Annotated in this window: 115 protein-coding genes and 6 pseudogenes (1 of these 121 running past the window's edge); 85 read left to right on the top strand and 36 right to left on the bottom strand. The window is 44.1% G+C overall.

Annotation, left to right across the window (positions count from 1 at the left end):
- Positions 1-275: the end of a type A chloramphenicol O-acetyltransferase gene (catA, locus tag ACH97_RS12685; RefSeq protein WP_020452359.1), read on the top strand. 376 nt of this gene lie to the left of the window's left edge; 275 of the gene's 651 nt are visible here — the last part of the coding sequence; its start codon lies off the left edge, out of view; it ends in the stop codon at positions 273-275.
- Positions 276-357: 82 nt separating this feature from the next.
- On the opposite strand, the gene ACH97_RS12680 is transcribed toward catA, so the two are convergent.
- Complete coding sequence (locus ACH97_RS12680) at positions 358-618, bottom strand: YrhK family protein (RefSeq protein WP_023855347.1); 261 nt, start codon at positions 616-618, stop codon at positions 358-360.
- Between the two features lie 120 nt (positions 619-738).
- Here ACH97_RS12680 and ACH97_RS12675 point away from each other — a divergent pair, with 120 nt between their 5' ends.
- The 7 genes from ACH97_RS12675 to ACH97_RS12645 all read left to right on the top strand — a co-directional run bounded on the left by ACH97_RS12675 (position 739) and on the right by ACH97_RS12645 (position 9,352).
- Positions 739-1,197 (top strand): hypothetical protein, encoded by a 459-nt coding sequence (locus ACH97_RS12675; protein ID WP_020452358.1) that lies wholly within the window; start codon positions 739-741, stop codon positions 1,195-1,197.
- A 405-nt stretch (positions 1,198-1,602) separates the two neighbouring features.
- Positions 1,603-4,389, top strand: coding sequence for a sigma-54-dependent transcriptional regulator (locus ACH97_RS12670; RefSeq protein ID WP_020452357.1), 2,787 nt, complete (start codon positions 1,603-1,605; stop codon positions 4,387-4,389).
- A 200-nt stretch (positions 4,390-4,589) separates the two neighbouring features.
- On the top strand, positions 4,590-5,027 hold the full coding sequence (locus ACH97_RS12665) for a mannose/fructose/sorbose PTS transporter subunit IIA (protein ID WP_020452356.1): 438 nt from the start codon (positions 4,590-4,592) through the stop codon (positions 5,025-5,027).
- On the top strand, positions 5,027-5,518 hold the full coding sequence (locus ACH97_RS12660; RefSeq protein ID WP_020452355.1) for a PTS sugar transporter subunit IIB: 492 nt from the start codon (positions 5,027-5,029) through the stop codon (positions 5,516-5,518). Before ACH97_RS12665 ends, ACH97_RS12660 begins: the two co-directional genes overlap by 1 nt.
- 18 nt (positions 5,519-5,536) lie before the next feature.
- Complete coding sequence (locus ACH97_RS12655; protein WP_020452354.1) at positions 5,537-6,340, top strand: PTS mannose/fructose/sorbose transporter subunit IIC; 804 nt, start codon at positions 5,537-5,539, stop codon at positions 6,338-6,340.
- A gap of 21 nt (positions 6,341-6,361) precedes the next feature.
- Complete coding sequence (locus ACH97_RS12650) at positions 6,362-7,189, top strand: PTS system mannose/fructose/sorbose family transporter subunit IID (RefSeq protein WP_020452353.1); 828 nt, start codon at positions 6,362-6,364, stop codon at positions 7,187-7,189.
- Positions 7,190-7,318: 129 nt separating this feature from the next.
- Positions 7,319-9,352: a glycoside hydrolase family 32 protein gene (locus ACH97_RS12645; protein WP_025811080.1), complete on the top strand. Its 2,034-nt coding sequence runs from the start codon at positions 7,319-7,321 to the stop codon at positions 9,350-9,352.
- A 37-nt stretch (positions 9,353-9,389) separates the two neighbouring features.
- On the opposite strand, the gene ACH97_RS12640 is transcribed toward ACH97_RS12645, so the two are convergent.
- Together ACH97_RS12640 and ACH97_RS12635 are read right to left on the bottom strand one after the other, a co-directional pair.
- Entirely contained in the window at positions 9,390-10,184 is a 795-nt protein-coding gene (locus ACH97_RS12640; RefSeq protein WP_025811081.1) for an SDR family NAD(P)-dependent oxidoreductase, read from the bottom strand.
- A 226-nt stretch (positions 10,185-10,410) separates the two neighbouring features.
- Positions 10,411-10,791, bottom strand: a complete 381-nt coding sequence (locus ACH97_RS12635; RefSeq protein WP_020452350.1) for a hypothetical protein — start codon at positions 10,789-10,791, stop codon at positions 10,411-10,413.
- A gap of 570 nt (positions 10,792-11,361) precedes the next feature.
- Here ACH97_RS12635 and ACH97_RS12630 point away from each other — a divergent pair.
- The 6 genes and pseudogenes from ACH97_RS12630 to ACH97_RS12605 all read left to right on the top strand — a co-directional run bounded on the left by ACH97_RS12630 (position 11,362) and on the right by ACH97_RS12605 (position 20,629).
- Positions 11,362-12,735, top strand: a complete 1,374-nt coding sequence (locus ACH97_RS12630; RefSeq protein ID WP_020452349.1) for an MFS transporter — start codon at positions 11,362-11,364, stop codon at positions 12,733-12,735.
- Positions 12,736-12,787: 52 nt separating this feature from the next.
- Positions 12,788-14,389 carry a xylan 1,4-beta-xylosidase gene (gene xynB / locus ACH97_RS12625; RefSeq protein WP_020452348.1) on the top strand — a complete coding sequence of 534 codons (1,602 nt, stop codon included), beginning with the start codon at positions 12,788-12,790 and terminating at the stop codon, positions 14,387-14,389.
- Positions 14,390-14,780: 391 nt separating this feature from the next.
- Positions 14,781-15,668: a sulfite exporter TauE/SafE family protein gene (locus ACH97_RS12620; RefSeq protein ID WP_020452347.1), complete on the top strand. Its 888-nt coding sequence runs from the start codon at positions 14,781-14,783 to the stop codon at positions 15,666-15,668.
- Between the two features lie 444 nt (positions 15,669-16,112).
- The gene (locus ACH97_RS12615) at positions 16,113-17,348 is read left to right on the top strand and encodes a cytochrome P450 family protein (protein WP_020452346.1); all 1,236 of its coding nucleotides are present in this window, start codon (positions 16,113-16,115) and stop codon (positions 17,346-17,348) included.
- A 405-nt stretch (positions 17,349-17,753) separates the two neighbouring features.
- On the top strand, positions 17,754-18,581 hold the full coding sequence (locus ACH97_RS12610) for an alpha/beta hydrolase (protein ID WP_020452345.1): 828 nt from the start codon (positions 17,754-17,756) through the stop codon (positions 18,579-18,581).
- 262 nt (positions 18,582-18,843) lie between these two features.
- Positions 18,844-20,629: pseudogene (locus ACH97_RS12605) on the top strand (phosphatase PAP2 family protein).
- 82 nt (positions 20,630-20,711) lie between these two features.
- Here ACH97_RS12605 and ACH97_RS12600 read toward each other — a convergent pair.
- The 9 genes from ACH97_RS12600 to nikA all read right to left on the bottom strand — a co-directional run bounded on the left by ACH97_RS12600 (position 20,712) and on the right by nikA (position 30,434).
- Positions 20,712-21,506, bottom strand: coding sequence for an SDR family NAD(P)-dependent oxidoreductase (locus ACH97_RS12600; RefSeq protein WP_020452343.1), 795 nt, complete (start codon positions 21,504-21,506; stop codon positions 20,712-20,714).
- A 17-nt stretch (positions 21,507-21,523) separates the two neighbouring features.
- The gene (locus ACH97_RS12595; RefSeq protein WP_235442591.1) at positions 21,524-22,426 is read right to left on the bottom strand and encodes an AraC family transcriptional regulator; all 903 of its coding nucleotides are present in this window, start codon (positions 22,424-22,426) and stop codon (positions 21,524-21,526) included.
- Between the two features lie 409 nt (positions 22,427-22,835).
- Positions 22,836-24,191: an MATE family efflux transporter gene (locus ACH97_RS12590; protein ID WP_048350538.1), complete on the bottom strand. Its 1,356-nt coding sequence runs from the start codon at positions 24,189-24,191 to the stop codon at positions 22,836-22,838.
- 60 nt (positions 24,192-24,251) lie between these two features.
- Positions 24,252-25,082: a MerR family transcriptional regulator gene (locus tag ACH97_RS12585; protein WP_206761307.1), complete on the bottom strand. Its 831-nt coding sequence runs from the start codon at positions 25,080-25,082 to the stop codon at positions 24,252-24,254.
- Between the two features lie 254 nt (positions 25,083-25,336).
- Positions 25,337-26,155 (bottom strand): nickel import ATP-binding protein NikE, encoded by an 819-nt coding sequence (gene nikE / locus ACH97_RS12580; protein WP_020452339.1) that lies wholly within the window; start codon positions 26,153-26,155, stop codon positions 25,337-25,339.
- A 41-nt stretch (positions 26,156-26,196) separates the two neighbouring features.
- Positions 26,197-27,015, bottom strand: coding sequence for a nickel import ATP-binding protein NikD (gene nikD / locus ACH97_RS12575; RefSeq protein ID WP_020452338.1), 819 nt, complete (start codon positions 27,013-27,015; stop codon positions 26,197-26,199).
- Positions 27,016-27,033: 18 nt separating this feature from the next.
- A complete protein-coding gene (nikC, locus tag ACH97_RS12570) occupies positions 27,034-27,861 on the bottom strand; it encodes a nickel ABC transporter permease subunit NikC (RefSeq protein ID WP_023855330.1) in 828 nt (275 codons plus the stop codon).
- The gene (gene nikB, locus ACH97_RS12565; RefSeq protein ID WP_025811088.1) at positions 27,858-28,802 is read right to left on the bottom strand and encodes a nickel ABC transporter permease subunit NikB; all 945 of its coding nucleotides are present in this window, start codon (positions 28,800-28,802) and stop codon (positions 27,858-27,860) included. Before nikB ends, nikC begins: the two co-directional genes overlap by 4 nt.
- A 9-nt stretch (positions 28,803-28,811) precedes the next feature.
- Positions 28,812-30,434, bottom strand: coding sequence for a nickel ABC transporter substrate-binding protein (gene nikA / locus ACH97_RS12560; RefSeq protein WP_020452335.1), 1,623 nt, complete (start codon positions 30,432-30,434; stop codon positions 28,812-28,814).
- Positions 30,435-30,721: 287 nt separating this feature from the next.
- Here nikA and ACH97_RS12555 point away from each other — a divergent pair, with 287 nt between their 5' ends.
- Positions 30,722-31,771, top strand: a complete 1,050-nt coding sequence (locus tag ACH97_RS12555; protein WP_025811089.1) for an NAD(P)/FAD-dependent oxidoreductase — start codon at positions 30,722-30,724, stop codon at positions 31,769-31,771.
- A gap of 72 nt (positions 31,772-31,843) precedes the next feature.
- Here the strand turns inward: ACH97_RS12555 and desR are convergent, their stop codons facing one another.
- The 3 genes from desR to desA all read right to left on the bottom strand — a co-directional run bounded on the left by desR (position 31,844) and on the right by desA (position 34,755).
- On the bottom strand, positions 31,844-32,443 hold the full coding sequence (gene desR / locus ACH97_RS12550; protein ID WP_020452333.1) for a two-component system response regulator DesR: 600 nt from the start codon (positions 32,441-32,443) through the stop codon (positions 31,844-31,846).
- Between the two features lie 19 nt (positions 32,444-32,462).
- Complete coding sequence (desK, locus tag ACH97_RS12545) at positions 32,463-33,575, bottom strand: two-component sensor histidine kinase DesK (RefSeq protein WP_020452332.1); 1,113 nt, start codon at positions 33,573-33,575, stop codon at positions 32,463-32,465.
- A gap of 121 nt (positions 33,576-33,696) precedes the next feature.
- On the bottom strand, positions 33,697-34,755 hold the full coding sequence (desA, locus tag ACH97_RS12540) for a Delta(5) desaturase DesA (protein WP_020452331.1): 1,059 nt from the start codon (positions 34,753-34,755) through the stop codon (positions 33,697-33,699).
- Between the two features lie 279 nt (positions 34,756-35,034).
- Between desA and ACH97_RS12535 the strand changes: the two genes are divergently transcribed.
- The 4 genes from ACH97_RS12535 to ACH97_RS12520 all read left to right on the top strand — a co-directional run bounded on the left by ACH97_RS12535 (position 35,035) and on the right by ACH97_RS12520 (position 37,729).
- On the top strand, positions 35,035-35,382 hold the full coding sequence (locus ACH97_RS12535) for a winged helix-turn-helix transcriptional regulator (protein ID WP_048350333.1): 348 nt from the start codon (positions 35,035-35,037) through the stop codon (positions 35,380-35,382).
- Between the two features lie 185 nt (positions 35,383-35,567).
- Positions 35,568-36,194 carry a 3-hexulose-6-phosphate synthase gene (gene hxlA / locus ACH97_RS12530; RefSeq protein WP_003183787.1) on the top strand — a complete coding sequence of 209 codons (627 nt, stop codon included), beginning with the start codon at positions 35,568-35,570 and terminating at the stop codon, positions 36,192-36,194.
- 2 nt (positions 36,195-36,196) lie between these two features.
- Complete coding sequence (gene hxlB / locus ACH97_RS12525; protein WP_020452330.1) at positions 36,197-36,754, top strand: 6-phospho-3-hexuloisomerase; 558 nt, start codon at positions 36,197-36,199, stop codon at positions 36,752-36,754.
- A gap of 585 nt (positions 36,755-37,339) precedes the next feature.
- Positions 37,340-37,729, top strand: a complete 390-nt coding sequence (locus ACH97_RS12520; RefSeq protein WP_003183782.1) for a tautomerase family protein — start codon at positions 37,340-37,342, stop codon at positions 37,727-37,729.
- An 85-nt stretch (positions 37,730-37,814) separates the two neighbouring features.
- On the opposite strand, the gene ACH97_RS12515 is transcribed toward ACH97_RS12520, so the two are convergent.
- Both ACH97_RS12515 and ACH97_RS24490 read right to left on the bottom strand, forming a co-directional pair.
- Positions 37,815-38,678, bottom strand: a complete 864-nt coding sequence (locus ACH97_RS12515; protein WP_025811090.1) for a 23S rRNA (adenine(2058)-N(6))-methyltransferase Erm(D) — start codon at positions 38,676-38,678, stop codon at positions 37,815-37,817.
- Positions 38,679-38,954: 276 nt separating this feature from the next.
- Complete coding sequence (locus ACH97_RS24490; RefSeq protein ID WP_105980607.1) at positions 38,955-38,999, bottom strand: erythromycin resistance leader peptide; 45 nt, start codon at positions 38,997-38,999, stop codon at positions 38,955-38,957.
- A gap of 235 nt (positions 39,000-39,234) precedes the next feature.
- On the opposite strand from ACH97_RS24490, the gene ACH97_RS23455 reads away from it, so the two are divergent.
- From ACH97_RS23455 to ACH97_RS12445, 15 genes are all read left to right on the top strand, one after another.
- Positions 39,235-39,354 (top strand): hypothetical protein, encoded by a 120-nt coding sequence (locus tag ACH97_RS23455; RefSeq protein ID WP_315897772.1) that lies wholly within the window; start codon positions 39,235-39,237, stop codon positions 39,352-39,354.
- Between the two features lie 255 nt (positions 39,355-39,609).
- Entirely contained in the window at positions 39,610-40,317 is a 708-nt protein-coding gene (locus ACH97_RS12510) for a DNA alkylation repair protein (protein ID WP_020452328.1), read from the top strand.
- Between the two features lie 44 nt (positions 40,318-40,361).
- Entirely contained in the window at positions 40,362-40,958 is a 597-nt protein-coding gene (locus ACH97_RS12505; RefSeq protein ID WP_020452327.1) for a class I SAM-dependent methyltransferase, read from the top strand.
- 345 nt (positions 40,959-41,303) lie between these two features.
- The gene (locus ACH97_RS12500) at positions 41,304-41,564 is read left to right on the top strand and encodes a metal-sensitive transcriptional regulator (RefSeq protein ID WP_009327831.1); all 261 of its coding nucleotides are present in this window, start codon (positions 41,304-41,306) and stop codon (positions 41,562-41,564) included.
- A gap of 146 nt (positions 41,565-41,710) precedes the next feature.
- Positions 41,711-42,193, top strand: a complete 483-nt coding sequence (locus ACH97_RS12495) for a DsrE/DsrF/DrsH-like family protein (protein WP_020452325.1) — start codon at positions 41,711-41,713, stop codon at positions 42,191-42,193.
- Between the two features lie 93 nt (positions 42,194-42,286).
- A complete protein-coding gene (locus tag ACH97_RS12490) occupies positions 42,287-42,853 on the top strand; it encodes a sulfurtransferase TusA family protein (RefSeq protein ID WP_043054410.1) in 567 nt (188 codons plus the stop codon).
- 81 nt (positions 42,854-42,934) lie between these two features.
- Positions 42,935-44,065: an MBL fold metallo-hydrolase gene (locus ACH97_RS12485; protein ID WP_048350332.1), complete on the top strand. Its 1,131-nt coding sequence runs from the start codon at positions 42,935-42,937 to the stop codon at positions 44,063-44,065.
- Positions 44,066-44,096: 31 nt separating this feature from the next.
- Positions 44,097-44,324, top strand: coding sequence for a sulfurtransferase TusA family protein (locus ACH97_RS12480; protein WP_043054408.1), 228 nt, complete (start codon positions 44,097-44,099; stop codon positions 44,322-44,324).
- 55 nt (positions 44,325-44,379) lie between these two features.
- Positions 44,380-45,159 (top strand): sulfite exporter TauE/SafE family protein, encoded by a 780-nt coding sequence (locus ACH97_RS12475; protein WP_048350331.1) that lies wholly within the window; start codon positions 44,380-44,382, stop codon positions 45,157-45,159.
- Positions 45,160-45,202: 43 nt separating this feature from the next.
- Positions 45,203-45,538, top strand: a complete 336-nt coding sequence (locus tag ACH97_RS12470; RefSeq protein ID WP_043054406.1) for a thioredoxin family protein — start codon at positions 45,203-45,205, stop codon at positions 45,536-45,538.
- A gap of 19 nt (positions 45,539-45,557) precedes the next feature.
- Positions 45,558-46,649, top strand: coding sequence for a PAS domain-containing sensor histidine kinase (locus ACH97_RS12465; protein ID WP_043054405.1), 1,092 nt, complete (start codon positions 45,558-45,560; stop codon positions 46,647-46,649).
- Positions 46,624-47,268: a response regulator gene (locus ACH97_RS12460; RefSeq protein WP_043054404.1), complete on the top strand. Its 645-nt coding sequence runs from the start codon at positions 46,624-46,626 to the stop codon at positions 47,266-47,268. Before ACH97_RS12465 ends, ACH97_RS12460 begins: the two co-directional genes overlap by 26 nt.
- Positions 47,269-47,426: 158 nt before the next feature.
- Positions 47,427-48,626 carry an NAD(P)/FAD-dependent oxidoreductase gene (locus ACH97_RS12455; protein ID WP_043054403.1) on the top strand — a complete coding sequence of 400 codons (1,200 nt, stop codon included), beginning with the start codon at positions 47,427-47,429 and terminating at the stop codon, positions 48,624-48,626.
- Between the two features lie 72 nt (positions 48,627-48,698).
- On the top strand, positions 48,699-50,129 hold the full coding sequence (locus ACH97_RS12450) for an MBL fold metallo-hydrolase (protein ID WP_020452316.1): 1,431 nt from the start codon (positions 48,699-48,701) through the stop codon (positions 50,127-50,129).
- 341 nt (positions 50,130-50,470) lie between these two features.
- The gene (locus tag ACH97_RS12445; RefSeq protein WP_023855289.1) at positions 50,471-50,929 is read left to right on the top strand and encodes a hypothetical protein; all 459 of its coding nucleotides are present in this window, start codon (positions 50,471-50,473) and stop codon (positions 50,927-50,929) included.
- A gap of 72 nt (positions 50,930-51,001) precedes the next feature.
- Here ACH97_RS12445 and ACH97_RS12440 read toward each other — a convergent pair whose 3' ends face one another.
- The 3 genes from ACH97_RS12440 to ACH97_RS12430 are packed head-to-tail and all read right to left on the bottom strand — an operon-like array spanning position 51,002 to position 53,271.
- A complete protein-coding gene (locus ACH97_RS12440; RefSeq protein WP_020452314.1) occupies positions 51,002-52,324 on the bottom strand; it encodes an ISL3 family transposase in 1,323 nt (440 codons plus the stop codon).
- Entirely contained in the window at positions 52,317-52,529 is a 213-nt protein-coding gene (locus ACH97_RS12435; protein WP_040037657.1) for a hypothetical protein, read from the bottom strand. Before ACH97_RS12435 ends, ACH97_RS12440 begins: the two co-directional genes overlap by 8 nt.
- A 31-nt stretch (positions 52,530-52,560) precedes the next feature.
- Positions 52,561-53,271, bottom strand: a complete 711-nt coding sequence (locus tag ACH97_RS12430) for a GAP family protein (RefSeq protein WP_020452313.1) — start codon at positions 53,269-53,271, stop codon at positions 52,561-52,563.
- Between the two features lie 88 nt (positions 53,272-53,359).
- Here ACH97_RS12430 and ACH97_RS12425 point away from each other — a divergent pair, with 88 nt between their 5' ends.
- Positions 53,360-53,953 carry a TetR/AcrR family transcriptional regulator gene (locus tag ACH97_RS12425; RefSeq protein WP_020452312.1) on the top strand — a complete coding sequence of 198 codons (594 nt, stop codon included), beginning with the start codon at positions 53,360-53,362 and terminating at the stop codon, positions 53,951-53,953.
- A 702-nt stretch (positions 53,954-54,655) separates the two neighbouring features.
- On the opposite strand, the gene hmpA is transcribed toward ACH97_RS12425, so the two are convergent.
- Positions 54,656-55,876 carry an NO-inducible flavohemoprotein gene (gene hmpA, locus ACH97_RS12420; protein ID WP_020452310.1) on the bottom strand — a complete coding sequence of 407 codons (1,221 nt, stop codon included), beginning with the start codon at positions 55,874-55,876 and terminating at the stop codon, positions 54,656-54,658.
- A 309-nt stretch (positions 55,877-56,185) separates the two neighbouring features.
- Between hmpA and ACH97_RS12415 the strand changes: the two genes are divergently transcribed.
- Genes ACH97_RS12415 through narI form a run of 5 tightly spaced genes read left to right on the top strand, consistent with a single transcriptional unit; the run spans position 56,186 to position 64,215 of the window.
- Positions 56,186-57,682, top strand: coding sequence for a nitrate/nitrite transporter (locus ACH97_RS12415; protein ID WP_020452309.1), 1,497 nt, complete (start codon positions 56,186-56,188; stop codon positions 57,680-57,682).
- A gap of 52 nt (positions 57,683-57,734) precedes the next feature.
- A complete protein-coding gene (locus tag ACH97_RS12410) occupies positions 57,735-61,418 on the top strand; it encodes a nitrate reductase subunit alpha (protein WP_020452308.1) in 3,684 nt (1,227 codons plus the stop codon).
- Positions 61,408-62,958, top strand: a complete 1,551-nt coding sequence (gene narH / locus ACH97_RS12405) for a nitrate reductase subunit beta (RefSeq protein ID WP_020452307.1) — start codon at positions 61,408-61,410, stop codon at positions 62,956-62,958. The genes ACH97_RS12410 and narH overlap by 11 nt, the downstream gene beginning before the upstream one ends.
- Positions 62,930-63,493, top strand: a complete 564-nt coding sequence (narJ, locus tag ACH97_RS12400) for a nitrate reductase molybdenum cofactor assembly chaperone (RefSeq protein ID WP_053073128.1) — start codon at positions 62,930-62,932, stop codon at positions 63,491-63,493. Before narH ends, narJ begins: the two co-directional genes overlap by 29 nt.
- Positions 63,494-63,513: 20 nt before the next feature.
- On the top strand, positions 63,514-64,215 hold the full coding sequence (narI, locus tag ACH97_RS12395; protein ID WP_020452305.1) for a respiratory nitrate reductase subunit gamma: 702 nt from the start codon (positions 63,514-63,516) through the stop codon (positions 64,213-64,215).
- 85 nt (positions 64,216-64,300) lie between these two features.
- Here narI and ACH97_RS12390 read toward each other — a convergent pair whose 3' ends face one another.
- Positions 64,301-64,720 (bottom strand): hemerythrin domain-containing protein, encoded by a 420-nt coding sequence (locus ACH97_RS12390; protein WP_020452304.1) that lies wholly within the window; start codon positions 64,718-64,720, stop codon positions 64,301-64,303.
- Between the two features lie 384 nt (positions 64,721-65,104).
- Here ACH97_RS12390 and prpF point away from each other — a divergent pair, with 384 nt between their 5' ends.
- Positions 65,105-66,259, top strand: a complete 1,155-nt coding sequence (prpF, locus tag ACH97_RS12385; protein WP_020452303.1) for a 2-methylaconitate cis-trans isomerase PrpF — start codon at positions 65,105-65,107, stop codon at positions 66,257-66,259.
- A 49-nt stretch (positions 66,260-66,308) separates the two neighbouring features.
- Here the strand turns inward: prpF and ACH97_RS12380 are convergent, their stop codons facing one another.
- Complete coding sequence (locus ACH97_RS12380) at positions 66,309-66,926, bottom strand: RraA family protein (protein ID WP_020452302.1); 618 nt, start codon at positions 66,924-66,926, stop codon at positions 66,309-66,311.
- 128 nt (positions 66,927-67,054) lie between these two features.
- On the opposite strand from ACH97_RS12380, the gene ACH97_RS12375 reads away from it, so the two are divergent.
- Both ACH97_RS12375 and ACH97_RS24355 read left to right on the top strand, forming a co-directional pair.
- Positions 67,055-67,627 (top strand): LysR family transcriptional regulator, encoded by a 573-nt coding sequence (locus tag ACH97_RS12375; protein ID WP_306419667.1) that lies wholly within the window; start codon positions 67,055-67,057, stop codon positions 67,625-67,627.
- Complete coding sequence (locus tag ACH97_RS24355; protein ID WP_152846873.1) at positions 67,591-67,917, top strand: LysR family transcriptional regulator substrate-binding protein; 327 nt, start codon at positions 67,591-67,593, stop codon at positions 67,915-67,917. The genes ACH97_RS12375 and ACH97_RS24355 overlap by 37 nt, the downstream gene beginning before the upstream one ends.
- Positions 67,918-68,036: 119 nt before the next feature.
- Here ACH97_RS24355 and ACH97_RS24045 read toward each other — a convergent pair.
- A pseudogene (locus ACH97_RS24045) lies at positions 68,037-68,219 on the bottom strand (hypothetical protein); the annotation flags it as partial.
- Between the two features lie 357 nt (positions 68,220-68,576).
- On the opposite strand from ACH97_RS24045, the gene ACH97_RS12365 reads away from it, so the two are divergent.
- A complete protein-coding gene (locus ACH97_RS12365) occupies positions 68,577-69,422 on the top strand; it encodes a MerR family transcriptional regulator (RefSeq protein WP_048350353.1) in 846 nt (281 codons plus the stop codon).
- Between the two features lie 247 nt (positions 69,423-69,669).
- Positions 69,670-70,239, top strand: coding sequence for a flavin reductase family protein (locus ACH97_RS12360; protein ID WP_025811105.1), 570 nt, complete (start codon positions 69,670-69,672; stop codon positions 70,237-70,239).
- Positions 70,240-70,554: 315 nt separating this feature from the next.
- Here ACH97_RS12360 and ACH97_RS12355 read toward each other — a convergent pair whose 3' ends face one another.
- Complete coding sequence (locus ACH97_RS12355; protein ID WP_048350351.1) at positions 70,555-71,286, bottom strand: MurR/RpiR family transcriptional regulator; 732 nt, start codon at positions 71,284-71,286, stop codon at positions 70,555-70,557.
- Positions 71,287-71,496: 210 nt separating this feature from the next.
- Here ACH97_RS12355 and ACH97_RS12350 point away from each other — a divergent pair, with 210 nt between their 5' ends.
- From ACH97_RS12350 to ACH97_RS12330, 5 genes and pseudogenes are all read left to right on the top strand, one after another.
- Positions 71,497-72,825, top strand: a complete 1,329-nt coding sequence (locus ACH97_RS12350) for a 6-phospho-beta-glucosidase (RefSeq protein WP_020452298.1) — start codon at positions 71,497-71,499, stop codon at positions 72,823-72,825.
- Positions 72,826-72,880: 55 nt separating this feature from the next.
- Positions 72,881-73,691 (top strand): annotated as a pseudogene (locus ACH97_RS24485) (Cof-type HAD-IIB family hydrolase).
- Between the two features lie 434 nt (positions 73,692-74,125).
- On the top strand, positions 74,126-74,350 hold the full coding sequence (gene cotD / locus ACH97_RS22915; RefSeq protein WP_075752209.1) for a spore coat protein CotD: 225 nt from the start codon (positions 74,126-74,128) through the stop codon (positions 74,348-74,350).
- A gap of 109 nt (positions 74,351-74,459) precedes the next feature.
- Positions 74,460-74,642: pseudogene (locus ACH97_RS12335) on the top strand (VOC family protein); the annotation flags it as partial.
- A 291-nt stretch (positions 74,643-74,933) separates the two neighbouring features.
- Positions 74,934-75,191 (top strand): annotated as a pseudogene (locus tag ACH97_RS12330) (MFS transporter); the annotation flags it as partial.
- 165 nt (positions 75,192-75,356) lie between these two features.
- Here the strand turns inward: ACH97_RS12330 and ACH97_RS22910 are convergent.
- Together ACH97_RS22910 and ACH97_RS23810 are read right to left on the bottom strand one after the other, a co-directional pair.
- A pseudogene (locus ACH97_RS22910) lies at positions 75,357-75,664 on the bottom strand (sigma factor-like helix-turn-helix DNA-binding protein); the annotation flags it as partial.
- A gap of 37 nt (positions 75,665-75,701) precedes the next feature.
- A complete protein-coding gene (locus ACH97_RS23810; RefSeq protein WP_048350309.1) occupies positions 75,702-76,124 on the bottom strand; it encodes a hypothetical protein in 423 nt (140 codons plus the stop codon).
- Positions 76,125-76,247: 123 nt separating this feature from the next.
- Here ACH97_RS23810 and ACH97_RS12320 point away from each other — a divergent pair, with 123 nt between their 5' ends.
- The gene (locus tag ACH97_RS12320) at positions 76,248-76,772 is read left to right on the top strand and encodes a GNAT family N-acetyltransferase (protein ID WP_020452288.1); all 525 of its coding nucleotides are present in this window, start codon (positions 76,248-76,250) and stop codon (positions 76,770-76,772) included.
- Between the two features lie 185 nt (positions 76,773-76,957).
- Here ACH97_RS12320 and sigK read toward each other — a convergent pair whose 3' ends face one another.
- Positions 76,958-77,683 (bottom strand): RNA polymerase sporulation sigma factor SigK, encoded by a 726-nt coding sequence (gene sigK / locus ACH97_RS12315; protein ID WP_003183729.1) that lies wholly within the window; start codon positions 77,681-77,683, stop codon positions 76,958-76,960.
- 291 nt (positions 77,684-77,974) lie between these two features.
- On the opposite strand from sigK, the gene ACH97_RS12310 reads away from it, so the two are divergent.
- Positions 77,975-78,154 carry a hypothetical protein gene (locus tag ACH97_RS12310; protein ID WP_154495329.1) on the top strand — a complete coding sequence of 60 codons (180 nt, stop codon included), beginning with the start codon at positions 77,975-77,977 and terminating at the stop codon, positions 78,152-78,154.
- 73 nt (positions 78,155-78,227) lie between these two features.
- Here the strand turns inward: ACH97_RS12310 and ACH97_RS12305 are convergent, their stop codons facing one another.
- Together ACH97_RS12305 and fdhF are read right to left on the bottom strand one after the other, a co-directional pair.
- The gene (locus ACH97_RS12305) at positions 78,228-78,707 is read right to left on the bottom strand and encodes a helical membrane plugin domain-containing protein (RefSeq protein WP_020452287.1); all 480 of its coding nucleotides are present in this window, start codon (positions 78,705-78,707) and stop codon (positions 78,228-78,230) included.
- 21 nt (positions 78,708-78,728) lie between these two features.
- Positions 78,729-81,668: a formate dehydrogenase subunit alpha gene (gene fdhF, locus ACH97_RS12300; protein WP_020452286.1), complete on the bottom strand. Its 2,940-nt coding sequence runs from the start codon at positions 81,666-81,668 to the stop codon at positions 78,729-78,731.
- A 307-nt stretch (positions 81,669-81,975) separates the two neighbouring features.
- Here fdhF and ACH97_RS12295 point away from each other — a divergent pair, with 307 nt between their 5' ends.
- The 4 genes from ACH97_RS12295 to ACH97_RS23805 all read left to right on the top strand — a co-directional run bounded on the left by ACH97_RS12295 (position 81,976) and on the right by ACH97_RS23805 (position 84,249).
- Positions 81,976-82,347 carry a Na-translocating system protein MpsC family protein gene (locus tag ACH97_RS12295; RefSeq protein ID WP_025811122.1) on the top strand — a complete coding sequence of 124 codons (372 nt, stop codon included), beginning with the start codon at positions 81,976-81,978 and terminating at the stop codon, positions 82,345-82,347.
- Positions 82,348-82,375: 28 nt separating this feature from the next.
- Positions 82,376-83,140 carry a GNAT family N-acetyltransferase gene (locus ACH97_RS12290; protein WP_020452284.1) on the top strand — a complete coding sequence of 255 codons (765 nt, stop codon included), beginning with the start codon at positions 82,376-82,378 and terminating at the stop codon, positions 83,138-83,140.
- A 144-nt stretch (positions 83,141-83,284) separates the two neighbouring features.
- Entirely contained in the window at positions 83,285-84,016 is a 732-nt protein-coding gene (locus ACH97_RS12285; RefSeq protein WP_048350712.1) for an SGNH/GDSL hydrolase family protein, read from the top strand.
- A 77-nt stretch (positions 84,017-84,093) separates the two neighbouring features.
- Complete coding sequence (locus ACH97_RS23805; protein WP_023855260.1) at positions 84,094-84,249, top strand: hypothetical protein; 156 nt, start codon at positions 84,094-84,096, stop codon at positions 84,247-84,249.
- Positions 84,250-84,363: 114 nt separating this feature from the next.
- Here the strand turns inward: ACH97_RS23805 and sda are convergent, their stop codons facing one another.
- Entirely contained in the window at positions 84,364-84,504 is a 141-nt protein-coding gene (gene sda, locus ACH97_RS12280) for a sporulation histidine kinase inhibitor Sda (RefSeq protein ID WP_003183713.1), read from the bottom strand.
- 368 nt (positions 84,505-84,872) lie between these two features.
- On the opposite strand from sda, the gene ACH97_RS12275 reads away from it, so the two are divergent.
- The 8 genes from ACH97_RS12275 to ACH97_RS12240 are packed head-to-tail and all read left to right on the top strand — an operon-like array spanning position 84,873 to position 89,898.
- Positions 84,873-85,391, top strand: coding sequence for a YqeG family HAD IIIA-type phosphatase (locus ACH97_RS12275; RefSeq protein ID WP_020452282.1), 519 nt, complete (start codon positions 84,873-84,875; stop codon positions 85,389-85,391).
- 3 nt (positions 85,392-85,394) lie between these two features.
- The gene (gene yqeH / locus ACH97_RS12270; RefSeq protein ID WP_048350673.1) at positions 85,395-86,495 is read left to right on the top strand and encodes a ribosome biogenesis GTPase YqeH; all 1,101 of its coding nucleotides are present in this window, start codon (positions 85,395-85,397) and stop codon (positions 86,493-86,495) included.
- 19 nt (positions 86,496-86,514) lie between these two features.
- Positions 86,515-87,351: a shikimate dehydrogenase gene (aroE, locus tag ACH97_RS12265; RefSeq protein WP_020452280.1), complete on the top strand. Its 837-nt coding sequence runs from the start codon at positions 86,515-86,517 to the stop codon at positions 87,349-87,351.
- Positions 87,345-87,635 (top strand): ribosome assembly RNA-binding protein YhbY, encoded by a 291-nt coding sequence (yhbY, locus tag ACH97_RS12260; RefSeq protein ID WP_003183704.1) that lies wholly within the window; start codon positions 87,345-87,347, stop codon positions 87,633-87,635. The genes aroE and yhbY overlap by 7 nt, the downstream gene beginning before the upstream one ends.
- 18 nt (positions 87,636-87,653) lie before the next feature.
- Positions 87,654-88,223 carry a nicotinate-nucleotide adenylyltransferase gene (locus ACH97_RS12255; RefSeq protein ID WP_020452279.1) on the top strand — a complete coding sequence of 190 codons (570 nt, stop codon included), beginning with the start codon at positions 87,654-87,656 and terminating at the stop codon, positions 88,221-88,223.
- Positions 88,213-88,776 (top strand): bis(5'-nucleosyl)-tetraphosphatase (symmetrical) YqeK, encoded by a 564-nt coding sequence (yqeK, locus tag ACH97_RS12250; RefSeq protein WP_020452278.1) that lies wholly within the window; start codon positions 88,213-88,215, stop codon positions 88,774-88,776. The genes ACH97_RS12255 and yqeK overlap by 11 nt, the downstream gene beginning before the upstream one ends.
- Positions 88,777-88,789: 13 nt before the next feature.
- Positions 88,790-89,146, top strand: a complete 357-nt coding sequence (gene rsfS / locus ACH97_RS12245; RefSeq protein ID WP_020452277.1) for a ribosome silencing factor — start codon at positions 88,790-88,792, stop codon at positions 89,144-89,146.
- A complete protein-coding gene (locus ACH97_RS12240; protein WP_020452276.1) occupies positions 89,143-89,898 on the top strand; it encodes a class I SAM-dependent DNA methyltransferase in 756 nt (251 codons plus the stop codon). The genes rsfS and ACH97_RS12240 overlap by 4 nt, the downstream gene beginning before the upstream one ends.
- Before the next feature lie 69 nt (positions 89,899-89,967).
- Here the strand turns inward: ACH97_RS12240 and comER are convergent, their stop codons facing one another.
- Positions 89,968-90,789, bottom strand: coding sequence for a late competence protein ComER (gene comER, locus ACH97_RS12235; RefSeq protein ID WP_020452275.1), 822 nt, complete (start codon positions 90,787-90,789; stop codon positions 89,968-89,970).
- 82 nt (positions 90,790-90,871) lie between these two features.
- Here comER and ACH97_RS12230 point away from each other — a divergent pair, with 82 nt between their 5' ends.
- The 3 genes from ACH97_RS12230 (at position 90,872) to ACH97_RS12220 (ending at position 94,531) form a co-directional block, all read left to right on the top strand.
- A complete protein-coding gene (locus ACH97_RS12230) occupies positions 90,872-91,501 on the top strand; it encodes a helix-hairpin-helix domain-containing protein (protein WP_020452274.1) in 630 nt (209 codons plus the stop codon).
- A gap of 68 nt (positions 91,502-91,569) precedes the next feature.
- Positions 91,570-92,139, top strand: coding sequence for a ComE operon protein 2 (locus ACH97_RS12225; protein ID WP_020452273.1), 570 nt, complete (start codon positions 91,570-91,572; stop codon positions 92,137-92,139).
- Positions 92,140-92,143: 4 nt separating this feature from the next.
- Positions 92,144-94,531 (top strand): DNA internalization-related competence protein ComEC/Rec2, encoded by a 2,388-nt coding sequence (locus ACH97_RS12220; protein WP_041817260.1) that lies wholly within the window; start codon positions 92,144-92,146, stop codon positions 94,529-94,531.
- Positions 94,532-94,555: 24 nt separating this feature from the next.
- Here the strand turns inward: ACH97_RS12220 and ACH97_RS22900 are convergent, their stop codons facing one another.
- A complete protein-coding gene (locus tag ACH97_RS22900) occupies positions 94,556-94,687 on the bottom strand; it encodes a YqzM family protein (protein WP_003183686.1) in 132 nt (43 codons plus the stop codon).
- A gap of 229 nt (positions 94,688-94,916) precedes the next feature.
- Between ACH97_RS22900 and holA the strand changes: the two genes are divergently transcribed.
- Complete coding sequence (gene holA, locus ACH97_RS12215; RefSeq protein ID WP_020452271.1) at positions 94,917-95,942, top strand: DNA polymerase III subunit delta; 1,026 nt, start codon at positions 94,917-94,919, stop codon at positions 95,940-95,942.
- A 93-nt stretch (positions 95,943-96,035) separates the two neighbouring features.
- Here the strand turns inward: holA and ACH97_RS12210 are convergent, their stop codons facing one another.
- The gene (locus ACH97_RS12210) at positions 96,036-96,569 is read right to left on the bottom strand and encodes an NAD(P)H-dependent oxidoreductase (protein ID WP_020452270.1); all 534 of its coding nucleotides are present in this window, start codon (positions 96,567-96,569) and stop codon (positions 96,036-96,038) included.
- A 252-nt stretch (positions 96,570-96,821) separates the two neighbouring features.
- Here ACH97_RS12210 and ACH97_RS12205 point away from each other — a divergent pair, with 252 nt between their 5' ends.
- Together ACH97_RS12205 and ACH97_RS12200 are read left to right on the top strand one after the other, a co-directional pair.
- Positions 96,822-97,178, top strand: coding sequence for a winged helix-turn-helix transcriptional regulator (locus ACH97_RS12205; RefSeq protein WP_020452269.1), 357 nt, complete (start codon positions 96,822-96,824; stop codon positions 97,176-97,178).
- 379 nt (positions 97,179-97,557) lie between these two features.
- Positions 97,558-97,842: an RNA polymerase alpha subunit C-terminal domain-containing protein gene (locus tag ACH97_RS12200; RefSeq protein ID WP_020452268.1), complete on the top strand. Its 285-nt coding sequence runs from the start codon at positions 97,558-97,560 to the stop codon at positions 97,840-97,842.
- 451 nt (positions 97,843-98,293) lie between these two features.
- Here ACH97_RS12200 and rpsT read toward each other — a convergent pair whose 3' ends face one another.
- A complete protein-coding gene (gene rpsT, locus ACH97_RS12190; RefSeq protein ID WP_020452267.1) occupies positions 98,294-98,560 on the bottom strand; it encodes a 30S ribosomal protein S20 in 267 nt (88 codons plus the stop codon).
- Between the two features lie 204 nt (positions 98,561-98,764).
- Here rpsT and gpr point away from each other — a divergent pair, with 204 nt between their 5' ends.
- The 13 genes from gpr to deoC all read left to right on the top strand — a co-directional run bounded on the left by gpr (position 98,765) and on the right by deoC (position 113,517).
- Positions 98,765-99,871, top strand: a complete 1,107-nt coding sequence (gene gpr, locus ACH97_RS12185) for a GPR endopeptidase (RefSeq protein WP_050820711.1) — start codon at positions 98,765-98,767, stop codon at positions 99,869-99,871.
- Between the two features lie 117 nt (positions 99,872-99,988).
- A complete protein-coding gene (gene spoIIP, locus ACH97_RS12180) occupies positions 99,989-101,194 on the top strand; it encodes a stage II sporulation protein P (protein ID WP_048350771.1) in 1,206 nt (401 codons plus the stop codon).
- A gap of 14 nt (positions 101,195-101,208) precedes the next feature.
- Positions 101,209-101,532, top strand: a complete 324-nt coding sequence (locus ACH97_RS12175) for a YqxA family protein (RefSeq protein ID WP_048350770.1) — start codon at positions 101,209-101,211, stop codon at positions 101,530-101,532.
- A gap of 145 nt (positions 101,533-101,677) precedes the next feature.
- Complete coding sequence (gene lepA / locus ACH97_RS12170) at positions 101,678-103,516, top strand: translation elongation factor 4 (protein WP_020452263.1); 1,839 nt, start codon at positions 101,678-101,680, stop codon at positions 103,514-103,516.
- Positions 103,517-103,575: 59 nt separating this feature from the next.
- A complete protein-coding gene (hemW, locus tag ACH97_RS12165; RefSeq protein ID WP_025811134.1) occupies positions 103,576-104,715 on the top strand; it encodes a radical SAM family heme chaperone HemW in 1,140 nt (379 codons plus the stop codon).
- 80 nt (positions 104,716-104,795) lie between these two features.
- The gene (gene hrcA / locus ACH97_RS12160; RefSeq protein WP_020452261.1) at positions 104,796-105,827 is read left to right on the top strand and encodes a heat-inducible transcriptional repressor HrcA; all 1,032 of its coding nucleotides are present in this window, start codon (positions 104,796-104,798) and stop codon (positions 105,825-105,827) included.
- 79 nt (positions 105,828-105,906) lie between these two features.
- Positions 105,907-106,491, top strand: coding sequence for a nucleotide exchange factor GrpE (gene grpE, locus ACH97_RS12155; protein WP_020452260.1), 585 nt, complete (start codon positions 105,907-105,909; stop codon positions 106,489-106,491).
- Positions 106,492-106,514: 23 nt separating this feature from the next.
- Positions 106,515-108,353 (top strand): molecular chaperone DnaK, encoded by a 1,839-nt coding sequence (gene dnaK / locus ACH97_RS12150; RefSeq protein WP_020452259.1) that lies wholly within the window; start codon positions 106,515-106,517, stop codon positions 108,351-108,353.
- Between the two features lie 182 nt (positions 108,354-108,535).
- Positions 108,536-109,648 (top strand): molecular chaperone DnaJ, encoded by a 1,113-nt coding sequence (gene dnaJ / locus ACH97_RS12145; RefSeq protein ID WP_048350751.1) that lies wholly within the window; start codon positions 108,536-108,538, stop codon positions 109,646-109,648.
- Positions 109,649-109,671: 23 nt separating this feature from the next.
- Entirely contained in the window at positions 109,672-110,607 is a 936-nt protein-coding gene (gene prmA, locus ACH97_RS12140) for a 50S ribosomal protein L11 methyltransferase (protein WP_020452257.1), read from the top strand.
- Between the two features lie 23 nt (positions 110,608-110,630).
- A complete protein-coding gene (locus ACH97_RS12135; protein ID WP_048350752.1) occupies positions 110,631-111,398 on the top strand; it encodes a 16S rRNA (uracil(1498)-N(3))-methyltransferase in 768 nt (255 codons plus the stop codon).
- A 2-nt stretch (positions 111,399-111,400) separates the two neighbouring features.
- Positions 111,401-112,756 carry a tRNA (N(6)-L-threonylcarbamoyladenosine(37)-C(2))-methylthiotransferase MtaB gene (gene mtaB, locus ACH97_RS12130; RefSeq protein ID WP_026579280.1) on the top strand — a complete coding sequence of 452 codons (1,356 nt, stop codon included), beginning with the start codon at positions 111,401-111,403 and terminating at the stop codon, positions 112,754-112,756.
- Between the two features lie 89 nt (positions 112,757-112,845).
- Positions 112,846-113,517, top strand: coding sequence for a deoxyribose-phosphate aldolase (gene deoC / locus ACH97_RS12125; RefSeq protein ID WP_048350753.1), 672 nt, complete (start codon positions 112,846-112,848; stop codon positions 113,515-113,517).
- Between the two features lie 19 nt (positions 113,518-113,536).
- Here deoC and ACH97_RS12120 read toward each other — a convergent pair whose 3' ends face one another.
- Positions 113,537-114,472, bottom strand: a complete 936-nt coding sequence (locus tag ACH97_RS12120) for a Na/Pi symporter (RefSeq protein ID WP_020452253.1) — start codon at positions 114,470-114,472, stop codon at positions 113,537-113,539.
- Positions 114,473-114,657: 185 nt separating this feature from the next.
- Between ACH97_RS12120 and rpsU the strand changes: the two genes are divergently transcribed.
- Together rpsU and ACH97_RS12110 are read left to right on the top strand one after the other, a co-directional pair.
- The gene (rpsU, locus tag ACH97_RS12115) at positions 114,658-114,831 is read left to right on the top strand and encodes a 30S ribosomal protein S21 (protein ID WP_003183654.1); all 174 of its coding nucleotides are present in this window, start codon (positions 114,658-114,660) and stop codon (positions 114,829-114,831) included.
- A gap of 14 nt (positions 114,832-114,845) precedes the next feature.
- Positions 114,846-115,292 carry a GatB/YqeY domain-containing protein gene (locus ACH97_RS12110; protein ID WP_023855244.1) on the top strand — a complete coding sequence of 149 codons (447 nt, stop codon included), beginning with the start codon at positions 114,846-114,848 and terminating at the stop codon, positions 115,290-115,292.
- Positions 115,293-115,343 lie beyond the last annotated feature (51 nt).

Here is a 115,343-nt window from a genome sequence, read left to right as displayed (position 1 = left end):
AAAAGGGCTTATGGGCTAAGCCGGACATCCCGCCCAATGCGTTTTCAGTTTCTTCTATTCCATGGGTGCGCTTTACAAACTTTAATTTAAACCTAGATAACAGCGAACACTTGCTGCCGATTATTACAAACGGGAAATACTTTTCAGAAGGCGGTGAAACATTTTTGCCGGTTTCCCTGCAAGTACACCATGCAGTGTGTGACGGCTATCATGCCGGCGCTTTTATGAACGAGTTGGAACGGCTTGCCGCCGATTGTGAGGAGTGGCTTATGTGACAGAGGAAAGGCCGATTGGATTCGGCCTTTTTTATATGCACTTCTTAGCGGGTCTCCTACCATCTCTCCCTGCTGTTTAAATTTACTCACGGGATTTGGAACGCCGGCTCTCAACAAACTTCCGGTAATGAAAATCATGAACCAAACGGATCGTCGGCCTGATTAACAGCTGAAAGCTGCCGATCACAAACATCCATATTCCCGCCGGCTTCAGTTCCTCGAAGAAAAAACAGAAGCTCCCGACAAGGAATAAAAGACCGATAAGAAAATCGTTTAATGTATGAAGAACTTTGTATCTTTTTTTGAAAAAGAGTTCGTATCGATCATTGTGGTTTTGCGGCATTGCTTGATCCCTCCAGTCCTTTTATTACCCTGCCGGAAGCAGGAGTGAAACGTCGGTATGCATAGGATTTATGAATAAGGAAAAACATATAGGGACATCGACCATCGAGGAGTGAAAAATATGCGGCTATTCATATGTGCATTGTGCCTGTTCAGCATGATTGTTCCGACAATTGAAACGAGAGCGCTGACGTTTGAAGAATTGCCGGTTAAACAGGCTTCAAAACAATGGGAAGTTCAAATCGGTAAAGCCGAAGCAAAAAACGGAATGGCGAAGCCGGAAAAAGGTAGCTTTCATACTTATGCTGTCGAAATCAAAAACATTGGACACGATGTAGCTTCGGCGGAAATTTATCTCTATCGGAATGAACCCAATTCTTCAACGAAATTTTCGCTTTGGAATATTCCTCACGACAATGCGGTCTCTTTAGCCAAAAGCTTAAATGACGGAAGCCCTGTCAAGCACCGGAATTTGCTATTGGCAGAGAATGCGACCGAATTGGAAGTGGACTTGATTTGGACGGAAAAAGGGAGCGAAGGCAGACTTTTAAAGGAATCGTTTATTTTCAAAGGGAGATGAATCATAAAGATAGAGGCCGTTGAACCGTCAACGGCCTTTTTTGTGAAAGTTAAGGCAGCCGGTCGTTCGGCCAACATAGTATCGAAGTGAACGTTGATCAGCAGAGCTTTCACAAAACATTTACATTTAGAGAAAAATACAGGATGTTTTCACCAATATTTTCTCAATAATGATACACTATTGACAAGCTGCTACTTTGGGTGGGGTGTTTCTGTGGATGCTGATGAAGCAAAAACACCAGACTGTGTCATGAGAGCACGAACAAATCGATATAAAAGTAGGAGAGTCAGGATTGTCAATCTGTAAAAGATCTTTTTTTTATCCCGTGATTCGGCTTTAAAGTTCTGAATCTTCAAGAAGTTTGCCGCCTTTTTGCTGATCAATCGAGAACAAAGGATGATACATATGAAAAGAATAGATAAAATCTACCATCAGCTGCTGGATAATTTTCGCGAAACGAATATCCATCAGCTTTTAAAGATACAAGGGAATTCGGCTCAAGAAATCGCCGGTCAGCTGCAAATGGAGCGTTCAAATGTCAGCTTTGAATTAAACAATCTCGTTCGTGCCAAAAAGGTGATCAAGATTAAAACGTTCCCTGTGCGCTATGTCCCGGTGGAAATCGTTGAAAACATCTTGAACATCAAATGGAACTCAGAGTTGATGGAGGTTGAAGAACTGAAGCGGCTGGCTGACGGCCAAAAAAAGCCGGCGCGCAACATGTCCGCCGATCCCCTCGAGCTCATGATCGGGGCTAAAGGGAGCTTGAAAAAGGCAATCTCTCAGGCGAAAGCGGCTGTCTTTTATCCTCCGCACGGCTTGCACATGCTGCTGCTCGGTCCGACGGGTTCAGGTAAATCGCTGTTTGCGAACCGGATCTACCAGTTCGCCGTTTATTCGGACATATTGAAGCCCGATTCCCCGTTCATCACATTCAACTGTGCCGATTATTATAACAATCCTCAATTATTGCTCTCGCAATTGTTCGGACATAAAAAAGGGTCGTTTACAGGTGCCGGCGAAGACAAAGCAGGATTAGTCGAACAGGCGGACGGGGGCATTCTGTTTATGGATGAAATTCATCGTCTCCCGCCGGAGGGGCAGGAAATGCTGTTTTATTTCATTGACAGCGGCACATACAACAGGCTTGGTGAAACAGAGCATAAGCGAACGGCAAAAGTCCTGTTTATCTGCGCAACAACAGAAAACCCGAGTTCTGCATTGCTGAAGACATTTTTACGGAGAATTCCGATGACCGTACATATTCCGTCGCTCGATGAACGGTCCCTTGGAGAAAGAGTGGAGCTGACAACGTTTTTATTGGGGAAAGAAGCAGAGCGGATCAAGAAAAACTTAAATGTTCATATCGACGTCTATAATGCATTGATTCATTCTGCAAAATTCGGAAATGTCGGGCAGCTGAAATCAAATGTGCAGCTGGTCTGTGCGCACGGATTTTTAAATAACCTTGACAAAGACGAGGTTGTTGAACTGACCGTCCGGGATCTTCCCGATGAGATCAAACAGGACTGGATGTCCAGCAGCAAAAATATCGAACGGAGCAAAATGATTTCTGAATACGTCAACATTACAACGATCATCTCTCCGATTGTGGAAGATGATACAACGAAAATCGATGACTCATTTAACTTATACCATGTCATAGAAGAAAAAGCGAAAATCCTGAATAAAGAAGGCTTAACAAAAAAACAAATCAATCAATATATTTTAACGGATATTCATTTGCACGTCAGAAGCTTTTTTAATCAGAAAATGCTTCAAAACCACAGCTTGCTCAAATTCGTTGAAGACGACGTGATGCAGATGACGAAAGAATTAAAGGAAGTCGCTGAACATGAGTTAGACTGCAAATTCGACCGTAAATTCATCTATTTCCTGAGCATGCACATCGCCGCATTTTTAAAGCGCGGAAAACAGATTGATGTTTTAAACCCGCAGGAAACAGATGAAATCAGGGAAACCCATGTGAAAGAATATGAGGTCGCACTGATTTTCAAAGATAAAATTCAAGCGTATTTTAAAGTAACCGTTCCGGAAATCGAAGTCATCTACTTGACGATGCTGATTCAGTCGATTAAATCATGGAAAGAAAACAAAAGGACGGGCATTGTCGTGGCGGCCCATGGAAACAGCACGGCGAGCTCTATGGTTGAAGTAGCCACTGAACTGCTGGGGAGCACCCCGATTGCTGCGGTTGATATGCCTTTGACCGTTTCACCTGCGGAAATCGTAAGCAGTCTGGCGGAGAAAGTGAAGCAGGTTGATGAAGGAGAAGGCGTATTAATGCTTGTCGACATGGGATCGCTTGCGATGCTGGAAACAAGGCTCGAACAACAAACGGGCGTAAAAATAAAAACGATCAGCAATGTTACGACATCGATGGTGCTTGATGCTGTCCGCAAGGTGAATTATTTGAATTTGAATTTGCACGCCATCTATGATTCGGTTACAAAGGATTTCATCGATTTATGGGCCGATAAACCGCGGGTCTCAGGCAAAAAGAAGGCGATCGTCTCCATTTGCACGACAGGCGGCGGAACGGCGAAAAAGCTCGAAGAGATCTTAACAGCAATCGTGAGCAGGACATCAGATGAACAAATCAGCATTTTGACGGTGTCATCGATCAAATTAGCAAGCCGCATGAAAGAAATTGAAAAAGCGTATGAGATCCTTGCCACGGTGGGCACGAAGAATCCTAAAATCGATGCTCCGCACGTGCCTTTAGAAGTATTGATTGAAGGCGAAGGAGAAAAAGTGATTCAGCAAGTGATTGGAAACGGCAATGTCCCTGCGAGCGGCGGATTATCCGGTAAAAATGTGGTGGTGAAGGAGCTGTGCGAAGACAGCCTGAAAAAATATCTTGTCTTTTTGAATCCCTATCATATGATAGACATGCTGTTGGAGTGGCTTCAGACGGTTCAAGACGAACTGCGCATCACATTCAGCAACGCGGTGCTGATCAAAGTCATCATGCATACCGCTTTTGCTTTTGAAAGGGTGATCAAACAGAATCCGATCGCTTTTCCTGAGGAAGAAGAAATGAATGATCAGCTTCAAAACGTTCTTCACATCACAGAGAAAACATTAAAGCCTTACGAAGAAAAGCTTGGACTCGCGATCAGCGAAGATGAAAAAATATTTATCGCGACCATCTTTTCTGAAGAGTTATAGCTGTTTTCCATGAGCGATTTTTTCAGGTAAACCTGTATTAAGTGGAATCCCATTTTAATACAGGTTTATTTTTATGCTTGAATGTGTTTCAAACTTGAAAATCATTCGTCTTGAGATACAGTGAAAGCGCTTAATACAACTTTGTTGGCACGATCCTTGCATTATAAATAAGCGAACGAAAAAAGAAAGGAGCAATGTACATGATTACAGTCATTATCAGCGGCCACGGAAACTTTCCCACAGCATTAAAAGAATCTTCAGGGATGATATTCGGAGAAGAAGACAGCCTGATCGCGGTGCCGTTTCTGAAAGGGGAAGGCATTCAGACACTGCAAGAAAAATATCATCAGACGCTGAAGGACATTCCGGAGGAACACGAGGTGCTTTTTTTAGTGGATATTTTCGGCGGGACGCCATACAACGCAGCGACTCCTTACATCGCGAAGGAGCGGAGATTCGATATGGCAGCCGGCGTGAACCTGCCGATTTTGTTAGAGGCATTGAGCTTGAGGGAGCATATGCCGCTCAAACAACTGCTGAACCAGTTGAAAAAGATGAGCCGGGAATGCTTCCAAATCTGCAGCGAGCAATTGGAAAAATTCAGTCAGTCTAATCAGGGAAGAGAGGATGAATTGTAATGAAAATCGTTTTAGCAAGAATTGATGACCGCTTTATTCACGGCCAAGTATTAACAAGATGGATTAAAATCCACGCTGCTGACCGCATTATCGTCGTCTCTGATGAGGTGGCGCAGGACGAAATGAGAAAAACGCTGATCCTTTCTGTCGCACCTTCAAATGTGAAAGCCAGCGCCGTTTCGATCTCCAAAATGGCCAAAGCGTTTCACAGTCCGCGGTACGAAGATACGACGGCAATGCTGTTATTCGAAAATCCGGGCGACATTGTTTCTTTAATCGAAGCAGGTGTTCCGATCGAAACAGTCAATGTCGGCGGGATGCGCTTCGAGAATAACCGCAGGCAAATCACGAAATCGGTAAGCGTGACTGAAAGGGACATCAAATCGTTTGAACAATTGCACGGATTGGGCGTGAAGCTGGAACTGAGGCAGCTGCCGTCAGATTCGAGCGAAGACTTTATGCAGATTTTAAGAAACGCAATAAAATCCTAGAAGGAGGGTTCTAAAGCCATGTCAACGATTCAAATTATTTTGCTGCTCGTCATTGCAGCTATAACAGGTATCGGTAGTGTATTGGACGAAGGGCAGACACACCGTCCGCTGATTGCCTGCACGTTGGTCGGCCTGGTTCTCGGGGATCTGAAAACAGGCATCATTCTCGGCGGAACGCTGGAGCTGATGGCGCTTGGCTGGATGAACGTCGGTCTTGCAATGGCCCCCGATACGGCTATCGCTTCCGTGATTTCGACCATTTTAGTGATTACCGCCGATCAGGGAGTCGGTGAAGGGATTGCCGTCGCGGTGGCTTTGGCTGCTGCGGGTCAGGCGCTGACGATTTTCGTCAGGACGATCACCGTATTTTTAATTCACCGTGCCGACAAATACGCAAAGGATGGCAATTTTAAAGGAATTGAAATCATGCATATTACCGCCATGGCGTTTCAGGCGCTGCGCGTTATGATTCCGACATTGATTGTGGCTCTGATCAGTGTCAGCGCTGTTCAGGCGTTTTTGGGAAATATTCCGGACGTCATCACAAAAGGTTTGCAAATAGGCGGGGGGATTATCGTTGTTGTCGGATATGCGATGGTCATCAACATGATGAACATTCCGTATTTGAAGCCGTTTTTCTATATCGGTTTTTTGCTGGCCGCGTTTACCGATTTCAATTTAGTCGGCTTCGGTGCCCTCGGGCTTTGTCTGGCATTTTTATATCAGCAAGTGATGCAAAAAAATCATGCGCAGGGGGCGGTGGCTGCCGCCAGTGACAGCAGCGTGGCTGCATATGATGATGACGATGATCTGGATGCTTAACTATTGAAGGAGGGACGAATAATGAGCACAGAAAAAAGGTTAACGAAGAAAGAGATTTTCAGTATGTTTATCCGCTCAAACTTTTTGCTCGGATCATTTAACTTTGAGCGTGTACAGGCGCTCGGCTACTGCTACGTCATGATTCCGGCGATCAAAAAATTGTACGGTCCGGGAGCGAAACGGAGCGAAGCGCTCCAGCGCCACTTGGAATGGTTTAATACGCATCCGTGGCTGACAGCGCCGATATTCGGCGTGACCGCTGCGATGGAAGAAGAAATGGCCAACAATAAAAAGATTGATGCCAAAGCGATTAATGGAATGAAAATCGGCTTAATGGGCCCGTTGGCAGGTGTGGGCGACCCGATTTTCTGGGGGACGCTGCGTCCCGTTCTGGCAGCCTTGGGAGCGTCGCTTGCTTTAAGCGGAAACATCGCCGGCCCGCTTTTGTTTTTCTTTTTAATCAACGCGATCAGGTTAAGTACAAAATACTACGGGTTAAAGTACGGCTATGTGAAAGGCATGGAAATTTTGCAGGACTTGGTCGGGAACCGCATTCAGAAACTGACGGAAGGCGCTTCAATACTCGGGCTGTTTGTGATGGGAGCGCTCGTTTCCAAGTGGACGACGATCAATATCCCGATCGTCGTGTCGAGAATTAAAGATGATGCAGGCAAAGTCGATGTACAGACCGTGCAAAACATTTTAGACAGCATCATGCCGGGGGTACTGCCTCTAGGATTGACATTGCTCGCTGCCTGGATGCTTCGCAAAGGGGTGAATCCTCTTCTCATGATTTTCGGTATTTTTATCATCGGGATTGTCGGCTATTGGGCTGGCTTTTTGGCATAAAATGATTTAGTTGTTCTTTTCTTAGCTTTTGGAGAGGCAGGTCCATTCGGCCGCAAAAAGGGGGAGGCTGTTTGGACTTCCTGCCTTAACCGTCACTAAAAACCGTGTGAAGAAGAGGGGAGAAAAGGGATGAAAAAGAGAATGATTCAGATGGGGATCATAGGGGCTATGATGTTTCCGGAAGCCTTTTCCGCAGCTGCGGCCGACCCGGACTACTATAACGAGGATCATCGGCCCAAGTATCATTTCACGCCGGAAGCAAACTGGATGAATGACCCGAACGGGATGGTGTATTACGCGGGGGAATATCATCTGTTTTATCAATATCATCCGTATGGCTTGCGCTGGGGGCCGATGCATTGGGGGCACGCAGTAAGCAAAGATTTGGTCAAGTGGGAGCATTTGCCGGTCGCGCTGTATCCGGATGAAAAAGGGACAATTTTTTCGGGAAGCGCTGTCGTCGATCGGCATAATACAACAGGGTTTCAAACAGGGACGGAGAAGCCGCTCGTTGCCATTTATACGCAGGACCGGGACGGGGAACAAGTACAAAGCATCGCCTACAGCAATGACAAAGGCAGGACATGGACGAAGTACTCAGGCAACCCCGTCATTCCAAATCCGGGAAAAAGAGATTTCCGAGATCCGAAAGTCGTTTGGCACAAACAGACGAAAAAGTGGGTGATGGTGCTTGCGGGCGGCGACCGAATTTTAATCTATACATCGCCTGACCTGAAGCACTGGACACATGCGAGCGAATTCGGCGAAGGAGAAGGCAGCCATGGAGGCGTGTGGGAATGTCCGGATCTGTTTGAGCTTCCTGTAGAGGGGAGACCGAATGAAACGAAATGGGTGATGCAAGTCAGTGTTGGAGACGGTGCTGTCTCAGGAGGATCAGGCATGCAATATTTCGTCGGAAGCTTTGACGGCACAACCTTTAAAAATGAAAACCCGCCGAATCGCGTATTATGGACAGATTACGGCAAAGACTTCTACGCAGCTGTCAGCTGGTCTGATATCCCGCGGTCTGACGGGCGAAGGCTTTGGTTAGGATGGATGAGCAATTGGCAATACGCAAACGATGTTCCCACTTCCCCGTGGAGAAGCGCAATGTCTATCCCGAGAGAACTAAAATTGAAAGCGTTTTCCGAAGGATTCAGAATTGTTCAGGCTCCGGTAACTGAGCTGAAGTCGATCAGGGGTGCATCGCAAATGTGGAAAAACAAGATCATTTCACCTCGAAACAGAAATTTTTTGAAAGCGCTGTCAGATAATGCGTACGAAATCAATGCGGAATTTCAAGTAAATACCGGAACTGCGGCCGAATTTGGCTTTAAAGTCCGAACAGGGGAAAACCAATATACGAAAATCGGCTACAGCAAAAACAGCGCTTCACTGTTCGTCGACCGAAGCCAATCCGGAAACGTCTCCTTTAATCCGAACTTTAACACCGGAAAGCATGCGGCCCCGCTGCAACCGGTCGGTGGGAAGGTGAAGATGCGCATTTATGTCGACCGCTCTTCAGTTGAAGTATTCGGCAACGACGGGAGGCAGGTGATCACCGACATTATTCTGCCGGACCGATCCAGTAAAGGGCTTGAAGTATACGCATCTAACGGGTTTGTCAAGCTGAATTCAATGACGGTTCATCCTCTGAAAAACGTATGGGGAACGTCACCCTTTCAATCGAATTTGACCGGCTGGACGACCGTAAACGGTGTATGGGCCGACACGATTGATGGAAAACAAGGGCGATCTGACGGGGATTCGTTCATTTTATCTTCAGCAAAAGGAACAGATTTCACATATGAAGCAGATGTCACGGTAAAGGATGGAAATGGCAGAGGGGCGGGTGCTCTCGTGTTTCGGGCCGACAAGGATGTTCAAAACGGATATCTTGCCAATGTGGATGCCAAGCATGATGTGGTGAAGTTTTTCAAATTTGAAAACGGCTCGGCCTCTGTTATTGCCGAACACCGCACACCGATAGAAACCGGCCGGAAATATCACCTGAAGGCGGTGGCCCGCGATTCCAACTTTCATATTTACTTGGACGGCCGATTGGTGATAAGTGCTCGGGATTCCACGTTTACCGAGGGAGCATTTGGCTTGAATGCATGGGATGCGACCGCAGTCTTCCAACATGTTTATGCTGATCGATAACGATGAAGCTGGAATGCCGGGCATTCCAGCCTTTCATTTAAAAGACGCTGCGGACCAATCCGCCGTCCGCCCGCAAGGCTGCACCATTGATCGGCGAGGAAAGCGGACTGCTTAAAAAGGTGACAAAGTGCGCGATTTCTTCCGGCCGAATCAGCCTTTGTATGATAGAGGTCGGCCGGTTTTCTTTCATAAACCGCCTTTCCGCTTCTTCGACCGTCAGGTTTTCATCCGGATAAAGAGTCTTCAGCATCGTTTCAACGCCTTCGGTTAAGGTTGAGCCCGGCATAACGGTATTGACAGTCACATTTGTACCCGTAGCAAGCTCTGCCAAGCTCCGGGAAATCGAAAGCTGCATCGTTTTTGTTGCGCTGTAATGCGCCATTTCCTGTGACGGCATAACCGCAGCTTCGCTCGCAATAAAAATGACCCGGCCTTCTTTTTTCTCGATCATGCTTTGCAAATATCTCCGCGAGAGCCTTACTCCGCTCATAATATTCACTTCGAAAAAGCGGAACCAATCCTCATCCGGAATCTCAAAATATTCCGCCGGCTCAAAAATTCCTAAATTATTAATGAGAATATCAACATGCGGGAACGCTGCTATTAGGTCTTGACACCCTTTCTCAGTGCCAAGATCATAAGGGGCCGGATGAAGAACAGCCTCGGGGAATTGGCCTTTCAATTCGTCTATTATTTGATTGACCTTGTCTTGCCGGCGTCCGTTAATGATGACAGACGCACCTTCTTTCGCAAGTGAAGCGGCAATCGCTTTGCCGATTCCGGACGTTGATCCGGTCACCAATGCTGTTTTTCCTCGTAAGTTCAGGTTCATCATGGATCCCTCCGTTTTCTTTTCAGTATAAACAGAACAATGTCATACAAAACATCATTCATGATTATGGAACAGAAGAACCCGAAACGGAAGTACGCACTTTAAAGTTATATAGGCACTTTTTTGTGCCCCCTCAGTTTAAAGAGGGGACCGTTTGTTTGACCAGGCAAAAAAAGCATCAAAAAACCGCCGTCTGTAAACGGCGGGCTTACTGTTTATGGGGAATTCAATCATAGCAAGTAACGGTGATGTATGTATCGTTCCCTTTAAACAGAACGAGTTCTGCTTTTTTGTTCGCGCCATCTGTAAAATCGCTGACATCGATCACCGGACTGTTGCTTTTCGGTCCGACGTAGATATTTTTTCTAACGATTTCGGGCGTGCTTCCCGCCCCGTCAACTTCATACAGCGTAAAAGTAAAGCCATAAAAGCTGTTGTTGTGAAAATAAAATTTCCCTCCGCCTGATTTAATGATCGGAGTCTGCGATGTCATGCCGTATGTGCCGATATTATCCCATACACCGGAACCTGCTGCAGACGCAGAAGAAAAAGGCAAAAGCAAACACGCCAAAGTGAGCAGTAAGGCACCGATTTTGCTGAATTTCATGATTGGTCCTCCTTTTTAGTCACTACACTGGGGATTGTATCATTCATCACAGATGAAAGAATGAGGCATTGTTCCCTGAAAAATTGGGTTTATCTTTTTCATATGATGCACTTTTTGCGAACGGCATCCATAAATTGTGCTTTTATTAAGAAAAAAGGCCGATCATGGTGCTGCGGCGCTGTAACAAATGAAGCTGATATCCCATGAAGGCCTCCGCGGTTTTTCGAGTTTTTTTCTTTTGAAATTGAAATAGACACTGCTAATGATTGACAACATTTTCAAACTGACTTAAACTTAGTTTGATGATTAAACTAAGTGTGTGCATAAGGAGTGGATGAAAGAGGGAGATCATTTTATGTTCTGATCAAAGCAACCTTCGAAATCTGATTCTTGCGAAATTGGAAAAAGGAGGTGATAAGATGACATAAACCTACAATCTAGTATTCGTGGTTGACGAGTGAAGCATCTGTCTCACTTCGGCTGAAAGGCCGTTTGCCAGGTTCAATGTATGCGCTTTCATAAAAACTTATCATAAAGCCGTTTTGAAAGGCTGTGGAGGAGGTAAGAATCATGACGGGTGGACATGTAAACCAAGTTAGTATGTATGAGAAATCCGGTTATGCTTCTGGAGATTTAGCATGTAATTTAATTTACACCACGGTTTCTACATATCTGTTATTTTTCTATACGGATGTTTATGGTTTATCAGCCGCTGCCGCTGGAACAATGTTTCTGATTGTTCGAATCATTGATGCGCTTGCCGATCCTTTTATCGGAACATTAGTAGACCGAACAAACAGCAGATTCGGGAGGTTTAGGCCGTATCTGCTGTTCGGCGCGTTTCCGCTTTCTGTACTTGCCATCCTCTGTTTTACAACCCCTGATTTTTCAGATACCGGAAAATTAATCTACGCTTATATCACGTATGTCGGTTTATCACTCACATATACAGCGATAAATGTTCCATACGGCGCATTAACCTCCGCGATGACGAGAGATAATCAAGAGGTCGTCAGCATTACTTCGGTTCGGATGGTCTTTGCAAATCTTGGCGGACTCATCGTATCTTTTTTTGTTCCTTTACTTTCTACTTATTTAGGTGATACGACAGGAAACACGGCTCTTGGCTGGCAGCTGACGATGAGCATGCTGGGGATAATTGGCGCCTGTCTATTAATCTTTTGTTTTAAAAGTACAAAAGAACGGGTCACTCTGCCAATGTCCGAAGAAAAAATTAAATTTTCCGATCTATTCGAGCAATTCCGGGTGAATCGTCCGTTAGTCGTTTTAAGCATTTTCTTTATCATTATTTTTGGCGTCAACTCGATAAGCAATTCCGTCGGCATCTACTACATGACGTACAATGTAGGCAGAGCCGATCTTGTGAAATGGTACGGCTTGCTTGGAAGCCTTCCTGCATTGGCCATCCTGCCGTTTATACCCCGAATCAATAAGTGGCTGGGAAAGAGAAAGCTATTAAATGCCGCTTTATTATTAAATATCATTGGACTTTTAGCCATTCTCATTGTTCCGCCAAGCAATGTGTTTCTGGTGCTCTTCTTTCGGGTCATTGCCGCAGTTGGAAGCGTGACGGCCGGGGGATATATGTGGGCGCTTATCCCTGAAACAATCGAATATGGCGAATATAAGACAGGGAAACGCTTGAGTGGATTGATTTATGCGATTATCGGCTTCTTTTTCAAGTTTGGCATGGCACTCGGCGGAATCGTTCCAGGACTCATATTGGAGAAGTTCCGCTATGCCGCAGGCCAGGTCCAAACACCTGAAGCGTTGACAGGGATATTATTAACGACAACTGTAGTTCCGGTTATTTTCCTTATATTGGCTATGATCGACATTAATTTTTACAATTTAAGCGATGAAAAATATGCAAAAGTCGTACGTGAATTAGAGAATAGAGATAAAGTGACTTGGACTCTATGAAGAATTTCAGTGGAAATATACATTTTAAAGACAACCGTGAGGAGGAATAAAGATGAAAATTATCAATCCGGTGCTTAAAGGTTTCAACCCGGATCCATCCATATGCAGAGTAGGGGAAGATTATTATATCGCAGTATCCACCTTCGAATGGTTTCCAGGAGTGCAAATCCATCATTCAAAAGATTTGGTGAATTGGCGTTTAATTGCACATCCGTTGCAGAGGGTTTCACAATTGGATATGAAAGGGAATCCCGACTCAGGCGGTGTATGGGCGCCTTGTCTAAGTTACAGTGAAGGAAAGTTTTGGCTTATATATACAGATGTAAAAGTTGTGGATGGAGCCTGGAAAGACTGTCATAACTATTTAGTTACTTGCGAAACCGTCGATGGAGATTGGGGGGAGCCGATTCAACTAAATAGTTCCGGCTTCGATGCTTCATTGTTCCATGATGTCGACGGAAGAAAATATTTGTTAAATATGCTGTGGGATCACCGGATCGGCCGCCATTCATTCGGAGGCATTGTGATGCAGGAATTTTCCGTGCGCGAAAAAAGGCTTATCCATCAACCGAAAATCATTTTTGAAGGCACAGATATTAAACTGACTGAAGCGCCGCACCTTTATCATATCGGGGATTATTACTATTTGTTGACAGCGGAAGGCGGGACCCGTTACGAGCATGCCGCCACAATTGCCCGTTCAAAACATATCGAAGGACCATATGAGATTCACCCCGACAATCCAATTTTAACGTCTTGGCACGAACCTCGGAATCCGTTGCAGAAATGCGGACATGCATCAATTGTGGAAACGCATACAGGCGAGTGGTATTTAGCTCACTTAACCGGGCGTCCTATTCATCCTGCTGATGACTCGGTTATTCACCAAAGAGGATATTGTCCTTTGGGAAGAGAAACCGCGATTCAAAAATTAGAGTGGAAAGACGGCTGGCCTTATGTGGCAGGCGGAAAAGAGGGGAGGGTGGAGGTGGAAGCGCCCCGCATATCTGAAACAAAATTTCCATCGACCTATCAGGAAGTCGATCAATTTGCTGATCGGACATTAAATATGAACTTTCAGACATTGCGGATTCCCTTTACGAAAGAATTAGGATCATTAACTGAAAGGCCGAATCATTTACGTTTATATGGACGTGAATCACTAACCTCCACATTTACCCAGGCGTTTGTAGCCAGGCGTTGGCAAAGCCTCCGTTTTACAGCGGAGACTGCTGTTGATTTCAACCCGGAGACCTTTCAGCAAGCCGCGGGACTCGTGAATTACTACAACACCGAAAACTGGACGGCTCTTCAAGTGACTTATGATGAAGACCTTGGGCGCATTTTGGATGTAACGATATGCGATAATTTTACATTCTCACAGCCGATAAAAGACAAAATTGTCATCCCGCGGGACATACAATATGTTTATTTAAGAGTAAATGTCGAATGGGAAACATATTATTACTCCTATTCTTTTAATAAAAAAGACTGGTATAAAATTGAGATCCCGTTGGAATCTAAAAAACTGTCAGATGATTATGTGCGCGGAGGAGGATTCTTCACCGGAGCTTTTGTGGGAATGCAATGCCAAGATACAAGCGGAGCACATCAACATGCCGATTTTGATTACTTTATGTACAAAGAGCTATGAGTCAACAAAATACCGCTCCCGACAATCGGGAGCGGTTCAAATTTGTTTTCTTCCCTTCCCATTTTAATGCCTCTTTCCTTCCTCGGTTAATTTAAAAGTTGTCATCCTCGCTCGCATTGGGGTAAGTGAAACGCAAAAGGAGCAGATGCATTATGAACCTTTCAAATTAAACTTCATTACTAAACAATGATTACAGAAGGTGTTCATTAATGAACATCCATAAGACAAAAGACCGGGGGATAGGCGCTCATTTTGCATGCATATGCTCTTTTTTGCTGGTGTCGATGAAAAATACAAAAAATTTATATTTTTCAAATTCCCACTTTACAGGTAGGTATAGTATAGATTATATTTAACAATAAAAATAAACCAATTGAAGTGGGAGGCCAACATGAAAAAGCTGATTGTGTTTGTCTTGATAGGATTATTTGCGCAGCTGATAGATGGCGCCTTAGGGATGGCGTACGGGGTGACATCGTCGTCATTGCTGCTTGCCTTCGGCATCGCACCGGCGGTTGCGTCAGCATCCGTTCACCTGGCGGAAGTCGTCACAACCGCGGCATCCGGTGTGTCGCATATAAAGTTTGGAAACGTTGATAAACAAACGGTCAAACGACTCGTCATCCCGGGATCACTCGGGGCATTTCTCGGCGCTTCCTTTTTAAGCAACATTCCGGGCGAGCTTGCGAAACCTTATATTTCAATATTTCTGCTTGTCCTCGGCGTGTATGTGCTCACTCGATTTCTATTCATGTTTAAAATAGGAGAGCAAAAAAGCGGTATCAGCCTTTCGAGAAAAAAAGCCGTTCCCCTGGGATTAATCGCGGGTTTTGCTGATGCAACCGGAGGGGGAGGCTGGGGGCCGATTGCCACTCCAGTTTTGTTATCCAAAAAAGGCGTCAGTGCGAGAAAAGTAGTGGGTACTGTTGACACAAGCGAGTTTGCTATTGCCGTTTCGGCAACGTTAGGATTTTTCATTTCTCTCGGCTGGGAAGAAGTCAATTGGCTGTGGGTTGGTGCATTGATGATTGGCGGAATTATTGCGGCTCCGATTGCCGCCTGGCTGGTGCAGAAGGTGCATGCCCGATTAATGGGCGTTCTGGTCGGCGGACTGATCATTCTCGTCAACACAAGAACGCTTGTCCATTCGTGGATCAATCAAACAGCATTATATCCGGCTATTTATATTGGAATCATCGCAGTTTGGATATCAGCTATTGTATATATTGTTGTAAAAATAAGAACAAGTGATCAAACTGCTCAAGCATTAAATCAATAATCTTGCGACGGCTTCAGATATCATGAGCGTTTTAAAAAAGATGCGGAAGTCGATAAGCAAGAGAAGGGAAGAACTTCAGGCCGTCAACAAACGAATACATTCCGATCGGACAACCGAAGGGCTCCTGTTAGACTGCCGTTCCTTGAAAAGGAACTGTAAACTAAGAGGACTTTTTATTTTTAAATTTACTTATAGCGAGATCGGCATAGCGCCGGTCTCAACTTGTTTTCATGCCTCTTTTTGCATTCCCCGTCTCATTTCTAAACAATGAATGCGGAAGGTGTTTATTAATGAACATCTCCAGCTTGATTGCCGATTGAATGCGGGTTTTCCTGGAATTATAATATTTGTGAATGAGTGGATGTGAATAGCCTAACGCACTATCGCGGTTTATCATTCCGGTGCAGGCTGTTATTTACAAAAATAGAGATGGAGGTAGGATGTATGTCTTCAAAACAAGAGGAGAGCTTCGCCATATTAACTGAGAGAGAATTGTCTTCTGCGGCATTTAAAGATGAAGCGTACGAATTTTACAAGCGATTACGCGCTTCCCGTCCTGTCTATCCCGTATCGATGGGGGATCTGGGCGAAGGCTGGCTCATTACGAGGTACGAGGATGCGGTCCATATATTAAAGGATGCAAGAATGAAGAAAAATTACGAAAATGTGTTTACTGAAGAAGAATTAGAGAACTTCTCCGCTCTGGAAAATGAAGAACCTTTATCAAAGCATATGCTCAACTCAGATCCCCCCGACCACGGCCGTTTGCGGTCTCTTGTACAGAAAGCATTTACTCCCCGGATGGTTTTACAGCTCGAGAACAGAATCCAAAAAATCGCTGATTCTTTATTGGATCAAGCAGAACCGAATCATTCCATGAATCTTGTAGACGACTTCGCTTTCCCGCTGCCGATCATTGTCATCAGCGAGATGCTTGGTATTCCGCTTGAAGATCGGCAAAAATTCAGAGTTTGGTCCCAGGCGGTTATTGATTTTTCTGACACGCCCGAAAGCCTGGAGGAATACAAGCATAAAATAGGCGAGTTTGCTGAATACCTGGAATATTTGGTTTGCAAAAAAAGGGACGAGCCGGCTGAGGATTTAGTCAGTGCATTAATTCAGGCAGAAAGCGAAGGAACGACATTAAGCATAGAAGAGCTGTATTCGACAATTATGCTCCTTATCGTTGCAGGACATGAGACAACGGTAAACTTAATAACCAATATGACCTTTGCCTTGCTGAACCACCCTGAGCAACTGGAAAAGCTTCATCAAAACGCAGATTTAATCGACTCAGCCATTGAAGAGGCGCTCAGATTTCACAGCCCCGTGGAATTGACCACTCTGCGCTGGGCGGCCGAACCGTTTACATTGCACGGGCAGGAGATGAAGAGAAAAGATGTGATCATCATTTCATTAGCCTCGGCCAACCGCGATGACACGGTCTTCCCGAATGCCGACCGCTTTAATATTGAAAGAAAGGATAACCGCCACCTTGCCTTTGGCTATGGCAGCCATTTTTGCCTGGGCGCACCGCTTGCCCGATTGGAGGCCAAAATTGCCATTCAAACCTTGCTGCGCCGCTTTGAACATATAGAGATCAAAGGCGAAAGGGAGCAGATCAAATGGAAAGGCAATTTTCTGATGAGAGCTTTAGATGAACTGCCATTATCTTTTTAAATGATTGGATTTGCGATCTGTCATTTCGGCCGAAGAAAAAGCATGGGATGTTTTCATCTTGAAAATAGAACATCAGATTATGAGACATTCATCTATTACAAGGTTCATAAAAATCGTACTCCCCGATATGACGGGGAGTACTCCTCTTGCCGGCTTAATCGTCTATTGTTATTCATGTTCGCTTTCACGAATGCCTCCTCTCATATTTTCCTCGCAAGTTTACTGCACAACAGCTTTAACTTTTCTTATTGATTTTAAAATTTGTAAGTTTCTTGTTTCTGTTTATAATTAGAAACATATGCTAATGTTCCGCCGCCTTAAAACTGATTAACAGATGAGCATTCCCGGAATGTTCCGTGAGACGTTTTAAAATATACTGGCTAAAGAAGAAAGGTGTTTTTAAACTTGAGAGGATTCATCAAATGGACAGGGGTGGCGATTCTGTGTATTGGCTTGATCGCCTGTACTTCAAACAAGAATGCTGAAAATGTTCATTACGCAAAAGACGACAGACAAACATTGGATATTTATACACCGCAAACAAACGAGGATGAAAAACATCCTGTTCTCATCTATCTTCACGGTGGAGGATGGACAAGCGGCGACAAAAGCAGGGCTGCTTCGAAGCCGGCATTGTTCACGGAAAACGGCTATGTTTTCGTATCTGTCAACTATCGGCTTCATCCCGATGTTCAGTATGAAGAGATGGCTGATGATGCGGCTAAGGCCGTTAAATGGGTGATGGATCATGCTGATGAATATCAAATCGATCCGTCAAAAATTAATGTTATGGGACATTCGGCAGGAGGGCACTTGGCCGCCTTAATTGCCGCAAATCCGTCATATTTAAATCGTGTCGGCCTCACGCCGGCCTCGCTCAATTCGATTGTGGTTTTAGATGGACCCTTGGATATGAAACGATTCATCGAAGCGATCCCGTCTTATAAAAAAGTGTTCGGCACAGACGAAAAGGTGTGGACAGAAGCATCGCCGCTCTCCTACATCAACAACTCAAAATTACCGCCTGCCTATCTTGTGACCCGCTGGGAAGACCCCGCCGTCTACAAATTCGCGGAAACCGTAAACAAAGCGAAAGCAACGGATTTTGTGTATCGGGTCAACAGCTTATCTCACAGTGATTTAAATAAGATGTTCGGCTCACCGGATGCGCCGGCAGAAGCACAGAATCTGACAAAAGCGGTTATGGCGTTTTTAGAGAAGGAAAATAAATAGACTAAACAGGCCGATTTAGCCTCCTATGCACTTGGTTGAAAGTGTATAAACAGCTGTTAAACTAGCAGAGAAAGGCCTGAATTTTAAATCCGGCCTTTCTCACACTTGTTACCCTCCTCACTCATAATGCATCAATCTGCAAAATCCCAAAATATAAACAAAACATTAATTAAATCAAGCCATTTGATTTAACAAATTTACGATACGATCATATAGAACTTGATGGTTGGGAGATTAAGAGCTAGGGGGATATGATGTGAGAATGAAACGATTAAGGATGAGGAAGCATTTACTGATAGCTGTCTGTTCTTTGGCACTTCTTCTAAGTTCTCTGGTTGTAGGCGATGCGAGCGCGGCAACTAAACCAACAACTGCAGCTTCGCCGCAGTCTTCCGGATTTTTCGTAGATCATTACAAAAATAATATCTCTGCTAATATGACGGTGGAATCCAATCCAGTCATCGGGGTGCTTTCCGAATTTAATAAACTTTGGATCCCCGGAAAGACGTGGAATGCCGGTACTAAACTGAACAGAAGAGTGTTGGATGCCAACATCCAAAAAGTCGTGGATATTGCTGAACACCGCATGATGTTTGAGGAAAATGCTGCATATTTTGATGATCGGAGGGGCCAGAGCTACAGTGTTATTGACGGCCTCGGGAAGCTTGCTGACGTCTATCGAATGAACGCGGGAGCGACGACAACGATCATCAGCATCCCGGCAGATGCCTCGATAAAAAAATATCATGATGAAGGAACCAATTCAGGCAGCACCAGTTCGGAACTTGGACATGTCGTGAGCTTGGTCAATACTTTACGCGGCAACTATTCTTCATCGAATCCGGCTAAAGGCTATTTCAATTATCCCCGTCCGTTTCGCTGGAAAGACAATTCGATCATTGTTCCAACGCTTATTCCCGTCATCAATCCTGATCCGAACAAAGACGGAGGTTTTCCAAGCGGACATACGAACGCCGCATATCTCAGCGCTTTTGCCATGGCCTATGCGATACCAGAGCGTTATCAGGAGCTGCTGACTCGCGCTTCTGAACTCGGTCATAACCGGATTGTTGCCGGTATGCATTCCCCGCTGGACGTTATGGGGGGGAAGGGTCATGGCAACAGCGTTGTCGGCTGCGATCCTGTCCGATCCCGACAATGAAAAATTGAAGAAAACGGCTTATGATGAAGCTCATCGTAAACTATTAACGCAAACCGGTACAGGCGAAGACAGATACAGCGATTATGAAACGAATAAAAAACAATATACGGAACGATTGACATATGGATTTCGTCAAATGAAGACAACCGCTAAACTAATGGCAGTTCCAAAGGGAGCCGAAGTCCTGCTGGAAACGCGTTTTCCTTACCTTGATAAAAAGCAGCGCCGTTTGATTTTAGCCACTACCGGTCTTCCGGCCGGCTATCCTGTTCTTGATGATGCGGAAGGATGGGGAAGGCTTAATCTCTTTTCCGCCGCAGATGGGTATGGTGCTTTGACCAAAGATGTTACCGTGAAGATGGATGCTGCCAAAGGCGGCTTCCATGCAACGGATCGCTGGCGCAACGACATCTCCGGCGCTGGAAAGCTGACCAAAAAGGGGACAGGCACTTTGAAGCTGGAAGGGAAAAATACATATTCCGGCGGTACACGGATTGATCAAGGGACGCTTGAGGGCGGTTCGGAGACAGCTTTCGGGAGAGGTGATGTTTCACTGGGAAGAGGCACCCTTAGGGAAGATGTGCCGGGAAAACTGATGATCGGGGGAGACTACAAACAATCTGCTGAAGGAATACTTGAACTTCATCTCAGCGGTAAAAAAGATCAGTTGAAAATTAAAGGAAAAGCAAGATTAAAGGGGACATTACGTCTCAATTTTACAGACAATTACGTTCCGGCTGATGGATCGGCGGTCATAACCTTCCGCAAGCGTCATGGCTCATTTTCTTCCGTCGAAACCAGAGGATTGCCAAGCAAGTATAAAGTGAAGATCATCTATAAGTCCAACAGTATTCAGTTGAAACTTGATCAAAAGGGGAGAAGCTGATCTTCATCATAAGCTGCAAGCTGGCGCTTACTGCCGCCAGCTTGTTTTTCGTTTTGACGAAGTCTATCTTGAACAGGAGATCTTAAAAAATAGTCGGCACCATTCCCCCGTCCATACGGATCGGAGACCCTTTAAATGCAGATGCATAAGGACTGCATACAAATGCCGCCAGTCTGCCGATTTCAATAGGTTTGATAAATCGCTGTATTTCGGATTGAGGCAGGTTTGTGGTCATGAATTTCTTCTCTTTTTCTGAAAAAGTCATTCCTTCATCAGGGTACATTCCCTCAATGATTTGCTTCACATTCTCAGAGAGCGTCGGCCCCGGCATGATCGTATTGACCGTCACTTCTGTTCCGATTGTTAATTTAGATAAGCTTTTTGACAATGATAATAGCATTGATTTTGTCATACAATACTGAGGCATCTGTCCTGAAGGCATCATCGCTTCTTCACTTGCAATAAAGATGATGCGGCCAAAATCACTTTTCAGCATTTTAGGCAAATAAAATTTAGTTAAACCGTTTGCAGCCAGAACGTTGGTGCGGAAGTATTTTTCCCATATTTCATCGTCAACGTCCTCATATTCCATGATTTCATAAATGCCCATATTGTTTATTAAAATATCGATTTGAGGGTATTTTTTAAATAAAGCTTCCCTTTGCCTAATATCCACGATGTCAGCCGCGGCGTTTTGGGGAGAGGTGGCAGGAAAAGCTGATTTTATTTCATTGACTGTTCGTTCTGCCTCTTCCTCATTTCGTCCGTTAATGAGGACATGAACACCTTCTTTGGCAAGTTCAATAGCGATGGCTTTTCCTATCCCTTTCGTCGATCCTGTAACTAAAGCTGTTTTGTTCTTTAATCCCATATCCATCAAACATTTCTCCTATTCTAGTTAAGTCCATTCAGCCGGGTTTGCTTACGCCAATTAGAAGGTGTCTCGCCTTCCCAGAGGCGGAAGGCCCGGTAGAACGAGTTCTGATCTTCATATCCGATCAGAAAGGCCACTTCTTTAATATCGAGCGAAGGGTCTGCCAAGTATTCCCGCGCCTGCTCATGTCTGACTTGGATCAACAGCTGTTTGAAGCTAGTGCCTTCATCAGTAAGCCGGCGCTGCAAGGTGCGGCCGCTCATTCCCAATTCGCCCGCGACAGTCTGAATGTCTGGGTGCCCTCCTGTGAGCGTGCGTTTCATGATCCACTTGACCACTTCAGTGATTGAAAGGCTATTTTGCTGATCATTCAACGATTGATCCAGCACGGGAGTCAGAATCTCCAGCAACTCTGCATTATACGAGACAAAGGGGCGGTCCAGATCTCCTCGATGCAGCGTCAGCCGATTCCGATCTGCACCGCTCCGGATACGGCAGCCGAAGTATGCTTCAAGCGCCTGCATGTCGCCCATTGGGTGTGCAAACTCGACCGACTTCGCTGTCAACGGCTGACCTGTACCCCGGCGCCCGAGTTCCAGAAGAAATGCCAGTGTAATGCCAATCAAGAGCGGCGGACCGGGTTGCTTATCATCCAACCATTCCAGTTCGATTGTGCAGTGCTCACTTTCCTCGGTGATACGCAAGCTTTCGGGAGGGCACAATTGTTTATAGCGGGCCATTCGCTTTAGCGCGTCGCGGTAGTCACGAGCATGGTAAGCCGCTAATACGGCTGGAGGGTAATGTGCCGGCTCAAAGCCGGTCGCAAGCTTGATGATTCCTTTGGAAACATCATCAACGAGATCGGAATACGTCTGCCAGATCGCGAGGTATTGGGCGGCGGTGACAACTGGTTCAGTCATCATGGTGAGCGGCAGCTGGGCTTTTCGGAGCACGTCAGAGGCGTTAATTCCTAAGTGACGCAATCCCGCCCAAAACCTGCCGGGAATTTAATTCGATTATGAGACATCATACGTATGAGCACTCCTTTAACTTTCTGCACCTTCGCTCACTTGGTCGTCATTCCATCCTGCCTTATTGGCGGGACAGTTATAACTTTACCTATCCATTGTCGGACTGTAACTAGCAAAGGACGACATTTAACTTGCCGATTACGCCGAACGTGTCAGCGTACGAAGACTGTGACAGGCAGGCGCCTGTATTCTATCATTACCTTCAAATAGGAGGGACAAGTATTATTGTTTGAATCTTCAATTGATGAATGCAGTCCTTAGATATAGGAAACAAGCCGGGAGGAAACTCCCGGCTGTAAAATCATCCCTTGCCAAACACGGGATTTCCTGTTTTCATCACATGTTTTCTCGTCATGAAAAAGAGGAGGGCGGCGACAAAAAACTCGGAAAGCGGCAAGGATAGCCAAACTCCCGTGACGCCAATAAACTTAGGCAAAATCCAAAGCAGGATGAGAAGGGACACGAAGCTTCGCAATATGATGATCAAAGCCGATGAGCCGGCCCGGCCAATGGATTGAAAGTAACTCATATAGACAAAGTTATAGCCAAGGAAGATATACCCGATAAAAAATAGGCGGATTCCATCGATGGCCAGCTCCTGGATTTCGGTTGATTCTATTCCGAATAAACCTACAAGGAACGGTGCAGCCACCCAACCGATAACGAGCAAAAGAATTCCCAGGATAACAGCGGTCTTCTCCCCAATCTTCATGCTGCTTTTGATTCGTTCGCTTTCTTCAGCACCATGATAATAGCTGATCATTGGCTGAAGCGCCATTTCAATGCCGAAGAAGGACAGGAACATAAACCCGTGAAGGTAGTTGATGACCGAGAAGGCAGCGACCCCTCCCGTGCCTGCCAATTCGGACATCGCCAGGTTATACCCTGTTACAAATATGAGGAGCCCGGCCTCCGCCAGAAAACTTGGAAACCCGATGGCAAAGATATGCAGAAGGGATTTCCGGGACCACTGAAACGCCAGCTTTCTCAGTTGCGCTTGACGGTTAAAGAAGTGCAGGGATAATACAAGCAGTCCGGCGAATCCGCCAAGCACCGTTGAAATCGCAGCACCTGTTACCCCCATGTTCAAAATCATGATTGTATAAAAATTCAGAATGATATTCACAATCGATGTTGTTGCAAGAGCTATCATCGAAAGCTTTGGACTGCCGTCATTCCTTACAAAAATACTTAAGACCTGTTCTAATGCGATGACCCAGCCGAATAAAAACATGATGTTTAAGTACTCTATGACGTAAGAAGAGGTGTCGGAGTTAGCGCCAAGCCATAGGGAAATGGCTTGAATATTGAAAAGCCCGAACACCCCTAAAAGCGCACTGATGATTAGTGTAGAGAAGAGAGCCAGAGAAAAAACGCTGCTTGCCTTTTGAGGACGATTCTCCCCGATGCTGATAGAGTACTTCGTTGCTCCGCCTATCCCAACCCACAGAGAGATGGCCATAATCAAAGAAATGACCGGATAGGAAAGGTTCACTCCAGCCAGTGCTGCGGTTCCAATCCCATTTCCAACGAATAGGCCATCAATTAAAATATTCGCTGACAACAAGAGTAATCCAAGCGTTGCAGGGATGAAATATTTAAAAAACACTTGATTAACTGGTAATTTCATTAGCTGCTGATGTGTTTCTGTCATCATGTATTCCTCCTATAATGAGCTACAGGAGTATTCTAAACCTTCAAGTTACTTGAAGGTCAATCAAAACTTTGTCACCGGAATTTGGATTAAAGTGACAAAATGATCGGACTCCTTGATGACAGCCTCATCAAGAACGGAAATCTCAACGGGGATTCCTTCAAGTTTATATCCTTTCTCTTTCAGCTGACGTAAAACAAGCTGATAACTTTTTCTCATGTCCTCGTAGGGGCCAATATGAGGATAGCTTGCATACAAACCTTCGTTTAAATATTCATTGCTGTTTTCGCCGTGCAGCAATTCAAATAAGCCGATGTATTTTACAGGTCCTTCTTGCTTCAAGCTTTCCATATCCACGATCGTTCCGATGTCTCCGGTGAAGAAGCCGTTATTCTCGATCGACTGGCTCGAAAGCGTTTCTCTATCCTTTAAATAGATGTCGTCGCCTTCCTCTATCAGATCGACAGGTTTGTCAAAATACAGATAGGAAACAGGCCGTTTTGGGAAATACTGAAATGTTAAAGCAGGATGACCGGCAAGTTTTATTCCTTCTTCGATTGTGGAAATTTTGTTTTCGATCCTCGCCGCACTGCGTTGGAGCCGGCAAATTTCCATCCTCACTTCCTCAAGCTTCTTCTTCAAAATATCCATCGTCGTTTCCGGAGTCCTTTTATCTAACTGATGCTGAATGTCTTTTAACGAAAATCCATTTTTCCTTAAAAAAATAATGGTATCCAGAACCTGAAATTGTTCAACACCATAATATCGATAGGATGTTTCAGGGTCAGTATACTTTGGCTTGAACAGTCCGATTTCATCATAGTAACGCAGAGTCGATGCGGGCAGCTTGAAAAGCCGTGCTACTTCTCCCACGCGGAATCGATTATTCACCATTTTTCACCTCATTTGTTGGTATGTGAACTTTTTTTAGGGTTATCGGATGTATATCTTAAGCCTACTATTGACATTAGGTGAAAATGCATGCCTGGTCAACAAGGAACCGCAGCCTCTAAAAGGGGCATTACGCCAAATGATAGATTTTCAAAAATAAATGAGGGCTTCATGATTGGAAGCCCTCATTTATTTTTCACAAACGTGAATTAAAGAAGCTCATTTCAGAGAAAAGGTTTGAATTGGTCCCGGCAAGTTTATTGCTGAAGCGCTCTTGTTCCGATCGAACGAAATCGCGGATGCTCTGCCAGTATGGAACGCTTCATTTCTTTTACAACCGGGTGATCTGACTTTAAAAACCGATCTTTCTCGTAAAGCCCGGTCAATTGGCCGTGATCTAAAATACCTAGTGTATCACTTAATTGATAGGCGGCTTTTAAATCATGCGTTATAAAGAAATACGACATTCCAAAATCGTTTTTGAGCTCTTTTAATAAATCCAATATAAGCGTTTGGGTTACCATGTCCAGGCTGCTGACAGACTCGTCCAATACGATCAGCTTCGGCTTGAGCGAGACTGCTCTTGCAATATTAATTCGCTGCAATTGGCCGCCGCTGAATTGATGCGGATATTTTGTTAAATCCTCTTCAGTTAAGCCTACTCTTTCCAACAGCTCGATAATGGTCCGTTTTTGCTCGGCGATTGTGAGCCTTTCATAGTTTTCCAGCGGTTCTGCTATGATTTGTTCCGCCGTCATTCGCGGGTTGACGGAAGAATATGAGTCTTGAAAAACAGCTTGAAGGTCGCGGCGGATTTTCCGCCGGATGGATTGCTCGGCTTTATATAGATCATGACCTTGAAAAAAGATTTGGCCTGATTGCGGCCGTTCCAAACCGAGCATCACTTTTCCCAATGTGCTTTTCCCGGCTCCGCTTGGTCCAATCATGCCCAGACATGCGCCTTCTTCAATTGAAAAGCTGACATTGGAAAGGACTTGTTTCGATGGAGCTTTCCATTTGAACAATTTGCGCGCCGTATAATGATGAGTGACGTCTTTCACTTGTAATAAACTCACTTGTTCACCCCATATCAAATGCAGGTCTTCTTCATACTGACTCAAGTGGCAAGTTGATCCATTGGCAAAGTCAACCGTGCACTTAACAGCTTCTTTGTATAGTCATGTTTTGGTTCATCAAACAGCTGAAACACATCTCCATTTTCTACAATTCTCCCATTCTGCATCACAGCGACTTCATCGGCCATTTCAGCAATGACGCCCAGATCATGAGATATAAGCAAAATCGCCGTGCCGAATTCAGATCGCAAGCCGTCTAAATATTTCAGCACCGTCTTCTGATTAAACACGTCGAGCGCAGTTGTGGGTTCATCCGCAATAAGAACGGCCGGCTCCAGGCATGCTGCAATTGCAATCATGACCCGTTGAAGCATTCCGCCGCTTAATTGAAAAGGGTAAGAATGCAAAAGTTTAGCGGGGTGGGGGAGGTTTACATGATGCAGTGCTTCGGTCGCGAGCTCTTTCGCCTGTTTTTTGCTAAAAGATGTATGAGAGCGAATCGATTCGATCATTTGCTGGCCGATCGTAAAAACGGGTGTAAAAGCGTTCATCGGATTCTGCATAATATAGGCTATATCTTTGCCGCGGATTTTACGCATGTCCTGTTCTGCTAATCCGTTCAATTCCCGGCCCCGCAATGCAATACTTCCTTCCACCTTGGTTGTTTTTGGATCAAGCGTCTGAAGAATAGACATGCTCGTTACCGTTTTTCCGCAACCGCTCTCACCAATTAAACCAAGAACCTGTCCGCGCTTCAGTTCAAAATTAATCCCTTGAACGATAGTTGAATTTCCTTTTTGATTGTGAACCTGCACATGCAAATCTCTGACTTGAAGTACTGTTGATTGTTCTGTTCCCAACTTCCTCATTCCTTTTTATCATCGACGTTTGACGCCGTATTGATCTGATAAGGCTTCGCCCAATAAATTGAACGTCACAACGACAACCATGATCATCAGCCCTGGATAAATCATTAACTCGGGGTTCGTCCGAATATACGATTTACCTTCATGAATCATCGCTCCCCATTCAGCTGCCGGGGGCTGGACGCCTAATCCGAGAAAAGACATGGCGGAGATATCCATAATGGCCCAGCCCATTTCCAACGTGCCGATGACGACGAGGGGAGGGAGGACATTAGGGATAATATGCTGTTTAATAATTTTCCATTGGGAAGATCCATTGATTTTTGCCGCCGCAATAAAATTCTCCTCTTTCAGACTAAGCACCATTCCTCTAAAAATTCTTGCATAATAGACCCATTGCACAAGCATGAGGGCCACAATGACTTGAGGAAGTCCAGGACCGAATATGCCCACGAGGCCAAGAACTAAAATTAAGTTCGGAAAGGCCATCACACCATCGCAGCATCTCATTAACAGCTGATCAATCCAGCCGCCTTTATACCCTGAGATCGTCCCGATTATGAGGCCGATAACGAGTGAGGAAATGAAAATGAGCATCGCGAATCCAAGAGAAATCCGGGCGCCGTACAAAAGGCGGGATAAGTTGCATCTTCCCAGATGATCAGTTCCTAAAGGAAACGTCCAGGACGGAGGCTGCAGCTTATAGACCAAATGGACATCAGCAGGGTGATGCGGCGCAATCCAAGGGGCGAATACAGCGATGATAAAAAGGACGGTTAATATGATGGTGCAGATTGCGATCACTTTTGGGCCTTTGAAAATCTTGCGTATACTTATCATCGATGCTGTCCTTCTTTCCTTGAAATGCGCGGGTCAATATACATTTGAATGAGGTCAACAATTAAGTTGCTCAATATAAAAAAGGCGGCGGCTAAGAACACATAGCATTGAATGACAGGGATGTCCCGATTGAAAATGGCCTCAATAAAATAACGGCCAAAGCCCGGCCAAGAAAAAACGACTTCAACAATAATTGTGCCGGTGAGCAGCTTGCCAAGGTTCATTCCCAGCCCCGTAATCATCGGAGAAATGGCCATTCGCAATACATGTTTGGCCATAATGTTCATCCTCGTCATTCCTCTTATGCGAGCAAATTGCACATAGGGTTCTTGCAGGTTTTCGATGACACTTGCACGGAGCAGCCTTGTATACATCGCGATTAAAGGAAGCGCCAAAGTCATCGACGGCAGTACAAGATGCTGCCATGTCCCGATTCCCTCTACCGGCAAAAGGTCTAACTGAACAGAAAAGAAAAAACCCAGCATATACCCTAACCAAAAAGTCGGGATGGATGCTCCGAAAAAGGAAATGAAGCGGCTGATATGATCAACTGCACCGTTTCTTTTAATTCCCGCTAAGAAGCCTAGCGGCACACTGACAAGCACCGCAATCATTAAACTCCCAAGCGCGAGCTCGATCGTCGCCGGCATTCGGTGTGCAACTTCATCCCAAACCGGCTGATTCGAAACATAAGATATGCCAAAATCAAGTTGGCATATCTTCAATACAGAGTTTACATATTGAATAAAGAATGGCTGATCCAAGCCAAACTCATGTCTTTTTTGCGCTAAAATTTCATCGGTTGGCTGGATATGTGCTGCGGCTAAGTATGCTTCAGCTGGGTCAACCGGTGAGAGATGAATCATTCCAGTTGTGAGAAGTGCAGCTAAAAGAAACACTGGAATAATAGACATGATTCGTTTCAATATATAGTTGCCCATAAAAGCCTCCTAGTGTTGCTGCTTGATGCGAATCCCTGTAAATGGATGTTCGTCACGATTGGCAGGGAACGTAAAGTTGCTGATATTCTTTTGATATATCGCCGTCTTTTTAATATAAGAAACAGGAACGATGGCTCCCTGGTCTTGAAGGGATTTTAAAATAGATGAGTAAAGCTCCTGCCGCTCTTTTTCATCAGTCGTTTGAGGTACCTTTGCCATCTGCTTGATCAGCTCGTCCTTGTTTGGATAGGCTGAAATCGCTTCATTAAATCCGAATCCTTTGGAGGAGACAATGTTTAAAAATGTGTGCGGGTCATAAGGCGCACCATAGTTGCTAAAGAAGTTCATATCAAACTCATTCGCTTTAAACCGTTTGACTTGGGTTGCCAATTCTACACCTTCAAGATTCAGCTTTACCCCGATCGCCGCCCATTCTGCCTGCAGCGTTTCGGCCATTGTTTTTTGAATGGATTCCGCTGAATCATACATTAAACTAAATTCAAGAGGCTTTCCGTCTTTCTCGCGCACCGTCTTGCCATTCGGAAGCTTCCAGCCTGCCGCATCTAATAGCGCTTTTGCTTTCTCTGGATCATAGTTGATTTGCTTTACATCAATATCAGACGTGTATGGGAAGTCTGTCGGCAAAATATGATCTGCTTTTTCTTCTAACCCGGAGGTGATGCCTTTTACCAAGGCTTCTTTGTCAAAACCATAGTGGAGGGCTTGACGCACGCGCTCATCAGAGAGCTGTTCTTTTTTCGTATTCATGACAAGCTGTCTCGTCGCCACCGGTTCAGAAAGGCTTGTTTCATATTGGCCTGTCGCTTGCAGCTGCTTGAATGCATCCAAACTGATAACGCCTTCGCCGTAAATGAGGTCAAGCTCGCCTTTTTCAAATGCAAGCACCCTTGTTTCGGCGTCCGGGATGACTTTCACCTTGATTTTCTCGACTTTTGGCTTTTCACCCCAATAATGTTCATTGCGTTTAAAAACCGCATATTCATCAGCTTTATGCTCTTCCAATACCCACGGGCCCGTACCTACCGGTTTTGCGACACCCTTTGATGTATCGCCGTCCTTAGGGAAGCCGGCTTCTCCCAAAAACCGGACCGGCCGTACTACGGCTAGTTCCTGAATGGTCGGGTAATATGGTTCAGTTAATGTCAATTTAAATGTATGATCATCGATTACTTCTGTTTGGGCTATTTTTGAAAGAAACCCTAACCAGCTGTGTAATTCAGTATGTTTTAAAATGGAATCAAAATTCTTCTTCACAATTTTTGCATTAAACGTTGTCCCATCTGAAAATTTTACATTCTTACGTAAATGAAACGTATATACTTTACCGTCATTTGATATATCCCAAGATTCGGCTAAATGCGGTTTAAGCTTTCCTCCCGCTTCATAGGTAACCAAAGGTTCATATACCATCGACTGGGCAAATAATTGGGAAGGATTATACACATGCGGATTCATCTCGCCAATATCTCTAGGCCAAGCCATTGTGACCATGTTTTCATGCGTTTTCTCTGTTGAATTTCCTGAGGTTGTACATCCGGCCAATAAAATAGAAAAGGCGAGCATTAATACAAAAGTAATTTTAATTTTCGAACTAATCCTTCCGCTTATCATGCTTTGTTTCCTCCTAAATGAAGTTGATAATCATTTTCATTCTATGCAGGAAGCATACCCTTGTCAATGTAAGATATAGGAACTGCTTACATGCTGCGGAATGGGGAAGCGGCGGCATCCCGTGAAGAACGAGCGCAAAGAGGGGGAGGCGAAAATGAAGTGGCGAAGAATGAACTTTTTATTAAAATGGATTGTAAAAACGAAGCAATCAAAGTACACTTAATGATAATGATAATCATTTACGATTGAGGGTGTAAACTCATGACATATACCGGGAGTGAAGAGCGATGAGCAGAAATGAAGTGTTTGATGTGACCGTGATCGGCGGAGGTCCGGCCGGTTTATATTCCGCCTTTTACAGCGGACTGCGGGGAATGAAAACGAAGATTATCGAATATCAGCCGATGCTGGGCGGAAAGGTTCACGTATATCCTGAAAAAATGATCTGGGATGTCGGGGGGCTAACGCCGATTTCCGGAGCCAGGCTGATAGAACAGATCGTGCAGCAGGGGCTAACATTTCATCCTGAAGTGCTGCTGAATGAGAAAGTTGAATCGATTGCCCGCAATGAAGAAGGGTTGTTTGAGTTACATACGGCTGCCTCAGGGGTGCATCTGTCCAAGACGGTCATCGTTGCCGTGGGCGGCGGCATCCTCAATCCGCAAAAGCTTCAGATTGAAGGAGCAGAGCGCTTTGAAGTGTCCAATCTGAATTATACGGTCAAATCGCTGCACCATTTTAAAGATAAAACGGTCATAGTATCAGGCGGCGGCAATTCGGCTGTCGATTGGGCCAACGAGCTCGAACCTGTAGCGAAAAAGGTCTACCTCGCTTACCGCAAAGATGCGCTCAGCGGGCATGAGGCCCAGGTGGATCAGCTGCTGAACAGCTCGGTGAGCTGCTTCTTCCATACACAGATTACCAAGCTGATCGCTTCGGAAGATCATGAGGTGATCGAACGGGTCGAGCTCACGAACGCTCAAACCGGTGAGGTGATGGAGCTGCCTGTCGACGAAGTGGTTATCAACCACGGCTATGAACGCGACACCTCACTGCTGGAGAACAGCCGACTTCATATTACCAGGGTTGATGACTATTATATTAAAGGTACCGCCAACTGCCAGTCTTCCGTGCCCGGACTGTATGCGGCAGGGGATATTGTGCATTATGAAGGCAAGCTGCACTTGATCGCCGGAGCGTTTCAGGATGCGGCAAACGCGGTCAACAGCGCCAAGCGCTTTATCGATCCCGAAGCACACAAGAGTGCGATGGTGTCGTCACATAATGAGGTTTTCAAAGAGCGCAACCGCGAGCTTGTGAAGAAGATGTTCGTGTAGAAAAGGAACGTTTCCGCCGTGGGAGCGGCTGATTCGTCGAGGGGATCTTGGAGATATGCCAAGATTCTCTTTTTATTTAAACCAGCCTTTTTCCTTTGAACGGGTAATGGCTTCGATCCGATTTTTGACCTCAAGCTTTTCAAGAATCATTGAGATATAATTTCGCACGGTTCCGCTTTTGATGCTGAGTTCTTGGGCGATTTCTTTTGTGTTTTTTCCGTCAGCCACAAGTTCGAGCACTTCTTTTTCTCTATCTGTGAGGGGATTGGCCTCACTGTACATGTCTTCCATCAATTCAGGCGCATAGATCCGCTTTCCTTTCATGACGCTGCGGATGGCGCTCACAAGCTCTTCGCTTGGGCTGTCCTTTAACAAATAGCCTTTAACACCTGCTTTAATGGCCCGCTGAAAGTAACCGGGGCGGGCAAAAGTGGTTAAGATAATAATGTTGCAGCCTGTATCCTTTAGTTCCTCAGCAGCTTCAAGTCCCGTTTTTCCCGGCATTTCAATGTCCATAATGCATACATCAGGCCGATGTTTTTTTGTGAAATCAACGGCATCCTGTCCGGTTGTGCCTTTGCCGACGACTTCCATATCATCTTCTAAATTCAGTAGTGATCCTAAAGCGCCCAAGAGCATCTGTTGATCTTCCGCAATAAATATACTAATCATGCAAGCCATCCTTTTTTGTTTATTTTGAGTTATTAGGAATTGACATGGTAAGCTTGGTGCCGTTTTTTGTATCAATGTGAAGGCTTCCGTTTGCAAATTCAAGCCGTTCTCTCATGCCAAGCAAGCCGTGTCCTTTTGAAAAGTACTTCTCTTCACCTTGAAACGTTCCATCGTCAGTCACTGTAATGACAACTTCCTTCCAGAGCTGCTGGATGTCAATGCGGCAGGTTTTAGCCTGACTGTGTTTGACGACATTAGTGACAGCTTCCTTTAAGCACATACTCAATATGTTTTCATTAAGCAATGAGATATTTTCCGGCAATTTTTCTTCTTCATAGATGAACGCAATGTCGGCTGCTTCAAGAATTTGTTTGATGTTGATCATTTCATCCTTGAGCCGAATGCCTTTCATGGAGGATACAATTTTTCTTACTTCATTTAAAGAAGTTCTCGCAGTTTGCTGAACGCTTTTCAGTTCACGCGCGGCTTGATCGGGATCTTTGTAAATTAATTTTCTCGCCAAGTCGCTTTTTAAACCGATCAGAGACAGCTTTTGCCCAAGTGTATCGTGAAGGTCGCGGGCAATCCGCTGCCGCTCTTCTAATTTTACCAAATTGGCAATCCGTTCATTAGCATACTCGAGTTTTTCTTCGAGGCGTTCGCGCTCCTTGCGGCTTCTAATACTGAACGGCAATAAAATCGCGCTGATGAGAGTGATGACCACAAAAGGAATTTGTGTCAGAAAAAATTCTTTTTTTAACACGAGACTGAAGTTGGCAGCGACGGCTGCGCTTATTAAATGAACATAATATAAAATGTGAAAAGGGGCTCGTTTTTTTATGTTCCCTATAAAATACGCGATAAAAAAAGCAAAATAAATATAGCTGAACAGCATAATCGAGGCGGTTGAAATGCCGATTAATATAAACGCCCACAAATAAATGTCCCAGCCTTTTGAAACAAAAGCAAATCTGTATACCGCAAAAAATAAAAGTGTCAAAATGATGCCGACGACGATGACAAGGGTAGATGATGATTGCATGATAAAGTAGAAGGGCAGGATGAAAAATATCGTCCATATATACGGTGAGATCCCGTTAAGTTTTTGAAATGCAAAGTGCTTTTTGAACATGATATAACCTCGTTTTCAGCTTTTCATCTTTAGAGTAACTTTACCATTGCCTGAGCCGGATTGCATCATCCGACAATAAATAAGGAAGCCTTCTTGTTGATATAAGAAGACCTCCTCATCGTCAGGCGTTCTTTCGCAGCTTCTGTTTTTCCGTTGAATCCTGCGGAAGATGGGAAGATGTTTGTTTCATGTCCCGAAAGGTTACAAACTGCTTTTTTTCTTCATCCCAAAGCCGGAACGCGAGTGATTGCAGGCTTGTTTTTAAAGTGATGGTCGGGACGTTTTTTAGTGGTTCGTGCTGCTCATGTGCGATTTCAAGTTTATAGTTAGGCACCTTTGGGCTCAGATGGTGAACGTGGTGGTACCCGATATTGCCTGTAAGCCATTGAAGCAGTTTCGGTAGTTTATAAAATGAACTTCCTTCCACAGCCGCCTGAACGTAGCTCCAGTTTTCATCCGCTTCAAAATAAGAATCTTCAAATGTATGCTGAACATAAAACAGCCAAACGCCGATCGAACCTGAGATCAGAAAGATCGGACCCTGTACGAGCAAGAACGATTGCCAGCCAAAGATCAGGCAGCAAACAGCAGCCAATGCCGCGATTGCAAGGTTGGTAAGGTATGTGTTCACACGTTCCTTCCGTCTTGCACCTTTTTTGTTAAAGCGGTTTGTGATCAGAAAGACATAAATTGGTCCGAGAATAAACATGATAAACGGATTTCTGTAAAGTCTGTATGCGATTTTTGTGCGTAGAGGTGCGGCTTTATATTCGTTTACCGTCAGCAGCCAGATATCGCCTGTTCCGCGTTTATCTAGGTTGCTGCTTGTCGCATGATGAATCGAATGGCTGTGCTGCCATTGAAGATAAGGAAATAAAGTCAGAACGCCTGTCAAAAAGCCGAGAATGTGGTTAAGGCGTTTTTGTTTGAAAAAGGAAAGATGGCAGCAGTCGTGAAAAATAATGAAAATTCTCGTCAAAAACCCTGCGGCAATCACCGTTATTCCTAATGTAAGGAGGTAGGAGACATCGAGGCTGAGGTAGGCAAGAAACCACAGTCCGAAGAAAGGAATAAACGTATTGAAGAGCTGAATGAGACTGTTTTTGGTATCAGGCTGGGCAAATGCAGCAACCTGTTTTGTTAACTGTTTTTGTTTGTGTGTGGTGGTTTGTTCAGTCATAGTAAAGTTATCCTCTCATAAATGGGTCTTAAGTTAAGTTTACGGTACAGAGAGATGTCTTTGTAGTAGCACACATCATGCTTCAAACATGACACTTGTCATGTTTCCTTCACCCGAATGGATAAGAAGATTGACAATGACATGATGGGCAAATCCGCATGATGATATGGTGAATAATGGAATCTGGAAAAACGCGATGATTGATTAGTTAAACAAAGTTCTTTTACAATGATGTGATAGATGTTCATTGTTTAGTCATTTCATAAGGGGAGAATTCATATGTCACGAATGGAAAATAAAACATTTAATTGTGAGAAGGAGCTGACGCTCAACATTATCGGCGGTAAGTGGAAAATGCTGATTTTGTGGTTTTTAGGAAAAGAAGGTACGAAAAGGTTCGGAGAATTAAAAGCTTTGATGCCCGGCATTACGCAAAGAATGCTGGTGAATCAGCTGCGTGAATTAGAAGAGGATCATATTGTACATAGGGAAGTATATCCGGTTGTTCCCCCAAAAGTTGAATATTTCCTAACGAAACAAGGAGAAAGTTTAATGCCTATATTAGAGGCGATGTATGAATGGGGTAAAAATTATATAGAAACGAACTTTTCAAAAGATGATGAATAGAATGGTTGACTTTAAGATACTGTTTTGGAGACAGTATCTTTTTCTGTACCATATGAGGAAAAGTATAGTATGTAAAAAAAAAGTGCGTACTATTAATGGAATTTTCCCCTTGTTATACTCTTGATGTAACAAAATATGAAAAGAATAATCCGCGGAATTCTTAATTCAAACAGGAGTGATTGTAAGTGGAATTACAGTTAGCATTAGATTTAGTCAATATACCGGAAGCCATCGAAGTAGTAAAAGAAGTAGAAGAATACATTGATATTGTAGAAATCGGTACGCCGGTTGTGATAAATGAAGGACTCCGTGCAGTGAAAGAGATGAAAGCCGCTTTCCCGAATTTGAAAGTGCTGGCAGACCTTAAGATTATGGATGCGGCGGGGTATGAAGTGATGAAAGCATCAGAAGCAGGAGCCGACATCATCACCATTTTAGGGGCTGCTGAAGACATGTCTATTAAAGGCGCTGTAGAAGAGGCGAAAGCGCAAGGGAACAAAATCCTGGTGGATATGATTGGGATTAAAGACATCAAATCGCGTGCTAAGGAATTGGATGAGCTTGGTGTCGATTATATTTGTGTCCATACCGGTTATGACCTTCAAGCCATTGGCCAAAATTCATTTGAAGACTTAATGACGATTAAAAATGTTGTGAAAAACGCTAAAACGGCTATTGCAGGCGGAATTAAATTAGACACACTGCCCGAAGTCGTTAAATTAAAACCTGATTTGGTTATTGTCGGGGGCGGTATTGCAAATCAAGACGATAAAGCTGCGGCAGCCGCAAAAATGAAGCAGATGATCCAATAAACATGAAGACTTATGATTATGTAAAAGCGATCATCGCAGAGCTTGATCATGCAACGTCTCAAAATCAAGCGGAAGGTATAGAAGACTTAATATCCACTATCATGTCTTCTGAAAAAGTGTTTGTTTCCGGTGCAGGCCGCTCCGGTTTAATGGGGAAATCATTTGCTATGCGATTAATGCACATGGGGATCAATGCGTTTGTAACAGGGGAAACCGTAACACCGGTATTTACCGAAAAAGACTTGCTTATCGTGGGCACGGGATCAGGGAAAACAGAAAGTTTGCTTCATATGGCGGAAAAGGCAAAAGATATCGGAGGCACTGTAGCGACAGTTACGATCTCTCCAGATTCGCCGATAGCTGAAATATCTGACCTGATACTGCAGCTGCCCGGCTCCCCAAAAGATCAAACGACAGGCAATAAACAGACGATACAACCGATGGGCTCGCTTTTTGAACAGACTCTTTTATTGTATTATGACGCTATCATATTGCGAATCATGGAAATGAAAGGGCTGAATACTCATAACATGTATGGAAATCATGCCAACCTTGAATAATAGAAAATCGCCATCCGTAATCTTGGATGGTGATTTTTTTGTATACAAATCTGTTTTTAATATATCATTTACATCTATATTATATTTTTAAAATGTGGATAACGTAAACTGGAGCAGGGACTAAATGGATATATGAAGAAAGGAGCTTATTATGCTTACAAGTTTTAGCTTGGTTGGGTTTATCCCTTTATTTGTTTTTATTATTTTCATCATATTCGAGTTGAGAAAGCTTGTCCCTTTTTTTTAGAAATAAGTAGAGTGTTGATAAAGAAGGAGGCGGTCTTCGTAATTTCCGCCTTAACCGCATTCGATTTCATTTGACTGGAAGACAAAAAAAGCGTTTTCTGATCATGTTATTGTCATGTTTTGATGAACTATTATGTACATACTCATCTCCTAAAGAACGGGTGTCAACTAATTTTTAATAATACAGACCTTATATCTTCGATACTGATAAAGCAGATGAAAAGATTATCAATTGTTGAATATATTTTGGTTATGTGTTATGTTTTTATCAAGTTAACAGACATCATTTCTTGTTATTTTGCTAACGAAATTTAAAATGATCAAAAAGGGGATAAACAAATGCCATTATTACGTTTCGATCTAATAGAAGGCCGTGATGAACAAGCATTAAAAAAATTATTAGATACCGCACACGATGCGATGGTAGAAGCGTTTAACGTTCCGGAGAAAGACCGCTATCAAATTGTCCATCAGCATCCGGCGAATGAGCTTATTATCCAAGATACAGGCTTGGGATTGAATAGATCAAAGGATCTGGTTGTGATTAGCATCACCAGTAAAACAAGAACGGAAAGCCAAAAAGAGAAATTGTACGCTTTACTTGCTGAAAAGCTTGAAGCGGAATGCGGCATTTCACCTGAAGATGTCATGGTGTCCATCACAGAAAATGGAGATGCCGATTGGAGTTTCGGCCTCGGCGAGGCGCAGTTTTTAACTGGAAAGCTGTAAGCGGACAAAAGGAATGTTGACAGGGACATCTGAATCCCTCCAGAAATAGCTAAAGCTGCTGACGGGAAGTCAGCAGCTTTTTTCTTTATATTTCTCCGGGTTTTCGCTTATTTGCTCTTGGCCATTTGTGATGCATTACATACTGAGTCATCGTGTTAAAAATAACCGCCCATTGGTTTTCGGTGAGCGTTCCAACGGTTTTTTCATTGTTGATTTTTAGACTTTTTCTTAAGTGTTTCATTTGACGCGGGGTAAAAATTCCGCGTAAAGCAACACAGAGAGGGATATTCGGCTCCTTTAGCGCGTATTCGGCAAGTCCCCGAAACGCAATATAATGTTTATGTGATAGAGGCGCGTCTTTTTTTCGTGTTATTCTGACCATTGCCGAGTCCACTTTTGGAGGGGGAGAAAAATGCTCTTTCGATATTTCTCTGACAATGCCAATATCAAACCACATTCTCCAAGCTAAAACATAGGAATTTTTAATGAATTTTGATGTGAAACGTTTAGCAGCCCCTTTTTCCATTACGATGATCCCTTTTTGAAATCCGCTTGCAGGATTGTTCAAAAGCATTTTCATGATGGGGGTTGTGATGGCATAGGGAATATTAGAGACCACCACAAACTTTTCTTTTGGTAAATGAATCTTCATGATATCTTGATGAATAATTTTCGTATTTGAATGCTGTGCCGTTTTACGTGTGAGTATATCAACGAATTTAGAATCGTTTTCCACTGCCAATACCTTACCGGCTTTTTGACTTAGCACAGTTGTCAAAGCCCCTTTTCCCGCTCCTAACTCTAAAACCGTATCGTCTATGCTAATATTTGCCCGATCCACAATTTCTTCAATTAATTTTTTATTATGCATCAAATGCTGTCCGGAAAAATTCGGAGATTCCCCGCGGTTTAACTTTTTTCCTCTGTACTTATGATTTTTTTTCTTCATGTTTCCTCTTCCTCTCATCATAAAAAATCACAGGCGGTCTGCCTGTGATTCAGAGTAAAGGGAAGAGCCATCCTTTAAGGATGAAGCCGCGGTATTTCCATAACCAAATAAGCCTTTCTCAGCCGTTAGAAAAAAAGGATTAAACAAAAAAGAAAGGCAGAACGATCCGCCTTTCTACAAATTACAAATTTTATATGCAAATTGAAGATTATTAAAAAAGGACAGACTGATCCCGTTTACTCTGCATACACAAACAGAGCCTTTGAACGTATTTAATTACTGGTTCAAAGTTGGGAAACGAAGTCTCATTGAGTGTGTCATTTTTTAATAATCCTCCTGAAAAGTTAAAGTTACGATCTCATTGTAGGGCATTCTTTGGAAAACGTCAACGGCTGGAATTTTCTTCTCCTTACGAATATCGCAGGGGTTAACCAGGCAGTGTTAAGAATAGGAGTCTGCTAACATTGAAATTATAGATGTGATTGTCTATAATTCAAAATACAAATCGTAATATTTATGATTTGTAAATAACTCATAGAAAAGTGGTGCAATAACATTGAATCAGTCATTCGCATTCTCACGGCATCGCAGACTGCGCTCAACACCGGGTATCCGGGATTTGGTAAGAGAAAATCGGCTTTCCGCTGACGATTTCATATATTCTCTGTTTGTCTAAGAGGAAAGGCGGTCAAAAACAACCCCTTTCTGCTTGTTAAAATGTTTCACATAATAAATATAAATGATATGCAGAGGAAATTTAGTTTTTATCAGACTTAGAAACAAAACAGCCGCTAAAAAAGATGAGGATTATGATGTACCGTTTATGGAGAGCAAAAAACAAATAAAGTTGATTTGTATTGATTAGATGAAGCGAAAGAGCATGATAATGGAATCAAAGAAATGAATTTAATTTACAGAGGGAAGTGAAAGCATGGATTTTGAAACGGTTATGAAGGAACTTGAAGCGCTGGGTACGGAAAATATGAAAAAAAGATACATAACGAATGGTGCACACGAACCGCTTTTTGGTGTGGCTACAGGCAAAATGAAGCCGCTTGCAAAGAAAATCAAGAAAAATCAACCTTTGGCGCAGCAGCTTTACGCTACCGGGAACTACGATGCCATGTATTTTGCCGGCATTATTGCTGACCCAATCACAATGACTGAAGCGGATTTTGAGCGCTGGATCGATGAGGCGTATTTCTATATGCTATCTGATTATGTTGTTGCAGTAACTTTGGCAGAAACCGATTTTGCGCAAGCTGTCGCAGATAAATGGATTTCAAGCGGGGAAGAACTCAGAATGTCGGCAGGCTGGAGCTGTTACTGCTGGCTTTTAGGTAATCGATCGGACGATGAATTTAATGTGACCAAAATTGCCGGTATGCTTGATCAGGTGGAACATGCGATTCACGATTCTCCGGATCGAACAAAATCGGCTATGAATAACTTTATCTACACAGTCGGGATTTCATATTTGCCGCTCCATGAAAAGGCGGTTGAAACCGCAAAAGCAGTAGGCCCGGTCGAACTTCGGCGGGACAAGAAAAAAAGCAGTATCCTGAACGCTTCCAAAAATATTCAAATGGATGTTGAGAGAGGCCGCCTTGGTTTCAAACGGAAATATGTAAGATGTTAGCACAGTCTGCAGTGAAATTTCTAAAAATAACTAGGGAGCGGAGCATGGAAAATAACGTTTTTGAACAGATGGCAAAACGATATGATACAGAAGAAAGAATTGAATTAGCAAAAGTGATCGTGAATGAAGTAAGACAAGAATTGAGAAATAGTCAATCAAAATCTTTAATCGACTATGGGAGCGGTACTGGTCTCATTAGTTTAGAATTATCAGATTTAGTACATTCTATTTTGTTGGTCGATTCGTCAAAACAAATGCTGGAGGTGGCGAAAGCTAAAATTTCTCGCAAAGGAATCGCCAACGCAAAAGTGCTTTATTCAGATTTTACCCAAGAAACTCCTGAACTGAAGGCAGACATCGTTTTAATGTCACTAGTCCTTCTTCATATTCCGGATACGAATAAAATTTTACAAGAATTGTTCGGTGTTTTAAATAATGGCGGAAAGCTCATGATTATTGATTTTGACAAAAACGATAAAATTCAACATCCGAAAGTTCACAGCGGTTTTTCGCACGGAGAATTGAAAAAAAGATTATCCGATGTTGGATTTAAATCAACTGAAATGAAAACATTCTATCACGGCCATCGTATTTTTATGAATCAAGATGCTTCAATGTTTATATCCAGCAGCATAAAGTGATTTCTTGTTTTTGAAATGAAATAGCGGAAGCCGGAAAACGATCCGGCTTTTTCTGCTTCACTTCCCTTCTCCACAAGGTAAAACACATGAAACATCTTCATCAGCGCTCGGGTCCGCGACAGAAGCTTAAAATTTGATTTATCCTCAGCAGTTCAGTATATTATACACATAGGGGTATATGTATTGTGCGGGAGATAGGCTGTTTTGTACAAAAAGTCGTCACAGGCTGGATTCTTAACGAATATGACAGAAATGCAGGACAGTTCATATCCGCATAGTAACGGTTTCGCGAAACTGTTGATAAAAATGATATGCTATCATCATAAGAAAATGGGAGGTTATCTGATGGAATACGATGATCAATTAAAAAATAGGATCAAACGAGTGGAGGGTCAAGTTCGAGGGATATTAAAAATGATGGATGAAGGAAAAGAGTGTAAAGAGCTCGTAAGCCAAATGTCAGCGGTTCGTTCCGCATTAGATCGCGCCATTGGTGTTGTTGTAAGCAGCAACTTGGAGAAATGCGTTCGCCTTCAAATCGAAAGAGGAGAAGATACCGAAGACCTCATTCAAGAAGCCGTTAATTTATTGGTTAAAAGCAGATAGTGTTAAGATGGCTGTTGATAATACAGCCTCTGTATACCCTTAGTTAAAAGAAAACCCCTTAAGGGTATAAAGAGCTGAAACTTATATTTTTTTATTTTTTATATACCCATACGGGTATTAGTATATGGAAATAGGAGAGTTGATCTATGTCAGACCAAAAAGAAAAAACGACCATTGTTTTATTTAGCGGTGACTTAGATAAGGCGATTGCCGCTTTTATTATTGCTAATGGAGCCGCTGCTTATGATCATGAGGTAACAATTTTTCATACATTTTGGGGGCTTAACGCTTTAAGAAAGGATGAACCGGTGCCGGTAAAGAAAGGGCCGCTTGAAAAAGCATTCGGCTTTATGATGCCCCGGGGTTCAAAGAAATTCGGATTATCTAAAATGAATTTTGCCGGTATCGGGCCTAAAATGATCAAACATGTCATGAAAAAGCACGGCGTGCTGTCTCTGCCTCAGCTGATTGAAATGGCGCAAGAACAAGGAGTTAAGCTTGTTGCCTGTACAATGACAATGGACTTGTTAGGCTTGCAAAAAGAAGAACTTATCGACGGTATTGATTATGCAGGAGTTGCCGCATATCTCGGGGATGCCAACGAAGCAAAAGTGAATTTATTTATATAACGGTCTCCAAATTAAACGGTGCTTTAAGGAATAGGGTTGCCGGAGCGATCAAATGGAACTTTGATACTGAAAATGAGTATGGAGGGATGATTGATGAACATCAAATCTGACCGCGTGTTAGATGCGAAGGGGCTTGCTTGTCCAATGCCCGTTGTAAAAACGAAAAAGGCCATGAATGAGTTAGAACCGGGGCAGGTAATGGAAGTGCATGCTACTGATAAAGGGTCTCTTGCTGATATACAGGCATGGGCAAAGGGAAGCGGCCACCAGTATCTCGGGACGACAGAAGACGGAAATATATTAAAGCATTTTCTTCGTAAAGCAGGTCACTCGGAAATAAAGAAAGAAAAAACGTTTCCTTATGTGATTCAAAATGAAGAGCTTCAAAAAAAGGTAGAGGCGGGAGAACGGATAACAGTCGTTGATGTTCGGGAACCTGCAGAATACCGTTTCGGCCATATTCCAGGAGCGATTTCAATCCCATTAGGTGAACTTGAAAAAAGAGCAAAGGAACTGAATAGAGAAGAGAAAATTTACGTTGTTTGCCGTACAGGTAATAGAAGCGATCTGGCAGCTAAACAGCTTGCAGCTAACGGCTTTAAAGACGTTGAAAATGTGGCGCGGGGAATGGAGGAGTGGTCAGGGCCTATTGAAAAATGATCAATAAATTGAACGGCTGCAAAAGTTGCGACCATTGCAACATGTGCCAATGAGATTCTAACATTCTAAGGAGGTTTAGAAGTGGACTTTACAATCATTTCACCAAAAGAAGTAACCGAAAAATTATTAGGAAAAGAATCGTTTTTTATTTTAGACGTACGAAATAAAGATGCCTTTAGTGATTGGAAAATCGAGGGCAGCCGGGTTGAACATTTAAATGTTCCGTATTTTGATTTAATTGATGGTGTAGATAAAATTGCAGGCCAAGTTCCCAAAGATCAAGATGTTCTGGTGGTTTGTGCCAAACAAGGGTCTTCGGAGATGGTTGCACAGCATTTAGTGGATGCCGGTTTTGAAAGAGTTTTTGCACTTGAAGGCGGCATGAAAGCGTGGAGCGAATTTTTACATCCGGTAAAAATCGGAAACTTGAAAGAAGGGGGCTCGATCTATCAATTCGTAAGAATGGGGAAAGGCTGTTTATCCTATTTTATTGAGACTGACGGAGAAGCGATTATAGTTGACCCTGCTCGTACTGTAGACGCATATATAGATTTTGCAAAAGAGAGAAACGTTACGATTAAACATGTGGTCGATACACATTTACATGCGGATCATATTTCTGGCGCACGTTTACTTCGTGAGCGTACAGGAGCCTCATACTACCTGCCGCCAAAAGATGCTGAGGAAGTGCAATTTTCGCATGAACCGTTAATTGAAGGTCATGATGTTTCGATAGGAAACACAAGCATGAAAGTGGAGCCTATCTACTCACCGGGCCATACGATTGGAAGCACATCTTTAATTGTTGATAATCACTATTTGTTAACAGGAGATATTTTATTTGTTGAATCAATCGGCCGGCCAGACTTGGCTGGAAAAGCCGGGGACTGGGCAGAGGATTTACGTAACACATTGCATGAAAAATACAAACAAATATCAGGTGACTTGATTGTGCTTCCAGCTCATTTTTCGTCAGTCAGTGAATTAGGCGATCAAGGGCAGGTTCAAGCTAAGCTGAGTGATGTATATAAAAAGAATGCCGGTTTAAATCTGGATGAAAATGAATTCAGAAGTGCTGTATCAGAAAACCTGCCGCCACAGCCAAATGCCTATCAGGAAATCCGTCAAACCAACATGGGCAAAATAACGCCGGATGCTGACAGGCAAAGTGAGATGGAAATTGGACCAAACCGTTGCGCGGTTCATGGATGAGTATAGATTTGAAGATAGGGAGAGATAAAACATGAAATCAGATAAAGTGATAGATGTTAAAGGATTCGCGTGCCCGATGCCAATTGTGAAAACAAAAAAAGCTATGGATGAATTGCAATCCGGAGAAGTGTTAGAAGTACACGCCACTGATAAAGGGGCAAAAAGTGATCTGACAGCATGGGCGAAGTCAGGCGGCCATGAATTGCTTAAAGGTACTGAGGAAGATGGTGTACTAAAGTTTTGGCTTAAAAAAGGTTAAGGTGATAAAAAGGGGGGACTATTCCCCTTTTTATTGAAGGAAAGGAGGAAAGTCGGTGGACATCTCTTTTATTCTTCTCATATTTTTCATCGGATTTGTTGGTTCTTTTATGTCCGGAATGCTTGGTGTCGGCGGGGCAATTCTTAATTACCCTTTATTATTATATATTCCTGTGTTATTTGGGTTTACAGGCTTTAATGCTCACCAGGTTTCAGGTATTGTCGCAGTCCAGGTTTTTGTTGCAACATTTTCCGGTGTATGGGCTTACCGGAAAGGCGGTTACTTAAATAAAGAACTTATCACCGTTATGGGATTAAGTATTCTGATCGGAAGTCTAGTCGGTGGTTATGGGTCACATTTTTTCTCCGAAGATTTCATAAACTTGGTTTACGGAATATTGGCGATAATCGCCGCAGTCATGATGCTTATTCCAAAGACAGGAACAGAAGGTAATCACAGTGATCACGTTCGCTTTCCGAAGATATTAACCTCAGTAATTACTTTTGCAGTCGGCTTGGCTTCAGGCATTGTCGGTGCCGGCGGCGCTTTTCTGCTTGTTCCGCTAATGTTAGTCGTTTTAAAAATACCTACACGAATCACAATCGCAACATCGCTCGCAGTTACATTTATTTCATCGATTGGAACAACAGCTACAAAGCTCATCATTGGACATGTTCCTATTATGCCGGCTTTGATTATAATAGCTGCCAGCCTAATGGCATCCCCGCTAGGTGTTTTAATTGGCAAGAAGATGAAGGCTAAAGTTCTTCAAGGTATTCTGATATTCGTTATTTTGATTACAACTGTGAAAATCTGGTTTGATATCTTACATTAATGTTTAAAGTTTTCTATATTTTCTGTTTTGAAGGAGGGATTGGATGAAAGAGATTACAGAGCTGACTTCAATGGCGGCAATTGAGAAGTTTATAACCGGTCATAAATTAAGTTTTATATATATATCAAGGCCTCAATGCACAGTCTGTCACGCTGTTCTGCCGCAGCTTAGAGTACTGTTGACTCGCTTTCCAAAGATTAAATTAGGGCATATCAACGCTGATATAGTGAAGGAGGTTGCCGGCTGGTTTTCAGTCTTCACAATTCCTGTGCTTCTTTTGTTTATTGAGGGAACCGAATGTCTAAGAGAAGCGCGTTTTGTTCATTTTGAGCAGCTTGAACAGAAGTTAAAAAGAGTCTATCAGTTGTACGAGGAATAGATAGCTAAAGGGAGGGGCCATGATGTGTCAAAACCCGACTTTTTTTGAACGGTATAAAGAAGAAGGAAAGTCAATGGAAAGCGGCTATTTAAGGCAGATCTTCGACCATTTGCAGGATGGAATCATCATGATGGATCAGGAACGCAGAATTCTGGTGATGAATCCGTCCGCAGAGAAGATGACGGGATGGAAATTAGGTGACAAGGTTCCGTACTGTTCCTACTGCCAAACGAGAAAATTGGAAGCGGGAGAAGAGCGTTGTTATTTGCTGGCCAAGCGGGAAGTTCCTTATTTTCTTTCCTCGATGCCCACATATGAGGGACGATTCGTTGACATGGAGATGAGTACGGCTGTCATTTCTGAAAACGGCGATCAAATGGAAGTTCTTTTGGTCCTGAAAGATTTAACGATAAAGAAAAAGGAAGAGGAAGCGCGGATCTCCAAGCTGGTTCTGCAAAAAACGCTAGAAACTCAGGAAAACGAACACAAGCGGCTGGCCCAGGAACTGCACGATGGCGTAGGACAATCGCTTTATTCGGTTTCAGTAGGTATTCAAGCGATTCAATCGCGCATGGAGCAGGAAGAAACATTTAGAGAGTACATGCAGGAAATCATCGATGAACTGGAAAAAGCGATCCAAGACGTCAAGCTCTACTCTCTTCAGCTGCGGCCGCACAGTCTCGATCAGCTGGGGCTGATTCCTGCTGTCAAGCACCTTGTGTCCAGCTTAAACAAGACTCATCAGGATGTTTCTATTACGTTTGCCTCAAGCAATGTCAGCATTCGCTTGCTGCCGGTTTTGGAAATCAATTTATACCGCATCATTCAGGAGGCGCTGCATAATGCCCTGAAATATTCGCAGGCGACACATATTAAGGTCATATTGTACAAAGAAGATGGCGAGCTTATTTTGATGATTCAGGACAATGGCATTGGTTTTGATCGCGGGCTGACAGAGGAAGGCTTGGGATTCAAACATATGGAAGAAAGAGTCAATCAGATGGAAGGAAGCCTTCGAATTCACTCCGCACTTCAGAAAGGAACGACAATTAAAGTGAAAGTACAGGACAAGGAGGGGAGGGGGAGTGATCAAGGTATTGCTGGTCGATGACCACATGATGATCCGCAAGGGCATCCGTGTGCTTTTGGAAGGTTTTTCTGAAATCGAAATTGCGGGAGAAAGCAACAATGGCAACGAAGCCGTTTTTAAGGCCGGACAGTTGAAACCGGATGTCGTGCTGATGGATTTGTCGATGCCAAACGGGTTGGACGGATTCACAGCGAGCACTGCGATCCGAAAGATGAACCCTTCTGTTAAAATCGTGATTTTGACAATGCATGATAAAGAAATTTTTATCCAAAAAGCGATAGAGGCGGGGGCCCATGGATACGTCTTGAAAAACAGTCATTATCAGTTGCTTTATCAGGCGATTGTCGAAGTGTACAGGGGAAATCTCTATTATAAGACATCTGTATCGCAGGACATCATTGATCAATGGCTGAATTCAGAGTCCCAAAAGCCGCCTTCTGTTTTAACTGTTCGCGAAAAGGAGATTCTCAGATTCATTGTGCTGGGTTATGCCAATAAGGAGATTGCCGATAAACTCTCAATCAGCGTCAAAACCGTCGAAAATCATAAAACAAATATGATGCAGAAATTAAAACTGGACTCGAAACACGAATTAATCCAATATGCGATCAAAAACAAATATCTCGATCTGACGTTCTAACATACTGCCCCTTAACCTTGTCAGCTTGGGAAGACGGTGCTCAAATAAAAGTAGGGGAGTTCCCCTATACAAAAAAGGAAGATGGATGGTAACTTAAAAAACGAGAGACACATCTTTAAGACAAACAGCAACTTTCTATAAACATAAGGGGGTTGACCATGGCAAGACAGGCTCGTTATTCCATTGTCATTGTTGGAGGTGGGACTGCTGGCATCTCTGTCGCCGCCCGTCTCGTTCGGGCTTCTAAAACACTCAAAGGACAAATTGCCATCATTGACCCGCAAACAAAGCACTATTACCAGCCTTTGTGGACATTAGTTGGAGGCGGCGCAGCGAAGAAGGAAGAGTCTGAGCGCGATTTAGCTTCCCTGATTCCTGGCGGGGTCGACTTGATCGGCGATGCTGTAACTGAGTTTCGCCCGAATCAGAACACACTTCTTACAAAACAAGGAACGATCGTTTCCTACGATTATCTCGTGGCGGCAGCCGGTTTGCAAATCGATTGGGACGGGGTCAAAGGTTTGAAAGATGCGGTTGGAAAAAACGGGGTTTGCAGCAACTATTCATATCATACGGTAGACAGCACTTGGGAAAACATCCGCAATTTTAAAGGCGGAACCGCCATTTTCACTCATCCTGATTCTCCCGTGAAGTGCGGGGGAGCTCCACAGAAAATTATGTACTTAGCAGATGACTATTTTCGCAAGTCAAATGTTCGCCATCAGTCGGACATTATTTTCGCATCGGCGAAATCGATCATTTTTGATGTCCCCAAATATGCAAATGCGCTCGAAAAAGTCGTCAGGCGCAAGGATATCCACACGATGTACAAGAGAAATCTAATCGAAATTCAGCCTGATTCAAAAGAAGCCTTGTTCGAAAACTTGGAGACGGGAGAGCAGGAAGTATTAGCATATGATCTTCTTCATGTGACGCCGCCGATGAAAGCACCTCTCTTCATCAAAGAAAGCGCATTGGCGGATGCCGGCGGCTGGGTCGATGTTGATCCGTACACGCTGCAGCACAAAAAGTTTGCCAATGTTTTCGGAATTGGTGACTGTGCCAACCTGCCGACGTCCAAAACGGGAGCTGCAGTTCGTAAACAGGCTCCGGTTGTGGTGCGAAATCTGATGTCCTTGATCAAAGGATCTTCATTAGAAGCAAAGTACGATGGATATACCTCGTGCCCCTTGGTTACAGGATACAACAAACTCGTGCTGGCTGAGTTTGACTATCACAAGGTGCCGCAAGAAACGTTTCCATTTGATCAGTCCAAGGAACGATTCAGCATGTACCTGTTAAAAAGAAGATTGCTTCCCATCATGTATTGGAATGGCATGTTAAAAGGACTGATGTAAGAGGCAAGACAAAGCATGATGCGAACTCAAAAGGACATATTCCGTTAAATGTTTCAAGAGGAGGAATACAACATGTTATTGCGCTATTTTTACGATGAAAAGCTGGCCCATGCATCCTATCTGGTTGGCTGCCAAAAAACAGGAGAGGCAATTGTCATTGATCCCGGCCGCAATCTAAAACCATATTTACAAGCAGCCGAAGATGAAGGGCTAAACATCACAGCGGCCGCAGAAACCCATATCCACGCCGACTTTGTTTCCGGCGCTCGCGAACTCGGCGCTACACATCAAGCGAAGCTGTATCTTTCCGATGAAGGGGACGCAGATTGGAAATACCAATATGTCGATGAATTGAAACATCAACTTGTGAAAGACGGCGATCGCTTTTCCATCGGAAACCTGATGTTTGAGGTTATGCATACTCCCGGCCATACCCCGGAAAGCATTTCCTTTCTGTTGACGGACGGCGGAGGAAATGCGGATCGTCCAATCGGCATCTTTACAGGAGATTTCGTCTTTGTGGGCGACATTGGCAGACCCGATTTGCTCGAAAAAGCGGCGGGGATCAAAGGAACGTCACAATCGGGGGCAAGAGAGATGTTCAAGTCCCTTGGAAAGTTTAAACAACTCCCGGATTACTTGCAGGTTTGGCCGGCTCATGGCGCAGGCAGCGCTTGCGGCAAGGCATTGGGAGCCATTCCAACTACGACTGTCGGTTACGAAAAGATGTTTAACTGGGCAATGGCATACACCGATGAAGAAACATTCGTTAAAGCCTTGCTTGACGGGCAACCAGAACCGCCAAAGTATTTCGCTGTGATGAAACGAGTAAATAAAGAAGGCCCTGCATTGCTTAAAGATCTTTCTGCTGTTCCAGAGATTACATCGATTGAACAAGTGAAAGATTTGCAGGGAAAAGAGCAAATTGTGGATACCCGCACTTCCCGAGAATTTGCTGAAGGGCATATCAAAGGCACAATCAACATTCCATTCAACAAGGCGTTTACGAACTGGGCAGGCTGGCTCATCGACTACACTCGTCCTGTGTACTTCATAACGAATCCGGCAGAAGTGAACGAACTCCTGGAAGCGCTGCGCTCTGTGGGCATTGACAATGCGGCAGGGTTTATGGATCGGGACAAAATCCTGGCAAGCGGTGCTTTTTCACTTGAATCGTACGCGGAGATCACGCCACCTGAGATCGCAAAATTAGTGGATGACGGATTCGTGCACGTGCTTGATGTTCGCAATCTGACTGAATGGCAGGAAGGTCATATTCCAAATTCGCAACACATCATGCTGGGAACGCTCCCAGAACGGCTCGATGAAATTAGAAGAGACTGTCCGATTCTTGTGCAATGCCATTCCGGAGCCCGATCTGCCATCGGAGCCAGCATTCTTCAAGCTAACGGCGGTTTCAAACAAGTATTGAGTTTGAGCGGCGGCATTGTCCAATGGCAGAAAGACGGTCTTGCCATGACAACTTCTTGCAGCGGATTGTAATGAAAGAAAATGTCTGCTCAAGCGCATGGAATAAAGAGTCAAGAGGCCGATTTTGTCTTCCTCCCGGCCTCTGACTGATATTATTTCCGCTTTTCCTTCTCCGTCCGATCAAACTTCTGAAACATCTTCCTTAGTGCCCGCTTTTTCGCGTTTTCTCTTCTTTCGAATCAAGGCCGAAACGGCCGACGATGACTTTTTTCCGTCCAAGATGTCGATACATTCCTGTGGCATACAAAAAGCGATTTGTTGACTTTAGGAAATTTACGTTGACAAAAGTATTGTGCAAAATGACCCCTTTTTATAAAATGTAAAGTAATTATTTGGATATTCAGGGGGGGAGTGTGAAAAAGAAAATGTATTTTTTAATAGTACTGCTTTTTGCAGGTGGTTCTTTTGTGACTCCATATGACTTTGTCTCGGCTGAAGGATTTGTAGACCATAAAACTGCCATTGACGATCTATATTGCTCAGGGAAAAAGACAAGGGAAATTGTAAAAGATGGGCAGGTGCATTTTACGCTGGAAACAACATACCATGAAAATGGAATCGTTGAAGCCATCGTTACGGAAAATAAACATACGACTTATATTCAATATAACCCTGCAACGGGCATGACCTTATTAAATGGTGTAGCATTAGAAACAAAGAAAGAATTTGAAATGGGTTTGTCAGCGTACAAAGAAGTATACATGGGGACTGTAACAAATAATGTTCCGGCAGGCACTTTGGTTGGAGCGGCAATTTCTTTGACAAGTATATGGACCAGGGTTCCTGCGAGCAGAGTAAAACAAACGTTTTAACCCTAACTTCATTGGCTGTAGGAAAGACACTTGATAAATTAAGGGTATTCGGATTATTTGGTGGAAAAGGGCTTATAATTCACCCTTTTCCAATTTCTTAATAAGTGTGGAAAAATCAACACCATAGTTGCCTGTTATGACGTGGTCTGTTACTTCATGCCAATTGAAAGTGTCGTATAATATAGCCTTGCTGAAAGCACTTGAATTAAATCGTGGCTTACGTTTCTTATGGAGGTTCTCATTAAACAGTATTTTGGCTCGTAACGCTTCAAATGAGTAACCTCTACCCATTCGTTCAACTTGCCTAATAATACTGTTTATAGATTCTGTATAAGCGTTTGTAAGTTTTTTATCGAAGTAGTTGAATATTTCGTCTTGCCAGTTGTCTACAGCTCTCACAAGATCTTTATAAGCGTCTTTGGAGTTACTGGACATACAATGTATTCTCCACAGTCTGTAACGGTCTCTGCCTTCTTCAGGATCATCGGTATCCCATATCCAGTAAAATTCTTCTTTGAGTTCATGGGCTTCTTTTAGATCAGGCAGACTACCTAACCAAGTATCTAAGAGAAATGCTTCACGCTCATTTAAATCGTGTTTACGCTTTAGAAGGATAAACCTCTCACGCATAAGGGTACGCCTTTCCAAAGCTGTCATTTTAGCTTTGATAGCCTTTCTAACACCGTCTAAGGCTTGGTTAGCCATTCGGACAACGTGGAACTTATCTACAACCACTTTCGCGTGTGGTAAGACGGTATTAACAGCATCTTTGTAAGGCTTCCACATATCCATTGTGACGTATTCAATATAGGTCCTGTCACTGATTTCTGAAAGGCGTTGAATGACTGTTTCCTTGTTACGGTTGGTCTTGATGTCATAGATAGTCCTACGTTCAACGTTAGTCAATACAAGGCGAGGTTTACGGATAATGTGTATTTCATCTATCCCAAGCCATCTAGGAGTCTCAAACTGGTATTCTCGCTCTTTGAATGATACGTAGTCCTTAAAAACGTTCCTGACGGTCTTCTCGTCAACACCAACGTTTTCTGCAACTTCTACAAAGGTTTTTGACATGGATTGTTCTTCGATAGCTTTTACAAGCCTTTTGGTCATACTACGCTTTTCGTCAATGGATATAAGGCGTTCCCAGAAGGTAGAATCACATTCACAACACTTATAACGTCTACGGTTCAATTGTAAGCCCACTCGCTTTAAACGAATGGGCAAATCCATAATCAATTGCTTTCGTGAACTGTGCTTATATAACTTGTCAAAACCACATTCAGGACAACGTTCTGGTGGGTTGATTGCTTCCACTTTAAACAACATATCGCTTTCATTTTCTTGTGGTGGTTCAATAACTATGAGGTCTTGAAGAGATAATAGGTTAGTCATCTTTACCTTTTATTTTGAGAGAACCTACACCAATAATTGCTCCCAGTATAACTAACACCATACTGGCTATAATTTCATACCCTTGCAAAGCCTCGATGTAATTTACGAGAAACCAACTTGGTCCCCCACCTGCTAATCGGTTTATGATACCTCCAACTCCTTGGATTAATAGAAGTAGACTTACACCGCTTGCAATCTCTTTCATAACACTACATCCCCTTTCCAAATAACTAATATCACGATAGAATTCCCCTAATGCCGATATTGAATAAAACAGCTCCAATAACTGCCACTCCCACTAATAAAGAAGACAATGGAGCTTTTAATAATTTTGTTTTTAGTTTTTCAAGCTTATTCTGTATCCAACCTCTAAATAGAATATAAATGAACAATAATATGATTGAAGGAAGTACCATAAGCACGTTATAGCCAAGTAAAATACTTATGGACAAGCCGGTATTGAACGCTAAACCATCCATTAATAATATCGAGTAAAAATACGGTAAGGCTGTGGTAAACTCGATCGCAAATACAATAATACCGAGTATAATCATCGCACTTATTGATAATTCTTTAGGTAACCACTCTAAAAACCGGGATTCCATTCCTTTTTTAGGCTTATAAAAACTAATGAGTACAAGGACAACTCCAAGTATCGTATAAAACCAACTTGAAATTTGATTGTTAGTCACGCTTTCTATAAAACCAATTATCTGCCCAACTCCCAGGTAAACCAAGATACCCACCATAAAATAGCAAATTTGTGTGGATATTAAAAAAACCATCAAACGCGATGCCAATTTTTCTCTTTGTATTAGAAGGATATAAGCTGTGATGGCCAATACCCCGGGGCTTAAAATGTCAATGAAAGCACAGAGCACAATAATGAGGAGTGCTGTTGTGAAATCTATGTTGGTAGGAATTAATGATTCAATGATTTCAAGCACCTAAATATCCTCCTTATTTATTTATTTCACACACTGTGATAAAATGATAATAACACAGTGTGCGAAATAAAAGCAAGAGGTGATTTAAGTGCCAAAAATCGTTGATCATGATCATAAAAGGAAGATCATCGCTGAAACGGCTTGGAAAATTATCAAAACGGAAGGCATTGAAAGAGCATCTATCCGCAGAATCGCATCTGAGGCTGGAATGTCTACCGGAGCACTAAGACATTATTTCTCAAACCAAGATGAATTACTATTATTTATCATGGAATATTTTCTTGCTCGCGGGAGAGAAAGGTCGGAGAATATATCCTGGTCAACAAACCCTCTTAATGCGGTACGTGAAACGTTGTTAGAATTAGTTCCGGTGAGTCAGGATAAACAAACTGAAACGGGTGTTTGGCTAGTTTTTGCCATCCGCTCACTTACTAGTGCAGCTTTGAACGCAAAAAAAGATGAACTAACTGAAGGAGAATATATTTTAATGGAAGCACTGCTTGAAATATTAATAAAAGCAGGTTGTATAAATAAAACCATAAATATTGAAATCGAAAAATTAAGACTTGCTGTCATCATTGAAGGCATATCCATTCATGCTCTTTTAAGACCGGATATATTCACAATTGAAAAAGCAGAACAAATTATTACACACCACTTAAATGAACTTTGCAATCAATAATATAATAAGTTAAACACTTGTTTTCTAAATAACCCCTGTGGAATGACTCGACAGTGAAAAGAAGTAGAATCCCACCATAAAATCCGAAGAGCCTAAATTAATAAAGGTGAAAATCAAGCAATACAGAACTTCGAAGCCTGTCAAAGATGGAAGCATGTGTTACAAACAATATAAATATAAGCATAAGTCCACATGGCATTATAAGAAAAAACAAAGCAAACAACAAAGCTCAAGCTTGTTTTTACAAAGTAAGCCCTGTTAAGGAGCGGGAAAATGAGTAAATGTCCAGTATGCAGGAAACCGTTTACTTTTAGAGAAAATTCTAAACTGATTAGAACAAAGAGGCCAACTTGTCCCAGATGTAAAAGTCCGCTAAAGGAAACAACAGCTTCAAAATTGCTTTTTAGTTTGATTTTTATTTTGCCAATCCTTTATTTTATGTCTTTTTGGAGCGGATGGGATTCACTATTAAAGTGGCTTTCTCTTTTTATTTGGATTGTGTTTTGTTTATTTATTTTGCAACCTGTACTTTATCGTTATGATAAGACAAAAGCTTAAGTCATTAAGCTAAAGGGCTGAATTGAAGAAGTATTCAGTCCTTTAGCATGTCAGGGGAACCTAAGAATGTGCAAAAAATCTTAAGGGTATTCTTTTTTCATGGGAGGCCTTTTATAGTTTACAACGTCCTAAATTCTCTCCTTTTTATTCTTCCTCTAAAATCGCGACAGGGTTAAACACTTCATAATGAATGTTGTTTTTTGATACGTTCCATTTTTTGAGGGCAGCGTTAATGGCTTTCATAAAGGGAAGAGGGCCGCAAAAATAAAAATCGGCATCCTTTCCCGGCAGGATGGACTGAAGCCACTCCAGGTCAACATAACCTTCCTTATCAAAGTTTAGTAGAGAACGGTCCATGGAGGCAGGTGCTTCGTAGCACACAAATGACCGGATATTCTCATGCTTTTCAGCTAATTTTTCAACATGTTCTTTAAAAGCGTGAAACTCACTGTTTTTTGCTGAATGAATAAATGTTACATGTCTGTTGGGATGTTGTTCAGCCACCGTATTTAACATGCTTAATAATGGTGTGATGCCGACGCCTCCGCTGATCAAAACAAGCGGCAAATCTTTGCTGCTAATGACGAAATCGCCCGCCGGAGCGGAAAATTTGAGAATATCGCCTGTTTGCACTTGCTGATGCAAGTACGTTGAGACGATGCCAGCCGGTGCGCCTCCGCGTCCTTCCTCACGTTTGACGGAGATTCTGTAATAATCTTTGCCGGGAGCGTCGGAAAGGCTGTAATGGCGGATGTGGGTATACGTTTCACCTGGAATCTCTGCTTGTAAAGTTAAATATTGGCCGGCTTTATAAGAAGCGATTGGTTTACCATCCTCCGGCTTTAAATAAAATGATGTAATCAGCCTGCTTTCCTCCACTTTTTGATCAACGCGAAAATCACGATAGCCACTCCAGCCGCCAGGCAGATGTTCAGTTTCTTCATAAAGCTTTTGTTCTATATCGATAAAAGCTTTTGCGATTTCATCGTAAGCTTTTTTCCAGGCTCCAAGCACTTCTTCTGTTGCCGCATCGCCCAGCACATCTTTCACAGCATTGAGCAGAGTTGCGCCCACAATTGGATATTGTTCAGGTTTTATGCCGATTGCTCGGTGCTTTTCAGTAATTCTTTTGATAACGGGATCTATCGCTTCTAAATGATCGATATTTTCGCCAGCGGCATACACAGAATACGCCAAAGCCTCTTGTTGAATACCGCGCTTTTGATTTGTTTGATTAAACAAATTGTGTAACTCAGGCACTTTTGAAAATAATAATTCATAAAAACGTTTGCCGATTTCATGGCTATGCTCCTTTAAGACTGGGGCAGTTGACTTCACAATTTTGATTGTTTTCTCATCAAGCACTATATTCCCTCCTTTTTATTTAGTTTGATTTCTTAAATACGAAATATACAAAACAAGCAAAATAAACATGTGATATCCAGTCATAGGATGTTGCAGGTTCTTTTGTCAACTTCATTCTTTTCTTAAGTGAAGGACATCTTTTTCAACAATACTGCTCTCGAATTATCAATTTCTTTCACAGAAACTGTGTTCCGGGAGGCTATTTAAGAATCCTAAAACACCAAAAAACGGATTCATTGAGGAATGCATAAATAGTACCTGTTTGGGAATTATGGAAATAACGTGAAATTATAAGAAAGGTCATCTGAAATGAAGCAAACAAACATACAGCTGCCTCTTCAAACATTCAGCTTGATTGTGGGGTTTATGGTATGGGTCATTATTTCATCATTAATGACATATATCAAAAAGGATATCGCACTTTCATCAGTGCAATTATCATGGGTGACAGCAATTCCGGTAATATTGGGATCTGTTCTTCGGGTTCCGATAGGCTATTGGACGAATCGGTTTGGCGCGAGGCGGGTTTTTCTTGTAAGCCTCTTATTTTTAATCCTGCCGGTCTATTATTTAAGCCTCGCTGATTCTTTTAACGACTTATTAATAGCCGGTCTTTTTTTAGGTATTGGCGGAGCAATATTCTCTGTCGGAGTTACTTCTTTGACAAAGTACTATTCAAAAGATCGGCATGGATTTGTCAATGGGATATACGGAGTCGGAAACATCGGAACAGCGTTTACTTCATTTGGTGCGCCGATCCTTGCAAACCAATTGGGATGGGAAGTTACTGTCAGGCTTTTTCTCATTCCGCTGATCATATTGGCTGCTCTCAATTTCTTATTGGGCGATAAACATGAACCAAAAGTTAAAACAGCTTTAAAGGAGCAAATCCTCAATGTTTATCGGGATGAAAAACTATGGTTTCTCAGCCTTTTTTACTTTATAACATTTGGCTCATTTGTTGCATTTACCGTATATCTTCCCAATTTTTTAGTTTCTCAATTTAATCTTAGCGAAGTTGATGCAGGATTGCGTACCGCAGGATTTATCACGATTTGTACGTTGTTTCGCCCGCTTGGAGGATGGCTGGGGGATAAATTCAATCCATTTAAGGTTCTTATCATCGTATTTTCAGGATTGACGATTTCTGGTGTGCTACTCTCTTTTTCTCCAACGATGACATTATATACCGTTGGAGTTTTAACAGTGGCGGTTTGTTCGGGAATCGGAAATGGAACCACGTTTAAACTAGTGCCACTCTATTTTTCAAAACAAGGCGGCATTGTGAATGGAATTGTTTCCGCCATGGGAGGACTTGGGGGATTTTTTCCGCCTCTCATTTTAACCGCAGTCAATCAGATGACAGGGAATTATGCCATTGGTTTCATGGCGTTATCAGAGTTTGCCTTGGCAAGCTTAATTATAGTTGTTTGGATGTTTTATTCTGACAAGCTTAGGCTTGCGGACAACATTGTTGAAAGTACTGGACAGGGTGTAATGGTCACCAACACTAAAGGCGTTATTCAAAAAGTAAATCCCGCATTTAGTGCTGTAACCGGATATCAAAAAGAAGAAGCTGTCGGCCAAACCCCGCGGCTTTTAAGGTCTGGAAGACATGATCGAGATTTTTATGAAGAGATGTGGAAGAAACTCAAGGAAAACGGGTATTGGCAGGGCGAGATTTGGAATAAGCGTAAAAATGGAGAAGAATATCTCGAATGGTTGACAATCAGTGCCGTTAAAAATGATGCCGGCGAAGTCATGTATTTTGTAGCAATCTTTAGTGATATTTCTCAAAAAACATAAAAGAAGTCGTTTTGTAATGGACTTCATAAAACGATCGAAAGGGAGTGTTGTCATGAAGAAGAAAATTTCCCCATTGCTCAAAAAGATGACTTTTTTTGGACGCACCGCTGATTTAAACAATCATAGTACGTTATCCAGTGCAGACCGCGAGTCTGAAAAATACTATCGCAGAAGGTGGCAGCATGACAAGGTGGTTCGCACCACTCATGGCGTGAATTGCACCGGTTCCTGCAGCTGGAAAGTTCATGTGAAAGACGGAATCATCACGTGGGAAACACAACAAACAGACTATCCGACTACCGGTCCGAACATGCCTGAATATGAGCCGAGAGGATGCCCGCGCGGTGCGAGTTTCTCATGGTATACATACAGCCCGATACGAGTTCGTTTTCCATATGTGAGAAGCGCTTTGTTAAAAGTGTGGAAAGAAGCCATGCAAAAAACGAACGATCCGGTCGAGGCATGGGAAGTGATTTCTGAGAATCCCGGCATGCAAAAAGCTTATAAACAAGCGCGCGGTAAAGGCGGATTCGTCCGGGCAAACTGGGATGAAGTAAATATGATGATTGCCGCTCAATTAATTTTTACGATCAAAAAATACGGCCCCGACCGCATTGTAGGTTTTTCGCCGATCCCGGCAATGTCCATGGTCAGTTATGCGGGCGGGGCGAGGTTTTTGAATTTAATCGGCGCGCCGCTGCTCAGCTTTTACGACTGGTATGCCGATCTCCCGCCTGCATCGCCGCAAGTTTGGGGCGAACAGACGGATGTTCCTGAAAGCTCTGATTGGTATAACTCCAGCTACTTACTGGTATGGGGTTCTAATTTGCCGCAAACGAGAACGCCTGATGCCCATTTCTATGTTGAAGCAAGGTATAACGGCACTAAAGTAGTTTCTATTAGCCCGGATTATGCTGAGTTTGTTAAATTTGCCGATCATTGGTTAAACGTTAGTCCAGGTATGGATTCAGCGTTGGCGATGGCGATGACCCATGTTATTCTCAAAGAATTTTATGTCGATCAAAAAACGCCCTATTTCGAAGATTACGTCAAGAAATATACTGATTTGCCTTTTCTTATTACATTAAAAAAGCATGGCAATCACTATAAAACAGACCGGTTTTTGCGTGCAAGCGACCTGGGGATGAATGTAAACAAGGCTGAATGGAAAACGATTGTATTTGATAAAAACTCCAATCAATGTGCTGCACCTAATGGAACCGTCGGCCATCGCTGGTCGGAAGGAGGGGAGTGGAATTTACACCTGAAAGATACTGAAAATCAGCTCGGAGATCTTGAGCCTGCACTCTCCTTGTTAGGGATAGAAGACAAAACTGTATTGCTGCAGTTTCCTTACTTTGGTCAAGAACAAAAGCAAATTATCGCAAGAGGAGTGCCAGTCAAGGAAATTCAACAAAACGGAGAGTCTGTTTACGTCACAACCGTTTTCGACCTCATGCTTGCGCAAACTGGCGTAAATCGCGGATTACCCGGTGATTATCCAAAAGACTATGACGATCCAAAGCCATACACACCGGCATGGCAAGAACAAATAACCGGTATTGACCGCAAACTAGCCGCTCAAATTGCAAGAGAATTCGCCCAAAATGCGGTTGATAGCAAGGGACGGTCGATGATTATCATGGGATCAGGCATTAACCATTGGTATCATTCTGATACCATTTACAGGGCGATTCTCAATCTAGTTTTGTTAACAGGCTCCCAGGGAGTAAACGGAGGAGGATGGGCGCATTACGTCGGTCAGGAAAAAGTACGCCCCCTTGAAGGATGGCAAACTGTGGCGATGGCACGTGACTGGGGAGGTCCGCCGCGTTTACAAAATGGAACATCTTTCTTTTATTTCGTGACAGAGCAATGGCGTTATGAGGATCAAAAATCCTCAGATTTAATTTCACCGTTAGTCGAGAAGCCCAGATATCATCATCTGGGAGATTATAATGTACTCGCTGCACGATTAGGGTGGCTGCCTTCCTATCCGCAATTTAATAAAAACTCGATTACGTTGTACGAAGAGGCAAAGGCAGCTAATAATGATGAAGCTGTGAAGTATGTCGTTGATCAAATGAAAAATGGTCAAATGAAATTCGCAATTGAAGAGCCGGGCAATCCTGTTAATTTTCCGAAAACGTTATTTGTATGGAGGGCGAATTTAATTGGAAGTTCTGCAAAGGGGCATGAATATTTTCTGAAGCACCTGCTCGGTACACATTCAAGCATTTTAGGCGAACAAGATCAATCCCTGCATACAGAAGAGGTAGATTCAGCATCTGTTGCACAAGAAGGAAAACTTGATTTGCTTATCAATATGGATTTTCGAATGTCAGGTACGGGGTTGTATTCGGATATTGTCTTGCCGGCTGCAACCTGGTATGAAAAGTATGATATCAGCTCTACCGATATGCACCCTTTTATTCATCCTTTCAATCCAGCGATTACACCGCCGTGGGAGAGCCGATCTGATTGGGATACTTTTAAAAAGCTGGCGAAAACATTTCAATCTTTAGCCGAGAAATATCTGCCGGAGACGGTAAAGGACATTGTCGCTACACCGCTCCTCCATGATACTTCAGACGAGACATCGCAGGCGTTAGGATTAATCCCCGACTGGAAAAATAATGGGGTTGAACCGGTTCCTGGAGAGAATTTCCCGCGCATTCACGTCGTCGAAAGGGAGTATACCAAAGTATACGATAAATTCATTGCGCTCGGGCCGAATATACGGGAAAAAATCGGCGCCAAGGGACTAAGCTGGGATGCTAAAGAGGAATATGACGAATTGAAAGATATTTTAGGCACAGCTAAAACGACAAAAGAATATAAAGATTGCCCCGATATCTCTGCAGATCGAAACGCTGCTGAAGCTATCCTGACATTATCCAGCACGACGAACGGTTCGCTCGCAATGAAAGCATGGGATACTTTAGAAAAGAAAACCGGGCAAAAATTAAAAGACCTAGCCATAGAACGGGCTGAAGAGCACATTTCATTTGACGAGATTACAGCCCAGCCAAGAAAGGTTTTATCATCTCCGGTCTATAGCGGGACAGAGACAGGCAATCGCCGTTACTCGCCTTTTACAACCAATATAGAACGGCTGATTCCATTCCGAACCTTGACCGGCAGGCAGCATTTCTTCTTAGACCATGAAATCATGCGTGAATTTGGGGAGGATCTGCCGACCTTTAAAGCGCCTTTAAGAAAAGCTGCTTTCTATAATAAAGATGGACGTCCGGCATCAACAACCAAAGAAATAAAACTGCGCTATTTAACACCGCATTTTAAGTGGTCTTACCACAGCACATACTACGATACATTGCCGATGCTTACGCTGTTCCGGGGCGGACCGCATGTATGGATGAATAATAAAGATGCCGAGACTGTTGGTATCCGTGATAATGACTGGCTTGAAATGTACAATCGCAACGGGGTTGTCGTCGCAAGGGCCGTCGTCAGCCATCGGTTACCGAGAGGCGTGGCGTTTATGTATCATGTGCAGGACAGAACAATTAATGTTCCCGGTTCAAAAATAACAAAAGAACGTGGGGGAACTTTTAACAGTCCCACTAGGATTCATGTTAAGCCGACACAAATGATAGGGGGATACGCTCAACTAAGCTACGGATTTAATTATTATGGGCCGACCGGAAACCAGAGGGATGAACAAGTCGTTATTCGTAAATTAGAGCGAAACGAGGTGGATTGGCTTGAAGATTAAAGCGCAATTTGGAATGGTGATGAACCTCGATAAATGTATCGGCTGCCACACATGCAGTGTGACATGCAATAATACATGGACGAATCGTAGCGGCGCCGAATATATGTGGTGGAACAATGTTGAAACAAAACCGGGCGTCGGTTACCCGAGGGAATGGGAAAACCAAGAAACCCACCGCGGAGGCTGGGAGTTGAAGAACGGAAAGATTGAATTGAAAGCCGGCGGCCGTGCCAAAAAGCTGCTGAATATCTTTTACAACCCCGATTTGACCCGAATCGATGATTATTATGAGCCATGGACCTATGATTACGAAAATTTAATCAAAAGTCCTCAGAAAAAGCATCAGCCAGTTGCAAGGCCTATCTCTCAGCTTACCGGTGAATACATCGATTTGAAGTGGGGGCCGAACTGGGAAGACGATCTTGCGGGTGTTTATGATACAGGCAAAAAGGATCCGAACATGCACAATGTTGATGAACAGGTGATTCAAGAATATGAACAAGCTTTTATGATGTATTTGCCAAGAATTTGTGAACACTGTATCAATCCGTCATGCCTTTCTTCCTGTCCGTCCGGGGCCATTTACAAACGTGATGAAGACGGCATCGTTCTTGTTGATGAGGATGCATGCCGCAGCTGGCGTTTTTGCATGTCGGGCTGTCCGTATAAAAAAGTTTATTTTAACTGGAAGACGAATAAAGCCGAAAAGTGTACGTTTTGTTTTCCGCGTATTGAAAACGGCCAGCCAACAGTTTGTTCTGAGACTTGCGTCGGCCGCCTGCGTTACATCGGCATCGTCTTATATGACGCGGACAAGATAGAAGAAGCGGCATCTGCTGCCGACCCAAAGGATTTATATGAGTCCCACTTAAACCTATTTTTGGACCCAAATGATCCGGAAATCGTCAAACAAGCAAAGAAGGACGGAATTCCGGAGGATTGGATTGAGGCGGCTCAAGCATCACCTGTATATAAGCTTGCTGTGGAACATAAGGTGGCGCTGCCTTTGCACCCGGAATACAGAACTTTGCCAATGGTGTGGTACATTCCGCCTTTAAGTCCGATTACCAATACGTTCGGCGGTCAAATTGATATGTTGGATCCCGGAATTATTTTTCCGACGATCAAGCAGTTCAGAATCCCCATCCAATACCTTGCGAATTTAATGTCAGCGGGGGATACAAAAGTTATTGAACGCGTATTAAAGAAAATGGTTGCCATGAGGAGTTATATGAGAAGTGTTAACTTGAAGCAATCGTTTGATCAAGCCATCCTTGAAGACGCCGGGTTAACTGAAGAAACCGCTGTCGAATTGTATGAATTATCCGCGATAGCGAAATACAATGATCGTTATGTCATTCCAAAATCTCACAGGGAAGAGGCAGGCAATATGTATTCAGGACAAGGTTCAGCGGGGTACGAGTTTATGGAGGGCTGCTCAGGTTGCAGTTTAGGCACTGAAAAATACGAAGATTTATACGCCTTCAGTGAAGAATATTGGAGTGATCTAAATGGGAACACAATGGATGGAAGAAGATAGATTAGTGTTTAAGCTTTGTTCATTATTCTTGAGATATCCGGATAAAGAATGGACAGAATCGGAAGAAGCAAGTCAAATTGTTGATGAAATAAATGATAAAGGAATGAAGTACTGCCTTCGGCGGTTTCTGACCTATGTAAATGAAACCTCCTTTAAAGAGATGTGCGAGAATTATGTGCGGTGGTTTGATTTTAGCGAACCTAAAACGCTTTATTTAACCCATGGAAGATTTGGAGAGAATAGAGAGCGCAGCCTAGCTTTTGTAAAATTAAAAATGGAGTTTGCAAAAGCCGGGTTTTATATTAAAAATGATGAATTGCCCGACTATTTACCGCTTATATTAGAATTTGCCTCAATTGCGGAAAAAGACTTTGTTCAAAAGGTGTTTTTAATCCACAAAAAAGCAATTGACCTATTGCTGACAGAGCTTGAAAAAGAGGATAATCCGTATGGCTTTTTATTAAAAGCTTGTTTAGCAGCCATTGCAACACATTTGCCACCTAGTGAAAAAGACGCGGATCACCATGCGGGATGACTCAAATTGGAGGGATTGTTATGACAGAACTAGATTATTTCTTATGGGTGATCATTCCCTATTTATCGTTAACCATTTTTGTTGTCGGACATGTTCATCGCTATAATACAGATCAATTCGGTTGGTCGGCACAATCAAGTGAATTTATCCAAAAAGATCAATTATTGAAGTGGGGGAGTACGCTGTTTCACTATGGTGTCATTTTTGTTTTCTTCGGACATGTGGCAGGAGTGCTGATTCCTAAAGCGTTTTATGATGCAGTCGGAATAACTGAACATATGTATCATTTTGGCGCTGTATGGTTCGGGGGAGCCGCCGGGGTGATGATGGTTGTCGGAGGAGCCTTATTGACAGTACGTCGGCTTAGAAGTAAAAGGGTAAGGAGAAACAGCTCAAAGAAAGACCTTTATGTATTGCTTTTAATCGGAGTAGTGACCGTTGTTGGTTTTACAAATACAGTCGCTTATACAGCGACAGGAGGAGAGTTTGATTATCGGGCAACAATAGGTCCGTGGTTCAGGGGAATTTTAAGCTTTCAGCCTTCTCCGTATTTAGTGATGAACGCACCGCTCGGGTTTCAACTTCATATTTTGGCGGCATTTGTTTTATTTGCCGTATGGCCTTACACGAGACTGGTCCATGTGTGGAGTCTGCCTTTAGAATACTTATCTAGAAAGTATATTGTATTCAGAAAAATGAATCCGAAAAAAGCGCTTAAATAGAAAAATGAACCTGCCCAAACACAAAAAGCCACTTCAGTACTCAAGAGTGGCTCATTTCATGATCATTGAATAAAAAGCGCGTTTTTTAATGACCGTCCAGCAAATAGCTTTCCTCATCGCGATTATGTATTTGAACCAGAACATATATCGCTTTAAAACGGTCGATTACATCATCGTTTACCCCTTGTTTATCCAGTTCTTCTTTTATATCGCTTACCAGTATCCTAAGTAAATCATGATCACGCTTAAGCATGCTTAGTGTATGAGAGATATCCGGGTTTTCTTCAAGCTTTCTTTTGTATAAACCCTCTTCTTCTGAATCCGCATGTGCAATTGTACGGGTTTCCCAATGTTCGAGAAGAGCCCTTGCTGCAATCATAGCATGCTTTTTATGTTTTTCGCCATAAACCTGTTCTAATACCTCCATCAAATCCCTTCCTTCTGTTACTGCTCCATCGTGGATGGATCTATGAGAACCTAATTTATTCAAAGATGGACCTGACAATTAAAGTAACCCTCCTTTTTACCCGAAATACGCTAAGGATGTTCATATCCATTATGAACAAATATTATAATTTTCAAACAAGTTCTGCATAGTGATTTATCCATAGAATCGCTGTTTTTAGGAGCTGTCGGCGCTGTTAACGATCGCGTTTCAAGCGCTGGGTAATCTCCTTATGTATCACTAATATCCATTCTGTCGCCAGCCAGAGCTTTTTCTTACGGAGGATCGCTGTTATTCACTTATTTAATAGCTGGGTATCAAATATAGTTATTTTTTTTATTTCAAACACTGAGATAAAATATTTATGATGAGGATGCTAGAGCGTGCTTTTAACAAGAGCCTATCCATTCTTTTTATGAAAAGAACATGGAGGGAACGACAGTGATGAATAAATGGGGAAAACAAATCAAAATTCCAGCAATGTATATGCGAGGCGGGACAAGCAAGGGTGTCTTTTTTCTTAAAGAAGATTTGCCAACCGATCCATCTAAACGTGATAAAGTTTTACTGCGTCCAATAGGCAGTCCAGATCCTTACGGCCAGCAGATCGATGGTTTGGGTGGTGCCACATCGAGTACGAGCAAGGTGGTTATTGTTAGTAAAAGCAATCGTCCTGGATGTGATGTAGACTACCTATTCGGACAGGTGGTCATCGGACAGCCATTGGTTGATTGGAGTGGAAATTGCGGGAATCTTACTTCAGCTGTAGGTCCTTCGATATTTCGAGGTCTGGTAGATGCCCCGCTGGATGGCGTGGCTGAGGTCAATATCTGGCAGGAGAATATCGGGAAGAAGATCGTGGCGCATGTCCCGATGAAGGATGGGGAGGTGCAAGAGCTTGGAGATTTCGCGCTGGACGGAGTCACTTTCCCTGCACCGGAAATAAAGCTTGAATTCCTTGATCCGGGTGCCGATGGGGGAAACATGTTTCCGACCGGGAATCCGATCGATATCATTCATGTGCCAGGCGTAGGAGAAGTCGAGGCTACTTTAATAAACGCTGGAAACCCTGCTGTCTTTGTTTCTGCGTCTTCAATGGGATTATCGGGAACTGAACTGCAAGGAGATATCAACGGCGATGCGGATCTATTGACCCGTTTTGAAGCGATTCGGGCCCATGGAGCGGTGATGATGGGTCTAGCGGAAAGCGTGGAGTACGCAATGACCAATCGTCAGCACACACCTAAAATCGCATTTTTTGAAACCTCTGCGAGCTACACAACATCTGACGGAAAAGAAGTACATGGAGAAGATATCGATATTCTGGCACGCATTCTTTCCATGGGTAAGCTTCATCATGCCATGACCGGTACAGGCGCTGTAGCTATTGCTGCCGCGGCCGCAATACCGGGAACGATTGTCAGCAGGATTATAGGGGATGCGAGGCCGGAGCTCCGTTTCGGTCATCCATCCGGTACTTTGAAAGTGGGTGCAGAAGCTGCTCATGATCAAGCAGGATGGGAAGTGAAGAAAGTAACCATGAGCCGAAGTGCTCGAAGATTAATGGAGGGCTTGGTTCTGATACCGGATCAAGAATAACAGATCATAAAAGGGCTGCATGGATGCCAGCCCTTTTGTTTACACTCAGTTATTTGGAAATCATTGAATCTAAGTATTTGATCGTCGCTTCTTTGTCACCAGAAATCGAGGATTCTCGTTGGTGATCTTTGAGCAGCTTTTCCTTGGCTTTTTTTAGTGTTGCTTCTTCTAATTCCTTCGGGACCACCACAACGCCGTCTGCATCTCCAACAATAATGTCACCGGGTTTAATTGAAACACCCCCGCAAGAAATTGGAACGTTTAATTCGCCGACACCCGCTTTACCGCTTGCAGCAACGGTTGTCCCTTTACAAAAAACAGGAAAATCCAGTTCCTTTATTCCCGTCGAATCCCGGATGACTCCATCCACAACAATTCCGCCTAATTCCAGTGTTTTGGCCATTCCGACGACAAAATCTCCCGCAATCGCTCTATATTCATCGCCTTTCGCATCAATGACAAGAATATCTCCAGGTTTGGCTGTTCGAATGGCTTTAAGTACGGCTAAATTATCACCTACGGGCATTTTTACCGTAAAAGCTCTTCCGCTAAGGACGAAGTCTTCCTTTAGCGGCTTAATACTCGGGTGTAAGTTATTCAAACCGTCCAGAGCATCAGAAATGCAGGTAGTAGGAATGGAGTGAAACTGATCAATTATTTGATCCATGAATTCAAGCACCTCTTTGTTTGAATTTTTTCATAACCATACTATACCGAAAAAATGAGCTGTATCAGTATTCAAAAATGTTATACTTAGCTATAACGAAAACTATTTGTAATGATGGAGTGGCCAGGATGGATGATCGTGATTGGGTAATGCTTGAAAATCTGTATTTTCATAACAACATTTCTAAAACTGCTCAGATTTTATACATATCCCAACCTGCTTTAACAAAGCGCATTAAGCACATCGAGAAAGAGTTTCAAGTACCGATCATAGAACGTGGAACAAGAGGGATTCGATTTACCGCAGAAGGTGAGTACCTCGCCAAATGTGCTGGTGAAATGATTGAAAGAATGCGTCAAATGAAAGAAACCATTTGGAATATGAATCAAGAGGTAGTTGGAACCATCCGGTTAGGCGTGTCTAATATTTTTGCGAAAAATATGCTTCCAAACATACTGAGACTTTTTAAAAACCGCTATCCGAGAGTAGACTATGAGGTTATCACCGGGTTGAGCAGCGAAGTGTATAATCTTGTCTATAATAAAAAAGTTTATTTTGGATTTGTACGTGGAGATTCGCATGGGCGGAATCGAAATGTTTCCTCTTTGAAGAAAATATTTGTATTGCTTCCAAGGAAAAAATCGATCTCGAACAGCTTCCCGAATTGCCGAGGATTGAATATAAAACGGATGCGAACCTAAAGAGGTTAATCGATGATTGGTGGAGAGGAAAATTTTCGCCATCCCCGCGCATAGAGATCGAAGTGGATAGTACCGATACATGTAAAGAAATGGTGAGAAATGGACTGGGATATGGCCTCCTCCCAAGCGTCCTTTTAAAAGAAGATAAAGATATAAAATGTTTTACGATAAAAGATGCACATGATGAACCGCTGATTCGAAAAACTTGGATGATCTATCATAACGAAACCATCAAATTGAAAACGGCAAAAGAATTTGTCTATTTTGTTGAGAATTATAGATTTGATTAGAACCGCGTGGTAAGCAATCACGCGGTTTTAATATTGGGGGGGGGGGAATTAATAAAAAGATGATCAATTCTAAAATAATGTATAAATGGCACGACTTATTAGCTTGCTTTTGGTTGACGTCACTTCTCCTTTTCAGCACGGCAAAACTCATGAGATATCTTCATCAAAGCGTGCTTCCCAGGCCCAGACACGCAGCTTCGCGATTTCACGCTCCGTCTTTTCTTTCTTCAAATCAAGCTGAAGCGGCCGACGATGACTTCTTTTTCTCTCTCCTTAAGGATGTCGATGAATGATTCACTTTTCAAGCTTTATACATGAGCTTGATGGTGACGATGAAGCTTTCGTTTTTTCGACCTTGAGGACATCGTAAGGGTGATTTCGTTGCCACGTTCAGGGAGAGTTTATGGTCATGATCTGCATACAAGATCAGGTGGCGGATTAAACATTGAACTTGAAGATGCTTAGTATGTCGCATATTCTGTTGTTTTTTTCAGCACAATCCCTGGGAATACCGCTATTCAAGACATTATATATGCTCCATCGACCGTGAAATTGCTATAATGTGGTTAATTTCTATTCGCGTTTCGATAATCAGAAGAACCATGAACCTATCGTGAAATACATAAAGAATTAGAAACTAAGAAGAAAGGATGAGATTGTTGAAGGAATATTTTTCAATCGGGGAAACAGCCCGTCTTAATAACATTTCCATTCAAACATTGCGCTATTATGATAAGATCGGAATTTTTAAGCCTCAATGCACAGACCGGGATAATGGCTATCGATATTACCATGTTAAACAGTTCTTTTATTTAGATATTATAAAATATCTCAAATCTATTAAAACGCCGTTGGGAGAAATTAAGCGAATGATTTCGCATACATCTACCCCCGAACGGATGCAAGCCTTTCTTGAGGAGCAAGAAAGCGTGATTGAGCGTGAGATGGAAAGACTCGAACGTGCCAGGCAATTGCTTCAAAGAAGAAAGCACCAGCTTAATGAACAATTGGAGATACGCACTAAAAAAGAAGAAGGTCTAGTTTATGTTCGACATATAGGAGACCAAACCATTTTAAAAGCAGTGACACCTCAAGTGAATCCTCATGACCAATCAGATTTGTATTACCGAAAATTGGCTGAAGTTCTTGAAGAAAGAGGAGAAATCGTTGATAACTATTATGGATTGATTTATGATTTAAAGCCTTATAAAGATTCCGGTGACATTTATTGCAACAGCGTTTATACTACGATTTATGATGGAGTAAAGATAGATACAGGGGAACAAAACATGAATATAGATATAATCCCATCCGGCGAATATGTATGTATTTCATTTGATTGCACGGCAACAAATTATTTTTCATACTATCAAAAACTGTACGATTTTATTGAATCACATGGCATTCAAACGGATGGAAAAGTATATCAAGTTTCTTTTCCAAACAGCTATAACTCTTTAAAAGAAGAAGACTTCCTCACAGAATTTAGAGTGCGGAAAAAATAAAAACCCCTTGACCCTATAGTTGCTATAGGGTTTATGATTTATGCATCGTTCTGATTAATATTTGAAAGGAAGGATGTATAAGATGGCAGAAAATAAGACGCTTCGGTTACTCATGCCGCAAAGCCTGCTGGAAGCCCATTTATTAAATTCTAAACGAATGGTTCATTTGAAGAAGTACCTGGCGATTTAGATGTGTGCCTCTCAAATTTAAATAAAAAATGAATCTAAAACAAAAGGAGCGATGAAGATGAGAGCACCGATAGATGAACCCATTTGGTACGCCTACCCTGGAATGGTAGCTGTCGTTACGGCTCAATATGAAGGTGAAAAAAACGCAATGGCTTCCGGGTGGCATACGTATATTGGATCTTCTCCCGGAATGTATGGGATATCGATAAATAAAGAGACATATACTTACAAATTGATTGAGAAAAGCGGCGTTTTCGGTGTGAATTTTCTTCCGGGGAGATGTTCGGAACTCATTCAAGCATTAGGCACCCATAGCGGCAGAGATTTAAATAAGTTTGAAGCATTTCATATTCAATACGAAGAAGGACTAAAAGCTGAGATACCGATTTTAACTGATGCGTATTTTGCTTATGAGTGTAAAGTACACAGTATTTCCACTTTGGGCGATCAAGAGTGGATTGCGGGAGAAGTTTTACAGAGATATCAAGATAAAGAGCTTTTCTTAAAAAATGGTATGCCGAATTTAGAAAAATTGGATGTTCCGCTTCATATTGGAGGGTCCAGCTATCGAATATTAAATAGTCAAGCAGAGGAGCGTCAACACGTTTTTTATCCCAAAACTGATTGAAACATTCAGGCTCTTCCGCATTCCGCAAAGCTACTTTAAGAAAGCTTTGCGGTCTTTTTTTATAAAAAAGAGGATCATGTCACTCGTTATTTCTCTTTTATTAACGCTTTTGGGAGGAACAGTCCTTAGCTTTGGAGGAGACATAGAATTTTTTTATCACACCTGCTTCTTCTTCCCCCGGTAAAACCATGAAACATCCTCATCAGCACCCGTTTCTCGGGCCCGGGACATATAGCTCCGCGAAATCGCATTTTGGACTGCGTTTTTTCTTTTCTTTAAATCAAGCCCAGAAGCACCAGGCCGAAGGTAGCGATATTAGTCTTTATTGCTAAGCTTATAGATTTCGCGAGCCATTAATTCCAAAATATACATAACGGGGATTTGCGTAGTAATATTAGCATTTTCAAACCACTCTTCTGTCACGTAATACGCAATATTAATGTCGGATATTCTGGCAATTGTGGAGTGCTTATGATTTGTAATACTGATCACTTTACTTCCTTCTTGCTTGAGCTGATGAAGATGAGTAACTGTAGAATGGCCTTCACCTGAGACGGATAAAGCAATCGTTATGCTATTGCGGCGGAATTGGGAGTGCGTCGGAAAGTAAGGATCTTTAATATACATTGAAAATTTGCCTAAACATGAGAAATACCTTGCTCCATACTCGGCAAGAATACCTGAGCTTCCTACGCCGATAAAAATGACACTCTCCGCTTTGGCAATTAGAAGTGCGGCCTCCTCAATCTTTTCTTCTATGTCTCCTTTTAATGTTCTCTCAAAAAACTCGGCTACTGAATGTTGGGAACTCTTCAATACCGTCTTTTTATCTTTTTCTAACTGCATTTTAAGCTTCACTTTAAATTCCGAAAAACCCTCACAATTTAATTTTTTGCAGAAACGCAGAATGGAGGCTGTTGATACGTGGGTTTCATCTGCCAATTCGCGGATTCGCATATAGACGACTTTCTCGCCATTTTGACAAATGTAATTGTATAAAGAAGTTTCCAGTTCATTAAACGAAGCGATGATCTCGTGTGTAAACATGGATGCGGGACTCTCCTTCCCTTGACCCTTTCTGCTAACTCCATCTTAGCATACCTGCTTCATAAGAAACATAGTGTTACATATGTGCGACAAATGACTTCTTGTGTGATTAAAAACAACATGTTACCGGCTTATTTACCGGCTTGCTCATCTGCAGATACAATTTATCCATAAGTACTTTTGCTAAAATTACCCGGAGGTGTAAAGAGGATGACACAAGGTATTAAAATTGTCACGATTGGCGGGGGATCGAGTTATACTCCTGAATTAGTAGAAGGGTTTATCAAACGGTACGATGAATTGCCGGTTCGAGAGTTATGGCTGGTAGATATTGAAGCGGGAAAAGAAAAATTAGAAATCGTCGGAAACCTTGCGAAAAGAATGATTGAAAAAGCCGGTCTTCCAATTGAAATTCATTTAACGCTTGACAGGAGATCAGCTTTACACAATGCCGATTTTGTTACGACTCAGTTTCGCGTAGGGCTGCTTGATGCCCGTGCAAAGGATGAAAGAATACCTTTAAGTCATGGAGTTTTGGGCCAAGAAACAAACGGACCGGGCGGATTGTTTAAGGGGCTGCGTACCATTCCGGTTATATTGGATATTGTAAAAGATATGAAAGAACTATGTCCGGATGCCTGGTTAATCAACTTTACAAATCCTGCCGGCATGGTGACCGAAGCTGTCCTTCGCTACACTGACCATAAGAAAATTGTCGGCTTATGCAATGTTCCAATCGGAATTGAGATGGGGATCGCCAAGCTCTTGGATGTTGATCATTCACGGGTTCGCATTGATTTCGCCGGTCTCAATCATATGGTATATGGATTGGATGTATACGTCGACGGAGTCAGCGTAAAAGAGAAAGTGATGGAGCTGTTATCAGATCCCGAGAACAGCAGTTTTGTAAAAAACATCGAAGGGCAAGGCTGGGAGCCGGAATTTATCCGGGCATTAAATGTGTTAACTTGCCCATATCATATGTACTATTATAAGACAGATGAGATGCTCCAAAAAGAATTGGAAAACTTTAAAAAGGGAACAACGAGAGCTGAAGTCGTTCAGAAGCTTGAAGAGGAATTATTTGAGCTGTACAAAGACCCCGATCTGGCCGTTAAACCTCCCCAATTAGAGGAGCGCGGCGGAGCGTATTACAGCGATGCAGCCGTTCGTCTCATTTCGTCTATCTATAACGATAAACGTGATATTCAGCCGGTTAATACAATCAACAACGGAGCGATTGCAAGTATTCCGGATGACTCTGCGGTCGAAGTAAGCTGTGTGATTACAAAAGAAGGTCCAAGGCCAATCGTTCATGGTGATCTGCCAGTTGCAGTCCGGGGACTCGTCCAGCAAATCAAGTCATTTGAACGAGTAGGCGCCGAAGCCGCTGTAACAGGAAGCTATGATACAGCTTTGCTGGCGATGACGATCAATCCGCTTGTCCCTTCTGATAAAATCGGCAAAGCGATTTTAGATGAAATGCTCGAAGCGCATAAAGAGCATTTGCCAAGGTTTTTCAAAAAAATAGAAGCATAAGGGAGGAGCAGTTGGTTAAATTGGGCGTTCACTTTATGCTGATAAGGAGGAAAAAGTGAGCATAAAACTCATAGCGGTTGATATGGACGGAACGTTTTTGGACGATGAAATGAAATATAACAAAGATCGTTTTATGAAACAATATCGTGAATTAAAAGCACGGGGGATAAAATTTGTTGTTGCAAGCGGGAATCAATATGATCAGCTTAAATCCTTTTTTCCATCAATTGAAAATGAAATAGCTTTCGTTGCTGAGAACGGTGCTTATGTAATAGATTCGGGAAAAGAAATATTCTCAAGCGAAATGTCTAAAGAAACGATAAAAAAGGTTATCGATGTTTTAGAAGGATACGAATACACAAATCTAATTGTTTGCGGAAAAAAAGTGCTTATATACATGAAGATGTCCGCGACGATGCATATCATCATGCTCGTAAATATTATCATAAACTGCAAAAAGTGCCTCGTTTCGAAAATCTGAATGATAAAATATTCAAGTTCTCCACAAGCTTTTCCGCGGAAGATGTTTCAGGACTTTTACGCGACTTGAAAAAGTCAATCGGTTCTCTCGTTACTCCCGTATCAAGCGGACATGGCGACATCGATTTGATTATACCCGGCCTTCATAAAGCAAGCTGGATTAAAATCCTTCAAGAGCGGTGGGGGATTCGTGATGCTGAGTCAGCTGCATTTGGAGACAGCGGAAACGACCTGGAGATGATTTCCACTGTTCAGTATGGAATCGCAATGGAGAATGCCCAGAAAATGATTAAAGATGCTTCCCGATATATTACACAACAAATAACGAAGAGGGCGTCTTAAATGCAATAGACGCCATTCTTAAAAATGAAGAGCCTTTTATTTAACAATAATGGCTTATAGCTTCATAAGCTTTTTTTGCTGAAAAATAGATTCTTCAATAACTTAGCTGCATATTTCATTTGCTGAATTTTCAAATGATAGGGTTTCGTAACTGATCGTAAGTTTTGTTTTAATTGAGAGCTTAATGAAAGAAGCCGGGTTGTCAGTCCGGCTTCTGCGGCAACATTTCCCCTTCGCCTTCTTCCGCTTCTCCTTCTCCGCGCGGTAAAACTCATGAAACATCTTCATCAACGCCCGTTTCTCAGGTCCGCGACACATAGCTCCACGAAATCCCGAGCTGCGTTTTTTCTTTTTTTAGATGGAGGAAATGAATAGTCGATAAAAACAGAGTAAATATAGGTGATTGTAATAGTACATGTATCCACTCTATAGCATAGTTTAATAATGAATTTACTGTGATTGAAGGGAGGATTTAGTGATGTTTCATTGTAAAACAAATGTGATGCCGCCAATTGTGCATCCGACTAACTGTTGTGAAAATCATACTTTTTCAAAAACAATTGTCCCACATATTCATCCGCAGCATGTAACAAATGTGCATCACCAGCATTTCCAGCATGTGCATCAATATCCGCATTCTTATTCTAGTTACGATCCGGTTACACACTCTCACACTCATTGTGGTAAACCTTGTTGTAACTAGTGGGATTAAACAATGTCTGTATGGTTTACAGTGCATCTTCATATTTAGCACCCAAATGAAGGGTGCTTTTTGACTTGGATAGCTACTGATCACGGAAGGAATTGGTCTAAAGAAGCTATTTGCCGAAGGCATCCCAGTAACAATGTTTGGCGTTGCAGATATTCGTGAAGAGTACGAACGATTATTGGAAAACGGCGTGAAGTTTACGATGGAGCCGACAAAAATGGGCGAAGTCACAATAGCTGTCTTCGACGATACATGCGGCAACCATATTCAGATCATACAGAAGTAACGCAGCTTTAATGACTTGATTGGCAAATATTTAGTTCAGTGAAGTGATTTTTATCAAAAATTAAACAACTTTATGTTAACCCTGTCTTATTTTTAGGATGGGGTTATACATTTATTTCGTTTACTACTTGAGATTATCCGTTTTTGTAAGTGAAAGCTTGCCGTCGGTTATAAAAACCGGCCATATCAAACATTTGAAGTTTCTCATACTTAATGCCCGCCGTGTTCGTTAAATGTCAAACAACACAATCATATGTGTCCATTGGAGTTCCGATAGGAGAAAGATAATACGTTGACGAGCGACGCTTATACAGGGCTTGACAGCAAACAATTTCCAGAAGCAGGTGTCGGTATTCATATTATTGAAAACCTTGGTTCAAGCTTTGGGTCAGCTGTGATCGCAACCGTTGGCGCAACTGTCATGCAAGGATTGCAACCAACGATTGCGAATGGCTTAAAAGGTTATCATGCCGGGTTCTTAGTTTCTACAATAGTCATTTCCATAATCTTCATTCCAAGTCTATTTCTCACACATAAAAAAGTTCAATAAACAAATGGTCACAAGTGAAGCTGAAACGCTCCAAGCGCAATCAAATTGGCTGATTTATTCCATACGGAGAAACTTCAGCGAGCAGAAGACGCACCCGTTATCCAGCCAAATTAGCTCGTATAAAAAGAGGCCGGGTTTATATCATCCCGAGCCTCTTCATTGATTTCACTTCCCCTTCCCCTTCTTCCGCTTCTCCTTCTCAGCCGGATAAAACTCATGAAACATCTTCATCAGCGCGCGCTTTTCAATCCGCGACACATGCTCCGCGAGATCCCAAGCTCTTTCGCAATTTCGCGCTGTGTTTTTTCCTTCTTCAAATCAAGACCGAAGCGGCCGACGATGCCTTCTTTTTCTCTGCTGTCCAGGTGTCGATGTATTTTTTGACTTTTTCAAGCTCTGTGCCTGAGCTGGATGGTGTCGATGACGTCTTCGTTTTCCGATTTGAGGACATCGCTGAGGCTGATTTCGTTGCCACCCATAGGTTACCTGTTTGGAATTCAGGTGAAAAGTTCAGATAAAAGGAGTTTTACAATAGCTTGTTACATACCAAAAGCGATTTATTGACTTTAGGGAATTTATATTGACAAAAGTATTGCGTGAATAACTCCTTTTTATAAAATAAAAGGTAATGATTTGGATATTCAAGGGGGAGAGTAGCACTTTTTTTACAGGTGCTTGTTTTATGACTCCGTCAACAGGCATGACCTTATTAAACCGTGTAATATTAGAATCAAAGAAAGAATTTGAATGAGGCTTGTCAGCATACAAAGAAGTATACAAGGGGACTGTAACAAATAACGTTCCGGCAGGCACTTTGGTTGGAGCGGCAATTTCTTTGACAAGCATTTGGACCAGGGTTCCTGCGAGCAGAGTAAAACAAACAGTTTTGACTCTAACTTCATTAGCTGTAGGGTAAGGCGAGGCCTTCTTCAAAACAATACCCCTAGACCTTCGAAGTAATCCAATAAAAGATATATTCAGATTTTAACCATTTAAGAGAAGCCGCCGATATTTGCGATATCCTCTTTAAGAAAAATATTAATTATAGGAGGAAAAATGTTTTTAATAAGAAAAGCCAAAGTGTCAGACGCTAATTCAATTGCCGAAGTTCATGTGGAAAGTTGGAAAACCACATATCAAGGAGTATTGCCTGATGACACGTTATCTAAGCTCTCTGTCGAAAATCAGGCAGAGCTTTGGAAAACTTCATTAAGTGATCCTCAAAATCAAGATATTGTCTATGTTGCAGAAGAAACCGACGGTAAAATTATAGGCTTTGCTTCCGGAGGTCCAAATCGCGATCATCTTAGCAAATATAAGGGTGAAGTTTCCGCGATTTATCTGTTGTTACAGTATCAAAAAAAAGGAATCGGCTCTCGACTAATGAGGGCGGTTGTAGAGGAGCTTGTAAAGAAAAACATAAAATCATTAATGGTATGGGTTTTAGCCGGTAATCCATCGATAAATTTTTATGAAAAATTAGGTGGAAGGCAGAGCACAACAAAACAAATACAATTCGGTGAAGATTATTTCAAAGCCATTGCTATCTGCTGGACGGATATAAATAGTTTTTTGTTATAAAATGATCTCCGCGTTATTATATGCTCCCCTAAAGGTAGGGCAGATGAAATAAAAAAATCTGTTTGGCTGCTTTGGGGGAGTCGGGATGCTCGTTACCAGGCCAATGATCGCACCCGTTATCCAGCCAAATTAGCTCGCATAAAAAGAGGCTGGGTTTTATATCATCCCAAGCCTCTTCATTGATCTCATTTCCCCTTCGCCTTCTTCCGCTTCTCCTTCTCAGCCCGGTAAAATTCATGAAACATCTTCATCAGCGCCCGCTTCTCAATCCGAGACACATAGCTCCGCGAGATCCCAAGCTCCTTCGCGATCTCGCGCTGCGTTTTTTCTTTCTTCAAATCAAGACCGAAGCGGCCGACGATGACTTCTTTTTCTCTGCCGTCAAGGATGTCGATGTATTTTTTGACTTTTTCAAGCTCCATGTTGAGCTGGATGGTGTCGATGACGTCTTCGTTTTCTGATTTGAGGACATCAATCAAACTGATTTCGTTGCCTTCTTTGTCCTGGCCGATCGGGTCGTGGAGTGAGACGTCTTTTTTCGTTTTTTTCAATGCCCGCAAATGCATGAGGATCTCGTTTTCTATACACCGCGCCGCATAAGTGGCGAGCTTTGTTCCTTTTCCGGCTGAATAGCTTTCGATTGCTTTGATCAGCCCGATCGTTCCGATGGAAATCAGGTCTTCTGCATCCTCGCCTGTGTTTTCGAATTTTTTGACGATGTGGGCGACCAGCCGGAGGTTATGCTCGATCAGCATGTTTCTCGCGTGTTCATCCCCCTGGGCCATCAGCTCCAAGTACTTTTTTTCGTCACTGCTTGACAGCGGTTGTGGAAAGGCATTGTTTTTCACATATGATACTAAAAAAACGAGTTCCTTGATGACATAACCGAGCGCTGCAAAAACACCTGTCATTATCGGCACCTCCACATAATGTATGTAGGCAGAAGCCTATATGTAAATGTATGTGGGAGGGGGGATGTCTGTGTCTGTACGCGGCAAAATTGCCGGACTGCCAAATATTCCGGCGTTCTGTTCTGCATGAAGCCGCTTGTTTTCGCCGGTGATGGCGACTGGTGCAACCGCTTCCATTTTTTATCCGTTTACAAAAGTTAACAAGAGCGGGATAATAAAGGCAAGGAGGTGAGGGTGCCGGACGGTTCACCATAGGGTAAACGTTATCAACCAGTCGGTCCGGTGCGGCAGATGAAAAACAAACGTCTGTTCATACTTTCGTTAATTGTACTGAGCGTGGTCATGATCGGAGTTCAGGAAACCTTCCCAAACCCGCTGACGACAGGTTTAATGACTGTCGTTATTGCGGTGGCAGTTTTTAATATTTTAAAAGAATCGCTGAATAAAAAAGATGAAACACACAGCAAATGAGGCGACAGAAAGCGTTTGCTTCTATCGCCAATAGGAAAACCGGCTCAAAGTGGTGAGCCGGTTTTCTTATTTGTTAGTCTTTCAATGCTTTTCCCATGCCTTTTAAAAATTGCAGGCCGAAGCCGACGGCCCGGTTGATGTCCGGGTCGTTCATGGCTTTCAGCAGATCGAGGACTCCGGTTTTTTTATCGCTTTTTAAAAAGTCTTCTCCTTGTTTTGTGCCGGCGACGATGCTTTCTACCAGTTTCCCCATGATTTCCGGTTCGGCTTTGGAGAGCGCGCCGCCTGTCGCAATGGCTGTATTCATCAGGTTTTTGGCCGGCTCTTTAGACAGCTGGCCGAGGACGATTTTGGCGATATCTTCCTTCGCGCCGATCATGCTGTCTGCGGCATCAAGGACCCCGAGGCCGTTCAGTTCGCCGAGAAGCTTCATCGTTTTTGAAACGGCGGCTTCCTGTTCAGCCAAAAGGGTTTTGAGTTCTTCTAATTTTTCAAGCTTCATTTGCTCCTCAGATTTGTCTTCTTTGCGGATGGCGGTGATGGGAGCTGCCATGTGTGATGACCTCCTTTTGATTTAGTCTGTTAAATGAACGTACCCCGGACGCTTCCATTTCCGCTCGACTTCAGCTCCGTTTTGCGGATGGCGTTTCTTATTGCGCGGATTTGTTTTCGGCAGCGGCGGTTCTGCGCATCCGCCGAGCACTTCCATACGCACTTTTGTCTGCTTGTAAGCAGGTGTATTGGTACGCGCATCTACTGCGGGGCCTGTCAAGAAATTGATCGCCGATTCTTTATCTGTCGAGTTCATCGGCAAATACAATTCGTTCGCTCTAACCCGGTCTGTCACAAGCGCGGTTAATTTTACGGAGCCAAACGGCGAGATCAGTCTGACCTGCGATCCGTCGCAGATGCCCCTGTCTTTGGCGAGCTCAGGCGAGACTTCAACAAAGACGTCCGGCACTTTGGCTTGGATGCCTGCTGATTTGTTCGTCATATTTCCTTCGTGAAAATGCTCCAGCATTCGGCCGTTGTTAATGTGAAGGTCGTACTCTTCAGGGAATTCGGCAGGCTCTGTCCAGTCTGCTAGGGCAAAGCGCGCTTTCCGATCAGGGAAGTTAAAGCCGTCTTCATATAAAAGAGGCGTGCTTTCTCCGGTCAGGCTGCCCCACAGGAAGCTGTTCCATCCTTCAATTGCGTCATAATCCGCCTTTGCGAACAGTGGTGACAGGCTTGCCATTTCTGAAAAAATGTCTCCCGGGTGGCTGTAATGCCAGTCAGCTCCAAGCCGGTTTGCGATCTCTTGAATGATGACCCAGTCCGGCTTTGCGTCTCCGAGGGGCGAAAGGGCCTGATACAATCGCTGGACGCGTCTTTCCGTGTTTGTAAAAGTTCCTTCTTTTTCAAGCGAAGCTGACGCAGGCAGAACAACGTCGGCGTATTGGGCTGTTTTTGAAAGAAACATATCCTGAACCACAAGGAAATCAAGGCTTGATAAAATGTCATGGACCCGGTTTGCGTTTGAATCGACTAAAGCCATATCTTCTCCGACGATATACATGGCTTTCATTTTGCCTTCTTCAACGGCGTGAAGCATTTCGATGTTGTCGAGTCCGGGCTTCTCGTCGATTGTTGTGCCGTAAGCTTTTTCGAACTTTTTCCGCGCTTTGTCATCTGTAATATGCTGATATCCCGGAAGCCAGCCGGGAAGCGTCCCCATATCGCAGGCGCCCTGGACATTGTTGTGGCCGCGGAGCGGGTACGCCCCAGCGCCCGGGCGGCGGTAATTGCCGGTAGCTAAAAGAAGGTTTGAAATCGCGGCGGACGTGTCGGAACCGCCTGTGTTTTGGGTGACTCCCATCCCCCAGAGGACGCACGTGCCGTCGGCGTCACGGATCATCTCAGCGATTTGGATCAGCGTCTGTTGATTAATGCCTGTGATTTTTTCTGCATATTCAAGGGTGTATGTCTCAAGCGATTGTTTATATTCTTCAAAGAAATTGACGTTTTCATTGATAAACGCCTGATCGTGCCAGCCTTGGTCGATCATATACTTCGTCACGGCCATCAGCCATACTTGATCAGTTCCTTGCCGCGGTCTGATAAACAGATCCGAGCGTTCGGCCATTTCGTTTTTGCGAAGGTCGGCGACGATCAGCTTTTGTCCGTGAAGCTTATGGGCGCGCTTCACACGGGTTGCCAGTACCGGGTGGCCTTCGGCCGGGTTGGCGCCGACGATGATGACGAGGCCTGCTTTCGCGATGTCTTGAATGGTGCCGGCATCACCGCCCATGCCGACTGTGCGGAATAATCCGTCCGTTGCCGGAGACTGGCAGTACCGCGAGCAGTTGTCGACATTGTTTGTGCCAAATACTTGCCGCGCCAGCTTTTGCATCAAGTAGTTTTCTTCATTCGTAATTTTTGAAGACGAAATAAACCCGACGGCGTCTTTTCCGCTCTGCTCCCGAATCGAGCCTAATCTGCGGGCGACGTAGTCAAGCGCTTCTTCCCAAGTTGATTCTACAAATTCGTCATTTTTGCGGATCAGCGGTTTGGTTAAACGTTCTTCCGCATTTACGAAATCCCATCCGAATTTCCCTTTCACACACGTCGAAATGGCGTTGACGGGAGCTTCTGACACAGGCTGAATTTTTAAGATGTCACGGCCTTTTGTCCATACTTCATATGAACAGCCGACACCGCAAAATGTACAGACGGTCTTTGTCTTTTTGATCCGCTGTGAACGCATCGCCGCCTCGACTTCTGAAACGGCAAAGATGCTGCTGTATCCCGGCTCTACATCTTTGACAAGGTCGATCATTGGCTCCATGACATCCGGTTTGATGCCTGTCATGAACCCGGCTTTTCCAAGCATCGATTTTTCCATTAACGCATTGCACGGACAAACCGTGACACACTGCCCGCAGCTGACGCATGATGACTCGTTGATTGAAACGCCTTCATCCCAGATCACCCGCGGCCGTTCACGCTCCCAATCAATTGAGAGCGTCTCATTGACCTGCAGGTTTTGGCACACTTCAACACATTGTCCGCATGCGATGCACTGATTCGGATCATAGCGGTAAAAGGGGTGCGACATATCGACTGCGCAAGACGGGTCTTCTTTTGGCGTGTAAGGGTATTTCTGCTCTTCGATTCCCATCATTTCTGCCGTATTATGTAGCGTACAGTTGCCGTTGTTGTTGTCGCATACCGTACAATAAAGCAAATGGTTTTCGAGCAGGCGGTCCATTGCTTCTTTTTGTGCTGCTTTGACCCGTTCTCCAGACAGGCTGACCGTCATTCCGTCTTCTGCCCGCAGGGAGCATGCCCGTTTTAATTTTCCGTCTGCTTCCACAATACAGGTATCACACGTTTGAATAGGATCCGTCTCCGGAACATGGCATATTTGCGGGTGTTCAAACCCGTTTTTGTTCAATATGTCTAAAACGGTTGCCCCGGCCGCTGCTTTAATTTCTTTGCCGTCTATCCGGACACTGATTGGCTTTCCGTCCATCTTTATTCCCCTCCATCATCTTTTCAAAATCAAAAAAGCCATGTACATATATACCGAATCCTGGCGCGGAAAGCGGTATAGACATACATGGCGGAATAGTTTACTAGCAAAGCTTACTAACAGACCAATCCTATATTGTCAGAATTCGATAGATTCATAACACGACGGTATTACAAATCCATCAGCCCGGCTTTTATTATAAAGTGATATTGATTATAATTCAATAGAATAGGAAAATTTTAACCAAGTGAAATGTCTAAGGGGACATCGAGACAGATGGAAGGTTTAAACGGAAGGGGTATGCATGATGTCTAAAAAAATCCACGAATTCAACGATATGATCCGCAAGCTTCGAAAAGAGCTGTTTGGCAAGGGGCCTGAACGGATTCACACGGTCTTTGTCGACAATATGGCAGTTTCGACGCTTTACGGCAATTTGACGGCGAGCGAGCAATTTATTGCAAGCACGTCGGAGGGAAGGGAAATGGTCCATGCCGCAAGGACGACCCTGATTCAGAAACACTACTCCAATCACGTGCCTGAGGGAATGGAGCAGCTCATCGGAGCGAAGCTCGAGCACCTTTTTACAGACATCAAAATTCAGGAGGATATTGCGGTGTCTGTTTTTATCTTTGACCGCAATATTGAATACGGCACCGAATCAGCCAGCGGGGCTTGACGATCGGTCTCAAGTTCGAGGGGGAGTCATGATGATTGAACTGAAATCGAGTGAAAAACGAAAAGCAAAGGTTTTGTTAACAGAAGAAAGTCCGACATTCGCGCATGCGATAGCCGAAGGACTTATCGAAGGAAACGTTTATATCGATGATTTCCTCACACCGGCCACTGTTCTTTTTCGAACAGCTACCGGGATTTATTATGTCGCTGGAGATATCCCCGACAGCGGAAGGAGCGAATGGCTTCATTATCTGAATGAACAGAGGAACGGAGCGCGCTTTACCGTGTTTTCGGCTTCTGAAGAGTGGGACGCCTTTTTAATCGGGGGGCTTGGCGAGCCTCTGCAGCAAATGGAGCGCGTGTCATTTTTCCTCGGAAAAGAGGAATATGTTCGCAGCGCCGCATTTGCCGGTGTTGAAAGATTTTCTGAAGATGACCTTCAAAAAAGCGTGAATTTTACGGAAAAATACGCGGTTGAGTATTGGGGAGGGCCAGGCCGTTTTTTGAAGAACGGTTTCGGATTTAAAGTGTCGCATGAAGGTGTGATCGCCAGTGAATGTGTCACCATTTTTTGTTCGGAACGCTTTGCCGAAGTTGATATCGTAACACACCCGGATTACAGGGGACGTGGGTTTGCAGTCCGCTGCGCCGGCGCCTTTATCGCGTATGCAATAGAGAACCGCTTGAAACCGCGCTGGGATTGCGACCGGCAAAACGACGCATCGATTCGCCTCGCTGAAAAATTAGGCTTTCGACCTGTCAAAACATATTCATTGTTTGTCGGAAAACCGTGAACCAATACGAATGTTTTTAAACAGGGGGGACAGGTTAAAGGCATAGTAAGGACTAAACGCTTGCAGGATGGCAGAGATTTCTCCCATTGAAAGTGCAGCTTCTCTCCTATATGATCGTAGTATTGGCTTTTGGAGGTGGAACGAATGAAAAAAAGCTTGGTGATGGTCCTCGTCTTTCTGCTTCTGCTTGCAGGCTGCGGAGAGGACGATCCCAGAAAAGTCGTAGCATTTGGAGACAGCAATACACGCGGCTCAAATTGGCAATTTCGCGATTATCCAAAAGCGGAAAAATGGGTCAATTTACTTCAGACTTCCCTTCAAGGGCAGTACAAAATAAATAATGCGGGAATAGGCGGAGAAACAACGGAAGACGCCAGGCTTCGGTTCAGGAAGGATGTGCTGGATGACGAGCCGGCATATCTTTTTATCATGTTCGGAACAAATGATGCAGCAATTCTTGCGAAAGGGCTGCCGCGCGTATCGAAAAAAAGGTTTAAAGAAAACCTCTATTATTTTGTTAAAGAAAGCCGCCGCCGCGGGATAGAGCCGATATTAATGACGTGCCTGCCGATCGTCGAAGGAAGCGGGGACAACATCTTTTATTATGCAAGATACCGGGCTGCTTCGTTTGAAAAATACGGAGGAGCGCGTAAATGGCACGATTCCTATAATGACGTCACAAGGGAAACGGCGCGTGAGCTTGATGTGCCGCTAATCGACAACTGGAAAAACATCGTGAAAAAAGCAGGCGGAGCTACAGATGAGAAGCTGATCCATTCGGGGTTTATCGACCCATCGGGAAATCACTTAACCCCAAAAGGCGCGCGAATTGTTTTTGAAGGAATTAATGAAAGTAAAGTCATAAAAACTTCTTGATTTAAGTAAAAGGCCTAGCCATTTCTCCTTTTTCTTCATAGGCTGTTACTATAACAGTCTAAAGGAGGAATGATGCGATGGGATATCCTTTTCCCGCTGGTCCGTGTTCGTACCCGGCTTATCCCGGATATGCAGGCGCCGCATACGGATATGCGTTCGTTGTCGTCCTTTTAGTCGTCCTGCTCGTCATCGGCGGGTTCTACTGGCTTAGTCCTCACGGATTCTTCAAATAGCACCTCTTTTAGAGAGGTGTTTTTTCATGAAAAACAGTAGTAAGCGTATTATTCAAGTGATATAATATCAACCTAAGTGAAAAAAAGCGGCAAGAGCGCCCGGGAGTGCTTGAGCTATGAAGAGACGGAAAGCAGATGACCGAGCGACCTTCTTTTGATTTCGGTTTCAATCAGCTCGATGAATTCGCGGTTTAAATTCATCTCATTTGCTTTAATGTATGATTCTATTAAAAGTTCATCAGACAGCTTTTTCATACTCGGTACCCATTTAATGGGAAAGACACCTCCTCATAAAAATTGGAATAACCTGTTTGGAATAAGCATAAAATGTTAAGTTATATGATCTTTGTTTGAAGTACCTATAATCTATCATGAATATTGGGCAAGAACAATCGTTCTGTTATCCACACCAAAAAGTGGATAACTTGTGGGTATCATGTTTATAATTTAATAAAAGGTCGATGAAATATGAGTGGATACTGTGTGTAATTTTATCCACACCTGTTGAAGAATCCTATTATATGTCGAAAACTTTTCGGACAGCCGATTTTTTAAGACACTTTTAGATTTGATTCGACACATTGAAAAAAGAAGCAGTAATTGAAAGGAAAGGGTGCGGCTTTGTGTTAAAAAAGTTCTTTTTGCCGGATGAATTTGTAAAAAATATTTTTCATATTACCCCTGAAAAACTAAAAGAGCGCAATGTAAAAGGGATTATTACGGATTTGGACAACACGCTTGTAGAATGGGACAGGCCTAGTGCGACACCGCGTCTCATCGAGTGGTTTGAAGAGATGAAAGAGCACGGCATTAAAGTGACAATTGTCTCAAATAATAATGAAAAACGCGTCAAAATATTTTCTGAACCGCTTAATATTCCGTTTATTTACAAAGCGAAAAAGCCGATGGGCAGAGCTTTCAGAAAAGCCGTCAAAAATATGGGTCTTAAAAAAGAAGACGTCGTTGTCATAGGAGATCAGCTCATGACAGATGTGCTGGGAGGGAACCGCAATGGGTTTCATACCATTCTTGTCGTGCCTGTGGCTGCTTCCGACGGCTTTTTTACGCGTTTCAACCGCCAGGTGGAACGCAGAATTCTCAGCGCTTTAAAACGGAAAGGCCATATTCAGTGGGAGGATTAAAGAATGGAAAAGGTAGTTTGTATCGGATGCGGAGTCGCCATTCAAACCGAAGATAAAAATAAACTGGGCTACGCGCCTGAAGCATCGCTGTTAAAAGATAATGTCATCTGCCAGCGCTGCTTCAGATTGAAAAATTATAACGAAATTCAGGATGTTTCACTGACGGACGATGACTTTTTGAAAATCCTGCACGGCATCGGGGAAACGGATTCGCTTATCGTGAAAATCATCGACATCTTTGATTTCAACGGAAGCTGGATCAACGGGCTAAACCGCTTTGTCGGAGGCAATCCGATCTTATTAATAGGAAACAAAGCAGACATTCTCCCTAAATCAGTCAAGCGCGAGCGCCTTGTAAACTGGATGAAGCGCGAAGCGAAAGAGCTCGGCTTAAGGCCTGTTGATGTGCTGCTCGTCAGCGCCGGGCGAGGGCAGGGGATGAAAGATGCGATCGACGCGATCGAATATTACAGGCAGGGCAAAGACGTATATGTCGTCGGGTGTACGAACGTAGGAAAATCAACGTTTATCAATCGGATTATTAAAGAGGTTTCCGGAGAGGGCGACATTATTACGACATCTCAATATCCGGGGACAACGCTTGACGCGATTGAAATTCCTCTGGATGACGGATCGGCGATGTATGATACGCCGGGAATCATCAACCATCATCAAATGGCGCACTATGTCGCGAAACGCGATCTGAAAATATTAACGCCGAAGAAGGAGCTAAAGCCCCGCACCTTTCAGCTGAACGAAGAACAGACGCTGTTTTTCGGCGGATTGTCGCGGTTTGATTATGCAAGCGGAGGCAGATCTTCGTTTGTATGCTATATGCCGAATGAACTCAACATCCACAGAACAAAGCTTGAAAACGCGGATCAGCTGTATGAAAAACACGCTGGGGAAATGCTTGCTCCCCCTGCAAAAGAAGATCTTGACTCGTTTCCGGAGCTTGTTAAACATACGTTTACGATTAAAGAGCCGAAAACGGACGTTGTGTTCTCGGGCCTCGGCTGGGTAACTGTCCAAGAGGCGAACCAAAAAATTGTCGCCCACGCGCCTAAAGGCGTTCACGTGTTTTTACGCAGATCTCTAATATAAGTGCTAAGGGGAGAGAGTTATGAAACCGATGTACGGACTGATTGGCAATCCGGTGGCTCATTCCATGTCTCCGGACATCCATAATGCGGCTTTGGAGGATCTTTCTTTAGAAGGACATTATCACGCTTTTCGCGTGGAAAACGAAGATCTTGAAGATGCTGTGAAAGGTATGCGGGCCCTTGGCATTCAAGGGTTTAATGTGACGGTCCCCCATAAAGTATCGATCATGAAGCATCTCGACCGCATTGATGAAAGCGCCGAAGCTCTCGGGGCGGTCAACACTGTCAGAAGAGAAAAAGAAGGGCTGGTCGGATATAATACAGATGGAGCAGGATTTCTTAAATCGCTGAAGCCATCCCTTGATCGTCCGCTTTCTGAGCTCTCGATACTGTTGATTGGGGCAGGCGGTGCGGCGAGGGCGATATTTACCACTCTGGCAGCTGAGATGCCGAAGCAGCTGGACGTGGCGAATCGTACACCTGAAAAGGCACTAGCATTCACTAAGCGTTTTGAAGGAGAGGCACGTGCTTTGTCGTTGCAGGAAGCAGAAGCAGACTTGTCAGCATATGATATCGTGATTCAAACGACGTCGGTCGGGATGCACCCGAACATCGAAGCTGCCCCGCTTTCATTGGCGAATGCGAAAGAAACGTGCCTTGTATGCGATATTATCTACAATCCGCTGAAAACGGCCCTGCTGCAGGAGGCTGAAGCAAAAGGCTTGAAAACATTGGACGGAGTCGGCATGTTCATCGGCCAGGCAGCCCTTGCTTTTGAGCTGTGGACCGGACATGAGCCGAATATGGAAAAAATGAAATCAATTGTGTTGCAGCAACTAGGAGGAAAATCATGCTAACAGGAAAACAAAAACGATATTTGCGCCGGGAAGCGCATCATCTGTCACCGATTTTTCAAGTCGGTAAAGGCGGAGTCAACGAAAACATGGTCAAACAAATCAGTGAAGCGCTTGAAGCCAGGGAATTGATCAAGGTGAGCGTGCTGCAAAACTGCGAGCAGCCTAAAGAGGAAGTAGCCGAAGCGCTGGCGGGCGGAGCACGCGCCGAACTGGTGCAGACGATCGGAAACATTATCGTGCTGTATAAGGAGTCGAAAGAAAATAAAAAAATTGAGCTTCCTTAACGCTTAAAGGTGGTAATCATGAGGAAAATCGGGATTTTTGGAGGGACATTTGATCCTCCGCACAACGGGCATTTATTAATGGCAAATGAAGTCCTGTATAAACTGGATCTTGATGAAATTTGGTTCATGCCCAACCAAATTCCGCCGCATAAACAAAAAAACTCGTTTTCGTTAAGTATGCACAGGGCGGAAATGCTGAAGCTCGCTATATCGGGGAAAGAGAAATTTAAATTGGAGACGATCGAACTTGAAAGGGAAGGCCCTTCTTATACATTTGATACCGTTCGCCTGCTGAAAGACCGATATCCAAACGATGAGTTTTACTTTATTATCGGCGCGGATATGGTAGAATACCTGCCGAAATGGTCAAACATTGACAAGCTTGTCAACATGATTCAATTTGTCGGAGTGAAGCGGCCCGGCTTTCAAATTGAGACGCCGTATCCGCTCGTTTTTGTCGATGTGCCTATTTTTGAAGTGTCATCATCTTTACTTAGGGACCGCATTAAAAATCAGCAGCCGACAGATTATTTAATCCCTGACGAAGTGAAGGTCTATGTGAAGGAGAATCATCTATATGAAACGTGAGGAAGCCTTAGCCTGCGTGCAAGAACAGCTGACAGAACAGCGCTACATCCATACGGTCGGCGTAATGGAGACGGCTGTAAAACTTGCCGAACGGTTTGGCGCAGATGTGAAAAAAGCCGAAATCGCCGCGATATTTCATGACTATGCCAAATTTCGCCCGAAAGAGGAAATGAAACAAATCATCCTCGACGGAGGCGGGCCGCTTGAAGTGCTCGATTTTCATCATGAACTATGGCATGCGCCGGCAGGAGCAACGCTTGTCAAAACAGAGGTTGGAATTACGGATGAAGACATCCTGTCAGCCATTCGATTCCATACATCTGGAAAGCCGAATATGACTCTTCTTGAGAAAGTGATTTATGTAGCGGATTATATCGAGCCGGGCCGCCGTTTTCCAGGGGTTGAAGAGGTTCGGACTCTAGCTGAAGAAGATTTGGATTTGGCCCTTATCCAGGCATTGAAAAATACGATTACCTTTTTAATTTCAAAAAATCAGGCCGTTTATCCGGAAACGGTCGCCACATATAATGCTTTAGTAAACGATAGACATTAGGAGGAATTACTGAATGGATCAAGCTTCAATTTTAAAAATTGCCGCAGAGGCCTGCGATGATAAACGGGCGGAAGATATTATCGCCTTGAATATGCAGGGGATTTCCCTCGTGGCTGATTATTTTCTGATTTGCCACGGGAATTCTGACAAACAGGTTCAGGCCATTGCCCGGGAAATTAAGGATCAAGCTGAAGAAAATGGAATCGACGTGAAGAAAATGGAGGGCTTTGACGAAGCCAGATGGGTTTTGATCGATTTGGGCGATGTCGTTGTCCACGTTTTCCACAAAGAGGAACGAGGCTATTACAACCTTGAAAAGCTGTGGGGAGACGCGCCGACTGAAGACCTTTCGTTCGGAGTTAATGAATGATCTATAAAGGATTTTCTGGTATTTATGACAAGCTGATGTCTCACGCTCCTTACGATGAGTGGGTCAGCTGGATTGAAAAAACGATCGGTGCACAGCAGAAAGAACGTATACGGATACTTGATCTGGCGTGCGGAACGGGTGAAATATCGGTCCGCTTGGCTGAAAAAGGCTACGATGTCACAGGAATCGATATCAGCGAAGATATGCTTGCCCAGGCTCAGTACAAAGCAGCCGTCCGGCAGCTCGATATTCAGTTCTTTCAGCAGGATATGCGCGAACTTGCCGGGCATGGGCAAGAGTTTGACGCGGTTGTGATCTGCTGTGACTCGCTGAATTATCTAAAGAGCGAAAAAGACGTTTTCAATACTTTTAAAAACGTTTTTTCTCTATTAAAAGAAGGCGGGCTTCTTCTGTTTGATGTTCATTCCATTTACAAAATGGATGTCGTTTTTCCGGGAAGTACGTATGCCGATCAGGATGAAGAAGTCAGCGTCATTTGGCAAAGCTATGCGGGGGATGAGCCTCATTCAGCTGTTCACGATTTGACCTTCTTCGTAGAAAGCGGAGGCGTATACGAAAGGTTTGATGAATCGCATGAACAGCGGACTTTCCAGACGGAAAAGTATATCAGCTTATTGCGGCAAGCCGGATTTGAGGTGCAGTGCGTGACTGCCGATTTTTCAAAATTGGAGCCTGGCGCAGAGTCGGAACGTCATTTTTATACAGCGAAAAAAACAAAAACCATCGTTTAATCGTAACGATGGTTTTTCATAATGCATTTTTCCTTTGTTGAGATCTCAGCGCATTCGTGAAACAATGAATCAAACGGAAAATTGCTTCTTGACTAGAGCGATATCTTCTTCATACTTCAAATGGGTGTTTCGGAACATCTGGCGGAACATATCCTGAACGCCGCTTTCCAGCGCCTTAATTCCCTCACCGGTTACACCGCCTTTAACGCACACCTTTTCCTGCAGGGCGGGCAATGTGTAATGCCCTGTTTCGAGCAGCCTTCCCAAACCTACCAGCATTTCTGTCGTCATTAAAATCGCGTCTTCTTTTGATACGGAGGTTTCTTCGACAGCGGCCTGAATAAACTCCTGAACCAAATAACTGACAAAGGCGGGGCCGCAGCTGACAATGTCTGAGGCGACCCTCGTAATCCCGCTTTCGATTTCAAGAGGGATTGAGATCTTGCTCACTAAAGCCGTCAATTTTTCTTTTGCCCCAGCTGTGCAGCTTTCTCCGAAAGTCAATAATGACACGCCAGACAACGCTCTGTTCGTAATGCTCGGGATCACTCTTGCCGCCTGGCAGGAGACGATGGCTTCCAGCTGTTCGACCTGCACCGGACTCGTAATGGTGACCACAATCTGATCGCGGGTGAAGACGGGTGAGAGCCGCTTTAGCAAAGGATAAATATCCAGCGGCTTTACACAGATAAACACGGCATCACTTTCCGTGATCACTTCTTCCGGCCGTTCTGCAACCTGAATGTCTGGGAATCGTTTTTTTATGTTTAACGCTTTGTCGATCGTTCGGTTAGTAATTGTTAAAGATGAGGGAATGACCGCTCTGGATTCAATCAACGCCTCAATTAAAATGGTCCCCATATTTCCTGTCCCGATAAAGCCGATATTCAATCGTTCTCCCCTCCTTTGAACCTGTATCTTTTAAACGATATGAAGGCTTCAGTCAAAATATGTATGAAAGCAGGTGAGCAGTTTGACAGATTGGCTAAAACAATATAAATGGCATGCGGCGGGAGGAGTGGCACTCGTCTTGATCATCAGCGCGGCCTTCATGCTGTTAAGCGGAAAGCGCGAAACTTCATCCGACATTTCCATTCCTGAAGAGGCTTCTGCACAGACTTTTGACAAGAAAGAGGAAGTGAAGCTGAAAAAAAACGCGGGGGAAGAGGAGGTTATCATCGATTTGAAAGGCGCTGTGAAAAATCCGGGCGTCTATCAAATGAAGGAGGGAGACAGGGTGCACGATGCATTGAAAAAAGCAGGCGGCACCGAGAAAAAAGCGGACCAAAAGCAAATTAATCTGGCGGCCGTTTTGCGGGACGGTATGGTTCTTTACATTCCATTTGAAGGGGAAGAGGCCGCTGGCTCTCTTTCGGAAGCGGACTCAAGAGCAGACGGCAGCTCAGGTGATATCGTCAATATCAATACGGCTTCCTCTGAGGAGCTTCAGACGATTCCCGGGATCGGTCCTTCAAAAGCGGAAGCGGTAATCGAATACCGTGAGGAGAACGGAATGTTTCAGACGATTGAAGACATAACAAACGTTTCGGGAATTGGAGAGAAGTCTTTTGAAAGAATAAAATCTTCAATCACGGTAAAGTAAATTGACGTTTGCGGATAAACATATGTAAACTTAGGGAAGTCGACATCGTATTTTTGGAGGGAAAACAAGTGGAACGGATTTCTTGGGATCAATATTTTATGGCGCAAAGCCATTTGCTGGCGCTTCGCAGCACGTGTACAAGGCTTGCTGTAGGGGCGACGATTGTCAGGGATAAACGAATTATCGCAGGGGGCTACAACGGATCGATCGCCGGAGGTGTTCACTGTGCGGATGAAGGCTGCTATATGGTGGACGGGCATTGCATCAGAACGATTCACGCCGAGATGAACGCGATTCTTCAGTGTGCAAAATTCGGCGTTCCGACCGAAGGCGCTGAAATATATGTCACGCATTTTCCGTGCATTCAATGCTGTAAATCGATCATTCAGGCAGGTATTAAAACGATATACTATGCGAAGGATTACAAAAACCATCCTTACGCGGTTGAACTTTTCGATCAGGCTTCTGTTAAAGTGGAACAGGTAGAGCTCGATGAGATGATTATCGACTTAAAAAACCAGGAAAAGTTATCGTTTGTGGCCGATCTGATCAAACAGCTGGCTGATAAAGGCCTTGAGGAAGAGGAAATCAGGAAAATACACGCAGAGGCCAACAAACTGTTTACAAGCTACGTGTAATTCAATGGACAGACATCGCATCTTCCCGTGCGGAGCGATTTCAGCGGCAGCCGGAATCGCCTCCGCTCACTCTTCTCTTTATCTCTTCCTCGCCGTCGGTTTTTTTCTGTTCTTTATCCTCTGTTTCTTCAACAAACAAATGCTCCTTTTCATCATATGTGCAGCGATTTGTATTTTATATTTCACTTCTTTTTACATGATCGACCATTTCAATACAACGATTTATCATGAAGGCAAATTTCACACGCTCGCTTCTGTTCGGGATATCCCCATAATGGACGGAGACCGGCTTTCATTCACAGCCGAAACAGATAAGGGGGAAGCTTTGAAAGCGGGCTATACGATCCGGTCTCCGCAAGAAAAACGGGCGCTCTCCGCTCTTCAGCCGGGAAGCATCTGTGTCATGCAAGGTGAATTAAGAGCGCCGAAAAAAGAGACGGTTTCTGGAACTTTTGATCAAAAAGAATCCTTGTATCAAAAAGGGATTCACTGGATATTTGCGGTTCAGTCCATTGAAAACTGCAAGCCGGGCGGCGGCCTTATGCCATTTCTATTGAACATCCGAAAAGCGGGCCTTGATTTTACAGAAGAAAATATGGCGAACCCGGCTGCCGGTATTGTAAGAGCGCTTACTTTCGGTGACCGGTTTCTCATTGAACAAGATGTACTGGACGGCTATCAGCGCCTTGGGATCATTCACCTTTTAGCGATTTCCGGGCTTCATGTCGGTCTGTTGTCGGCCGCTCTGTTCCACGTATTTATTCGCTTCGGTTTGACAAGAGAATGCGCCAAATGGCTGCTCGTTTTCGGGCTGCCCGTTGCGGCAGTTTTGACCGGAGGCGCCCCGTCGGTAGTGAGGGCGGTTCTCATGTCTGAAATCTATCTGCTGGCATCACTGTCTAAAAAGAACTTCAAAAGCGCCGATGTGATCAGCCTCGCCTGCCTCGGACTGCTGCTGTATCATCCTTATCTGCTATTTCAAGCCGGATTTCAGCTTTCTTTTGCCGTATCCTTCGTTTTCATTCTTTCAAAAGAAATATTGAACAAGCCGAAAAGCCGAATCTCTCAGCTGCTATTGGGGTCATTTTTGGCTCAGCTCGCTTCCCTTCCTATTCTGCTTATTCATTTTCAAGAGTTTTCATTTCTCAGCACAGTAATGAATCTGCTTTTCATACCTCTCTATATTTTTATCATCATGCCGCTGTCTTTCGGAAGCCTGTTGGCTTTCATATGTTTTCGTCCCCTGGGGGAGGCGGCAGCCTGTGTGCTGGACCGTCTGCTTGTGTGGAGCCATCAGGCTGTTAAAGCGGTGTCTGCCGCAGATGTTTTCGTTTTTTCTGCGGTTAAACCGCCGGATATTTTGTTGTTTTTCTACTTCGCAGCTATTTTTCTGTTTTTGCTGTTTCTTGAAAAAGAGATGTCGTTTCGTGCGGTTATGATTTCGTCCGGCTTCCTTGCCGCTGTGTTTGCTATTCACTTATATCTTCCTCAGTTTGCAGGAGAAGGAGAGGTCACAATGCTTGATATCGGCCAAGGTGACAGCATGTATGTCAGCGCTCCCGGTCAGAATGGCACCGTCTTCATTGATACGGGAGGAACCGTATCCTTCCGGAAAGAGCAGTGGAGAAAGCGGAAAAAGGATTTTTCCCTGGGAGAGAGCGTATTAATGCCATTTCTGGCATCCAAAGGAGTCAAGAAGCTCGATGCTTTAATTTTGACTCATGCTGATCAGGATCATATTGGTGAAGCTCAAGTGCTGATCCAAAAACATAAAGTCAAGCAATTGATCGTGCCGAAAGGCTTCGCAGCCGAACCGTCTGATGAAAAGCTGCTTCGCCTTGCCTTGAAAGAAGGCGTCAAGGTGCATGTAGCCAAAAGAGGTGACATCCTTCATATTGGCAATCTTGAATTTTATGTTCTTTCACCGAAAGAGGCGGACAAAAACAGCAAAAACAACGGTTCCCTCGTATTGTGGATGAAAGCGGGCGAATTTTCATGGCTGTTAACGGGCGATTTGGAGAAAGAAGGTGAAAATGAGATCATGAAAGTGTATCCGAATCTTAAAGCGGATATTCTGAAAGTCGGTCACCATGGAAGCAAAGGTTCTACGGGGGAAGATCTGATTAAGCAAATTGAGCCGAAAGCAGCCATCATTTCGGCGGGAGAGCACAACCGCTACGGCCATCCCCACGGGGAAGTGCTGGATATCTTAAACCGCCACCATGTGAAGGTATTCAGAACGGATCGGCACGGTTCGATTCAGTACCTATTTCGAGGCGGAAACGGAACGTTTTTGCTTCATCCCCCATATGATAAAGTACATTCCCCGCAAGAAAAAAAGACTGCTGAAAAACAGCAGCCGTCAAAAAGCCGCTTGCCTGACGGAGAGTAAAGCGGTGTCCATGACTTGGCTTGATTAAGCGGCCAGATGTATAACAGTAGCGATAATAAACATTGTAGCGAAAAAGCCAAAAGACACGATAAAACCGACACCTGAATCTACAAGATCGTTACGTTTGCTTTGCACGTCTTTTTCAAATTCATTCACAATTTACCCCTCCTATTGATATCCAGTATAATTCAATTCTTTGCAAAAATCTAGGAGCTTCATGCAACCGTTTTCTAAAATTTATGAACATCGTCTTCTATAAACTGACCCGGGGGTTTATGGAAGGCGTTTATTATAAATGAGAGAGCGGGTGACTCCGCTTCTCTCTTTACTAATTGCAAAACACGCTTTAGGATAGAAAGGAAGGATGAAAGAGGGGAAAATGCAGATGACGGTATTTGATATTTGGAAAAGCTTAAAAAAAGGCGATATTCATCCTGTTTATTGTTTATACGGGAAAGAGACGTATCTTCTGCAGGAGACGGTTCAAAGGATCAGACAAGCCGTTGTTGATGAAGAGACAAAGGATTTCAACCTTTCCGTATTTGATCTGGAAGAAGAGGCATTGGACCTTGCTGTTGAAGATGCTGAAACTTTTCCGTTTATGGGGGAGAAGCGTCTTGTTGTTGCGAAAAACCCGTCTTTTTTAACAGCTGAAAAAAAGAAAGATAAAACGGAGCATAACCTCGGGAGCCTGGAGGATTATATTGTGCAGCCGGCGCCTTATTCTGTTTTTGTGCTGCTCGCTCCTTATGAAAAGCTTGATGAGAGGAAAAAGCTGACCAAGCTCTTGAAAAAACACGCCCATATGGTTGAAGCAAAAGAACTGAACGGCCGGGAAACGGCTGATTTTATCGCAGGGCTTGCAAAATCAGAGGGGAAGCTCATAGAACGAGAAGCGGCGGAGGAGCTTGTCATCCTGTGTAATGCCAGCCTGTCGGCCATTGCCCAAGAGGTGAAAAAGCTTAGTACATATATTGGTGATCGGGATTCGATCACGCTTGAAGACGTCAAAAAGCTCGTTGCCAGAGGTCTCGAGCAGAACATTTTTGAATTGATCAACAAGGTTGTGAACCGGAAGCGTACAGAAGCGCTGCAGATTTTCTATGATCTGTTAAAGCAAAATGAAGAACCGATCAAAATGATGGCGCTGATCGCAAACCAGTTCAGGCTTTTGATGCAGACGAAATACTTTTCGCAGCAGGGGTACGGGCAAAAGCAAATCGCCTCAAACCTCAAAGTTCACCCGTTCAGGGTGAAGCTCGCGATCGACCAGGCGAGGCTGTTTTCTGAAGAAGAGCTGAAAAGCATCATCGAGCATCTCGCCGTTATGGATTATGAAATGAAGACAGGCAAAAAAGACAAGCAGCTCCTGCTTGAGCTGTTTTTGCTCAAGCTTTTGCAGTCCGATTGAAAAAACGGCTCTCTAATTTTAAGAGAGCCGTTAGGCTGTCGAGAAAATCTCGACAGCCTTTTCAGTTATCCTTATTTCTTTTTCCATTTACCTTCATAATCGGCAAGCTTCACCCTTAGGTGATAAAACATGCTTTGCATATCGCTTCGCTTCGGCTTTGAGGATATTGTCATTAGGATTGTGAGATGCAAAAGCCGGAAGAAACGTGCCATGACATCGGATAATAGTACCCTCAATCGGCCGTAAATACTCTTCTACAGTGAACATATTGCGGCCCCCAACGCGATATTCTTCTTCCGCTCCGCCTGTTGTCGTAGCAATCATGAATTCTTTGCCTTTCAAGTTTTCGCCTCCGGGGCCGTGCGCCCAGCCGTATGTCAGCACATCATCAAACCATTTTTTCAAAAGAGGCGGACAGCTGAACCAATAAAATGGGAACTGAAGAACGATCCGGTCATATTCAAGTAATAATCGCTGTTCTTTTTCAACATCGATACTCCAATTTTGATACTCCTGATACAGATCACGAATAAAGATATCAGGATGATTTTTCAATTCGTTCATTAGTGCCTTGTTCCATTTGGACTCCCTCAGATTTGGGTGTGCTGCAATTACCATTATGTTCATAAACATCTTCCTTTACTGTTTGTTGTTTTCCTTGAACCTTTGTTCGTCCCAATTATTACGAATATTTTTGGCATTGCAAAGTACGCTTTTTTTTCGTACATAGTCCTTTAAATCGTACGATTGCGGTGAAAGAACTTTTTTATGGTAGTACGGTAAACCGTACTATGTATGTAAAATAAGAGTACTACCGCGAATCAGAATGATATGGTAACGTAACTGATATCACGAATACCGAATCGGGAGTTGACAAAGATGAAGTCAAAAGTACAGGAAATGAAGACGACGGAAGGTATAATCATAACTTTGGCGGCCATAGGAGGAAAATGGAAGCCGCTGATCCTGTTCGTATTACTTCATGAAGGCACCAAACGCTTCGGAGAGCTGAGGCGGATGCTCCCTGGGGTTACACAAGGGATGCTGACCAACCAGCTTAGGGAGCTCGAACATGATGGTCTCGTCAAACGGCAAGTTTATCAGGAAATCCCTCCGAAGGTCGAATATAGTTTAACCGGGCACGGAAAAACGTTGGCGCCGGTGTTGACTGATATGTGCAGCTGGGGATATAAGCATCTCGACTTTGTGAAGCAATTGAGTGATGAAGAGGAATGAGTTTGGCCCAAAAGTCTTTACAACAATGGGGACCTTCATGATTTATGTCTATTTCGCTTCAGTCCGGGGCATTGTTTTTGGGGCGCTTCCCTTTCTTTACTCAAAACGTGTTTCACTTTGATGCCCGCTCCAGTTACTCACAGGTTATAAGTAAAACCATCCTTGCTAAACCGTTATGACGATCCGGGAACCAGTTGGAGCTTCGATTTCTGAAACCGACGATTTCGCAGCCTTTCTTTTTCCGGGAGATAGTTTAACGAGTTTCGGTGTATCCTGAATATGAACAGCAGAGGCCAAACATAGCAAAGGGGCACGATTGCAAAAAAAGAAAAGATAAAATCGGAAACATTGAAATGTGCGGAAAAGGAGAAATGTAAAAATGACAAAGAATTTAAGGACTTGCAGCAAAGGACACGAATATTATAAAAGCAGTGATTGTCCTGTTTGCCCGATTTGTGAGCAACAGCGCAAACCTGACAACGGATTTCTTTCATTGCTCTCTGCGCCAGCCAGACGAGCTTTGGAACACAATGGAATAACTTCTTTGCAGGATCTGTCAAAATACAGCGAAAAAGAGATTTTGAAATTTCACGGTATGGGACCGGCATCTTTGCCTAAATTGCGAGTTGCTTTGAAGGAAAAAGGGTTATCATTTAAAAGTTAAACACCATGAATAATTATACTTGTACATAGCAAGGGAACTTCCTTTTTTGGAAGTTCCCTTGCTATGTATAAAAATCAACAATATTTAGCACAAAAAATAGCGCCGTGCGAGTGAACATAGCTGACAGGTGGAAGGAAAGCTCTTCCCCTTGATAAGTCTTATACGCTATTTCATTTCATGTCCAGTTTACTCAATCCGCGAATATTTCGCTTCGGCACGGGTTCAGGCTTGACGCAAAAAAAGGTCGGACCCCAGAGCATTCCCTTTTCCGCAGAGCCTACCCATGGCTGGATTTTTGCAATGCAGCGCATCGCGCACATTGTCATGTTGATTTTCTTCCGCCAGCGGACCGCGCGGTTTTTACGATTTATCGGCGGTCTGACGGCTTCTCATTTAAGAGAGCCGTTTTTTTGACGGCAAGCAAAAAAGCTTGGCATGGCCAAGCTTTCTATTATGCAGAAAGTCCGTTCACTTTTTTCGCTAGGTTTGATTTGTAACGAGCTGCGGTGTTTTTGTGGACAAGACCTTTTTTAGCTGCTTTATCGATTTTCTTTGCTGCTGCAGAAAGAGCTGCTTTCGCTTTGTCTGCTTCGTTGTTGCTTACGAAAGTTTCAACTTGTTTCATAGCAGTGCGCATTGAAGATTTGATTGTTGCGTTGTGCGCGCGGCGCTCGTTGTTTGTTTTTGTGCGTTTGATCGCTGATTTAATGTTTGGCAATGTGTTTCACCTCCTAAGACATAACCTCTGTTCCTTTTCTATAGGTTAGATCTCAACAATAGAACAAATTGTATTCTATCAAACACACCCTTAGATTGCAATATAAATGTAAAGTATTTTTATTTGAAAGCTCCGCTTCGCGGGAATGTTTGCAGACCTTGTGGGCACACTAACACCAGTTATGTTTTTGGAGGGAATGCAAATATGGAGAAAAAGAAGCTTGATTTAAGTCAATATGCAGTCCGGACAGACTTAGCCGTGGAAGCGAGGGATCTGGCAGAGGAAAAGGAAGCTTCTCCAAAGAAAGAGCTGAAAGGGTTTACAGTCAAAGAATACGAAAAAGACGGGATCAAAATTCAGACAATGGACATTGATGAAGAAGGAGCGAAGCTGTCGGGGAAAAAAGCCGGCCGCTATTTAACCTTTGAAACACAAGGGATCAGACAGCAGGATTCCGTATTGCAGGAAAAAGTCGTCAATGTGTTCGCGAAGGAATTTTCCGCATTTCTCGATTATTTGAACATTCCGCGGGATGCCAGCTGCTTAATTGTAGGGCTCGGCAACTGGAATGTCACGCCTGACTCGCTCGGCCCCCTAGTGACGGAGAACCTTCTCGTGACGAGGCACCTTTTTCAGCTGCAGCCCGAAAATGTAGAGGATGGCTACCGTCCGGTGAGCGCGCTTTCCCCGGGAGTCATGGGCTTGACCGGAATTGAAACGAGCGACATTATCCAAGGGGTAATCGATCGCTCAAAGCCCGATTTTGTCATTGCCATTGATGCGCTGGCATCAAGAGGGATCGAGCGTGTGAATTCTACCATTCAAATTTCAGACAGCGGGATACACCCCGGGTCTGGGGTGGGGAATAAAAGAAAAGAGTTAAGCAAGGATACGCTTGGCATTCCGGTCATCGCCATCGGTGTTCCGACGGTGGTCGATGCCGTCACGATCACGAGTGATACGATTGATTATATGCTGAAGCATTTTGGAAGAGAGATGAGAGATGACAGTCCGTCCAGGTCGCTCGTTCCCGCGGGGATGAGCTTTGGGAAAAGAAAGGTCCTCACCGAAGAAGACCTTCCCGATGAGGAGCACCGCAAATCGTTTCTCGGTATAGTCGGAGGCCTCGCAGAGGATGAAAAAAGGCAGCTGATCCATGAAGTCCTCGCTCCGCTCGGCCATAACTTAATGGTGACCCCAAAAGAGGTCGATACCTTTATCGATGATATGGCAAATGTGATTGCGAACGGTCTGAACACAGCGCTTCATGAAAATGTCTCGCAGGACAATAAAGGAATGTATAACCACTAAGATCAAGGCGGCTGACCAGGCCGCTTTTTTTCGTGCTTATAGCATTGCCGGAACTTGTTCTACTTCCTCTATCTTGTACATAGTCTATTTACTAGACAAGCTCTGGAGGGATTTGCGATGAGAAAAAGAGGCAGGAATCGTCAGTTTGTGCTGGCTGTAAATGGAAGAAATGCGGTTAAGACAGTATTCTTATTTATCGTCAGCCTGCTGCTCGTTTTTATTTTATCAGGCGTGCTGACATCGCTGCGTCCTGAGTTAAGGCCGTCTTCATCGTTGTACCGGGTGACTGATGAACTGGCGGGCGAGACCTTTGGGCTCATTTTGGGAATGGAAAACCACTACTTCGCATCAGAATTGCCGGAACCGAATAAACGCTTTGAGCTTTCTCCCATCGTCTTGAAACTGGCGACCAGCATTAATTTAAAAGATCCGCGAAGTTTTCTCGGGCGGGAGCTTCCGGGCTTCTCTCATTTTGACTCGGAAATCCTCATTGCAGGGCAAGGGACGGATTACACGAATATGCCGTCAGAATCTCCGCCGCCGACAGAGGTCTTAAAAGAGGAGAGAGAAGCGAATCTTGCAGAGCTTGAAGGGAAGCAGAAAAAGAAAACAGGGGAGGAAAAACCCCCTGAACAATCGACGGGCGGCCGAAAAGTCGTATTTATCTACAATACGCACAATACGGAATCGTATCTCCCCTTTTTAAAAGGTGAGACGGAACCTAATCGGGCGATTCATTCGAAAGCAAATGTTACGCTTGTCAGCGATATGCTCGCAAATGCGATGAAATCGCAGGGTGTCGGGGCAATGGTGGATAAAACCGATTTTCAGGCGAATTTGCGGAAAAAAGGCTGGGCCTATGCCCGTTCCTATGATGAATCAAGGCCGGCCGTTAAAGAGGCGATGGCTCAAAACAAAGATTTACAGTATTTTATCGATATTCACAGGGATTCGCAGCGGAAGAAAGCGACAACCGCAACTGTCAAAGGAAAAAGCTATGCACGTGTTGCATTTGTGCTCGGCAAGAAGAGCTCTAATTTCGAATCGAACTTAAAGCTGGCAAAAGAACTGCATGAACGGCTGGAAAAAAAATATCCCGGTTTGAGCCGCGGTGTTATATCTAAGGGAGCTGCCGGGGATAATGGCATATATAATCAGGATTTAAACGAAAGATCCGTCTTAATCGAATTTGGCGGCGTAGATAATAACCGCGAAGAGCTGGAGCGGGCTGCGGAAGCGATGGCGGATGTATTCAGCGAGATGTACTGGAATGCTGAAAAAGTTGATGCAGACACCGGTGAAGACGATAAGAAAAAACAATAGGACAGGTGATGGAAGTGGCTTCTTTTATGGGAAAATGCATATTGGCTTGCGCTGTCATGTTTTTCGGCGTCCTTCTCGGCATGCAGCAGGCGAACAACGGAATGATTGAAATGAAAGGGTATCAGGACCCTGATTTAAAAGCGGCGCTCAGCATATCTGAAGGGGATGCGAAAGAGGCGTCAGTCCTCGGCCATCAAATCGATTTGGAGGAAAAACAAAAAGAGCTGGAACAGCTGGAAGCTTTCAACATCTTTTCCTCGGCCGGCCGCGCCCTGGCCGATTCGGTCACAAACACAGCCCGTTCATTGTATGACTGGATAAAGGAAAAAACGGAATAAGTAAAAGAAAAAACGAGCCGGATGGAGGACTCGTTTTTTCTTTTTCGGGTTTAGAAAGCATATGTGACTTAGCATTGAATCTTCACAACCCTATTGATATAATCTAAGCTAGCGCATATTGCGTTTCATAGTAGGAGTGATTAGTGTGACAGATAAAGAAAAACGATTACAAAGGCAGTCGAGAATCCGAAATTTCTCTATTATCGCCCATATCGACCACGGCAAGTCAACGCTTGCGGATCGAATCCTTGAAAAGACGGCGGCAATCACTCAAAGGGAAATGAAAGAACAGCTCCTCGACTCGATGGATTTGGAACGTGAAAGAGGAATCACCATTAAACTGAACTCCGTACAGCTCAAATATCAGGCAAAGGACGGAGAGGAATATATTTTTCATCTGATCGATACCCCGGGACACGTCGATTTTACGTATGAGGTTTCGAGAAGCCTTGCCGCATGCGAAGGCGCGATTCTCGTCGTCGACGCCGCACAGGGAATCGAGGCGCAAACGCTGGCAAACGTTTACCTTGCGCTTGACAACGACCTTGAAATCCTGCCGGTCATTAATAAAATCGACCTTCCGAGCGCAGAACCCGAACGCGTCCGCCAGGAAGTCGAGGATGTCATCGGTCTTGACGCTTCAGAAGCCGTCCTTGCTTCAGCAAAAGCAGGCATCGGAATTGAAGAAATATTGGAGCAGATCGTTGAAAAGGTTCCCGCACCAAGCGGAGATCCGGAAGCGCCGCTTCAAGCGTTGATCTTTGACTCTCTGTATGATGCATACCGCGGGGTCGTCGCCTATATCAGAGTCGTCCAAGGTACCGTAAAAGCCGGTCAAAAAATCAAGATGATGGCGACCGGAAAAGAATTTGAAGTCACTGAAGTCGGCGTTTTCACACCGAAGGCCGTCCCGGTTGACGAACTGACTGTCGGCGACGTCGGATTCCTGACGGCCGCAATCAAAAACGTCGGAGACACCCGTGTAGGGGATACGATTACAAGTGCGGAAAACCCAGCGCCCGAAGCCCTGCCAGGCTACAGAAAACTGAATCCGATGGTCTATTGCGGTCTGTATCCGATTGATACAGCGAAATACAACGACTTGCGGGAAGCGCTTGAAAAACTTGAGCTAAACGATTCAGCCCTTCAGTATGAGGCGGAAACGTCCCAGGCTCTCGGATTCGGCTTCCGCTGCGGTTTCCTAGGGATGCTCCACATGGAAATTATTCAGGAGCGGATTGAACGTGAATTCAACATCGATTTGATTACGACGGCTCCGAGTGTTATCTATGACGTGTACATGACAGACGGAGAAAAAATCGTTGTCGATAACCCGTCAAATATGCCTGATCCGCAGAAGATCGACCGGGTGGAAGAACCGTTCGTCAAAGCGACGATGATGGTGCCGAACGACTTTGTCGGAGCGGTCATGGAACTGTGCCAGGGCAAGCGCGGCCAGTTTATCGATATGCAGTACCTTGATGCGAACCGCGTCAGCATTGTCTACGAAATTCCGCTTGCGGAAATCGTCTACGAGTTTTTCGATCAGCTTAAATCAAATACGAAAGGCTATGCGTCATTTGATTACGAACTCATCGGATATAAACCGTCCAAGCTCGTGAAAATGGATATTATGCTGAACGGCGAAAAAATCGATGCCCTTTCCTTTATCGTTCACCGCGATTATGCGTATGAACGGGGAAAAGTTATTGTCGAAAAGCTGAAGGAACTCATTCCGCGCCAGCAGTTTGAAGTGCCTGTCCAGGCAGCCATCGGCACAAAAATTGTCGCCCGTTCAACCATCAAAGCCATGCGCAAAAACGTTTTGGCGAAGTGCTACGGCGGGGATATTTCCAGAAAACGCAAACTGCTCGAAAAGCAAAAGGAAGGAAAGCGAAGAATGAAACAGGTCGGCTCTGTCGAAGTTCCGCAGGAAGCCTTTATGGCAGTCCTGAAAATGGACGACAGCAGCCCGAAATCATAATCATGAGCTGCCGCAGCGTAACACACTGCGGCTTCTTCCTGTAAAAGAAGGTGAAAACAATGAAAGCAGCATATATCCATATTCCGTTTTGCGAGCACATTTGCCATTATTGCGACTTCAACAAGTTTTTTATTCAATCTCAGCCTGTTGATGAATATTTGCGTTCTTTAGAGAAGGAAATGGCCAATTCAATGGAAGCGGCCGGACATCCGGAGCTGAAAACGATCTTTATCGGGGGAGGAACGCCGACATCGCTGTCGGAAGCGCAGCTTGAGCGGCTTCTTGATTCCATTCATCGCGTTTTGAAACCGTCCGAAAGCCTTGCCGAATTTGCAGTGGAAGCCAATCCCGACGATTTATCGGCTGAAAAGCTGGAGGTTTTAAAAGCCGCCGGTGTAGACAGGCTGAGCTTTGGCGTACAGACGTTTGAAGACGAGCTGCTAAAAAAAATCGGCAGAGTCCACGAGCAAAAAGACGTACTCGTTTCCTTTGAAAGAGCGCGAAACGCGGGGTTCGATAATATCAGCCTTGACCTGATGTTCGGTCTGCCAGGACAAACCATCGGCCACTTCGCTTCATCGCTCGATACGGCGCTTGCCCTCGGGGCTGAACATTATTCGGTCTATTCGCTGATCGTCGAGCCGAAAACCGTTTTTTATAACTTGATGAAAAAGGGTCGGCTTCACCTGCCTCCGCAGGATCAGGAAGCAGAAATGTACGAACTTGTGATGCGGAAAATGGAAGAAGCGGGCATCGGCCAATACGAAATCAGCAACTACGCCAAAAAAGGATATGAGAGCAAACATAACCTCACATATTGGAACAATGAGGAGTATTTCGGTTTGGGCGCGGGCGCGCACGGCTATATCAATGGTGAAAGAACGGTAAATGCCGGCCCTGTTAAACATTATATCGACCTGATTGAGCAGTCAGGTTTTCCTTATAAAGAAAAACACAGGGTTACAAAAAATGAACAGATTGAAGAAGAAATGTTTCTCGGTCTTCGAAAAACCGCGGGAGTAGACAAAGAACACTTTTTCCAAAAATACGGAAGAACTGTTGACGATCTCTTCCCGAAAGTGCTCCGTTCGCTGGAAGAAACAGGGCTGATTGTGAACACGAGCAACAACGTATTTTTAACACATAATGGAAAACTGTTAGGGAATGAAGTGTTTCAAGCATTCCTGGGTGAGTTATAATTGACATTTTGATTTTGGTTTGGTAATTTTGATATACAATTAGCACTCAGTTGTGTCGAGTGCTAACAGGGGTGATATGGATGTTAACAAATCGTCAGCTGTTAATCTTGCAGGTTATCGTCAACGATTTCATTCGTTCAGCTCAGCCGGTAGGATCAAGAACGCTTTCCAAAAAGGAAGATATCACATTCAGCTCAGCAACGATCAGAAACGAAATGGCTGACTTGGAAGAGCTCGGTTTTATTGAAAAAACCCACTCATCTTCAGGCCGGATTCCTTCTGAAAAAGGCTATCGCTATTATGTCGATCATCTGCTTTCACCCGGAAAGCTGTCAAAAACGGACTTGAACATTATTCATTCGGTTTTCAAAGAAAAAATCTTTGAACTCGAAAAAGCGGTGCAGAAGTCGGCTCAAGTACTGTCTGATCTGACAAATTATACATCGATTGTCCTCGGTCCGAGACTGAGCGAAAATCATCTCAAACAGATCCAGATTGTGCCGATTCAGCCTAAGAAGGCCGTTGCCATTCTAGTAACGAATACCGGCCATGTCGAGAATAAAACGATCAACTTTCCGGCGGAGGTCAATCTTTCCGATCTCGAAAAGCTGGTGAATATATTAAATGAACGCCTTAGAGGCGTGCCGATCTCAGAGCTGAAAGACAGGATTTTCAAAGAGGTCGTCATCTTCTTAAAGTCGCATATCCAAAATTACGATACGATTTTACACGGGCTCGGCGCAACGCTGGATTCATCTGTTCAAACCGACCGGCTGTTTTTCGGCGGCAAGATTAATATGCTGAATCAGCCCGAATTTCACGATATTGACAGAGTGAAATCGCTATTGTCGCTCATTGAGAAAGAACAGGAGCTTCTCCGGCTCTTTCAGTCGACTGAGTCCGGAATTACCATTAAAATCGGCAAGGAAAACGACTATGAAGAAATGGAAAACTGCAGCCTGATTACCGCGACATACACGGTCGGTTCAAAACAGATCGGCTCCATCGCGGTCATCGGGCCGACGCGCATGGACTACTCCCGCGTCGTCGGTTTGCTTCAGCACGTATCATCTGACTTGTCAAAAGCGTTGACAAGTTTGTATGATGGGTAAGGCAGTATCTGAAAACAAAACAGAAGGGAGAAATCCCTTCTTTATCATGAAACTCATCCTTTAAGGGAGGTGAACACAGATGGCAGAAGAAAAACAAACTGAAGAGCTAAACGAACAAGAGGAACTGAACGAGACAGAAGCGGAGACAGCTGAAGCCGAACAAACGGCTGCTGAAGCTGATGCCCCGGCAGAAGACACGCAAACAGAAATGCTTGAAAAACAACTAAAAGAACTTCAAGAACGTCTTGAAGAAAAAGAAAATAAACTTTTACGTGTTCAGGCGGACTTTGAAAACTACAAACGACGCGCACGCCTTGACCTTGAGGCTGCTGAAAAGTACCGTTCCCAGCGCATCATCAGCGATTTGCTGCCGGCGCTTGACAACTTTGAACGTGCGCTACAGATCGATCCTGACAACGAGCAGACGAAAAGCCTGCTTCAAGGGATGGAAATGGTGCACCGTCAAATTTTGGAGGCTCTTAAAAATGAAGGAGTTGAACAGATTCCTTCAGTCGGAGAGCAATTTGACCCGAACATGCACCAGGCTGTTATGCAGGTCGAGGATGAAGCGTACGAATCAAACGCAGTCGTTGAGGAACTGCAAAAAGGCTATAAACTTAAGGACCGGGTGATCCGTCCTTCTATGGTAAAAGTCAACCAATAACTACATAGCAGGAGGTAAAAATCATGAGCAAAGTAATCGGAATCGACTTGGGAACAACGAACTCATGCGTTGCAGTGCTTGAAGGCGGAGAGCCGAAAGTCATCCCAAATCCAGAAGGAGCCCGCACGACTCCTTCGGTTGTTGCATTTAAAAACGGAGAGCGCCAGGTGGGTGAAGTGGCGAAACGCCAGTCCATCACGAATCCGAACACGATCATGTCGGTCAAGCGCCACATGGGCACGGACTATACAGTTGAAATCGAAGGCAAAAAGTACACGCCGCAAGAAGTGTCTGCCATCATCCTTCAGCATTTGAAATCATATGCTGAAAGCTATTTAGGCGAAACTGTATCTAAAGCCGTAATCACAGTTCCTGCATACTTCAATGATGCAGAACGTCAAGCGACAAAGGATGCCGGTAAAATCGCCGGACTTGAAGTTGAGCGGATCATCAACGAGCCGACTGCAGCTGCGCTTGCATACGGTCTGGATAAGACGGAAGAAGATCAGACGATCCTCGTCTACGACCTTGGCGGCGGTACATTCGACGTTTCCATCCTTGAATTGGGAGACGGCGTATTCGAAGTTCGTTCTACAGCGGGTGACAACCGCCTTGGAGGAGACGACTTTGACCAAGTGATCATCGATCATCTCGTCTCAGAATTCAAGAAAGAAAACGGCATTGATCTTTCTAAAGATAAAATGGCGCTTCAGCGCTTGAAAGATGCGGCTGAGAAAGCGAAAAAAGACCTTTCCGGCGTATCTTCTACGCAAATTTCGCTGCCGTTTATCACAGCCGGTGACGCAGGTCCGCTGCACCTTGAATTGACACTGACCCGCGCGAAGTTTGAAGAGCTGTCTTCACACTTGGTAGAGCGCACAATGGGTCCAGTCCGCCAGGCTCTTCAAGATGCGGGGCTTTCTGCAAGCGAAATCGACAAAGTAATTCTTGTCGGCGGATCAACACGTATTCCTGCCGTTCAGGAAGCGATCAAAAAAGAAACTGGAAAAGAAGCGCATAAAGGCGTCAACCCTGACGAAGTCGTAGCCCTTGGTGCAGCCATTCAAGGCGGCGTCATCACAGGCGATGTCAAAGATGTTGTCCTTCTGGACGTAACTCCGCTGTCACTTGGTATCGAAACAATGGGCGGCGTGTTCACGAAGCTGATTGACCGCAACACGACAATCCCGACAAGCAAGTCCCAAGTGTTCTCAACAGCGGCTGACAACCAAACAGCGGTTGACATCCACGTGCTCCAAGGTGAGCGCCCGATGGCTGCCGACAACAAAACGCTCGGACGCTTCCAGCTTACAGATATTCCGCCGGCTCCTCGCGGCGTACCGCAAATCGAAGTGTCATTTGACATCGATAAGAACGGTATCGTCAACGTCAGCGCGAAAGATCTGGGTACCGGCAAAGAGCAAAACATCACGATCAAATCTTCTTCAGGTCTTTCTGACGAGGAGATCGAACGCATGGTGAAAGAAGCTGAAGAAAACGCCGAAGCGGATGAGAAGAAAAAAGAAGAAATCGAGCTTCGCAACGAAGCGGATCAGCTTGTCTTCACAACTGAAAAAACGCTGAAAGATCTTGAAGGCAAAGCCGATGAAGCGCAAGTGAAAAAAGCGAATGATGCAAAAGACGCGTTAAAAGCTGCGATCGAGAAAAATGACCTTGATGAAATCAAGGCGAAAAAAGATGAGCTGCAAGCGATCGTCCAAGAGCTTTCAATGAAGCTTTACGAAGAAGCTGCAAAACAGGCTCAGGCTCAGCAAGACGGCGGCGCCGGCGCTAAAAAAGCCGACGACAATGTCGTTGACGCTGAATATGAAGAAGTAAACGACGACAAAGAACAAAAATAATTGAAATAAAATGTGCTGTGCTTACCCCGGTTTGCACAGCACATGACCTTACAGGCGATGAAAGTCAAAGTCAGGATCTCTTGACTTTGACTTTTTTCTTCCTAAAGGACAAAAGGAATTGAAAAAACATAATTTGAAATGATACAATCTAATTTATGTGAGAAAATCGGGAGTGTGAAGAGATGAGTAAGCGTGATTACTATGAGGTGCTTGGGGTAGGTAAGAGCGCTTCTAAAGATGAGATTAAAAAAGCTTACCGCAAGCTTTCTAAAAAATATCACCCGGACATCAACAAAGAAGCCGGAGCGGATGAAAAATTCAAAGAAGTCAAAGAAGCCTATGAAACACTTTCTGATGACCAAAAACGGGCCCATTACGACCAGTTTGGCCACACCGATCCAAATCAGGGATTCGGCGGCGGAGGTTTCGGCGGCTTTGGGTTTGACGATATTTTCTCAAGCATTTTCGGAGGCGGCGCAAGGCGGAGAGACCCGAATGCCCCGAGGCAGGGCGCCGATCTGCAGTATACGATGACACTGTCATTTGAAGAAGCGGCCTTCGGAAAAGAGACGACGATCGAAATTCCGCGTGAAGAAACATGTGAAACATGCAGCGGCTCAGGCGCGAAACCGGGAACAAAGCCGGAAACATGTTCACACTGCGGCGGCTCTGGCCAGCTGAACATGGAGCAGTCGACTCCGTTCGGAAAAGTTGTCAACAGAAGAGTATGTCATTACTGTAATGGAACGGGTAAGCAAATTAAGCACAAATGTTCAACTTGCGGCGGTACAGGAAAAGTGAAAAAACGCAAGAAAATCAATGTCACCATCCCGGCGGGTGTGGATGACGGCCAGCAGCTTCGAGTATCCGGACAGGGTGAACCGGGGATCAACGGCGGTCCGTCAGGTGACTTATTCGTCGTTTTCCGCGTCCAAGAACACGAATTTTTCGAGCGCGATGGCGACGATATTTACTGCGAAATGCCGCTGACATTTGCACAGGCTGCGCTCGGGGACGAAATCGAAGTGCCTACTCTTCACGGTAAAGTAAAATTAAAAGTGCCGGCGGGCACGCAGACAGGCACCAAGTTCCGTTTAAAAGGAAAAGGCGTTGCCAACGTACGCGGGTACGGTCAAGGCGATCAGCACATCGTCGTCCGCGTCGTGACACCGACGAATTTAACAGAAAACCAGAAAAATATTCTCCGCGAATTTGCAGAAGTGAGCGGAAATATGCCGGATGAACAGGAAATGAGTTTTTTCGATAAAGTAAAGCGCGCCTTTAAAGGCGATTAATGATTGGATGAGGAGTTGGTAGTATGAAATGGTCCGAAATCTGCATTCACACGACACATGAAGCGGTTGAGCCCATCTCGAATATTTTGCATGAAGCTGGTGCGAGTGGAGTCGTAATTGAAGATCCGCTTGATTTAATTAAAGAGCGTGAGAATGTATACGGAGAAATCTACCAGCTCGACCCCAATGATTACCCTGATGAAGGAGTCATCATTAAAGCGTATCTCCCGATCAACAGCTTTTTGGGAGAGACCGTAGAAGGAATCAAGGAAACCATTAATAATCTGCTGCTGTATGATATTGACCTCGGACGCAACAAAATCACCATCAGCGAGGTTAACGAAGAAGAATGGGCGACAGCATGGAAAAAATATTATCATCCCGTAAAAATTTCCGAGAAGTTTACGATTGTTCCGACATGGGAAGAGTACACACCGGTTCATACGGATGAGCTCATCATCGAGATGGACCCGGGAATGGCGTTCGGAACAGGCACACACCCGACAACCGTACTTTGCATACAGGCGCTCGAAAGGTATGTGAAAGAAGGGGATTCGGTCGTGGATGTCGGAACGGGAACAGGCATTTTGAGCATTGCATCAGCCATGCTTCGCGCCAAACAGGTTGAAGGATATGATCTCGATCCTGTAGCCGTGGAAAGCGCCCGCTTGAACTCCAAGCTCAATAAAGTCAGCGATCATATCGAGATCAAGCAAAATAATCTGCTCGACGGCGTCGAAGGGGAAAAAGACGTCATCGTCGCCAACATCCTGGCCGAGGTCATCTTGCGCTTTACGGATCAGGCATACAGCCTGTTGAAAGACGGCGGTTATTTCATTACTTCGGGAATCATTCAGCAGAAAAAACAGGAAGTCAAAGATGCACTGGTGAAAGAAGGCTTTACGATCGTCGAGGTTCTTTCAATGGAGGACTGGGTCAGCATCATCGCTGAAAAATAATCGTTAGTAGGTGTGACAAGCGTATGCAACGATATTTTATCGAACAATCAAAACAAGAGGTCACGGCCGCACCTGTGTTCTCGATCAAAGGCGAAGACGTTCATCACATTGCGACCGTGATGAGGATGTCTCCCGGAGACGAGGTCATTTGCTGTGCAAAAGACGGCCATGAAGCGAACTGCCGGATCGAGTCCGTCACAAAAGAAGAGGTTTTATTGAGCGTAATCGAATGGACGGGGAAAACACGCGAACTGCCCGTCCAGATCCATATTGCAAACGGCCTTCCAAAAGGAGATAAGCTGGAATGGATCATTCAAAAAGGGACAGAGCTCGGTGCAAGCTCGTTTATTCCTTTTCAGGCATCACGCTCCGTTGTTAAACTTGATGAAAAAAAGGCAAAGAAAAAGCGGGAAAGGTGGGCGAAAATCGCCAAGGAAGCCGCAGAACAGTCCCACAGAAACACGATTCCCGATGTGGCGCCGATTCACACGTTTCAACGTTTGCTTGAGAGCCTTGAGGACTTCGATAAATGTGTCGTTGCATACGAAGAGTCATCAAAGCAAGGCGAGACGAGCCGGTTTCAATCCGTGCTCAAAAGCCTGCCGGAAGGATCATCCGTGCTCATGGTGTTTGGTCCTGAAGGCGGATTTTCAGAAGATGAAATTGAGGCGCTTAAAGAAAAAGGAGCCCTCGCCTGCGGGCTCGGTCCGCGGATCTTAAGGGCGGAAACAGCTCCGCTGTACGCGTTGGCGGCAGTTTCTTATCATACAGAGTTACTAAGAGGTGAATAACAATGGCAACTGTTGCATTTCATACACTTGGCTGCAAGGTCAACCATTATGAAACAGAAGCAATTTGGCAGCTTTTCAAAGAAGCCGGCTACGAAAGAAAAGAATTCGAAAGTTCGGCGGACGTATACGTCATTAATACATGCACCGTCACAAATACAGGTGATAAAAAAAGCCGCCAGGTGATCAGACGGGCGATCCGCCAAAATCCTGACGCCGTCATTTGTGTGACAGGGTGCTACGCCCAGACTTCCCCGGCGGAAATCATGGCGATCCCGGGCGTTGATATCGTCGTCGGTACGCAGGACCGCGAAAAAATGCTCGGCTATATTCAGCAGTACCAGGAAGAAAGACAGCCGATTAACGGCGTCAGCAATATTATGAAAGCAAGAGTGTTTGAGGAGCTTGATGTTCCTGCATTTACCGACAGAACACGTGCTTCATTGAAAATTCAAGAAGGCTGCAACAATTTCTGCACATTCTGCATCATTCCGTGGGCGCGCGGCCTGCTTCGTTCCCGCGACCCTGAGGAAGTCATCCGCCAGGCGCAGCAACTCGTTGATGCCGGCTATAAAGAAATCGTTTTAACCGGTATTCACACCGGCGGTTATGGAGAAGATATGAAAGACTACAACTTTGCACAGCTGTTGAAAGAACTGGACAGCCGTGTGAAAGGTCTGAAACGAATCCGCATCTCTTCAATCGAAGCGAGCCAAATTACAGACGAAGTGATCGAAGTGCTTGACCGCTCAGACAAGATCGTCAGACACCTTCACATTCCGCTTCAATCCGGCTCAAACAGCGTTTTAAAACGGATGAGAAGAAAGTATACGATGGAGTTTTTCGCTGACAGGCTGACGAAACTCAAAAAAGCTCTTCCGGGGCTCGCAGTCACTTCTGATGTGATCGTCGGCTTCCCGGGGGAAACGGAAGAAGAATTCATGGAGACGTACAACTTTATTAAAGAACACAAGTTTTCCGAGCTCCACGTCTTCCCGTACAGCAAACGGACCGGAACTCCAGCAGCACGCATGGACGGCCAGGTTGACGAGAACGTGAAAAACGAAAGAGTTCACAAACTGATCGCTCTTTCAGATCAGCTTGCGAAAGAATACGCATCAGATTATGAAGGCGATGTTCTGGAAATCATTCCGGAAGAGCCGTTCACGGAAACGGGCGAAGACAATCTGCTTGTCGGCTACACGGACAACTATATGAAGGTCGTTTTCGAAGGTTCCGAAGACCTGATTGGCCAGCTTGTTAAAGTGAAGATCTTAAAAGCCGGCTATCCGTACAATAAAGGCCAGTTCGTCCGCGTCGCCGAAGACGACGTCCATGAAAACATCCGCTTATCGTCATAAATGATCAATTTAGCCGGTTCACGAAAAAGGTGTTCCGGCTTTTTTTGCGAATATCATAAAAGACAACCACTTGAAAAGGAGTCGGGACGATGACAAAACAAATTGCGCGAATGATCGATCACACGCTATTGAAGCCTGATGCTGTCACATCCGAAATCGAAGCGCTTTGCAAAGAAGCACGTGTATACGGTTTTGCTTCCGTTTGCGTCAACCCTTGCTGGGTAAAGCTGTGCGCCGAGCTTCTTAAAGATTCAGAAGTGAAAGTGTGCACGGTTATCGGCTTTCCTTTAGGTGCGGCGTCTCCGGAAACAAAAGCCTTTGAAACCAAGCAGGCGATTGCAGACGGGGCCGGTGAAGTTGATATGGTGATCAACATCGGTGCATTAAAAGACTGCGATACCGGAACCGTGGAGCATGACATCAGAGCGGTGACAGACGCGGCAGACGGCAAAGCTCTCGTAAAAGTCATCATAGAGACGTCACTGTTGACGGATGAAGAAAAAAGGCACGCTTGTGAACTGGCCGTCAAAGCAGGCGCCGACTTTGTCAAAACATCGACCGGTTTTTCCGGCGGCGGTGCGACAGTTCAGGATATAAAACTGATGCGGGAAGCTGTCGGACCTGATATCGGCGTTAAAGCTTCAGGTGGCGTCCGCGATAAGGAAAGCGCCCTTGCCATGGTTGAAGCCGGAGCGACGAGAATCGGAGCAAGCGCGGGCGTGTCGATAGTCAAAGGCATAACAGCGGATGAAGACTACTAATCCAACAAAAACCAGGCGTTTACCGGGCCTGGTTTTTGTTTGGAATGAGAAACATGATCAGCGAATGAAACAGATTTGAGAGCGGCAGAAACAATAGGGACGTGACGACGTTGAAGAGCAGGCTGAAATGGGCAATCTGCTGAGCGGGGCTTTCAGACAGTCCGGAGATAAAGCCTGTTATTGATGAGAGCAGGGGGTATACAGCTGCTACACCGATGACATTAAACAGAACATGGGCATAAGCCGTTTGCCTGGCTGCAGCTCCGCCTTTGAAGGACGCCATCACGGCTGTGATGCATGTCCCGATATTGGAGCCGAGAACAACGCTCATCGCTTCGGTCAAACCGACGACACCTTGATCCATAAAGCTCATCAGGATGCCGACACACGCCGAACTGGAATGAATCATCGCGGTCAACACCGTGCCGATGATTAAGGCGTAAAGCGGTGAATTTTCAGCAAGCTGCACAATATAAGCGCCTGAGTCTAGCTGTGACAACGGCACGGCAAGCCGGCTGAAGCCGCTGATACAGAAAAAAATAACACCCAAGCCGATCATGCTTACCCCCACTTGCCGAAAAGGGGATTTTCCGGCCATGAAAAGAACCGCACCTGCGGCAAAGAGGGCAAAAATCAAAAATTCCAGCTTCACCGCCAAAAATTCCGTTGTGAAGGTGGACCCGATGTTTGTTCCCAAAATGAGCGGAATCGAACGTTTAAATGAAAGGGCGCCTACCGAGACAAAGCCAATGACGATCACCATAAATGCCGAGCTGCTTTGCAAAACCCCCGTAAATACAATGCTGACCAAAAAGGCTTTCACCGGATGATCCGTGAAAAACAGCAGCCGCTTTTCGATTTTTTCAAATGTCAGTGAAATCAAACCTTTTCTCAGCATGCTCATGCCTTTGAGAAAAAGAACGATCAATAATATGAATAAGATCAAGATTATCATCAGTTTTTCGAACAGCCTCCTTTATAAATATATACAGACAAGCTGCCGAAATCATGACTGAACAATAAAACGATTCTCCTTGGTTGACCTTACCGGAGGCTTATATTATAATGTCAAAGTACATGTTTATATGTATGTCTTTTTTTAAAGCAGTCGATTGGTGTATTCGGAGGGAGGGAAAGAGAATGTCAAAAACGGTCGTTAGAAAAAACGAATCGCTTGAAGATGCTCTTCGTCGCTTCAAACGCAGTGTATCAAAGACAGGTACTTTGCAGGAAGCAAGAAAGCGTGAATTTTATGAAAAACCTAGCGTAAGACGCAAGAAAAAGTCTGAAGCTGCAAGAAAGCGCAAATACTAAAAGAGGGTGGATTTATGAGTCTTCTTGAGCGGCTTAATCAAGATATGAAGCTCTATATGAAAAACCGTGAGAAAGACAAACTGACTGTCATTCGCATGGTCAAAGCTTCGCTTCAAAACGAAGCAATCAAGCTTAAGAAAGACAGGCTGACCGATGATGAAGAACTGACTGTTCTTTCTCGTGAATTAAAACAGCGTAAAGACTCCCTCCATGAATTTTCAAACGCTAATCGTTCAGATTTAGTAGATAAAGTTCAAAAAGAGTTAGACATTCTGGAAGCTTATATGCCTGAACAGCTGACGGAAGAAGAGCTGCTCGGCATCGTCAATGAGACGATCGCCGAAGTCGGCGCCTCTTCAAAAGCGGATATGGGCAAAGTGATGAGCGCTATCATGCCGAAAGTCAAAGGCAAGGCGGACGGCGGTCTCGTCAATAAGCTTGTCAGCAAACAACTGTCTTAAGAAAAAGACGCCTTTAAGCAATTAAAGGCGTCTCAGCTTGTCGACAAAGCC

The organism is Bacillus paralicheniformis, from assembly GCF_001042485.2.
GTDB classification, from domain to species: Bacteria; Bacillota; Bacilli; order Bacillales; family Bacillaceae; genus Bacillus; species Bacillus paralicheniformis.
Note: the sequence above shows the minus strand (reverse complement) of the source record. Positions and strands in the feature narration are given on the sequence as shown.

What these genes read in the sequence shown, in the direction of transcription:
- ACH97_RS12515 (WP_025811090.1), bottom strand. Translation starts at nt 38,678, where the DNA reads ATGAAGAAAAAAAATCATAAGTACAGAGGAAAAAAGTTAAACCGCGGG.
- ACH97_RS12435 (WP_040037657.1), bottom strand. Translation starts at nt 52,529, where the DNA reads ATGAAAGAGATTGCAAGCGGTGTAAGTCTACTTCTATTAATCCAAGGA.
- grpE (WP_020452260.1), top strand. Translation starts at nt 105,907, where the DNA reads ATGGCAGAAGAAAAACAAACTGAAGAGCTAAACGAACAAGAGGAACTG.
- ACH97_RS12220 (WP_041817260.1), top strand. Translation starts at nt 92,144, where the DNA reads ATGGACAGACATCGCATCTTCCCGTGCGGAGCGATTTCAGCGGCAGCC.
- nikB (WP_025811088.1), bottom strand. Translation starts at nt 28,802, where the DNA reads ATGGGCAACTATATATTGAAACGAATCATGTCTATTATTCCAGTGTTT.
- ACH97_RS12360 (WP_025811105.1), top strand. Translation starts at nt 69,670, where the DNA reads ATGAGAGCACCGATAGATGAACCCATTTGGTACGCCTACCCTGGAATG.
- ACH97_RS12535 (WP_048350333.1), top strand. Translation starts at nt 35,035, where the DNA reads ATGTCACGAATGGAAAATAAAACATTTAATTGTGAGAAGGAGCTGACG.
- prpF (WP_020452303.1), top strand. Translation starts at nt 65,105, where the DNA reads ATGAATAAATGGGGAAAACAAATCAAAATTCCAGCAATGTATATGCGA.
- hemW (WP_025811134.1), top strand. Translation starts at nt 103,576, where the DNA reads ATGAAAGCAGCATATATCCATATTCCGTTTTGCGAGCACATTTGCCAT.
- ACH97_RS12380 (WP_020452302.1), bottom strand. Translation starts at nt 66,926, where the DNA reads ATGGATCAAATAATTGATCAGTTTCACTCCATTCCTACTACCTGCATT.
- ACH97_RS12355 (WP_048350351.1), bottom strand. Translation starts at nt 71,286, where the DNA reads ATGTTTACACACGAGATCATCGCTTCGTTTAATGAACTGGAAACTTCT.
- ACH97_RS12255 (WP_020452279.1), top strand. Translation starts at nt 87,654, where the DNA reads ATGAGGAAAATCGGGATTTTTGGAGGGACATTTGATCCTCCGCACAAC.
- cotD (WP_075752209.1), top strand. Translation starts at nt 74,126, where the DNA reads ATGTTTCATTGTAAAACAAATGTGATGCCGCCAATTGTGCATCCGACT.
- deoC (WP_048350753.1), top strand. Translation starts at nt 112,846, where the DNA reads ATGACAAAACAAATTGCGCGAATGATCGATCACACGCTATTGAAGCCT.
- ACH97_RS23805 (WP_023855260.1), top strand. Translation starts at nt 84,094, where the DNA reads ATGGGATATCCTTTTCCCGCTGGTCCGTGTTCGTACCCGGCTTATCCC.
- dnaK (WP_020452259.1), top strand. Translation starts at nt 106,515, where the DNA reads ATGAGCAAAGTAATCGGAATCGACTTGGGAACAACGAACTCATGCGTT.
- ACH97_RS12670 (WP_020452357.1), top strand. Translation starts at nt 1,603, where the DNA reads ATGAAAAGAATAGATAAAATCTACCATCAGCTGCTGGATAATTTTCGC.
- ACH97_RS12665 (WP_020452356.1), top strand. Translation starts at nt 4,590, where the DNA reads ATGATTACAGTCATTATCAGCGGCCACGGAAACTTTCCCACAGCATTA.
- narI (WP_020452305.1), top strand. Translation starts at nt 63,514, where the DNA reads ATGACAGAACTAGATTATTTCTTATGGGTGATCATTCCCTATTTATCG.
- mtaB (WP_026579280.1), top strand. Translation starts at nt 111,401, where the DNA reads ATGGCAACTGTTGCATTTCATACACTTGGCTGCAAGGTCAACCATTAT.
- ACH97_RS12375 (WP_306419667.1), top strand. Translation starts at nt 67,055, where the DNA reads ATGGATGATCGTGATTGGGTAATGCTTGAAAATCTGTATTTTCATAAC.
- ACH97_RS12455 (WP_043054403.1), top strand. Translation starts at nt 47,427, where the DNA reads ATGGCAAGACAGGCTCGTTATTCCATTGTCATTGTTGGAGGTGGGACT.
- sigK (WP_003183729.1), bottom strand. Translation starts at nt 77,683, where the DNA reads ATGACAGGTGTTTTTGCAGCGCTCGGTTATGTCATCAAGGAACTCGTT.
- nikA (WP_020452335.1), bottom strand. Translation starts at nt 30,434, where the DNA reads ATGATAAGCGGAAGGATTAGTTCGAAAATTAAAATTACTTTTGTATTA.
- ACH97_RS12635 (WP_020452350.1), bottom strand. Translation starts at nt 10,791, where the DNA reads ATGAAATTCAGCAAAATCGGTGCCTTACTGCTCACTTTGGCGTGTTTG.
- ACH97_RS12640 (WP_025811081.1), bottom strand. Translation starts at nt 10,184, where the DNA reads ATGAACCTGAACTTACGAGGAAAAACAGCATTGGTGACCGGATCAACG.
- narJ (WP_053073128.1), top strand. Translation starts at nt 62,930, where the DNA reads ATGGGAACACAATGGATGGAAGAAGATAGATTAGTGTTTAAGCTTTGT.
- nikC (WP_023855330.1), bottom strand. Translation starts at nt 27,861, where the DNA reads ATGATAAGTATACGCAAGATTTTCAAAGGCCCAAAAGTGATCGCAATC.
- ACH97_RS12305 (WP_020452287.1), bottom strand. Translation starts at nt 78,707, where the DNA reads ATGGCAGCTCCCATCACCGCCATCCGCAAAGAAGACAAATCTGAGGAG.
- ACH97_RS12285 (WP_048350712.1), top strand. Translation starts at nt 83,285, where the DNA reads ATGAAAAAAAGCTTGGTGATGGTCCTCGTCTTTCTGCTTCTGCTTGCA.
- ACH97_RS12555 (WP_025811089.1), top strand. Translation starts at nt 30,722, where the DNA reads ATGAGCAGAAATGAAGTGTTTGATGTGACCGTGATCGGCGGAGGTCCG.
- ACH97_RS12660 (WP_020452355.1), top strand. Translation starts at nt 5,027, where the DNA reads ATGAAAATCGTTTTAGCAAGAATTGATGACCGCTTTATTCACGGCCAA.
- ACH97_RS12465 (WP_043054405.1), top strand. Translation starts at nt 45,558, where the DNA reads ATGATGTGTCAAAACCCGACTTTTTTTGAACGGTATAAAGAAGAAGGA.
- ACH97_RS12500 (WP_009327831.1), top strand. Translation starts at nt 41,304, where the DNA reads ATGGAATACGATGATCAATTAAAAAATAGGATCAAACGAGTGGAGGGT.
- rpsU (WP_003183654.1), top strand. Translation starts at nt 114,658, where the DNA reads ATGTCAAAAACGGTCGTTAGAAAAAACGAATCGCTTGAAGATGCTCTT.
- ACH97_RS12520 (WP_003183782.1), top strand. Translation starts at nt 37,340, where the DNA reads ATGCCATTATTACGTTTCGATCTAATAGAAGGCCGTGATGAACAAGCA.
- ACH97_RS12320 (WP_020452288.1), top strand. Translation starts at nt 76,248, where the DNA reads ATGTTTTTAATAAGAAAAGCCAAAGTGTCAGACGCTAATTCAATTGCC.
- yqeK (WP_020452278.1), top strand. Translation starts at nt 88,213, where the DNA reads ATGAAACGTGAGGAAGCCTTAGCCTGCGTGCAAGAACAGCTGACAGAA.
- prmA (WP_020452257.1), top strand. Translation starts at nt 109,672, where the DNA reads ATGAAATGGTCCGAAATCTGCATTCACACGACACATGAAGCGGTTGAG.
- rsfS (WP_020452277.1), top strand. Translation starts at nt 88,790, where the DNA reads ATGGATCAAGCTTCAATTTTAAAAATTGCCGCAGAGGCCTGCGATGAT.
- hrcA (WP_020452261.1), top strand. Translation starts at nt 104,796, where the DNA reads ATGTTAACAAATCGTCAGCTGTTAATCTTGCAGGTTATCGTCAACGAT.
- ACH97_RS12495 (WP_020452325.1), top strand. Translation starts at nt 41,711, where the DNA reads ATGTCAGACCAAAAAGAAAAAACGACCATTGTTTTATTTAGCGGTGAC.
- ACH97_RS12350 (WP_020452298.1), top strand. Translation starts at nt 71,497, where the DNA reads ATGACACAAGGTATTAAAATTGTCACGATTGGCGGGGGATCGAGTTAT.
- ACH97_RS12505 (WP_020452327.1), top strand. Translation starts at nt 40,362, where the DNA reads ATGGAAAATAACGTTTTTGAACAGATGGCAAAACGATATGATACAGAA.
- ACH97_RS12600 (WP_020452343.1), bottom strand. Translation starts at nt 21,506, where the DNA reads ATGGATATGGGATTAAAGAACAAAACAGCTTTAGTTACAGGATCGACG.
- ACH97_RS12310 (WP_154495329.1), top strand. Translation starts at nt 77,975, where the DNA reads ATGAAAAACAAACGTCTGTTCATACTTTCGTTAATTGTACTGAGCGTG.
- ACH97_RS12650 (WP_020452353.1), top strand. Translation starts at nt 6,362, where the DNA reads ATGAGCACAGAAAAAAGGTTAACGAAGAAAGAGATTTTCAGTATGTTT.
- ACH97_RS12210 (WP_020452270.1), bottom strand. Translation starts at nt 96,569, where the DNA reads ATGAACATAATGGTAATTGCAGCACACCCAAATCTGAGGGAGTCCAAA.
- ACH97_RS12240 (WP_020452276.1), top strand. Translation starts at nt 89,143, where the DNA reads ATGATCTATAAAGGATTTTCTGGTATTTATGACAAGCTGATGTCTCAC.
- ACH97_RS12680 (WP_023855347.1), bottom strand. Translation starts at nt 618, where the DNA reads ATGCCGCAAAACCACAATGATCGATACGAACTCTTTTTCAAAAAAAGA.
- ACH97_RS12675 (WP_020452358.1), top strand. Translation starts at nt 739, where the DNA reads ATGCGGCTATTCATATGTGCATTGTGCCTGTTCAGCATGATTGTTCCG.
- gpr (WP_050820711.1), top strand. Translation starts at nt 98,765, where the DNA reads ATGGAGAAAAAGAAGCTTGATTTAAGTCAATATGCAGTCCGGACAGAC.
- ACH97_RS12615 (WP_020452346.1), top strand. Translation starts at nt 16,113, where the DNA reads ATGTCTTCAAAACAAGAGGAGAGCTTCGCCATATTAACTGAGAGAGAA.
- ACH97_RS12205 (WP_020452269.1), top strand. Translation starts at nt 96,822, where the DNA reads ATGAAGTCAAAAGTACAGGAAATGAAGACGACGGAAGGTATAATCATA.
- ACH97_RS12120 (WP_020452253.1), bottom strand. Translation starts at nt 114,472, where the DNA reads ATGATAATCTTGATCTTATTCATATTATTGATCGTTCTTTTTCTCAAA.
- ACH97_RS12440 (WP_020452314.1), bottom strand. Translation starts at nt 52,324, where the DNA reads ATGACTAACCTATTATCTCTTCAAGACCTCATAGTTATTGAACCACCA.
- ACH97_RS12620 (WP_020452347.1), top strand. Translation starts at nt 14,781, where the DNA reads ATGAAAAAGCTGATTGTGTTTGTCTTGATAGGATTATTTGCGCAGCTG.
- ACH97_RS12135 (WP_048350752.1), top strand. Translation starts at nt 110,631, where the DNA reads ATGCAACGATATTTTATCGAACAATCAAAACAAGAGGTCACGGCCGCA.
- dnaJ (WP_048350751.1), top strand. Translation starts at nt 108,536, where the DNA reads ATGAGTAAGCGTGATTACTATGAGGTGCTTGGGGTAGGTAAGAGCGCT.
- ACH97_RS12110 (WP_023855244.1), top strand. Translation starts at nt 114,846, where the DNA reads ATGAGTCTTCTTGAGCGGCTTAATCAAGATATGAAGCTCTATATGAAA.
- ACH97_RS12450 (WP_020452316.1), top strand. Translation starts at nt 48,699, where the DNA reads ATGTTATTGCGCTATTTTTACGATGAAAAGCTGGCCCATGCATCCTAT.
- ACH97_RS12295 (WP_025811122.1), top strand. Translation starts at nt 81,976, where the DNA reads ATGTCTAAAAAAATCCACGAATTCAACGATATGATCCGCAAGCTTCGA.
- yhbY (WP_003183704.1), top strand. Translation starts at nt 87,345, where the DNA reads ATGCTAACAGGAAAACAAAAACGATATTTGCGCCGGGAAGCGCATCAT.
- ACH97_RS12645 (WP_025811080.1), top strand. Translation starts at nt 7,319, where the DNA reads ATGAAAAAGAGAATGATTCAGATGGGGATCATAGGGGCTATGATGTTT.
- yqeH (WP_048350673.1), top strand. Translation starts at nt 85,395, where the DNA reads ATGGAAAAGGTAGTTTGTATCGGATGCGGAGTCGCCATTCAAACCGAA.
- ACH97_RS12410 (WP_020452308.1), top strand. Translation starts at nt 57,735, where the DNA reads ATGAAGAAGAAAATTTCCCCATTGCTCAAAAAGATGACTTTTTTTGGA.
- ACH97_RS12415 (WP_020452309.1), top strand. Translation starts at nt 56,186, where the DNA reads ATGAAGCAAACAAACATACAGCTGCCTCTTCAAACATTCAGCTTGATT.
- desR (WP_020452333.1), bottom strand. Translation starts at nt 32,443, where the DNA reads ATGATTAGTATATTTATTGCGGAAGATCAACAGATGCTCTTGGGCGCT.
- ACH97_RS12655 (WP_020452354.1), top strand. Translation starts at nt 5,537, where the DNA reads ATGTCAACGATTCAAATTATTTTGCTGCTCGTCATTGCAGCTATAACA.
- ACH97_RS12510 (WP_020452328.1), top strand. Translation starts at nt 39,610, where the DNA reads ATGGATTTTGAAACGGTTATGAAGGAACTTGAAGCGCTGGGTACGGAA.
- ACH97_RS12470 (WP_043054406.1), top strand. Translation starts at nt 45,203, where the DNA reads ATGAAAGAGATTACAGAGCTGACTTCAATGGCGGCAATTGAGAAGTTT.
- aroE (WP_020452280.1), top strand. Translation starts at nt 86,515, where the DNA reads ATGAAACCGATGTACGGACTGATTGGCAATCCGGTGGCTCATTCCATG.
- ACH97_RS12585 (WP_206761307.1), bottom strand. Translation starts at nt 25,082, where the DNA reads ATGGTGAATAATCGATTCCGCGTGGGAGAAGTAGCACGGCTTTTCAAG.
- fdhF (WP_020452286.1), bottom strand. Translation starts at nt 81,668, where the DNA reads ATGGACGGAAAGCCAATCAGTGTCCGGATAGACGGCAAAGAAATTAAA.
- ACH97_RS12595 (WP_235442591.1), bottom strand. Translation starts at nt 22,426, where the DNA reads ATGATGACTGAACCAGTTGTCACCGCCGCCCAATACCTCGCGATCTGG.
- spoIIP (WP_048350771.1), top strand. Translation starts at nt 99,989, where the DNA reads ATGAGAAAAAGAGGCAGGAATCGTCAGTTTGTGCTGGCTGTAAATGGA.
- ACH97_RS12200 (WP_020452268.1), top strand. Translation starts at nt 97,558, where the DNA reads ATGACAAAGAATTTAAGGACTTGCAGCAAAGGACACGAATATTATAAA.
- desK (WP_020452332.1), bottom strand. Translation starts at nt 33,575, where the DNA reads ATGTTCAAAAAGCACTTTGCATTTCAAAAACTTAACGGGATCTCACCG.
- xynB (WP_020452348.1), top strand. Translation starts at nt 12,788, where the DNA reads ATGAAAATTATCAATCCGGTGCTTAAAGGTTTCAACCCGGATCCATCC.
- desA (WP_020452331.1), bottom strand. Translation starts at nt 34,755, where the DNA reads ATGACTGAACAAACCACCACACACAAACAAAAACAGTTAACAAAACAG.
- ACH97_RS12630 (WP_020452349.1), top strand. Translation starts at nt 11,362, where the DNA reads ATGACGGGTGGACATGTAAACCAAGTTAGTATGTATGAGAAATCCGGT.
- ACH97_RS12290 (WP_020452284.1), top strand. Translation starts at nt 82,376, where the DNA reads ATGATGATTGAACTGAAATCGAGTGAAAAACGAAAAGCAAAGGTTTTG.
- ACH97_RS12480 (WP_043054408.1), top strand. Translation starts at nt 44,097, where the DNA reads ATGAAATCAGATAAAGTGATAGATGTTAAAGGATTCGCGTGCCCGATG.
- hxlB (WP_020452330.1), top strand. Translation starts at nt 36,197, where the DNA reads ATGAAGACTTATGATTATGTAAAAGCGATCATCGCAGAGCTTGATCAT.
- sda (WP_003183713.1), bottom strand. Translation starts at nt 84,504, where the DNA reads ATGAAAAAGCTGTCTGATGAACTTTTAATAGAATCATACATTAAAGCA.
- ACH97_RS12590 (WP_048350538.1), bottom strand. Translation starts at nt 24,191, where the DNA reads ATGATGACAGAAACACATCAGCAGCTAATGAAATTACCAGTTAATCAA.
- ACH97_RS12490 (WP_043054410.1), top strand. Translation starts at nt 42,287, where the DNA reads ATGAACATCAAATCTGACCGCGTGTTAGATGCGAAGGGGCTTGCTTGT.
- holA (WP_020452271.1), top strand. Translation starts at nt 94,917, where the DNA reads ATGACGGTATTTGATATTTGGAAAAGCTTAAAAAAAGGCGATATTCAT.